General features: G+C 23.0%; 94 protein-coding genes, 3 tRNA genes, 1 rRNA gene, 1 other RNA gene and 2 pseudogenes (2 of these 101 running past the window's edge). 43 read left to right on the top strand and 58 right to left on the bottom strand.

Annotated elements, in window-relative coordinates; translation table 11 throughout:
* Positions 1 to 540, top strand: the 3' portion of a protein-coding gene (locus AB4W66_RS01230; protein ID WP_367674643.1) for a beta-propeller fold lactonase family protein. The gene continues 462 nt to the left of window position 1, outside the view; the window shows 540 of its 1,002 coding nt (coding positions 463–1,002); the start codon falls outside the window, past its left edge; it ends in the stop codon at positions 538 to 540.
* 305 nt (positions 541 to 845) lie between these two features.
* Entirely contained in the window at positions 846 to 1,874 is a 1,029-nt protein-coding gene (gene bioB, locus AB4W66_RS01225) for a biotin synthase BioB (RefSeq protein WP_367674642.1), read from the top strand.
* 225 nt (positions 1,875 to 2,099) lie between these two features.
* Here the strand turns inward: bioB and glyA are convergent, their stop codons facing one another.
* The 4 genes from glyA to AB4W66_RS01205 form a co-directional block, all read right to left on the bottom strand.
* Positions 2,100 to 3,359, bottom strand: a complete 1,260-nt coding sequence (gene glyA / locus AB4W66_RS01220) for a serine hydroxymethyltransferase (protein ID WP_367674641.1) — start codon at positions 3,357 to 3,359, stop codon at positions 2,100 to 2,102.
* A 47-nt stretch (positions 3,360 to 3,406) separates the two neighbouring features.
* Entirely contained in the window at positions 3,407 to 4,681 is a 1,275-nt protein-coding gene (gene hisS / locus AB4W66_RS01215; RefSeq protein WP_367674640.1) for a histidine--tRNA ligase, read from the bottom strand.
* Between the two features lie 112 nt (positions 4,682 to 4,793).
* Positions 4,794 to 5,588, bottom strand: a complete 795-nt coding sequence (gene rlmN / locus AB4W66_RS01210) for a 23S rRNA (adenine(2503)-C(2))-methyltransferase RlmN (protein WP_367675079.1) — start codon at positions 5,586 to 5,588, stop codon at positions 4,794 to 4,796.
* A gap of 14 nt (positions 5,589 to 5,602) precedes the next feature.
* A complete protein-coding gene (locus tag AB4W66_RS01205) occupies positions 5,603 to 5,872 on the bottom strand; it encodes a hypothetical protein (RefSeq protein WP_367674639.1) in 270 nt (89 codons plus the stop codon).
* A 201-nt stretch (positions 5,873 to 6,073) separates the two neighbouring features.
* On the opposite strand from AB4W66_RS01205, the gene AB4W66_RS01200 reads away from it, so the two are divergent.
* The gene (locus tag AB4W66_RS01200) at positions 6,074 to 6,880 is read left to right on the top strand and encodes an inositol monophosphatase family protein (protein ID WP_367674638.1); all 807 of its coding nucleotides are present in this window, start codon (positions 6,074 to 6,076) and stop codon (positions 6,878 to 6,880) included.
* Positions 6,881 to 6,948: 68 nt separating this feature from the next.
* Here AB4W66_RS01200 and cysB read toward each other — a convergent pair whose 3' ends face one another.
* The 4 genes from cysB to AB4W66_RS01180 form a co-directional block, all read right to left on the bottom strand.
* A complete protein-coding gene (gene cysB / locus AB4W66_RS01195) occupies positions 6,949 to 7,923 on the bottom strand; it encodes an HTH-type transcriptional regulator CysB (protein WP_367675071.1) in 975 nt (324 codons plus the stop codon).
* Positions 7,924 to 8,028: 105 nt separating this feature from the next.
* Positions 8,029 to 10,605, bottom strand: a complete 2,577-nt coding sequence (topA, locus tag AB4W66_RS01190; protein WP_367675070.1) for a type I DNA topoisomerase — start codon at positions 10,603 to 10,605, stop codon at positions 8,029 to 8,031.
* A gap of 107 nt (positions 10,606 to 10,712) precedes the next feature.
* Positions 10,713 to 11,450, bottom strand: coding sequence for a pseudouridine synthase (locus AB4W66_RS01185; RefSeq protein ID WP_367675069.1), 738 nt, complete (start codon positions 11,448 to 11,450; stop codon positions 10,713 to 10,715).
* Positions 11,451 to 11,493: 43 nt separating this feature from the next.
* On the bottom strand, positions 11,494 to 12,375 hold the full coding sequence (locus AB4W66_RS01180) for a DMT family transporter (protein WP_367675068.1): 882 nt from the start codon (positions 12,373 to 12,375) through the stop codon (positions 11,494 to 11,496).
* Between the two features lie 243 nt (positions 12,376 to 12,618).
* Here AB4W66_RS01180 and trpD point away from each other — a divergent pair, with 243 nt between their 5' ends.
* The 7 genes from trpD (at position 12,619) to cls (ending at position 20,043) form a co-directional block, all read left to right on the top strand.
* The gene (gene trpD, locus AB4W66_RS01175; RefSeq protein ID WP_367675067.1) at positions 12,619 to 13,629 is read left to right on the top strand and encodes an anthranilate phosphoribosyltransferase; all 1,011 of its coding nucleotides are present in this window, start codon (positions 12,619 to 12,621) and stop codon (positions 13,627 to 13,629) included.
* Position 13,630: 1 nt separating this feature from the next.
* A complete protein-coding gene (trpCF, locus tag AB4W66_RS01170) occupies positions 13,631 to 15,004 on the top strand; it encodes a bifunctional indole-3-glycerol-phosphate synthase TrpC/phosphoribosylanthranilate isomerase TrpF (RefSeq protein WP_367675066.1) in 1,374 nt (457 codons plus the stop codon).
* A 46-nt stretch (positions 15,005 to 15,050) separates the two neighbouring features.
* Positions 15,051 to 16,229 (top strand): tryptophan synthase subunit beta, encoded by a 1,179-nt coding sequence (gene trpB / locus AB4W66_RS01165; protein WP_367675065.1) that lies wholly within the window; start codon positions 15,051 to 15,053, stop codon positions 16,227 to 16,229.
* A gap of 27 nt (positions 16,230 to 16,256) precedes the next feature.
* On the top strand, positions 16,257 to 17,072 hold the full coding sequence (trpA, locus tag AB4W66_RS01160; protein ID WP_367675064.1) for a tryptophan synthase subunit alpha: 816 nt from the start codon (positions 16,257 to 16,259) through the stop codon (positions 17,070 to 17,072).
* A gap of 386 nt (positions 17,073 to 17,458) precedes the next feature.
* Entirely contained in the window at positions 17,459 to 18,076 is a 618-nt protein-coding gene (locus AB4W66_RS01155) for an inner membrane-spanning protein YciB (protein ID WP_367675063.1), read from the top strand.
* A 13-nt stretch (positions 18,077 to 18,089) separates the two neighbouring features.
* Positions 18,090 to 18,503, top strand: a complete 414-nt coding sequence (yciA, locus tag AB4W66_RS01150) for an acyl-CoA thioester hydrolase YciA (RefSeq protein ID WP_367675062.1) — start codon at positions 18,090 to 18,092, stop codon at positions 18,501 to 18,503.
* A gap of 76 nt (positions 18,504 to 18,579) precedes the next feature.
* Complete coding sequence (cls, locus tag AB4W66_RS01145; protein ID WP_367675061.1) at positions 18,580 to 20,043, top strand: cardiolipin synthase; 1,464 nt, start codon at positions 18,580 to 18,582, stop codon at positions 20,041 to 20,043.
* 171 nt (positions 20,044 to 20,214) lie between these two features.
* On the opposite strand, the gene ribA is transcribed toward cls, so the two are convergent.
* The 9 genes from ribA to mnmA all read right to left on the bottom strand — a co-directional run bounded on the left by ribA (position 20,215) and on the right by mnmA (position 29,919).
* Positions 20,215 to 20,820, bottom strand: coding sequence for a GTP cyclohydrolase II (gene ribA, locus AB4W66_RS01140; RefSeq protein WP_367675060.1), 606 nt, complete (start codon positions 20,818 to 20,820; stop codon positions 20,215 to 20,217).
* Between the two features lie 73 nt (positions 20,821 to 20,893).
* Complete coding sequence (gene pyrF, locus AB4W66_RS01135) at positions 20,894 to 21,586, bottom strand: orotidine-5'-phosphate decarboxylase (RefSeq protein WP_367675059.1); 693 nt, start codon at positions 21,584 to 21,586, stop codon at positions 20,894 to 20,896.
* Positions 21,587 to 21,675: 89 nt separating this feature from the next.
* Positions 21,676 to 22,581 carry a lipoyl synthase gene (lipA, locus tag AB4W66_RS01130; protein ID WP_367675058.1) on the bottom strand — a complete coding sequence of 302 codons (906 nt, stop codon included), beginning with the start codon at positions 22,579 to 22,581 and terminating at the stop codon, positions 21,676 to 21,678.
* A gap of 90 nt (positions 22,582 to 22,671) precedes the next feature.
* Entirely contained in the window at positions 22,672 to 23,289 is a 618-nt protein-coding gene (lipB, locus tag AB4W66_RS01125) for a lipoyl(octanoyl) transferase LipB (RefSeq protein ID WP_367675057.1), read from the bottom strand.
* Between the two features lie 131 nt (positions 23,290 to 23,420).
* A complete protein-coding gene (locus AB4W66_RS01120) occupies positions 23,421 to 24,065 on the bottom strand; it encodes a YchE family NAAT transporter (protein ID WP_367675056.1) in 645 nt (214 codons plus the stop codon).
* Between the two features lie 219 nt (positions 24,066 to 24,284).
* Positions 24,285 to 26,243 carry an exoribonuclease II gene (locus tag AB4W66_RS01115; RefSeq protein ID WP_367675055.1) on the bottom strand — a complete coding sequence of 653 codons (1,959 nt, stop codon included), beginning with the start codon at positions 26,241 to 26,243 and terminating at the stop codon, positions 24,285 to 24,287.
* Positions 26,244 to 26,383: 140 nt separating this feature from the next.
* Positions 26,384 to 27,154, bottom strand: a complete 771-nt coding sequence (locus tag AB4W66_RS01110) for an enoyl-ACP reductase (RefSeq protein WP_367675054.1) — start codon at positions 27,152 to 27,154, stop codon at positions 26,384 to 26,386.
* Positions 27,155 to 27,366: 212 nt separating this feature from the next.
* A complete protein-coding gene (gene purB, locus AB4W66_RS01105; protein WP_367675053.1) occupies positions 27,367 to 28,746 on the bottom strand; it encodes an adenylosuccinate lyase in 1,380 nt (459 codons plus the stop codon).
* A gap of 48 nt (positions 28,747 to 28,794) precedes the next feature.
* On the bottom strand, positions 28,795 to 29,919 hold the full coding sequence (gene mnmA / locus AB4W66_RS01100) for a tRNA 2-thiouridine(34) synthase MnmA (protein WP_367675052.1): 1,125 nt from the start codon (positions 29,917 to 29,919) through the stop codon (positions 28,795 to 28,797).
* Between the two features lie 190 nt (positions 29,920 to 30,109).
* Here mnmA and lepA point away from each other — a divergent pair, with 190 nt between their 5' ends.
* The 6 genes and pseudogenes from lepA to acpS form a co-directional block, all read left to right on the top strand.
* Positions 30,110 to 31,894, top strand: coding sequence for a translation elongation factor 4 (gene lepA, locus AB4W66_RS01095; RefSeq protein WP_367675051.1), 1,785 nt, complete (start codon positions 30,110 to 30,112; stop codon positions 31,892 to 31,894).
* A gap of 12 nt (positions 31,895 to 31,906) precedes the next feature.
* Positions 31,907 to 32,800 carry a signal peptidase I gene (lepB, locus tag AB4W66_RS01090; protein WP_367675050.1) on the top strand — a complete coding sequence of 298 codons (894 nt, stop codon included), beginning with the start codon at positions 31,907 to 31,909 and terminating at the stop codon, positions 32,798 to 32,800.
* A 110-nt stretch (positions 32,801 to 32,910) separates the two neighbouring features.
* Positions 32,911 to 33,591: a ribonuclease III gene (rnc, locus tag AB4W66_RS01085; RefSeq protein ID WP_367675049.1), complete on the top strand. Its 681-nt coding sequence runs from the start codon at positions 32,911 to 32,913 to the stop codon at positions 33,589 to 33,591.
* Positions 33,588 to 33,818, top strand: a complete 231-nt coding sequence (locus tag AB4W66_RS01080) for a GTPase (protein WP_367675048.1) — start codon at positions 33,588 to 33,590, stop codon at positions 33,816 to 33,818. Before rnc ends, AB4W66_RS01080 begins: the two co-directional genes overlap by 4 nt.
* A gap of 161 nt (positions 33,819 to 33,979) precedes the next feature.
* Complete coding sequence (locus AB4W66_RS01075) at positions 33,980 to 34,447, top strand: KH domain-containing protein (protein ID WP_367675047.1); 468 nt, start codon at positions 33,980 to 33,982, stop codon at positions 34,445 to 34,447.
* Between the two features lie 160 nt (positions 34,448 to 34,607).
* Positions 34,608 to 34,853, top strand: a pseudogene (acpS, locus tag AB4W66_RS01070) (holo-ACP synthase); the annotation flags it as partial.
* A gap of 26 nt (positions 34,854 to 34,879) precedes the next feature.
* Here the strand turns inward: acpS and tadA are convergent.
* From tadA to dnaQ, 6 genes are all read right to left on the bottom strand, one after another.
* Positions 34,880 to 35,347, bottom strand: coding sequence for a tRNA adenosine(34) deaminase TadA (tadA, locus tag AB4W66_RS01065; protein ID WP_367675046.1), 468 nt, complete (start codon positions 35,345 to 35,347; stop codon positions 34,880 to 34,882).
* A gap of 31 nt (positions 35,348 to 35,378) precedes the next feature.
* Complete coding sequence (smpB, locus tag AB4W66_RS01060; protein WP_367675045.1) at positions 35,379 to 35,864, bottom strand: SsrA-binding protein SmpB; 486 nt, start codon at positions 35,862 to 35,864, stop codon at positions 35,379 to 35,381.
* 47 nt (positions 35,865 to 35,911) lie between these two features.
* Positions 35,912 to 36,424 carry a nucleotide exchange factor GrpE gene (locus AB4W66_RS01055; protein ID WP_367675044.1) on the bottom strand — a complete coding sequence of 171 codons (513 nt, stop codon included), beginning with the start codon at positions 36,422 to 36,424 and terminating at the stop codon, positions 35,912 to 35,914.
* A gap of 41 nt (positions 36,425 to 36,465) precedes the next feature.
* Entirely contained in the window at positions 36,466 to 36,927 is a 462-nt protein-coding gene (gpt, locus tag AB4W66_RS01050) for a xanthine phosphoribosyltransferase (RefSeq protein ID WP_367675043.1), read from the bottom strand.
* A 101-nt stretch (positions 36,928 to 37,028) separates the two neighbouring features.
* Positions 37,029 to 37,102 (bottom strand) — tRNA-Asp (locus AB4W66_RS01045).
* Between the two features lie 62 nt (positions 37,103 to 37,164).
* On the bottom strand, positions 37,165 to 37,905 hold the full coding sequence (dnaQ, locus tag AB4W66_RS01040) for a DNA polymerase III subunit epsilon (RefSeq protein ID WP_367675042.1): 741 nt from the start codon (positions 37,903 to 37,905) through the stop codon (positions 37,165 to 37,167).
* Between the two features lie 64 nt (positions 37,906 to 37,969).
* Between dnaQ and rnhA the strand changes: the two are divergent.
* A pseudogene (gene rnhA / locus AB4W66_RS01035) lies at positions 37,970 to 38,433 on the top strand (ribonuclease HI).
* Between the two features lie 10 nt (positions 38,434 to 38,443).
* The gene (gene gloB, locus AB4W66_RS01030; protein ID WP_367675041.1) at positions 38,444 to 39,184 is read left to right on the top strand and encodes a hydroxyacylglutathione hydrolase; all 741 of its coding nucleotides are present in this window, start codon (positions 38,444 to 38,446) and stop codon (positions 39,182 to 39,184) included.
* Between the two features lie 5 nt (positions 39,185 to 39,189).
* On the opposite strand, the gene AB4W66_RS01025 is transcribed toward gloB, so the two are convergent.
* The 3 genes from AB4W66_RS01025 to AB4W66_RS01015 form a co-directional block, all read right to left on the bottom strand.
* Positions 39,190 to 39,263 (bottom strand) — tRNA-Ala (locus tag AB4W66_RS01025).
* Between the two features lie 14 nt (positions 39,264 to 39,277).
* Positions 39,278 to 39,354, bottom strand: a tRNA-Ile gene (locus AB4W66_RS01020).
* Between the two features lie 81 nt (positions 39,355 to 39,435).
* A 16S ribosomal RNA gene (locus AB4W66_RS01015) occupies positions 39,436 to 41,017 on the bottom strand.
* Positions 41,018 to 41,322: 305 nt separating this feature from the next.
* Here AB4W66_RS01015 and argS point away from each other — a divergent pair.
* Positions 41,323 to 43,059, top strand: coding sequence for an arginine--tRNA ligase (gene argS / locus AB4W66_RS01010; protein WP_367675040.1), 1,737 nt, complete (start codon positions 41,323 to 41,325; stop codon positions 43,057 to 43,059).
* Positions 43,060 to 43,150: 91 nt separating this feature from the next.
* Here the strand turns inward: argS and flhA are convergent, their stop codons facing one another.
* Together flhA and AB4W66_RS01000 are read right to left on the bottom strand one after the other, a co-directional pair.
* A complete protein-coding gene (flhA, locus tag AB4W66_RS01005) occupies positions 43,151 to 45,268 on the bottom strand; it encodes a flagellar biosynthesis protein FlhA (protein WP_367675039.1) in 2,118 nt (705 codons plus the stop codon).
* A complete protein-coding gene (locus AB4W66_RS01000) occupies positions 45,261 to 46,424 on the bottom strand; it encodes an EscU/YscU/HrcU family type III secretion system export apparatus switch protein (protein ID WP_367675038.1) in 1,164 nt (387 codons plus the stop codon). The genes flhA and AB4W66_RS01000 overlap by 8 nt, the downstream gene beginning before the upstream one ends.
* Before the next feature lie 169 nt (positions 46,425 to 46,593).
* On the opposite strand from AB4W66_RS01000, the gene proS reads away from it, so the two are divergent.
* Positions 46,594 to 47,787 (top strand): proline--tRNA ligase, encoded by a 1,194-nt coding sequence (proS, locus tag AB4W66_RS00995; RefSeq protein WP_367675037.1) that lies wholly within the window; start codon positions 46,594 to 46,596, stop codon positions 47,785 to 47,787.
* 32 nt (positions 47,788 to 47,819) lie between these two features.
* On the opposite strand, the gene dnaE is transcribed toward proS, so the two are convergent.
* The 7 genes from dnaE to rpsB form a co-directional block, all read right to left on the bottom strand.
* Positions 47,820 to 51,347, bottom strand: a complete 3,528-nt coding sequence (gene dnaE / locus AB4W66_RS00990) for a DNA polymerase III subunit alpha (protein ID WP_367675036.1) — start codon at positions 51,345 to 51,347, stop codon at positions 47,820 to 47,822.
* Positions 51,348 to 51,412: 65 nt separating this feature from the next.
* Positions 51,413 to 51,868, bottom strand: a complete 456-nt coding sequence (gene fabZ / locus AB4W66_RS00985; protein WP_367675035.1) for a 3-hydroxyacyl-ACP dehydratase FabZ — start codon at positions 51,866 to 51,868, stop codon at positions 51,413 to 51,415.
* Positions 51,869 to 51,926: 58 nt separating this feature from the next.
* Complete coding sequence (gene bamA / locus AB4W66_RS00980) at positions 51,927 to 54,365, bottom strand: outer membrane protein assembly factor BamA (protein ID WP_367675034.1); 2,439 nt, start codon at positions 54,363 to 54,365, stop codon at positions 51,927 to 51,929.
* Between the two features lie 779 nt (positions 54,366 to 55,144).
* Complete coding sequence (gene frr / locus AB4W66_RS00975) at positions 55,145 to 55,702, bottom strand: ribosome recycling factor (RefSeq protein ID WP_367675033.1); 558 nt, start codon at positions 55,700 to 55,702, stop codon at positions 55,145 to 55,147.
* A 50-nt stretch (positions 55,703 to 55,752) separates the two neighbouring features.
* Positions 55,753 to 56,484, bottom strand: coding sequence for a UMP kinase (gene pyrH, locus AB4W66_RS00970; protein ID WP_367675032.1), 732 nt, complete (start codon positions 56,482 to 56,484; stop codon positions 55,753 to 55,755).
* Positions 56,485 to 56,579: 95 nt separating this feature from the next.
* Positions 56,580 to 57,383, bottom strand: a complete 804-nt coding sequence (gene tsf, locus AB4W66_RS00965; RefSeq protein ID WP_367675031.1) for a translation elongation factor Ts — start codon at positions 57,381 to 57,383, stop codon at positions 56,580 to 56,582.
* 56 nt (positions 57,384 to 57,439) lie between these two features.
* On the bottom strand, positions 57,440 to 58,144 hold the full coding sequence (gene rpsB / locus AB4W66_RS00960) for a 30S ribosomal protein S2 (protein WP_367675078.1): 705 nt from the start codon (positions 58,142 to 58,144) through the stop codon (positions 57,440 to 57,442).
* 192 nt (positions 58,145 to 58,336) lie between these two features.
* Between rpsB and map the strand changes: the two genes are divergently transcribed.
* Positions 58,337 to 59,128, top strand: coding sequence for a type I methionyl aminopeptidase (gene map / locus AB4W66_RS00955; RefSeq protein ID WP_367675030.1), 792 nt, complete (start codon positions 58,337 to 58,339; stop codon positions 59,126 to 59,128).
* A gap of 29 nt (positions 59,129 to 59,157) precedes the next feature.
* On the top strand, positions 59,158 to 59,991 hold the full coding sequence (gene dapD / locus AB4W66_RS00950; RefSeq protein WP_367675077.1) for a 2,3,4,5-tetrahydropyridine-2,6-dicarboxylate N-succinyltransferase: 834 nt from the start codon (positions 59,158 to 59,160) through the stop codon (positions 59,989 to 59,991).
* A 108-nt stretch (positions 59,992 to 60,099) separates the two neighbouring features.
* Here the strand turns inward: dapD and AB4W66_RS00945 are convergent, their stop codons facing one another.
* Positions 60,100 to 61,548, bottom strand: coding sequence for a Do family serine endopeptidase (locus AB4W66_RS00945; protein ID WP_367675029.1), 1,449 nt, complete (start codon positions 61,546 to 61,548; stop codon positions 60,100 to 60,102).
* 683 nt (positions 61,549 to 62,231) lie between these two features.
* Between AB4W66_RS00945 and ilvB the strand changes: the two genes are divergently transcribed.
* The 7 genes from ilvB to AB4W66_RS00910 all read left to right on the top strand — a co-directional run bounded on the left by ilvB (position 62,232) and on the right by AB4W66_RS00910 (position 69,321).
* Positions 62,232 to 63,953, top strand: a complete 1,722-nt coding sequence (gene ilvB, locus AB4W66_RS00940; RefSeq protein ID WP_367675028.1) for a biosynthetic-type acetolactate synthase large subunit — start codon at positions 62,232 to 62,234, stop codon at positions 63,951 to 63,953.
* Positions 63,954 to 63,962: 9 nt separating this feature from the next.
* Complete coding sequence (ilvN, locus tag AB4W66_RS00935; RefSeq protein ID WP_367675027.1) at positions 63,963 to 64,436, top strand: acetolactate synthase small subunit; 474 nt, start codon at positions 63,963 to 63,965, stop codon at positions 64,434 to 64,436.
* A 31-nt stretch (positions 64,437 to 64,467) separates the two neighbouring features.
* Positions 64,468 to 65,421: a 16S rRNA (cytosine(1402)-N(4))-methyltransferase RsmH gene (gene rsmH, locus AB4W66_RS00930; RefSeq protein WP_367675026.1), complete on the top strand. Its 954-nt coding sequence runs from the start codon at positions 64,468 to 64,470 to the stop codon at positions 65,419 to 65,421.
* A 298-nt stretch (positions 65,422 to 65,719) separates the two neighbouring features.
* Positions 65,720 to 66,985, top strand: a complete 1,266-nt coding sequence (ftsA, locus tag AB4W66_RS00925) for a cell division protein FtsA (protein ID WP_367675025.1) — start codon at positions 65,720 to 65,722, stop codon at positions 66,983 to 66,985.
* 53 nt (positions 66,986 to 67,038) lie between these two features.
* Complete coding sequence (gene ftsZ, locus AB4W66_RS00920) at positions 67,039 to 68,169, top strand: cell division protein FtsZ (protein WP_367675024.1); 1,131 nt, start codon at positions 67,039 to 67,041, stop codon at positions 68,167 to 68,169.
* A gap of 76 nt (positions 68,170 to 68,245) precedes the next feature.
* Complete coding sequence (gene erpA / locus AB4W66_RS00915; RefSeq protein WP_367675023.1) at positions 68,246 to 68,587, top strand: iron-sulfur cluster insertion protein ErpA; 342 nt, start codon at positions 68,246 to 68,248, stop codon at positions 68,585 to 68,587.
* 122 nt (positions 68,588 to 68,709) lie between these two features.
* On the top strand, positions 68,710 to 69,321 hold the full coding sequence (locus tag AB4W66_RS00910) for a 5'-methylthioadenosine/adenosylhomocysteine nucleosidase (protein ID WP_367675076.1): 612 nt from the start codon (positions 68,710 to 68,712) through the stop codon (positions 69,319 to 69,321).
* Positions 69,322 to 69,748: 427 nt separating this feature from the next.
* Here AB4W66_RS00910 and lpdA read toward each other — a convergent pair whose 3' ends face one another.
* The 9 genes from lpdA to truA all read right to left on the bottom strand — a co-directional run bounded on the left by lpdA (position 69,749) and on the right by truA (position 84,898).
* A complete protein-coding gene (gene lpdA / locus AB4W66_RS00905) occupies positions 69,749 to 71,173 on the bottom strand; it encodes a dihydrolipoyl dehydrogenase (RefSeq protein ID WP_367675022.1) in 1,425 nt (474 codons plus the stop codon).
* Positions 71,174 to 71,313: 140 nt separating this feature from the next.
* Positions 71,314 to 72,558, bottom strand: a complete 1,245-nt coding sequence (locus tag AB4W66_RS00900) for a 2-oxo acid dehydrogenase subunit E2 (protein ID WP_367675021.1) — start codon at positions 72,556 to 72,558, stop codon at positions 71,314 to 71,316.
* Between the two features lie 13 nt (positions 72,559 to 72,571).
* The gene (aceE, locus tag AB4W66_RS00895; protein ID WP_367675020.1) at positions 72,572 to 75,235 is read right to left on the bottom strand and encodes a pyruvate dehydrogenase (acetyl-transferring), homodimeric type; all 2,664 of its coding nucleotides are present in this window, start codon (positions 75,233 to 75,235) and stop codon (positions 72,572 to 72,574) included.
* A 717-nt stretch (positions 75,236 to 75,952) separates the two neighbouring features.
* A complete protein-coding gene (gene secA / locus AB4W66_RS00890; RefSeq protein WP_367675019.1) occupies positions 75,953 to 78,553 on the bottom strand; it encodes a preprotein translocase subunit SecA in 2,601 nt (866 codons plus the stop codon).
* Between the two features lie 448 nt (positions 78,554 to 79,001).
* Complete coding sequence (gene leuA / locus AB4W66_RS00885; RefSeq protein ID WP_367675018.1) at positions 79,002 to 80,555, bottom strand: 2-isopropylmalate synthase; 1,554 nt, start codon at positions 80,553 to 80,555, stop codon at positions 79,002 to 79,004.
* Positions 80,556 to 80,945: 390 nt separating this feature from the next.
* On the bottom strand, positions 80,946 to 81,551 hold the full coding sequence (leuD, locus tag AB4W66_RS00880; RefSeq protein ID WP_367675017.1) for a 3-isopropylmalate dehydratase small subunit: 606 nt from the start codon (positions 81,549 to 81,551) through the stop codon (positions 80,946 to 80,948).
* Between the two features lie 11 nt (positions 81,552 to 81,562).
* Positions 81,563 to 82,978: a 3-isopropylmalate dehydratase large subunit gene (gene leuC / locus AB4W66_RS00875; protein ID WP_367675016.1), complete on the bottom strand. Its 1,416-nt coding sequence runs from the start codon at positions 82,976 to 82,978 to the stop codon at positions 81,563 to 81,565.
* Between the two features lie 4 nt (positions 82,979 to 82,982).
* A complete protein-coding gene (gene leuB, locus AB4W66_RS00870; protein WP_367675015.1) occupies positions 82,983 to 84,086 on the bottom strand; it encodes a 3-isopropylmalate dehydrogenase in 1,104 nt (367 codons plus the stop codon).
* 11 nt (positions 84,087 to 84,097) lie between these two features.
* On the bottom strand, positions 84,098 to 84,898 hold the full coding sequence (gene truA, locus AB4W66_RS00865) for a tRNA pseudouridine(38-40) synthase TruA (RefSeq protein ID WP_367675014.1): 801 nt from the start codon (positions 84,896 to 84,898) through the stop codon (positions 84,098 to 84,100).
* 321 nt (positions 84,899 to 85,219) lie between these two features.
* Here truA and dksA point away from each other — a divergent pair, with 321 nt between their 5' ends.
* Complete coding sequence (dksA, locus tag AB4W66_RS00860; RefSeq protein ID WP_367675013.1) at positions 85,220 to 85,675, top strand: RNA polymerase-binding protein DksA; 456 nt, start codon at positions 85,220 to 85,222, stop codon at positions 85,673 to 85,675.
* 155 nt (positions 85,676 to 85,830) lie between these two features.
* Complete coding sequence (gene pcnB, locus AB4W66_RS00855) at positions 85,831 to 87,051, top strand: polynucleotide adenylyltransferase PcnB (RefSeq protein WP_367675012.1); 1,221 nt, start codon at positions 85,831 to 85,833, stop codon at positions 87,049 to 87,051.
* A gap of 19 nt (positions 87,052 to 87,070) precedes the next feature.
* On the opposite strand, the gene hpt is transcribed toward pcnB, so the two are convergent.
* A complete protein-coding gene (gene hpt / locus AB4W66_RS00850) occupies positions 87,071 to 87,604 on the bottom strand; it encodes a hypoxanthine phosphoribosyltransferase (RefSeq protein WP_367675011.1) in 534 nt (177 codons plus the stop codon).
* Between the two features lie 340 nt (positions 87,605 to 87,944).
* Here hpt and thrA point away from each other — a divergent pair, with 340 nt between their 5' ends.
* The 3 genes from thrA to thrC are packed head-to-tail and all read left to right on the top strand — an operon-like array spanning position 87,945 to position 92,656.
* The gene (gene thrA, locus AB4W66_RS00845) at positions 87,945 to 90,407 is read left to right on the top strand and encodes a bifunctional aspartate kinase/homoserine dehydrogenase I (protein WP_367675010.1); all 2,463 of its coding nucleotides are present in this window, start codon (positions 87,945 to 87,947) and stop codon (positions 90,405 to 90,407) included.
* 23 nt (positions 90,408 to 90,430) lie between these two features.
* Positions 90,431 to 91,363, top strand: a complete 933-nt coding sequence (thrB, locus tag AB4W66_RS00840; RefSeq protein ID WP_367675009.1) for a homoserine kinase — start codon at positions 90,431 to 90,433, stop codon at positions 91,361 to 91,363.
* A 3-nt stretch (positions 91,364 to 91,366) separates the two neighbouring features.
* A complete protein-coding gene (gene thrC, locus AB4W66_RS00835; protein WP_367675008.1) occupies positions 91,367 to 92,656 on the top strand; it encodes a threonine synthase in 1,290 nt (429 codons plus the stop codon).
* A 52-nt stretch (positions 92,657 to 92,708) separates the two neighbouring features.
* On the opposite strand, the gene ychF is transcribed toward thrC, so the two are convergent.
* The 3 genes from ychF to AB4W66_RS00820 form a co-directional block, all read right to left on the bottom strand.
* On the bottom strand, positions 92,709 to 93,782 hold the full coding sequence (ychF, locus tag AB4W66_RS00830; protein ID WP_367675007.1) for a redox-regulated ATPase YchF: 1,074 nt from the start codon (positions 93,780 to 93,782) through the stop codon (positions 92,709 to 92,711).
* A gap of 59 nt (positions 93,783 to 93,841) precedes the next feature.
* Entirely contained in the window at positions 93,842 to 94,387 is a 546-nt protein-coding gene (pth, locus tag AB4W66_RS00825; protein WP_367675006.1) for an aminoacyl-tRNA hydrolase, read from the bottom strand.
* A gap of 128 nt (positions 94,388 to 94,515) precedes the next feature.
* Positions 94,516 to 95,148 carry a Fe-Mn family superoxide dismutase gene (locus AB4W66_RS00820; RefSeq protein ID WP_367675005.1) on the bottom strand — a complete coding sequence of 211 codons (633 nt, stop codon included), beginning with the start codon at positions 95,146 to 95,148 and terminating at the stop codon, positions 94,516 to 94,518.
* 242 nt (positions 95,149 to 95,390) lie between these two features.
* Here AB4W66_RS00820 and rnt point away from each other — a divergent pair, with 242 nt between their 5' ends.
* Positions 95,391 to 96,056: a ribonuclease T gene (gene rnt, locus AB4W66_RS00815; RefSeq protein ID WP_367675004.1), complete on the top strand. Its 666-nt coding sequence runs from the start codon at positions 95,391 to 95,393 to the stop codon at positions 96,054 to 96,056.
* Positions 96,057 to 96,092: 36 nt separating this feature from the next.
* Here the strand turns inward: rnt and grxD are convergent, their stop codons facing one another.
* On the bottom strand, positions 96,093 to 96,416 hold the full coding sequence (gene grxD, locus AB4W66_RS00810; RefSeq protein WP_367675003.1) for a Grx4 family monothiol glutaredoxin: 324 nt from the start codon (positions 96,414 to 96,416) through the stop codon (positions 96,093 to 96,095).
* A gap of 189 nt (positions 96,417 to 96,605) precedes the next feature.
* On the opposite strand from grxD, the gene ssrA reads away from it, so the two are divergent.
* Positions 96,606 to 96,982, top strand: a transfer-messenger RNA (tmRNA) gene (gene ssrA, locus AB4W66_RS00805).
* A 123-nt stretch (positions 96,983 to 97,105) separates the two neighbouring features.
* Here ssrA and nadK read toward each other — a convergent pair.
* Positions 97,106 to 97,987 (bottom strand): NAD(+) kinase, encoded by an 882-nt coding sequence (nadK, locus tag AB4W66_RS00800; protein ID WP_367675002.1) that lies wholly within the window; start codon positions 97,985 to 97,987, stop codon positions 97,106 to 97,108.
* Between the two features lie 98 nt (positions 97,988 to 98,085).
* On the opposite strand from nadK, the gene grpE reads away from it, so the two are divergent.
* Positions 98,086 to 98,784 (top strand): nucleotide exchange factor GrpE, encoded by a 699-nt coding sequence (gene grpE, locus AB4W66_RS00795; protein ID WP_367675001.1) that lies wholly within the window; start codon positions 98,086 to 98,088, stop codon positions 98,782 to 98,784.
* A gap of 22 nt (positions 98,785 to 98,806) precedes the next feature.
* On the opposite strand, the gene ung is transcribed toward grpE, so the two are convergent.
* Positions 98,807 to 99,460, bottom strand: a complete 654-nt coding sequence (gene ung / locus AB4W66_RS00790; protein WP_367675075.1) for a uracil-DNA glycosylase — start codon at positions 99,458 to 99,460, stop codon at positions 98,807 to 98,809.
* 254 nt (positions 99,461 to 99,714) lie between these two features.
* Here ung and AB4W66_RS00785 point away from each other — a divergent pair, with 254 nt between their 5' ends.
* Positions 99,715 to 100,320 (top strand): peroxiredoxin, encoded by a 606-nt coding sequence (locus AB4W66_RS00785; RefSeq protein WP_367675000.1) that lies wholly within the window; start codon positions 99,715 to 99,717, stop codon positions 100,318 to 100,320.
* Between the two features lie 134 nt (positions 100,321 to 100,454).
* Here AB4W66_RS00785 and AB4W66_RS00780 read toward each other — a convergent pair whose 3' ends face one another.
* Positions 100,455 to 101,222 (bottom strand): DUF2076 family protein, encoded by a 768-nt coding sequence (locus tag AB4W66_RS00780; protein WP_367674999.1) that lies wholly within the window; start codon positions 101,220 to 101,222, stop codon positions 100,455 to 100,457.
* A gap of 276 nt (positions 101,223 to 101,498) precedes the next feature.
* Between AB4W66_RS00780 and gyrA the strand changes: the two genes are divergently transcribed.
* The 4 genes from gyrA (at position 101,499) to yfaE (ending at position 107,865) form a co-directional block, all read left to right on the top strand.
* Positions 101,499 to 104,012 carry a DNA topoisomerase (ATP-hydrolyzing) subunit A gene (gene gyrA, locus AB4W66_RS00775; RefSeq protein ID WP_367674998.1) on the top strand — a complete coding sequence of 838 codons (2,514 nt, stop codon included), beginning with the start codon at positions 101,499 to 101,501 and terminating at the stop codon, positions 104,010 to 104,012.
* Between the two features lie 90 nt (positions 104,013 to 104,102).
* Entirely contained in the window at positions 104,103 to 106,400 is a 2,298-nt protein-coding gene (nrdA, locus tag AB4W66_RS00770) for a class 1a ribonucleoside-diphosphate reductase subunit alpha (RefSeq protein WP_367674997.1), read from the top strand.
* A gap of 58 nt (positions 106,401 to 106,458) precedes the next feature.
* A complete protein-coding gene (gene nrdB / locus AB4W66_RS00765) occupies positions 106,459 to 107,592 on the top strand; it encodes a class Ia ribonucleoside-diphosphate reductase subunit beta (RefSeq protein WP_367674996.1) in 1,134 nt (377 codons plus the stop codon).
* A 3-nt stretch (positions 107,593 to 107,595) separates the two neighbouring features.
* Positions 107,596 to 107,865: a class I ribonucleotide reductase maintenance protein YfaE gene (yfaE, locus tag AB4W66_RS00760; protein ID WP_367674995.1), complete on the top strand. Its 270-nt coding sequence runs from the start codon at positions 107,596 to 107,598 to the stop codon at positions 107,863 to 107,865.
* A 41-nt stretch (positions 107,866 to 107,906) separates the two neighbouring features.
* On the opposite strand, the gene pta is transcribed toward yfaE, so the two are convergent.
* From pta to prfA, 4 genes are all read right to left on the bottom strand, one after another.
* A complete protein-coding gene (gene pta / locus AB4W66_RS00755; RefSeq protein ID WP_367674994.1) occupies positions 107,907 to 110,108 on the bottom strand; it encodes a phosphate acetyltransferase in 2,202 nt (733 codons plus the stop codon).
* Between the two features lie 92 nt (positions 110,109 to 110,200).
* Entirely contained in the window at positions 110,201 to 111,424 is a 1,224-nt protein-coding gene (locus tag AB4W66_RS00750) for an acetate kinase (RefSeq protein ID WP_367674993.1), read from the bottom strand.
* Between the two features lie 211 nt (positions 111,425 to 111,635).
* Entirely contained in the window at positions 111,636 to 112,448 is an 813-nt protein-coding gene (locus AB4W66_RS00745; RefSeq protein WP_367674992.1) for a tetratricopeptide repeat protein, read from the bottom strand.
* A gap of 156 nt (positions 112,449 to 112,604) precedes the next feature.
* A complete protein-coding gene (gene prfA / locus AB4W66_RS00740; RefSeq protein ID WP_367674991.1) occupies positions 112,605 to 113,690 on the bottom strand; it encodes a peptide chain release factor 1 in 1,086 nt (361 codons plus the stop codon).
* A 292-nt stretch (positions 113,691 to 113,982) separates the two neighbouring features.
* On the opposite strand from prfA, the gene AB4W66_RS00735 reads away from it, so the two are divergent.
* The gene (locus AB4W66_RS00735; RefSeq protein ID WP_367674990.1) at positions 113,983 to 114,930 is read left to right on the top strand and encodes a ribose-phosphate pyrophosphokinase; all 948 of its coding nucleotides are present in this window, start codon (positions 113,983 to 113,985) and stop codon (positions 114,928 to 114,930) included.
* Positions 114,931 to 114,979: 49 nt separating this feature from the next.
* On the opposite strand, the gene folC is transcribed toward AB4W66_RS00735, so the two are convergent.
* A protein-coding gene (folC, locus tag AB4W66_RS00730; protein WP_367674989.1) for a bifunctional tetrahydrofolate synthase/dihydrofolate synthase crosses the window boundary here: on the bottom strand, positions 114,980 to 115,343 show its final stretch. Its footprint extends 914 nt past the window's final position; 364 of the gene's 1,278 nt are visible here — the last part of the coding sequence; the start codon falls outside the window, past its right edge; the stop codon is at positions 114,980 to 114,982.

The following is a 115,343-nucleotide window of genomic DNA, read 5'->3' as shown; positions in this document are numbered from 1 at the left end:
ATTTTAAAAAATAAAAAAATTTTTTTAAATCCAATACAACCAATCTTACAATCAAAAATAAAATCTGGACCTAGACATATAATATGTAGTAAAAAAAATCAAATTATTTATTCTATAAATGAACTAAACAGTACAATTGATGTATGGTCTATTTCAATAAAAAATAATACAGTTAATTTGATTCAAACAATAAATATGATTGACTTCTCAAATGATTCAACAAAAGCTTGGGGTTCTGAAATCAAAATATCTCCTTGTGAAAATTATCTATATGCAGCAGATAGATTTAAAAGTATTATTTCTGTTTTTTCCATAAATAAAAAAACGAAAATACTAAAAAAAATTAAAAATTTTTCTACAGAAAAACAACCGAGATCGTTTGATATAGATGAAAATGGAAAATTTTTAATATCTGCCGGACAAGTTTCTAATCATATTAGCATTTATAAAATATCAAAAAATACAGGTTTAATTAGATTGATCAATAGATATAAAACTAAAAAAGGTCCTTTGTGGACTTTAATTTACAAAATTAATTAATGATTTAAAAAAAAGATATATAATTATAAAAAATAAAACACTTTTTTTTAGATATTCAATTAATAATTAAATTAATATAATAGATATTACTTATATTTTTATTAAAATTTAAAAAAATAATTGAATTTTAAAAAACCATAAAACAAAAAATTAAAAATATTTTTCATATTAAAAAAAAAGTAAATAAATATACAATTACTATTTAAATAAATAAAAAAAATGATTCTATATTTTTCAATCTATAAAAAAAATCTCTTTCCATAAAAGAGGTGTATTTATAAAATATAAACAATTTGGAATGTGTTATGAAAAAATATTGGAATTATGAACAAGCAATTGAATTAACAAAAAAACCATTTTTTAATTTGATATTTGAAGCTCAAAAAACACATAGAAAATATTTTAATCCTCAAGAAATACAAATTAGTACTTTGCTTTCTATAAAAACTGGAGCTTGTCCAGAAGACTGTAAGTATTGCCCTCAAAGTTCTAGATATAAAACAGAAATAAAAAAAGAACCATTACTTAAAATTGAAGAAATTGTAAATGCTGCAAAAAAAGCAAAATCAATTGGATCAACTAGATTTTGTATGGGAGCAGCATGGAAAAATCCAAAAAATAGAGATATTCCATATTTACAGAAAATTGTTAAAGAAATAAAAAAATTAGGATTAGAAACATGCATGACTTTAGGATCATTGACAGAAAAACAAGCAAATAAATTAGCAGATGCTGGTTTAGATTTTTACAATCATAATTTAGATACTTCAAGAGAATACTATAAAAAAATTATAACTACTAGAAATTATGATGAAAGAATAGAAACAATTAAGTTTGTACGAAAACATGGAATAAAAGTTTGTTCTGGAGGAATTTTAGGAATGGGAGAAAAAGTAGAAGATAGAATTAAATTACTAGTAGAATTATCTAATTTTAAGAAAAACCCAGAAAGCATTCCAATCAATATGCTCGTTCCTTTTACGGGAACTCCATTAGAAAAAAATAGTGGAATCGATCCTTTTGATTTTATTAAAATAGTAGCAATTACTAGAATTATGATGCCAACTTCGTATATTCGTCTTTCAGCTGGAAGAAAACAAATGAATAACCAAACTCAAGCTATGTGTTTTATGGCAGGTGTTAATTCTATATTTTATGGATGTAAATTATTAACTTCAGACAATCCAAATGAAAAAGATGATCTTTATCTATTTAAAAAACTTAATTTAAAAATCGAAAAAAAAATAATAACAAAAAAAAACGAAAAAGAAAAAATAAATTTTTTAGATTCTTCTTTCATTAAAAAACAAAATTTTTATAATGCTGATTTATAATCTTATTAAAAATTATACTAAATATATTTTTTTATCAACTGTATCTATTTTAAAATTTGTTGATGAATTTAAATTTTAAAAATTTATTTTTATTTAAATATCTCTCTTTTAAAAGGAGAGATATTATATATTTGTAAATATATTAAAAATCTAAAATACATCGTTTTTATTTAATAAATTTTAAATCAGTTAAAAAAATTCTAAGTTACTTAAACAATAAAAAAATCATTTTCTTAGATATAGAGGAAATTTTGAACATAGAGATAAAACTTCACTTTTTACTGAATGTATAATATTTATATTTTTATAATTTTCTAAAATTTTCATCATTAAAAATGATATTTTTTTTATCTCTGGTTTTTTGAAACCTCTTCTAGTAATGGAAGGAGTTCCTATTCTAATACCCGAAGTAATAAAAGCATTTTTAGAATCATTTGGAATTGAGTTTTTATTTACTATAATATTAGCTTTATTTAAAAACATACTTGCATCTTTACCAGTAATATTTTTATTTTTTAAATTTATTAAAAATAAATGATTGTTTGTCCCACCAGAAACTATATTATATCCCTCTTTAAGAAACAAATAAGACATATATTTTGCATTTTCTAAAACTTGTTTTTGATATTTTTTAAAAAAAGGGTTTAATGCTTCTTTAAAAGCCACTGCTTTGGCTGCAATTACATGCATTAATGGACCACCTTGTATTCCTGGAAAAACTGAAGAATTTACTTTTTTATATAATTCTAAATTCTTGCAATTAGATAATATTAAACCTCCTCTAGGACCTCCTAAAGTTTTATGAGTGGTAGAAGTAACAAAATGAGCATAATTCACAGGACTAGGATATAAATTAGCTGCTACTAAACCAGCAACATGAGCTATATCAACTAAAAGATATGCGTTTATCTCGTCTGCTATTTTTCTCATTTTCTCCCAATCACATATTCTTGAATATGCAGAAAACCCTCCAACAATCATTTTAGGTTTATATTTTTTTGATAAAAAATGTATTTCTTCATAATTAATATATTCTTTTTTGTTTAAACCATACGATATAGATTTATAAATTTTACCTGAAAAATTAACTATAGAACCATGCGTTAAATGTCCACCATCAGATAAACTCATTCCTAAAATAGTGTCTCCAGGAGACAATAGAGCTTGATAAATTGCAAAATTAGCTTGAGATCCTGAATGTGGTTGAACATTAACATAATCAACGTTAAATAATTTTTTTGCTCGATTTATAGCTAAATCTTCTATTTTGTCAATATATTTACATCCTTCATAATAACGTTTTCCTGGATAACCTTCAGCATATTTGTTAGTTAATTGCGACCCCTGTACTTCCATTACACACGAACTTGCATAATTTTCTGAAGCTATTAATTGAATATAATTCTCTTGTCTTTTTTTCTCTTTTTCTATAAGATTCCATAATTTTAAATCATATTTAAAAAGTTTTTCATTACAAAAAAACATATATTTCCTCATTTTTAAAAAGTAATTTTAATCCATAAAAAAACCATCTAAAATATACTTTTTAATATTGTAGTAACATCTTTGTAAAAAACCATTTTAATTTCACCAGTTTTAAAATTTTTTAAAATAATTTTTTTTGATTTTTCATCTTTTTTTAAAATTAATAAAACAATACTAATTTTAGTATTATTCAAAAATTCAATTTTTTTTTTTTTGCTTAAATTTATAAAATTTACTTTAATTCTTAAATTAGAAAAGCAATTTCTAATTTTTTCAATTAATTTTAAGTATTCAATATCTAGTTCTGATATTAAAATATTAATATCTAAATTCAAATGAGAATTTGATTTATTTATAATAGATAAATTTTTATACATTAAAATCAATCTTTCCATTCCTATAGCAAAACCCATAGCAGGTGTAAATTTACCACCAATATTTTCAACTAATTTATCGTATCTACCTCCTGCGCATATAGTCTTTTTAGAACTTGAATCATCATTTATTTTCCATTCAAAAACAGTATCATTATAATAATCTAATCCTCGTACTAAATGACTATTTAGTTCATATTTTATTTTCATTTCATCTAAAAAAATACATAAATTTTTAAAACGAACAGAAGAAAGATTATCCAAATAATCTTTTAAAATAGGAGCATCTTTTAAAATTTTTTGAGTATTTTTATTTTTACTATCTAAAACCCTAATAGGATTTTTATACATTCTATGTATACTTTTTTTATCTAAATATAATTTATTTTTATATAAAAATTTTTTTAAATCAGATTCATATAAAGATCTTGATTTTTTAGAACCAATTGAATTTATCTCTAATTTTAATTTACTTAAAATATTTAATTTTTTCCATAAACGAATTGTAATTAAAATCAATTCTAAATCTATTTCAATACCAATGTAACCAAATGTTTCTACTCCAAATTGATAAAACTGACGATACCTTCCTTTTTGAGGTCTTTCATATCGAAACATTGGTCCTAAATACCATAATTTTTGTACTTGATTATGCAATAATCCATTTTCAATACAAGCTCTAACACAACCTGCAGTTCCTTCTGGTCTTAGTGAAATTTTATTTCCGCCTAAATCTATAAAAGAATACATTTCTTTTTCAAAAATATCAGTAATACTTCCTATTGTCTTTTTAAATAAAAAAGTTTTTTCCATAATTGGGATACGTATTTCTGAATAGCAATAATTTTTTAAAATTTTTTTTAAGATTTTTTCTATATAATTCCAAAGATATATTTCTTTGGGTAAATAATCATGTATGCCTCTCATTGACTGAAACTTATGATCCACTCATTTTTCCTCAAAACAATTTAAAATACTTACGTTTAAAAACAAAATATTAAAAATTAAAAAATTAAAAATATTAATTTTTAACAAAAATTAAATAAAAAAAGTAAAAAAATCAAATTTTAGTAAATAATTGTCCACAAGCTGCATAAATATCAGAACCTCGATTCTTTCTAATAGTAGTTATAATTCCTTTTTTTTTTAAAAAATCGGAAAAGATTTTTATCTTATCTGTACTACTAGAACGAAAATTTGATGTTTTAAACTTATTCCAAGGAATTAAATTAATTTTTACTGGTATTTCTCGTAATAAAAAAAATAATTCCCGTGCATTTTGTAAGCTATCGTTGATTGAATCTAACATAACATATTCTATTGTTACTTTATTACGATTAGCAGTTGAATTAATAAGATAATTTTTTACAGACGTTAATATTGAAGATATATTATACTTTTTATTAGTAGGTACTAAATAATCTCTAATAATATCATTAGGGGCATGCAAAGAAATAGCTAAAGAAACATCAATAAGAGTACTCAATTTATTTATTGCTGGGACAATTCCAACAGTAGAAACTGTTACACGATTTTTAGATAATCCAAAAGAAAATTTATTAAACATAATTTCTAAAGCAGTAACAAGATTTTTTAGATTTAATAATGGTTCTCCCATACCCATAAAAACAACATTAGTAATAGGAGAAGGTATGTCTTTATTCCCATCAAAAAACATTTTTGACACTGTCCACAATTGTCCTATTATTTGAGATACATCTAAATTACAACTAAATCCTTGTTGACCAGTTAAACAAAATTTACATTTTAAAGCACAACCAACTTGAGAAGAAATACATAAAGTAGATCGTTTTTTTTCTGGGATATATACAGTTTCTACTGCATTTGAATTAATGGAAACATTCCATTTTATTGTTCCATCAAATGATTTTTTTTTTTTATAAATTTAGGAGATGAAATTATAGCAATTTCATTTAATTTATTTCTTAATTTTTTATTTAAATTATACATTTTCATGAAATCATTACAGTAATAATGATAAATCCATTTCATAATTTGTTCTGCTCTAAAAGATGGTTCTCCTAATTCTAAAAAAAAATTACATAAACTTTTGTAATCTAAATTTAATAAATTTAATTTTTCTGGTAAAAAATAAGATTTAAATATTTTTTTTGACATATAATATCCAAAATAAATTTATGATTTTTATGAATAAAAAAATGTATATATTAATTTTAATTGCTGTTAATGTATTAAGATTTAATTTAATTTTTAGTAATATTATTTTAAACGAAAAAACTTAAATATAAATAAAATTTATTTATTTTTTATTTATTTTAAAAATATATTAATTTTTAAAAAATTTTAGAACACTATTCTATGGAGAAAAATTATATGCATCCAATGTTAAATATTGCAATACGTGCTGTTCGTAAAGGTGGAAACTTATTAATACAAAAGTATGATTTACAAAAGAATATAAGTATATTAGACAAAAAAAAAAATGATTATTTTATTAATAATACAATTAATATTGTACAAAATAAAATGATAGAAATTATTTTAAAATCCTATCCTGATCATTTTATTGTATCTCAATATAAAATTAATAAAACTTTTATAAAAAAGAAAAATATTTGGATAATTAATCCAATTGATGGAATAGATAATTTTAAAAAAAATCTACCATATTTTTCTACTTCAATAGCTATAAAAATTAAAAATAATACAGTTATATCTGTTATATATGATCCTTTTAAAAATGAACTTTTTACTGCAATAAAAGGAAAGGGAGCGCAATTAAATGGATATAGAATTAGATGTAGTGAAATTCATAATTTTTCTATTTCTTCTGTAGCAATTAATGATAAAATACATATGAATAAAAAACTTTCGTTGTTATATTTAAAAATTATCAATTTACTTATTTTACAAAAAGTTAAATTTCGATGTACTGGTTCCCCTACATTAGATTTAGCTTACATAGCAAATGGTAGATTTGATTGTTTATTACATTGTAATTTTACTCCATGTTTTTTTTTAGCAGGAAAATTACAATTAAAAGAATCTGGCGCTTTAATATGCGATATCAATGGTGGTTCTAATTATCTTGAATCTGGAGTAGCATTGATTGGAAATTATAAATTTTTACGTATAATACAAAAAAAAATACAAGATTTTTTATAAAAAATATAAAAAATCGTTTTTTTTAATTTTTTTTATAATTTAAAAAAAATTAATTTATAAAATTTTTATTAAAAAGAAGGTAATAAAAATTTTTTAAAAATATTTTCGATATCTTTCTTAGAAGATAGTGATAATGCTCGATCAATTATATTTTTAGTTAAATGAGAAGAAAAAAAACTTATAAAATCATACATATATGTTCTTAAAAAAGTAGTTTTCAAAAATCCTAATTTTGTTGTATTAACTTTAAATATGTCGTTTGTAGAAATTTTTACTAAATCAGAATCTAATTTTTTTTCTATTGCCATATTAGCAATAATTCCTACTCCTAAACCTAATCGAACATAAGTTTTTATAATATCTGAATTAGTTGCTGTAAAAACTATTTTTGGATGTAAGCCCAAACGGTTAAATGCTTTATCTAACTCAGATCTACCGGCAAATCCAAATGTATATGTGACTAATGGATAATCTGATAATTCTTCTAAAGTAATATTTTTTTTATTTGCTAAATTGTGATTTTTAGGAACTATAATAGATTGACTCCAATGATGACAAGGAAACATTAATAAATCATCGTATAAATGAAAGGACTCTGTAGCAATTGCAAAATCTGCATAACCCTTTAAGACAGATGTTGCAATTTGTTTTGGAGACCCCTGATGAATATGTAATGAAATATTTGGATATTTTTTTATAAAATTTTTTATTACATTTGGTAATATATAACGAGATTGCGTATATGTTGTAACAACGTATAAAGTGCCTTTATCAACCCATTTATGTTTATCTGAAATTAATTTTATAGATTCGATTTGATAGAGAATATCTCTAGCAATTTGGACAATTCTTTTTCCCGTAGGTGTAATACTAGTTAAATGTTTACCATTTCTGGAGAATATTTTTATACCTAATTCATCTTCTAACATTTTAACCTGTTTACTGATAACTGGTTGAGAAGTATATAAATTCATTGCAGTTAAAGAAACATTGAGTTGATGATTAACTACTTCAACAATGTAACGTAGTTGTTGTAATTTCATTACTTTATTCCTCAAAATTTTTATTATTTTTTAAAATAATATTTATTTAAAAATCTATTAAATTTAATGAAATAATGTTATCAGAGATAAATGAATAAAAAAAAATTAGTTTTGTGCTTTCCATTTCCCGTTTATAAAATATTTTTTCCATGAAGTAAATTTTCCATTTTTCTTAGAACCTATAAATTGAATTTTTTTCTTTTTATCAAATCTTAACATTGTTTTATTACCTTCACTATCTACTATTGGAGCATCAGTCAAATATAGTATTTCTTTCGGTAACAAATTTTTAAAACGAATAAGTTCTTCTATAAACGGAGTTTTGGTTTCTTTAGATTTTGGAAAACTACTCGCTGCAAAAAAAATTCCAGAAACTCCAGACTTTAATACAAAGCATGCATTAGATTTTTCACAAAGTAAATTAGGAAACACAATGGGTTTAATCCACAAAAAATTTTTTTTTATTCCATTCATTCTCTTTGTATTTTTACAATCTTGATTTGAACATTTTAAAAACTGCCCAAATTTTCCGAATTTTAAAAACATATCTGAATTACAGAAATTACATTTTTTAACTTTTTTATTTTCAAAAAAATTTTTTTTAAAATTATTATTTTTTTCTACTAAAAATTCCGAACAATATAAACTATTACTACAAATAAACAACATTAATTTAAAATTAATATAATATAAATCCATATTTGATTTACATAAATGACATATTTTATATGTCAAACAATCTTTATTTTTATTTTGCAAGAAATCTTTCTCTGGTATTAAAGATATCGTGTTTTTGCACTTTTTTTTAGATTTTGTATAATCAGAACAAGATAAAAAAATTCCAGTAATAGCTGTTCGTATGACCATTTTTTTAAAACATTTAGAACAATTTATTTTTGTTGTAATAATTTTATTGGGTATCATACCACCTAACTTTGGTGATTGAATTGCTTTTTTAAATTGTTTATAAAAATTAGAAAAAAAACTGTTTAAAACTGTTTTCCAATTTATTAAATTGTTATCAATTTGATCTAATTTATCTTCCATCTCTGCTGTAAATTTATAACTCATTAAACTTTTAAACGAATATTTTAAACGATCTGTAACAATTTCTCCCATTTTTTTAGAATAAAATTTATTATTTTTAATATTTACGTATCCACGATTTTGTATCGTAGATATTATAGAAGCATAAGTAGAAGGCCTACCAATTTTTTTATTTTCTAATTCTTTTACCAAAGTTGCTTCACTAAATCTAGAAGGTGAACTAGATAAAATTTCTTTTATAACAATTGAATTTAAATTTACTTGTTTACCCACATTTATTGAAAAAAATGAATTTTTATATTCTTTTACAGAATAATTCATAACTTTTTTCCAACCATCAAATACTAAAAACTTATATTTATTGGATAATTCAAAATCCAATGATTCTAAAATTATTTTTTGTAGTTTAAATTTAGCAGGTTTTATTTGAGAAGCAACAAATCTACAATGAATCATTGCATACAATTCTTTTATACCATTTTCAACTAATTTTAAATTATTTTTATTTATTAAAACATTTGTAGGACGAATTCCTTCGTGTGCTCCTTGTTCATGTTTTTTTTTGTTTTTTTTTTTAGTTTTATAATTAGTTTTAGGTAAATATAATTCTCCAAATTTATTTAAAATATAATCTCTTGTTTTTTCTATAGCTTGTTCACTAATATTTGTTGAATCTGTACGCATATAAGTAATATATCCTGCTTCATACAATTTTTGTGCAAGCAACATGGTTTTGTTTACTCCAAAACCTAAATAAATATTAGAAAATTGTTGTAAAGTTGAAGTAGTAAAAGGTGGATTAGGTAATTGATAATTTGTAGAATTTTCAATCGAAGAAATATAAAATTTAGAAAATTTAATTTTTTTTAAAAAATTTTCAGCTTCTTGAAAACTTTTTATTTTTATTTTTTTTTTTTTATAATGAGTAACTTTCATTTTTAATAATTGATTTTTTTCATTATTTATAAAAGCTTGTATTTTCCAACTTTTTTTAGGAATAAATTTTTTTATTAAATTTTCTCTATCTACTATCATTTTTACAACTACAGATTGCACCCGACCAGCTGATAAACCTCTAGAAATTTTTTCCCATAACAATGGAGAAATCATATAACCTACTATTCTATCCATGAACCTTCTTGCTTGTTGTGAATATACTCTATTCATATTTAACAAACATGGATTTTCAAATGATTTTAAAATAGATTCCTTAGTTATTTCATTAAATATAATTCGACTAAATTTATGATTATTTTCACCTATTGTTTCTTTTAAATGCCATGCAATTGCTTCACCTTCTCTATCTAAATCTGTAGCTAAATATATATGTTCTACTTCTTTAGAAATTTTTTTTAGTTCTGTAATTATTTTCTTTTTTCCTGGAAGAATTGAATATATTACTTTCCAATCTTTATAAGGATCAATTCCTATTTTATTAATTAAGTTTTCTTTTTCGAATCCCAGCAAAGATGTTTTATCTTTCCTTCTTATTATTTTTTTACCGTTTTTTAAAGAGTTAACAGGTAAATCTCTTATGTGACCAAAACAAGATTTAACTAAATATTTATTTCCTAGATAACGATTAATAGTTTTTGATTTTGTAGGAGATTCTACTATTACTAAAGATTTTTTCATGACTTATACTCAATTCTGTTTAACATTTAAATCTTAACATTAGATAATTATTTTTTTAAATTTCGTATATTTTAAAAAAATTTTTTAATAAAAAATTTTAGTAGTATTTATAAAGAACTTAAAAAATCTTTCACTTCTATTCGATTAAGTTCTTTATAACAACCTGGAAATAAATTTTTTGGAAGTTTTATCTTTCCAAAACTAATTCTAATTAATTTATTTACTTGACAATTTATGTGTTTCCAAATTCTTCTAATTTCTCTATTTCTTCCTTCGTTTAAAGAAACTATATACCATTTATTTTTTCCTTTTCCACCAAAAAATTTAATAAATGTGAGTTTAGCAAAACCATCATCTAATTTTACACCATTTTTTAAAATATGAATTTTTTTTTCACTATCAAATCGACTAAATACTCTAATTTTATATTTTCTTTCTATCCTATTTTTAGGATGCATTAAAGAATTAGCTAGTTTTCCACTAGAAGTAAACAATAAAAGACCTGATGAATTTAGGTCTAATCTTCCTATTGAAATCCATTTTCCATATTTTAATTTTGGTATTTTTTGAAACACTGTATTTTCTTTTTCTTTAGTGGAATTACTACAAATTTCTCCGTTTTTCTTGTGATATAAAAGTATTTTAGGAAGCAAAAAATTTTTTTTTATTAAATGTTTCTTTTTTCCATCTAAAATAAAATTTCTTATATCATTTTCGTTTATTCTCATTCCAATTTTTACTAATTTATTGTTAACATATAATTTTTTTAAATAAATTTTTTTTTCTAGTTCTCTTCTAGAACCAAATCCAGAATTAGCTAATATCTTTTGTATTTTTTCTTTCATAAACATTTAAATATAGTTAAAAAAACTTTTTCATAAAATTTCTTTAAATTAAAAAGAAAGACGAAAACAGGATTATCATTATACCAAAAAAAGAAAAAAAAACCGAGAATAACTCTATTTTTAATAGAAACTTATTATGAAAAAAATATTCAGTTCCTATCGGAATTAATGGAAAAAACAAAAATACCATTGAAGCAATTAAAGGATTGGTTTTTTTTTGTAGATAAAAATAAGATAAAATACCAAAAACTCCTACAATACTTCCTAAATAAATCGTTGCTAAAATTGACGATTTAGAAAAAAACATAATATTAGGATTCTCAAAAAAAAATGATCCTATTATTAAGATAATTCCAGATAAAAAAGAGGGTAGTGCATTTAGTGTAATTACTGAAAAATTTGATAATTCTTTTTTAGATTTTATATATATAATTGAATGACTGAACATAGCTATTAATAATGCTATTATTCCAAATATTTCTTGAATAGATCCAAAAAATATTTTTTCAACAAATATACTTATTAAAGACAATATAGAAAAAAAAATTCCAATTTTTTTTAGAAAACATATATTTTTTTTTTCTAGAATAGAAGAAAAAAACAAAATAATTACAGGCATATTGGAATATATAATTGCTGATAACGAAATTTCTAAAAATTTTCCACAATACAACATTAAAGTAAATGGTATTAAAAAATAAAATATACTCAATAAGATTTGAAATTGTAATTTCCTAACAGGAAAAAATAATTTAGCCTTAAAAAAAAAAGATATTATAGTCAATAGTGTAAAAGAAATTAAAAAACGAACTCCTGTAATAAATAAAGGAGGAATAGTTTGTAAAGCTATTTTCATAGCTAACCAAGTAGTTCCTAAAATAATAGTAACTGAAATAAATAAAAGAAAAATAAATATTTTTTTCATAAAGGATACATTCCAATTAAAAAAATTAATTTTGTTAAAATGTAGATATAACATTTTTTGTATAAAAAACTTTAGAAGTAAATACATCAAATAAAAAATTATTCTCTATTTATAATAAATATAAAAAATTATTTACTACTTTAAAATTTATTTATATTGTTTAAAAAATTTATAATCTTTAATATTTTATTATTTAGCTGTAAAATAAAATAATTAAAAATTTTTTTTAATTCTTAAAAAAAAATGAAAAATATTTTAAATAAAATAAATAATTTACTATCTCTTACTAAAGAAGAAAGTTACTTTTTTTTTAAACAATTAATAGATGGAAAAGTTTCAAATTGTATTTTGAAAAAAGCATTATACAAAATGCATATAAAAGGAGAAAAAAAAACAGAAATGTCAGGAGCTATAAAAGCTTTTCTAAAACAAAAAAAATACTTTCCAAAACCTAAGTACTTATATGCTGACATAGTAGGGACAGGAGGAGATAGAAAAAATACAATTAACATTTCAACTATTAGCGCTATAGTTTCTTCTTCATGTGGATTAAAAATTGTAAAACATTGTAATAATAGTATTACAGGAACTATAGGATCCGCCGATTTATTAAATTATTTAAAGATACCAATTAATATTTCTTCCAATACATCTAAATATTTACTAGATAAATATAATTTATGTTTTTTATTAGCAAATAAATTTTATCCTAGTTTTAAATATTTTAAAAAAGTAAGACAGGAATTAAAAATTCCCACTTTATTTAACTTAATTGCTCCACTTTTAAACCCATCTTTTCCACCATTAGCACTAATTGGAATTTATAATAAAAAGTTTTTATTGCCAATAATCGAAGTATGTAAAGAATTACATTATACTAGAGTAATTTTAGTAAATAACAACAATACAGACGAAGTTACTTTAGACGGAACAACAACAGTAGTAGAATTAAATAATGGTATAATTAATTCTTACGAATTAACTAAAAAAGATTTTGGAATTAAAGATATTTTAATTAAAACAAATTTTTCTTTAAAAAAAAATAAAAAAAACAATCTAAAAATTGCAAAAAAGATCCTTATGGGAATTAGTAATGAAAAATATGAATACACAATTGCTATGAATGTAGCTTTAACATTAAAACTATTTGGTAACGAAGATTTAATAAAAAATACAAAATATGCTATGAAAATTATTAAAAGCGGACTTCCTTATCTAAAAATAAAAACTATTTCTTCAATTCGAGAAAAATAATATGCAAGAAACTGTATTAAAAAAAATAATTGAAAATAAAAAAACATGGATAAAAGAAAAAAAATTTTGTTTACCTTTATTAAAAATTAAAAAAAAAATAAAAAATTCAAATAGAGATTTTTATTCTGCAATTAAAAGTGTTCGTCCTGCTTACATTTTTGAATTTAAAAAAAGTTCACCATCATCAGGAATTTTAAATCATAACTTTAACTTATTTAAAATATCTTCAATTTATAAAAAATATGCTTCTGCAATATCAGTAGTAACCGATGAAAAATTTTTTCAAGGAAGTTTTGAATATATACCTATTATTAAATCTTATCTGCATCAACCAATTCTATGTAAAGATTTTTTTATCGATCCATATCAAATATATTTAGCTAGATATTATGGATCTGACGCTATACTTTTAATGTTATCTGTATTGGAGGATAATCAATATTTAATATTATCTGAAATTGCAAAATCAATGAATATGTCAGTTTTAACTGAAATACACAATGAAAACGAACTAAAAAGAGCGATTAAATTAAATGCTTCAATTATTGGTATTAATAATCGTAATTTACATGATTTTTCAATAGATATAAACATAACAAAAAAACTTTCTATAAAAACTCCTGATTCTAAAGTTTTAATATCCGAATCAGGAATTAAAAACTACAATCAAATTAGAAAGTTAAGTAAATTGGTAGATGGTTTTTTGATCGGAACACACATAATGACTTCATTAAAACCAGAGAATACTATACGTAGTTTGATTTTTGGAAATAATAAAGTTTGTGGTTTGACTAGAAGTAAAGATGCTAAACGTGCTTATCAATCTGGTAGTATTTATGGAGGATTAATATTTTGTGAAAATTCAATAAGAAAAATAAATGAAACACATGCAAAAAAAATTATCCTTAATGAAAAAAAATTAAAGTTTATTGGTGTTTTTTGTAATAATTCGATTGAATATGTATCAAAAATAACTAATAATTTATCTTTATTTGGAATACAATTACATGGTAATGAAAATCAAGAATATATAAAAATTTTACTAACAAAAATTTCAAAAAATACTAAAATTTGGAAAACGTTTCAAATAAATAAAAAAATCCCAAATTTAAATTGGATATCAATTAATTCTTATGTTCTAGATCACAAAAACGGGGGGGGGACAGGAAAAACATTTAATTGGTCATTGTTAAACAATAATCAATATTTAAAAAATGTAATTTTAGCTGGTGGAATCAATCCTAAAAATTGTTTTTTAGCTTCAAAAATAGGATGTTTTGGTTTAGATTTTAATTCTGGAATAGAAAAAAAACCAGGAATAAAAGATAAAAATAAAATGAAATTAGTATTTAAAATTATTAGAGAATACCAATAAAATTATGAATTTTTTAATATAAATTCGTTTTTCTTTTTTTTAAATTATGAATCTATTACAATCATATTTCGGAAAATTTGGTGGTATGTATGTACCACAAATATTAGTTCCAGCTTTATATCAATTAGAAAAAGAATTCATAAAAGCAATAAATAGTAAAAATTTTAATAATCAACTATCAAGTTTTCTAAAGAATTATGCTGGAAGACCTACTCCATTAACATTATGTAGTAATATAACTAAAAAGACTAAAACAAAAATCTATTTAAAAAGAGAGGACCTTTTACATGGAGGTGCACATAAAACTAATCAGGCTTTAGGACAAGCATTATTAGCAATTAGAATGAAAAAAAAAGAAATTGTTGCAGAAACAGGAGCAGGACAACACGGTGTAGCAACTGCAATGATATGTGCATTATGTAATTTAAAATGCAGAATTTATATGGGAGAAAAAGATTTTAAAAAACAAGAAACAAATGTTTTTAGAATGAAATTGCTTGGTGCAACAGTAATTTGTGTAAAATCGGGGTCTCGCTCTCTAAAGGATGCTTGTAATGAAGCAATGAGAGATTGGTCTTCAACATATGAATCAACTCATTATATGATTGGAACTACTGCAGGACCTCATCCTTATCCTACTATAGTAAAGAAATTTCAAGAAATAATAGGACAAGAAACAAAACAACAAATTTTAAAAAAAGAAGGTAAATTACCCGATAAAATAATTGCTTGTATTGGAGGCGGTTCTAATGCAATAGGTATTTTCTCTACCTTTATTAACGAAGAAAAAGTATCTTTAATAGGTATCGAAGCAGCAGGATTAGGAATAAATACAAAAAAACATGGATCTTCATTAAAAGTTGGAAAAACAGGAATTTATTTTGGAATGAAATCTAAAATTTTACAAAATAAAGAAGGACAAATACAAGAATCTTGGTCTATTTCTTCCGGATTAGATTTTCCATCAGTAGGTCCTGAACATGCTTGGTTACATAGTATTAATAGAGTTAAATACCATTCAATAACAGACAAAGAAGCAGTTACAGCATTCAATCTTTTATCTAAAAATGAAGGAATAATACCTGCTTTAGAATCTTCTCATGCTTTAGCATATGCAATTAAATTAATGAATTTGTATCCAAAGAAAAAACAAATTTTAGTAGTCAATTTATCTGGAAGAGGAGATAAAGATATTTTAACTGTACAAAAATATATGAATAAATAAAATTTATAATATGGAGAATTTTAAAATATGCAAAGATACAAAAAATTATTTAATCACTTAAATATTATTTCAGAAGGTTGTTTTATTCCATTTATAGTATTAGGAGATCCTAATATCGAAGTATCATTAAGGATAGTCGATACTTTAGTTTCTAGTGGAATTGATGCATTAGAAGTAGGAATACCTTTTTCTGATCCAATGGCTGATGGAATAGTAATCCAAGAGGCTAATTTAAGATCTTTTTCTAGTGGTATAACAGTATTAAAATGTTTTGATATGTTGAGTAAAATAAGGAAAAAATACAATTCTTTACCAATTGGTATTTTAACATATGCAAATTTAATCTTTCAACAAGGAATAGAAAACTTTTATAACAATTGTAAAAAAATAGAAATCGATTCAGTTTTAATAGCGGACGTTCCAATTCAAGAATACGAACCATTTTTTCAAGCATGTAAACTAAATAAAATTGACCCAATATTTATGTGTCCACCAGACACTAATAATAATTTAATTAAACTAATATCTTCGTATGAATCTCCTTATATTTATTTATTATCTAGAGCTGGAGTAACTGGAATACAAAAAAATATCAATCTAAAAAACAAAAATTTAATAAAAAATATTAAAAAAAATACTACTATACCTATAGTACAAGGTTTTGGTATTTATACTTCAAAACAAATAAAAAAAATTATTTCAAATGGAGCAACAGGTGTAATTTGTGGATCTGTGATAATTAAAATTATTGAAAATAATAAAAATAATGAAATAATTATGATGAAAAAAATACGAAAAATAGTTACAAACTTTAAAAGAGCTACATTTATAAAATCTAAATAAACATTTTTTTAAAATTATATTAAAAGTTAATTTATAGATAATAATCTATAAATTTTTTTTTTAAAAATAAAATAAAAAAATTAAAAATTTAATTTTTTTTCAAAAATATTTTAAAAATTGAATAATATAAAAATATTATTTTTAATTTTTATTAGTTTATTTTTAATTTCAATTACAATCATTTTTTTTATAATTTTATTCAAAAACTATTTAAAAAACAATATATATCAAAAAAAAAATTTATTAATTGCATGTAAAAAAATAAAATTTTTCTCATAACAATTATTATATTGAATATATATTATTTTAATAATACACCATTTTTTTATTTTTTTTAACTGTAATAAATATTTTTTAAAATGAGATTTCTTTTTTATTAAGTACTAATGTTAATATTTTTTTCTAATATTAAGATATTACATTTACATACAATTATATTTATTGTTAAAAGATATAAAAAATATTTTTTGGATAAAATTATGCAAAGTTTATTAAATCTAATTCCCATGCTAACGTTTTTTATTGCTTATAAAATACAGGATATTTTTATAGCAACTAATTTATTAATTATTACATCTGGTATGATCTGTTTAATTAATTGGGTTTTTTACAAAAAAGTAGAAATAATAGAAATAATTAGTTTCTTTTTCATATTATTATTTGGATCTTTAACAACATTTTTTCATAATAGTAATTTTATAAAGTTAAAAGTTTCTTTTTTATATTTTTTATTTTCAATTTCTTTATTGATAAGTTTCTTTTTAAACAAACCGTTAATCAATTTTTTTATTAATAAAAAAGATATTCAACTAACTAAAAGTCAATGGAAAACATTAAATTTTACTTGGTCCTTTTTCTTTTTTTTATGTGGTCTCTTAAATTTATATATTATATTTTATTGTTCAGAAATGTATTGGATATATTTTAAAATCATTGGTTTAACTGGAATGACAATAATTTTTATGATTATAAATTTTTTATATATGTACCATGTTAAAAAATAATTATTACTAAATTATGAAAAAAAAAAAAAATAAAAAATCAATTTTACCAGAAGGGACAATGGTTTTACGAACGCTGGCTATGCCAGCTAATACAAATGCTAATGGAGATATTTTTGGAGGTTGGATAATGTCTCAGATGGATATGGGAGGAGCTATCTTAGCCAAAGAAATTACTTGTGGTAGAGTAGTCACTGTTAGTGTAAACGGAATGACATTTTTAAAACCAGTACATATCGGAGATATAGTCAGTTGTTTTGCAAAATGTTTAAAAATAGGAAATAGTTCAATAACTATTCTAGTTGAGGTATGGATAAAAAAAATTTCTTACCCTCCAATTGGAAGTTTTTATAAAACAACTGAAGCTACCTTTATATATGTAGCTATTGATAATAAAGGAAAACCTAAATTAATTAAAAAAATGTTTTAAAAACATTTTTTTAATTTTTTTTTCTGGTGCTAAAAAAATGTTGTACCTTTTTTAAAACGACATTTAGAGAATTTAAATGAATAATTGTCATCACTTCTATTCTTGGATAGTTTTTATAGGATATTTATTATTAATTGTAAATGTTAATTTTAAAATTTTTATAAAAAAAAAAACAAATCCAGTTTCTAACATATGGATATTTATCTTATATTTTATTCCATTATTTGGTATAATGATTTGGTTTTTTTTTAGTGAACCATATTTAGGAAAAAGAAAAACCAATTTATTAAAAAAAATTTGGAAAAAAAATTTAGTTCAAATAAAAAAAATTAAATATTACAAGAATTTTTTTTCAAAAAAAAATAGTAGAGTTGCTTTACCATTATTCAAATTATGTAAAAACCGTCAAGGAATTTCTGGAGTAACTAATAATAAATTAGAATTATTAAAAAATTACAAAAAAGTTATTAAAAGTTTAATAAAAGATATATCCTTAGCTAAAAAAAATATAGAAATGGTTTTTTATATTTGGCAACCAGGAGGAATTGCAGACGAAGTAGCAAAAGCTTTAATTTCTTCTTCTAAAAAAGGAATAAATTGTAGATTAATATTAGATTCTGCTGGAAGTATAAAATTTTTTAAGAGTAAATGGGTTTATGTAATGAAAAAAGCTAATATTAAAATTGTTGAAGCATTAAAAATTAATGTTTTAAAAACTTTTTTTAGAAGAATTGATTCAAGACAACATAGAAAAGTTGTACTGATTGATAATAATATTTCTTATATTGGTAGTATGAATTTAGTTGATCCTAATTTATTTAAGCAATATTGTAAAATTGGACAATGGATAGATTTAATGATAAGAGTAGAAGGCCCTATTGTAACTACTATAGGAATAGTATATTCTTGTGATTGGGAATTAGAAACTGGTAAAAAAATTCTTCCAAAGCTTTTTATAAGCAAAAATAAAGAAATTTCAAAAAAAAATTATTCTACTTCTATGCAAGTAATAGCTTCTGGTCCAGGATATACTAAACAAATTATTCATCAATCGCTTCTTACTGCAATTTATTCTGCTAAAAATCAATTGACTATAACTACTCCTTATTTAGTACCTAGTAGTGATTTAGTACATGCTATATGTACAGCTTCCTATAGAGGAGTAAATGTTTCCATAATTATTCCTAAAAATAATGATTCTTTTATGGTAAAATGGGCTAGTAGATCCTTTTTTAGTGAATTATTAAAATCAGGGGTTAAAATTTATTTATTTGAAAAAGGATTATTACATAGTAAAAGTATTCTTGTAGATAAACAATTAAGTTTAGTTGGAACTGCAAATTTAGATATGAGAAGTTTATGGTTAAATTTTGAAATAACTATAGCTATTGATGACAAAAAATTTGGAAAAAAACTATCTTACTTACACGATGAATATATTTCAAAATCTAAATTATTGGATCCAAAATATTGGTTTTTACGTTCTTATTGGAAAAAAATAATAGAAAATTTTTTTTATTTGTTTAGTCCTTTATTATAGATAAAAAAATTTAAAATTAAAAAAATAATACTTTTTAAAAAAAATCAAATAATTTATTTATTTAAATAAATAAAAACTTTATCATTTTTAAAGTTAGTTAAAATGATAAAGTTCTATTAATATTTTTTCATCTTTTTTTAAATTATTTACTATTATTTAAAAATAAAAAAATTATAAAACATGCCCCATTTTTCTTTTTTTTGTTTTTAAATAATTTATATTTTTACAATTTTTCCCAGTTATTAATGAAATTCTTTCAATAACATCAATCCCTGAATTTTTTAGGGAAAAAACCTTAAATGGGTTGTTGGTCAATAATTTTATTTTCTTTATTTTTAATATTTTTAAAATGTTCGAACAATTTGAATAATCTCTTTCATCTGCTAAAAAACCCAATTTTTTATTTGCTTCAACGGTATCAAGTCCTTTATCTTGTAATGAATAAGCTTTAATTTTATTTAATAATCCAATATTTCTACCTTCCTGACGATGATAAATAATAACACCAAACCCTTTTTTAGAAATTATTTTCATAGATTGTTTTAATTGAAACCCGCAATCGCATCTTAAACTGAATAAAGCATCTCCAGTTAAACATTCTGAATGTATTCTAACCAAAACAGCTTTATTTTTTAATATAAGTAAGTTTATATTTCCATATATTAAAGCAACGTGATTTTTTTTTTCTAACTTACTTATTTCTTCAAATCCAATTAATGTAAATTCACCCCATGGAGTAGGTAATATAGATTGTTCTTTTATTTTTTTTAGATTCACATTTTCTCCATTCTTATAAAAAAGTTACATTTTTTTATAAATAAATAAAAAAAGATATAAAAAAATAAGCGTTTTATTTTGATATAATTTTAATAAAATTTTTTAAAGAAGTTACCGGGTCTTTTGACAAAGTTATTGATCTACCTAATACTAAAAAATCTATTTTATCTTCTTTAATAGTTTCTAATGTCGTAATTTGCAATTGATCATGTAATTGATCTCCATGTAATCTAAATCCTGGAGAAACTACTTTAAAATTTTCTCCAAATTTATTTTTTATTTGTCTACATTCTTTTCCAGAACAAACTACACCATCTAAAAAACATAATTTTCCTATATTACTTAATAAATAAACTTGTTCTGCAATAGAACTAGAAATACCAATTGATCGTAAATCATTATTACTATAACTAGTTAAAACTGTGACTCCTATTAATAAAGGGGGATTGTCTTTATAGCTTTTGATAGCAGATTTCGCAGCTTTTAACATATCAGATCCTCCTAAAATATGAACACTTAACATCCATATTCCTAAATCAGCAACTGATTGTACAGCCGAAAAAATAGTATTTGGTATATCAAACAATTTCAAATCTAAAAATACATTAAAATTTAAACAATGTAATTCCTTTATAAATTTTAAACCATAACGTATAAACATAACCGGACCTACTTTTAAAGAAAATATAGCTGGATCTATGTTATCTACTAATTTCATGGCTGTCTTTTTATCAGAAAAATCTAAAGCTAATATAATTTTTGTCATAGAATCATTATTTATTTAAAATAATTTTTAATTTTTAATTTTTTAAACATAAATTATTTTTTTTAAAACAATTTATAAATTTAAAATATTCATAGAATAAATTCATTTTTGATATTTTGTTCTTCTGCATGATATGAAGATCTAACAAATGGACCACAGAAAACATTAGAAAATCCAATTGATTTTGCTTCTTTTTCGATATTTTTAAATTCTGATAATGTCAAATATTTCTTTACAGGTAAATGAAATTTACTAGGCTGTAAATATTGACCTAATGTAATCATTGTAACTCCAGAATCATACAAATCCTTCATTACTTCAATAATTTCACATTCTTTTTCTCCTAAACCTAACATTAAACCAGATTTAGTAGGTATAGTAGGATATAAATTTTTGAATTCTGACAATAATTTTAAAGAAGATATATAATTAGCACCTGGACGTATTTTTTTATATAATCTAGGAACATTTTCTATATTATGATTAAAGACATCTGGTAATGAATTTCCTAAAATAGATAAAGCATTATTTCTACATTTTCTAAAATCAGGAACTAAAATTTCAATTTTTATATCTTTATTCTTTCGAATAAAAAATATACATTTTGAAAAATGTTCAGCACCCCCATCACGTAAATCATCTCTTGCTACTGAAGTTAAAACTACATATTTTAATCCAATTTTTAAAATAGCAGAAGATAAATTCTTAGGTTCATTTAAATCAACAGAATTAGGTCTTCCACTTCTTACTGCACAAAAAGGACATTTTCTTGTACAAATTGATCCTAAAATCATAAAAGTTACTGTTTTTCTACTAAAACATTCGGATAAATTAGGACATTGTGCTTCTTCACAAACAGAATGTAAAGAATTTTTCTTTATCATCGATGTTACATATTTAACATTATTATTATTATTTAATAATTTAACTTTTATCCAATTAGGTTTTTTTAAAACATTTTCTTTAGTAAAAAAATTTAAATTTTTAATATTCATAATTAATAGATTAAAAAAAAATAAAAAAAATAAAAAACTAAAAATTTTTAAATTTAGATTTTAAAAAATAGTTTTTACAAAAACAAATCATCAAAATAATAAAAAATTTTCAAGTAATACAGATTGAACTTTATTAAAAAAAATATTTGAATTCAAATTTTTCATTTGAGTCATTTTAATGCCTTTTATTCCACATGGATTAATATAATCAAATGGAGACAGATCCATATCAACATTTAAAGAAAACCCATGTAAAGAAAATCCATTTTTTATTCTTAAACCAATTGAACATATTTTTTTATCATCTACGTATATTCCTGGATTTTTTTCATTAAAAATTCCATTTATAGAAAATTTCTTTAATGTATTTAATACTATTTCTGCAATGATAAAAATCATCTTTCTAGGATATATTTTACGACGTTTTAAATTTATTAACAAATATATTATTTGTTGACCAGGACCATGATAGGTAATTCCACCGCCTCTATCACTATTTATTACAGATATTCCATTAATACAACGAATTTCATTATCATTTATTTTATTTCCATGTCTTCCTTGAGTAAAAATTGAATAATGTTCTAAAAACCAAATTTCATCTAAAGTAGACAAATTAGATTTTGAAATAAAATTATGCATATCACAAAAAGTATTGATCCAATGTTTTATTCCAAGTTTTCTAATGATTACCTTTTTTTTATTCATATGTTTTAATTTAATTCAATTAATAATTTTATTTTTCTATATTAATTTTAAAATTAAAAATAAAAAAATAAATTCATTTAATAGTAAAAATTTTTATAAATCTATTATCTTAAAAAAAAATTCAAAATTAATTAAATTAAAGAAAAAATGGACTTAATTCCAATTGTTACAAATTCAATTCCTAAAGACATTAATAATAATCCCATAATTCTAGTAAGAATATTTATTCCAGAAGAACCAAGGTAATACACAACTATTGGACCAGTTTTAAATAAAAACCAACAAAAACAAAAAAATGAAAAAATAACTACGCAACATAAAAAAGAATTTATTAATCCTGGATAATGATTACTCCAAACAATAGTTGAACTAATAGCACCTGGTCCAGCAATTAAAGGCATTGATAATGGAACTATAGAAATAGAATCAGATTTCTTAGTAGAATTTTTAGTCGATTTTTCTCGTTTAATGTTTTTAATAATACTACCATTAACCATTGATAAAGAAATCATAATTATTAAAATCCCCCCCGAAATTCTAAAAGAATTTACAGAAATTCCAAATATGGTTAAAATAAAATCTCCACATAATAAAGTTATACATAATATTATAGAGGCTGAAACATTTGAATAAAAATTTGTTTTATTTCTTTCACTTTCTGATAAATGATTTGTCATACTCATAAATATCGGTATTAATCCAATTGGATTAACTAATGCAAATAAATTAATAAAAAATTTTACATAAGCTGAATATTCAAAACCTGAATAATTCATATTATTCCCCTAATTTTTAATTAAAAATCATAAATATCTTATTTGCATAAATAAATAATAAAAATTTTTTTTTACGAATATAATTGAAATCATTTATAATTCTAATAGAAAAATTATCTAAGTAAATGTTCATTAAAAATTTTAAAGAAAATTAAATATAACAACATTTGTAAAAATAATTTTTAAAGATTGTATTTATATCAATATTTTTTATATAAATTAATCAATAAAAACTGGCTTTGCAATAATATTTCTATTCTCCATCCTAATTTCCATTAGTTGTACTTTTATTTGATCAGTAATTTTATACAAAGCTAAATTTTTTATATAAATAATTCCATTTTCATAATCTATAAATAATTCATTTCTAACAGGATGTAAAAAAGAAGAGGGAATAAAAACATTAGCACCATTTACAATTAATCTTGCTCTTATTCCTCCTCTAGATATATCAGTTATTTCTGAAACAAAAATTTCTGTTTTATTATTTTTTTTGTAAAAATAAATTGAATATAACCAATCTTTAACATCTCTTTCAGACATTCTATGTTTTTTCTTACGATCATTAATTTTAGAAATGATATCATTACTAAATTTAGTTATTTTTTTACCTATAAGAACTGATTTAATTAATCGATGATTAATCATATCACTATATTTTCTAATAGGAGAAGTCCAAGTTGCATATTCACGAAATCCTAAAGAAAAATGAGAACTGGGATGTATGCTAAATTCTCCAAAAGATTGATAACGGCGAATTCTATTCTCTAAATATTTATTGGATAACTTATATATTGATTGATACAATTTACGAAATCCATCTAAAGTTATAATATTTTCAACAGAAAAATTTATTTTAAACTTGGATAAAATAGAAATAACATGTTTAGCAATTGTAACATCTGAAAAACCTTTATGTATATTAAAAATGCCAAATCCTAATTTTTTAGATAAAAATTTAGCAGCACATATATTAGCTAAGATCATAACTTCTTCTATAACACGATGTGCAATTCTCCTTTTTTCAACATAAACATCCAAAATTTTATATTCTTTAGAAAATTTAAATCTATATTCTAGTTTTTCTCGAAAAATTAATGCATTTTTTTTTCTCCAAGAAATTCTTTTAATACATAGTTGAAACAATAAAATAATTTGATATTCTATAATTGTATTATCTGGTTTCCAAGAACCTTTTTTTTCTAACCAATCGGATACTTTTTTATAAGATAATTTTTTTTTAGACATTATCCAAGCTAAGAAAAAACAAATACTGCTTTCTAATAAAGTACCATCTTCTAAAATTATAAATTTACAAGCAAGTACAGGTCTTTTTTTTTCTGGTAACAGGGAACAAACATCTTCTGATATTTTTTTAGGAAGCATGGAAACAGTAAAACCAGGCAAATAATTTGTAAAAATTCTATTACTAGCTATTTTGTCTAATCTACTATCTTGTTTTATGTATGCAGTGGGGTCCGCTATTGCTACAATAACAGAAAAATAATTTTTTTTAGTTTTTTTTATAAAAATAGCATCATCAATATCTTTAGTTTCTGAATCGTCTATAGTAATAAAATTTAATTTGGTTAAATCTGTTCTTTCAATAAAAGAATCAAATTTAACTTCACTTTTATCAAGTATTTTCGGATCTTTGTGTTCTAGATTATAAGAATTTAGGGTGACCAGCCATGGTGTCAAATAATTTTTATCGTTACTTATAAAACTAATTAATTTTGCAAAAAAAATATTTTTATTATTTAATAATCTGTGACTTTCAAGTTCAGCTACTGCCCAATCGCCGTCTTGAAATGTATGTATTAAATCATTTTTTATTGTACATTGAATACAATCCTTCGAAAGAGAAGGATAATCAGGAACTATGAAAAATTTATTATCTTTCTGTTTAATTTTTCCAACAAAACGTGTTAAAAATGGTTCTATTAATTTTTCAGGTTCTATAATTTCTTTTTCTCGTTGAATTAATACTTTTCCTATTATTTTATCTCCATGCATAACTTTTTTCATTTGTTTAGGAGGAATAAAATAACTTGTTTGAGAATCTACTTCTAAAAAACCAAAACCCTTATCTGACTTCTTTACAATTCCTTCTACTCTAGGAGCTTTTGAACGAATTTTTTTTTTTAATTGAACAAGTATCGGATTATTACGAAACATAAGAATAAGGCCTATTTATAAAATAAAAAACTTAATTTCTGTAAATTTAACTATCAATTATTTATTGTTGATTTAGTATATCCTAATTTAGGATAATTATTTGCAATAAAAATTTTATTTTTATTGCAAATAATTATCTTTCAAAATGAAATAATATTGAATCCATTATCTACATAAATCACTTGTCCTGTAATTCCATTAGAAAAATCAGAACACAAAAAAGAAGCTACATTTCCTATTTCTTTCGTAGTAACTAACCTAGGAATAGGAGATTTTTTTCTATATGTTTCTAAAATTTTATTAAAATTTCTAATAGAATAAGAAGATGTAGTTTTAATTGGACCTGAAGAAATTGCATTAACTCTGATTTTTTTTTTTCCTAAAGAAGAAGCTATATATCTAACATTAGCTTCTAGTGAAGCTTTAACTACCCCCATTGTATTATAAAATGGAACAACTCTTACTGATCCTAAATAGGAAATAGTCAATAAAACAGATCCTCTTGCAAGCATATTTTTACCAAACTGAGCCATTTCTACAAAACTATACGAAGTTATATTATTTGCTTCTTGAAAATTCAATTTAGTAACAACATCTAAATAATCCCCAGAAAATTGAGATTTGTCAACATAAGCAATACAATGTATTATACCATTAAATGAATCCCAAAAATTTGACATTTTAGAAAAAAGACTTCTAATACTATTAGAATTTGATACATCACAACATAAAAAAAATTTAGGATTTAAGTGTTTAGTCAAAAATTTTATTTTTTTTTTTAATCTTATATTTTGATAAGAAAAACCTAACTCGGCACCATGTAAATACATAATATTTGCAATTCCTAGTGCAATTGAAAACTTATTATTCACTCCAGTAATTAAAAATTTTTTTCCAGACAAAATTTTCATATTTAAAAATCCTAAATTAACATTTTTATTAATTCAAATAAAACTAGTCTAAAAAGAAAAGTAATTTAAAAATAAAGAAACTAAAATATATTTAAAACTTTTAAATTTTAAAAAACTTATAAAATTAATCGAATTTAGTTTTTAAACTAATATATGAATATTAAATTTAATACTAAAAAAAAATAAGGAATTAATTTTTTTAAATTTTGCTTTTAGTTTAATTTTAAACAATTATTAACTATTTCTTTAGATAAACCCAAATAAGTTTTAGGAGTTAATTTTTTTAGTTTTTCTTTTTCAAAAATTGGAATTTTTAATTTATTTATAAAAATATGTAAAATTTCTCTATTTATTTTTTTACCTTTTGTGAAAAATTTCATTTTTTCGTATGAATTACATATTTTATATTTTCTCATTATTGTTTGTATTGGTTCGGATAATATTTCCCAATGCTTGTCAAGATCTTTAAAAATTTCATTTTTATTTAATTTTAACTTTTTAATTCCAATTAAACTAGAATCATAAGCTATATAAGAATACGACAAAGCAGTACCAATATTTCTTAAGACTGTAGAATCACTTAAATCTCTTTGTAATCTAGAAACCATCAATTTTTTAATCATATGAATCATTATAGAATTAGATAATCCTAGATTTCCTTCAGAATTTTCAAAATTTATTGGATTGATTTTATGAGGCATGACTGATGAACCTACTACATCAACAGACTCTTTTTGTTTCAAATAATTCATAGAAATATAACTCCAAATATCCTTATTGAAATCAAGAAGAATTAAATTAAACCGAACAATACAAGAAAATATCTCTGAAATATAATCATGTGGTTCAATTTGAGTAGTACATGGATTCCATTCTAATCCTAAAGAAGAAACAAAGTCTTTGCTGATCTTTATCCAATCTACGTTAGGGTAAGCAATAAAATGTGAATTGTAATTTCCAGTTGAACCATTAAATTTACCTAAAATTTTTATATTTTTTAATTGTTTTTTTTGACGGTTCATTCTATACAAAAAAATTGACATTTCTTTACCAAAAGTACTCGTAGTAGCGGCTTGTCCATGAGTTCTAGATAACATTGGAATATCTTTATATAAAACTACTAAATTTTTAATTTCTAAAATAATTGTTTCCCAAATTGGTAATAATAATTCTTTTTTTGATTTTTTCAACATTAAACCATATGATAAATTATTAATGTCTTCAGAAGTGCATGCAAAATGGACAAATTCAGATATTGATTTTAAACATTTGAATGAATTTATCTTTTTTTTTAAAAAATATTCTAATGATTTAACATCATGATTAATTTTATTTTCTAAAGATTTTATCCAAAAAGCATCTTTTTCATCAAATTCTTTTAAAATTTTATTTAGAAAATTATTTTCATTATCATCAAATTTTGGTAATTCTAATATTTCATTAATTTCAGATAACTTTTGTAACCATTTTATTTCAATTTTCAATCTAAATTTCAAAAAAGAATACTCACTAAAAATAGCTCTTAAACAATTAGTTTTATTAAAATATCTACCATCAATTGGAGATATAGTAGTTAAATAATCGTATTTCAAATTTTTCTCCTTTGATAATTTAAACAAATTTTTAATTAACGTAATATTTTAATATATTTTTTTTAAAGGGATTATTTTTTTAATAATTCCACCTCCAATACATTCTTCCTTTGAAGAATAAAAAACAGCTGATTGCCCACTTGTAACTGAATAAGCTAATTTATTAAACAGAACTTTAATTAAAGTGTTGTTTAATTTTTTTAAATAACAAGGAATAACTTTCTGACGATGTCTAGTTTGAACACTACAAGATAATTCATCTTTTTTAAAAAAAAAAGTTTTGTTAATCCAATTTAAATCACTAACTATCATTCCAATTGAAATTAAATAATCATTTTTATTTCCTTCAGCAACTACTAATGTATTGGTATTAATTTCTTTTTTTACAACATACCATGGTTTACCTTGTTGTTTTCCTTTAATTCCCCCTATTCTTAAACCCCTTCGCTGTCCTATTGTATAATATAACACACCATCATGTACTCCTATAACTTCTTTTTTAGTATTGATTATTTTACCTTTTTTTTTTGGAATATAATTAGATAAAAATTTTCTAAATTTTTTAGGTCCTATAAAACAAATACCTGTAGAATCTTTTTTATTTGCAATATGTAATTTTTTTTCTGTTGCTATTTTACGAACTTGACATTTTTTTAAATGGCCAATGGGAAACATTATTTTCTTCATTTGGTTTTCATTTAATGTATATAGAAAATAAGTTTGATCTTTATTTAAATCTTTTGATCTTATTAAAAATATTCTATTATTAATTTTCTGCTTTTGTGCATAATGTCCTGTAGCTATAAAATCTGCTCCTAATATAGAAATTGAAAAATCAAAAAATAACTTAAATTTAATTTCTTTATTACATAAAACATCTGGATTCGGAGTGTTTCCTACTTTCAATTTTTTTAGAAAAATTTTAAAAACATTATTCCAGTACTCGTTAGAAAAATTAACTTTATGCAAACGTATATTTAATTTATTACATACTATCTTTACATCATCTAAATCCTGTTTTGCTGAACAATAGTTATCTTTATCATCTTCTTCCCAATTTTTCATAAATAAACCTTCTACAAGATAATTTTGTTTCTTCAACAACCATGCTGAAACAGAAGAATCTACTCCTCCTGACATACCAACAATAATTTTTTTTTTTTTATTTTTCATATTTTTAATTTAAATTAAATAAAGTTTTCTATTCTTGATAATAAGAATTTATTGTGATTAAATTTATTAACATAGTAATTTAATTAACTATAAATATTAATCAATATAAAAATGTTCAATAAATAAAACATTAAAATATTTTAATATTATAAAACATTTATAAAAAATGTATTTCGGTAAAATTTAAAAAATGAAGAATATAAGAAATTTTTCTATTATTGCACATATTGATCATGGAAAGTCTACTCTAGCAGATTGTTTTATAAAAAAATGTGGTGCTTTGTCACAACGAGAAATGTTTAGTAGAGTACTAGATTCTATGGATTTAGAAAAAGAGAGAGGTATTACGATAAAAGCAAGAAGCGTAACGTTGAAATATGTTTCAAAAAAGGGAGAATTATTTTTTTTAAATCTAATTGATACTCCAGGTCATGTAAATTTTTCATATGAAGTTTCTAAATCTCTATCAGCTTGTGAAGGAGCATTATTAGTAATAGATTCTACTCAAGGAGTAGAAGCACAAACAGTTTCTAACTATAATACTGCAATAAATATGAATTTGAAAATAATTCCAGTAATAAATAAAATTGATCTTCCTACTTCTAATGTAGAACAAACAAAAAAAGAAATTGAAAATATTTTAGAAATCAAAAATATTAAACCAATTTATTGTTCTGCTAAAACAGGAGTAGGAATATCAGAAATTTTAGAAAGAGTTATTATTGATATACCATCACCCTTAGGAAATAAAAATTTTCCTCTTCAATCTTTGATTATTGATTCTTGGTTTGATAATTATCTAGGAGTGATTTCATTAATACGAATAAAAAATGGAATAATTAGAATTGGAAGTAAAATAAAAATAATGAGTACTGGAAAGAATTATAAAGTAGAAAAAATAGGAATGTTTACTCCTAAGACAATTCTATGTAAAAAAATAGAAACAGGAGAAGTTGGTTGGATATCATGTGGAATTAAAAATATAACGGCATTTCCTGTAGGAGATACAATTACCACAGAAAAAAAACCAGCTAACTCACCTCTTTTAAGCTTTAAAAAAGTAAGTCCAAAAATATATGCAGGGCTATTTCCTCTAGATTCTAAAAAATACAAATTATTTAAAAATGCGTTAGGAAAATTAAGTTTGAATGATTCTTCATTATTCTACGAGAATGAAAACTCTCCTTCTTTGGGATTTGGTTTTAGATGTGGTTTTTTAGGACTACTACATATGGAAATTATACAAGCTAGGTTGGAAAGAGAATACAAAATTGAATTAATTTCAACAATACCTAGTGTAATTTACGAAATAGTATTATCAAATGGAAAAGTTACACATATATCTATCCCTAATAATTTTCCACCAATAAATAAAATAAAAAAAATAAGAGAACCAATAGCTAAATGTAATATTTTAACCCCTCCTAAATATTTAGGAGAAATAATTCAATTTTGCGAAAAAAAAAGAGGTGTTCGAATAAGTATTATTTATCACTATCGACAAGTTTCTATTTCATATTTAGTACCTATGTCAGAAGTTATTACAAATTTTTTCGATTCTATAAAATCTATTTCTAGTGGGTATGCATCATTAGAATACGAATTTAAATTTTTTAAAACTGCCGATTTAGTTAAATTAGATATTTTAATAAATAAAATTAAAATTGATTCATTATCAATGATAATTCATCGAAATGATACAAACCAAAAAGCAAAAATGACTATAGAAAAAATTAAAAATTTTATTCAAAGACAACAATTCGATATTGTTGTACAAGCAAAAATTGGTAATTGTATTATTTCAAGATCAACAATAAAACAACTAAGAAAAAATGTTCTTTCAAAATGTTATGGAGGAGATATTTCCAGAAAAAAAAAACTATTACAAAAACAAAAAGAAGGGAAAAAGAAAATGAAAAAAATTGGAAATATATCTCTCTCTAAAGAATTATTCATGTCTATTTTAAAAAAATAAGGAATTGTTTAAATGGATTATAATATATCAGTTATTCTGTTAACAATAATTTTTATTTCCGGAAGTACTTGGATAATCGACTCAATTAAAAAAAAAAATAACAAAAAAATTATTAAAAATAATACATATTTAGAAAAAATAAAAAAAAATGTTATTTCAATGTTTCCTGTATTTATATTAATATTTATATTTCGTTCATTTGTCTTTGAACCATTTCGAATTCCATCAGAATCGATGATGCCAACATTATTTGTAGGAGATTTTATTTTAGTAAAAAAATTTTCTTATGGTATTAAGGAACCAATTTTTCAAAAAACTATTTTCAAAACAAATCTTCCAAAACGAGGAGATGTTGTAGTATTTAAATACCCAAAAAATAACAAAATTAATTATATAAAACGAGTAATAGGTATTCCAGGAGATAAAATTTTTTACAATTCTCAAAATAGCAAAATTTTTATTTTTCCTAAATGTAAAAATAAAATAAATTGTAAAACCATATACTTCAATAGATCAAAACTCAAAAATAGTAAATTTGTTGAGATAAGAAATAATTTTAAGAATTACAAAAATAAAAAAAATCAAATAAACAAAAAAGAAAAAAAAAATAAAAGTTGTTTAATACTAAAAATAGCTAGAGAAACAGTAAACAATAAGTCATACTCTATACTTTTTAAAAAAAAAGATAAAAAGAAAATAAATAAAATAAAAATTTGGACCGTTCCAGAAAAAAAATATTTTATGATTGGTGATAATAGGGATAATAGTTATGATAGTAGGTATTGGGGATATGTACCTGAAAAGAATTTAATAGGAAAAGCTGTTTATATTTGGATGAGTTTTAAAAAAGAAGTAAACAAATGGCCTACAGGTTTCCGATTATCTAGAATTGGAAAAATTGAATAATTTTAAAAAAATAAATTTTATTTATTTAAAAAAATATTTTTTCTTTTTTAAAATATTTATTTTTAATAGTTCTAAAAATAAAATTTTATTTTTTTTTAAATTGGTATAATATGGAATCTTCTATAATAGAAAAATTAGAAAAAATTTTAGGATATCAATTCATACAAAAAAAACTACTAAAACAAGCTCTTACTCATAGAAGTGCTAATAAAAAACACAATGAACGTTTAGAATTCTTAGGAGATTCTATTCTTAGTTTCGTTATTTCTAATGTATTGTATCATAATTTTCCATACGTTACTGAAGGAGATATGAGTAGAATGAGGGCAACTTTAGTAAGAGGAGATACTCTTGCTAAAATAGCATATGAATTTCATTTAGGAAAATATTTACAATTAGGTCAAGGAGAAATAAAAAGTGGTGGAGGATGTAGAGAATCAATATTAGCAAATACTATAGAAGCTATAATAGGCAGCATTTTTTTAGATAGTAACATTAAAACTATAGAATCACTAATTCTAAAATGGTATTCAAAACGTTTAAAAAAAATCAGCCCAGGTGATAAGCAAAAAGACCCGAAAACAAGATTACAAGAATATTTACAATCAAAACATTTACCTCTTCCATCTTATCTTATAGTTAAAGTATATGGAGAAGCTCATAATCAACAATTTACAATACATTGTACAATTACTGGAATGAATGAACATCTAGTAGGAATTGGTTCTAGTAAAAGAAAAGCTGAACAAAACGCAGCATACAATGCTTTAAAAAAATTAGGAATACAGTGAACATTAAAAAAAACAAATTTGGAACAGCCATTTTATTAGGAAGAACGAACGTTGGTAAATCTACTTTATTAAATAAAATAATAAATAAAAAAATATCAATTACTTCTCGTAAAAAAAATACAACAAAAAAAAATATTATTGGTATTCATACTGAAAAAAAAGATCAGACAATTTATATAGATACACCTGGCTTTCAAAAAAATATTTTTTTTTTGACTTTAATTTAATTAAAAAAACTATTAATCTAGCACAAATTATAATTTTTGTTTTAGACCGATGTAAATGGACAAATTATGAAAATTATATTTCAAGTATAATAAAAAAAAATAAAATACCAGTTATTGTTCTAATAAATAAAATTGATTTAATAAAAGATAAAAAAATAATATTGCCTTACATAAATTTTTTAAAAAAAAATATAAAAAACATAAAAGAAATCATACCAATTTCTGCAAAAAAAAAAATAAATTTTGAAAAAATAAAAAAAATAGTGGGAAATTTACTTCCTGTAGAGAAACATCAATTTAAAAAAGAACAAAAATACGTTTTTTCATTAAAATTCGAATTATCTGAAATAATTAGAGAAAAAGTTATTAGATACGTAGGAGATGAAATTCCTCTAATAGTTGATGTTAAAATTGAATTTTTAAATCAAAAAAATGAAAATAAAATATATTTAATTGCAATAATTCTTGTTAATAACAATAGACAAAAAAAGATAATAATTGGAAAAAATGGAGAAAAAATAAAATTAATATTAAACATTTCTGAAACAGAAATAAAAAAAAGATTAAAAAAAAATATAAATTTGAAATTACATATAAAAATAAAAAAAAATATATGTTATAATAAATAAAAAACTATAATTAAATTAATATGAGCATATTTGGAATTGGTATAGATTTATTAAAAAAAAAAAGAATTTATAAATTTTCTTTATTAAAACAAAAAAAGTTAGCAAAAAAAATTCTTTCTGTAAATGAATTAAAAAGATTTAAAAAAAAAAAAAAGAACTAAAAAAATTATTTTTATCTAAAGCTTTTACAATAAAGGAAGCAGTATCTAAAGCTTTTGGAATTGGAATACAAAAAGGATTTTTATTCAAAAATTTTGAAATTGATCATAATTATTTAGGAAAACCTAAAATCAAGTTAACAGGAAAACCATTGAAATTTTTTAATAAACTAAAACTTAAATCGATTTATATTAGTTTAACTGATGAAAAAAAATATGTTTTAGCACTAGTAATAATCGAAAAATAAAATTTTCATTAAAACTTTTAAAAATTTTATTTTTTTTTCCTTTTTACAAGGAAAAAACTTTTTATTAAATTTGAACATTCAAATTCTAAAATTCCAGAAATTAAACCTAAATTATAAAATTTAGATAAAAAATATAAAAACTTATTTTCTTTTTCGTTTCTTCTGTTATTCTTAGCACCATATACCAAAGTTTTTACTCTACTATGTAATATAGCTCCAAAACACATTAAACAAGGCTCTAATGTAACATATAAAATTGAATTTAAAATTCTATAATTTTTTATTTTTCTTGCTGCTTTTCTTAAAGTTATTATTTCAGCATGAGCAGTAGGGTCGTTACATAAAATAGAAGAATTAAAACCTTCTCCAATTATTTTATTATTTAAAATTAATACTGAACCTATAGGAACTTCCCCAATTCTCTGAGAATGTTTAGCTAGATTAATTGCATATTTCATCCAATGCTTGTGAACTTTTATATTGTTTTTTATCATATATATTTATAAAAAAAAAACCTACTTTTTTTTAATTCATATTTCTTTTAGTTATTCTATTTTTTTCAATCTTCCAATCTCTTTTTTTTTCAATGTTTCTTTTATCAGTTTTTTTCTTACCTATAGCTATTCCTATTTTTAATTTAATCCACTGATTTTTTAAATAAAATTCAATTGGTACTACTGTGTATCCATTTTTTTTTAATATATTGCTTAAATTTAAAATTTCATTTTTTTTTAATAATAACTTTTTATTTAAAAAAAAACTGTCTTTATTATTATTAAATCTATTAATATCACTACTTTTGTTATTTACAGAGAAATTACATAAAAAAGCTTCTTTATAACTAATTCTAATATATGATCCAATTAAATCTGCTTTCTTAGATCTTATATTTTTTACTTCCCATCCTTTTAAAACTATTCCTGCTTGAATGGTTTTTTTTATGAAAAAATTGTGATATAATTTTTTATTTTTTACAAGTATATGATTTTTAAATCTTAATTTATTTTTCATTTTTTAAGAACAAATAAAGTTTTTACTAAAAAATATTTTTTTATTTTTTAATCATTAGTATTATTTGAAACTATTACCATAGCAGGTCTTAACAAACGATTGTTTATCGTATATCCTTTTTGAATTACTTCAACAATATAGTTATTTTTAATCTCTATAGAATTAACAATAGCAATCGCTTGATGTTTATTAGGATTAAATTTATTATTTTTAGAATCAATAATTCTAATATTAAATTTTAATAAAAATTTTGAAAATGTTTTTAAAATATTTTTCAAACCTGTGCAAATTATTGTTTCTTCATTTTTTTTAGACAAACTCAATGCTCTTTCTAAATTATCTATTACAACTAAAATAGATTTTATAATTTTGTCAAAAGAATAATTATATGAATTTTCAATATCTTTTGTAGTTATTTTTTTTATTTGTTCTATTTCTTTTTCTGAGTTCTTTTTATCTTTTAAAAAACTTTTTTTTAAAAAATAATATTCTTCTATTATTTTTTTTTCTTCCTTATTTTTAAGGAAAATAGAATTATCTTTTAAATTTTTTTTTTCCATTATGTCTTATACACCTATTTTTTATAAAATAAATATATTTCTTAATTTTTATTTATTGGACTCTTGTAAGAAATCGACATATCCCATGGTAATTCAATCCATATGTTTTGAGGAACATCAATAATATAGTCATCTACTAAACTTTTAGAAGATGGTTTTGCAAAAACAGTAACAAAAAAAGAATCTGGGTATAAAATTTTTATTTTTTTTGCTGTTCTACCAGTGTCTACTAAATCATCTACTACAATCATTTTGTTTCCAGTACCTAGAGCCTTTTTTATTACTTTTATATTTCTTAAACTATTTTCTTCATCATAACTGGAAATACAAACCGTATCTACACATCTTATTCCTAATTCTCTTGACAAAATTGCAGCAGGAACTAAACCACCTCTACTAACAGCTATTATTCCTTTCCATCGACACATTGGAAGTAGTTTTTTTGCTAAATTTTTAGTATATATTTGAAGCATATCCCACGTTACAATATGTCTTTCTATCATTTCTTTATATAAAATGTATTAAAATTTTAAATAAGTATTTATACACAAATTTTAAAAAAATAACTCATTATTAAAAAAAATTAAAAGTTACTTTTTACATTCGGTGCGGACGGGGTTCGAACCCGCGACCTCCGGCGTGACAGGCCGATATTCTACCAATCTGAACTACCGCACCTTAATAATTTTTATGCATATAAAACTGTTAAAAACAAATCTTACATTCTTTTTTTAATTAAGTCAAATTCTATTCTTTTTTTTAAAATCCTTTTTATCCCACATGCATTTTCCAAATTTTTTTTTCATGTTTTTTAAATAAAAAAAATGTTTTTCTAATTCTAGATTGTCTGCAAATAAAACAACTAAAGATCTTTTTTCAAGTATAGTATTATTTTTTTTGAATTTCTTTAATTTTTTTTTAACTTCAGAAAAATCTATTAAATATTGTTTCACAGTCATAAATAAATAAATTTTTGATAAAATTTTAGCATCTAAAATAGCACTATGTTTTTCACGATTTATAGATATTTTATATCTTGTACACAAAGAATCTAAATTATTTTTTTTTCCAGGAAATAATTTTCTTGCTAAATCAAGAGTATCAATAATTTTACAATAATTCTCTACTTTTGGAAAATTAAAATTTAATAATTGAAATTCATAATCAATAAATCCTACGTCAAAACTTGAATTATGTATGATAAGAACAGAATTTTTTATAAAATTAAATAATTTTTTAGAAATTTCTCTAAAAGTTGGTTTATTTAATAAATAATCGTCAGAAATTCCATGTATACGAAAAGCAGACTCTTCAATTTTTCTATTTGGTTGTAAATAAAAATGAAAATTGTTTCCAGTTAATTTACGATCAATCATCTCTACTATTCCTATCTCAATAATTTTATGATTAAGATAAGGTTTTCCATTAACATTCATTCCAGTAGTTTCAATATCTAATATTAATTTTCTTTTTTTACTCATTTTCATATATAATAAATGTTATTACCTAAAGATAAAAAAATAAATGTCTTTTATTAAAAATTTTATTAAAAAAAAAATTTTTATATTTACTGATGGATCATGTTTGGGAAATCCGGGTCCAGGTGGATATAGTGCTATATTACAATACAAGAATAAAGAAAAAATCATTCAATCGGGTTTTTATTTGACAACAAATAATAGAATGGAATTAATGGCTATTATATTTTCCATAAGTGTTCTTAAAGAATCCTGTTTAATTGAACTAACAACAGATAGTAAATATGTACAACAAGGAATGTTAATTTGGATACATGATTGGAAAAAAAAAACTGGAAAAATAAAAAAAATAAAAAAATAAAAAATATAGATTTATGGATTCGTTTAAATTATATAGTAAAAAAACATATTATAAGATGGAATTGGATAAAAGGACATTCTGGAAATAAAAATAACGAAAGATGTCATCTAATAGCAAAAAGAGCTGCTAAAAATCCTGTTTGCATAGATCATGGATATATAAAAAAATAATATTAAAAAAATGAAAAATATAAATTTAATATCAGTTCCTATTTTAATTGATAATTATGTATGGATAATAGTAAATTCTTATAATAATAAATGCATTATTATTGATCCAGGATATCATCTACCTATTATTAAAATAATAAAGAAACTAAATTTAATTCCTAAATATATTCTAATTACTCACAAACACTTAGATCATGTAATAGGTATAAAAAAAATAAAAGAAAAGTTCCCAGAAATAATAACTTTCGGTCCAAAAGAAGCCATAAAATATGGAGTTGATCATATCGTTTATGGAGGAGAAAATATTCTTCTATTAAAAAAATATTTTAATGTTTTGTCAACACCAGGCCACACAAGAGGTCATGTTTCTTATTATTGTGAGAATTATTTGTTTTGTGGGGATACAATATTTTCAGGAGGTTGTGGAAAGATCTATAAAAAAAACTATATTTCTATGTTTAATTCTATGAGAAAAATATATTTATTACCAGAAGAGACAATATTATGTTATTCACATGAATATACATTTTGCAATTTACAATTTCTTAGTATCAATTTTCCAAAAATTAAAGAAATTATAAAATATTATAATTTAATAAAATATTTAAAAAGAAAAAATTTTTCCTTAATAAGTAATTTAAAGCAAGAAAAAAAAATAAATTTATTTCTTAAATTTTCTTCTAAATACGAATTTTTAAATAATTTTATTCAACTAAGAAAAAAAAAAGACAAATTTATTTGCAAAAAATAATTTTTTGGAGCTAAGCGGGGTCGAACCGCTGACCTCCTGCGTGCAAGGCAGGCGCTCTACCAAACTGAGCTATAGCCCCAGTTTTTTTTTTCATGGTAGGCCTGAGCGGATTTGAACCACCGACCTCACCCTTATCAGGGGTGCGCTCTAACCAACTGAGCTACAAGCCTTCTTTTTTTTTATAAATAGAAGTTTGTTTTTTTATCAGATAATTTATGTGAGCACTTTTGAAATATTAAGTGTTTTTCTTGTAAGGAGGTGATCCAACCGCAGGTTCCCCTACGGTTACCTTGTTACGACTTCACCCCAGTCATGAATCACAAAGTGGTAGGGTCCACCTTTTATATATAAAAAATATACAAGTTAAGATTCCTGCTTCTTTTGCAACCCACTCCCATGGTGTGACGGGCGGTGTGTACAAGGCCCGGGAACGTATTCACCGTGACATTCTGATACACGATTACTAGCGATTCCGACTTCGTGGAGTCGAGTTGCAGACTCCAGTCCGGACTACGATGTACTTTTTGAGGTTAGCATGACTTTACAGTTTAGCATCTCTTTGTATACACCATTGTAGCACGTGTGTAGCCCTGGTCGTAAGGGCCATGATGACTTGACGTCATCCCCACCTTCCTCCGGTTTATAACCGGCAGTCTCCCCTGAGTTCCCAGCATTACCTGATGGCAACAGAGGATAGGGGTTGCGCTCGTTGCGGGACTTAACCCAACATTTCACAACACGAGCTGACGACAGCCATGCAGCACCTGTCTCATAGCTCCCTTTTCAGGGCACTTTTAAATTTCTAAAAAATTCTATGGATGTCAAGACCAGGTAAGGTTCTTCGCGTTGCATCGAATTAAACCACATGCTCCACCGCTTGTGCGGGCCCCCGTCAATTCATTTGAGTTTTAGCCTTGCGACCGTACTCCCCAGGCGGTCGACTTAACGCGTTAGCTTCGGAAGTCACTCCTCAAGGAAACAACCTCCAAGTCGACATCGTTTACAGCATGGACTACCAGGGTATCTAATCCTGTTTGCTCCCCACGCTTTCGCACCTCAGCGTCAGTCTTCGTTTAGGAGGTCGCTTTCGCCACAGGTATTCCTCCAGATATCTACGCATTTCACCGCTACACCTAGAATTCTACCTCCCTCTACGAAACTCTAGCATTCCAGTTTCAAATGCAATTCCTAAGTTAAGCTCAGGGCTTTCACATCTGACTTAAAACACCGCCTACGAGCTCTTTACGCCCAGTAATTCTGATTAACGCTAGCACCCCCCGTATTACCGCGGCTGCTGGCACGGAGTTAGCCGGTGCTTCTTCTTCAGGTAACGTCATCAAACAAACTTTTTATTTTTGCCTCTTTCTTTCCTGACGAAAGTACTTTACAACCCTAAGGCCTTCTTCATACACGCGGCATAGCTGCATCAGGCTTTCGCCCATTGTGCAATATTCCCCACTGCTGCCTCCCGTAGGAGTCTGGACCGTGTCTCAGTTCCAGTGTGGCTGGATATCCTCTCAGACCAGCTAGAGATCGTAGCATTGGTAAGCCATTACCTCACCATCAAGCTAATCTCGTCTGGGTTCATCCAAAAGCGCAAGGTTCATTCAATAAATTGAATGAATCCCCTACTTTGGTTTCTCAACTTCATGCGGTATTAGCCACCGTTTCCAGTGGTTGTCCCCCTCTTTTGGGCAGATCCCCAGATATTACTCACCCGTTCGCCGCTCGCCGACAAAAAAAAGTAAACTTTTTCTTTCGATGCCGCACGACTTGCATGTGTTAGGCTTGCCGCCAGCGTTCAATCTGAGCCATGATCAAACTCTTCAATTAAAAACTTTTTTTCTTAAACAAATAAGATTATTAATGAATAAATGAAAAACACTAAATCTCAAGTGCTCACATAGATTTTCTGATATTTTTAAAGAACATAAACAATAAAACATCTCTAATGTTACAGAATTATCAAGAAAAGTCAATCAATTTATTAATTTTATTTTATATTTTATTCTTTTTATTTATTTTATTTCATAGTTTTAATCTTTAATCTTCCACTTATTTAAAAAAATATTTATAATCATATAAACAATAAAAATTTTCTATTACCTAATACATTTAACTTTCAGAAATAAAAAACAATGAATATAATTTCTATTTTATCAAAAAAAATTAAAAGATCATTAATAAAATGTGGAGCTTCTAAAAATTGCGACCCACTTCTAATTAGATCTAAACAAATATCAAGAATAGACTATCAAATTAATGGAATTATGAAAATAGCTAAAAATTTAAACATAAATCCTATGAATTTAGCAAAAAAAGTTGTTTTACATATCAATTTAGAAAAAGAATGCCAAATAATAGAAATTTCAAAACCTGGTTTTATAAATTTAACTTTAAAAAAAAATTGGATTGAAGAAAAAATGGAAGAAATACAATTTTGCACAAGATTTAAAATTAAACGATCCAATAATCCTAAAAAAATAATAATTGATTATTCTTCTCCTAATATTGCTAAAGAAATGCATGTTGGGCATCTCCGATCTACAGTGATTGGTGATTCTATAGTACGAATGTACGAATTTCTTGGTCATAAAGTAATAAGAGCAAATCATATTGGAGATTGGGGAACACAATTTGGAATGTTAATAACCTACTTACAAATGAAAGAAAAAAAAATAAAAAGAATAAAATTAAAAGAAATGGAAAAATTTTATAAAATAGCAAAAAAAAAATATTTATCTGATAAAAATTTTTCTATATTATCTAGAAAAAATATTCTAAAGCTACAAAAAAAAGATAAAGAAATATATTCAATTTGGAAAAAAATAGTAAATATAACAAATGTCACAAATGAAAAAATATATAAAAAAATGAGAATAACATTAAGAAAACAAAACATAATGGCAGAAAGCTCATATAAAAAAATGTTACCAAAAATTGTAAAAGATCTAATAAAAAAAAAAATAGCAAAAAAGAAAAATAATACTGTAATTATATTTTTAAAAGAGTTTAAAAACAAACTAGCAGAACCTATGGGAGTTATTATACAAAAATCAGACGGAGCATTTCTTTATAGTACAATAGATATCGCATGTATAAAGTACAGAACTAAAATACTAAAAGCAAAAAAAATAATTTATTTTACCGACAGTAGACAAAAACAACATTTAGAACAAGTACAATTAATTGCTGAAAAAGCAAACTATATATCTAAAGAAATCATAATAAAACATTATATGTTTGGAATGGTACTTACAAAAAATAATACTCCTTATAAAACTAGAAGTGGAAATACTATTAAACTTATAGATTTAGTAAATGAAGCAATAAAAAGAGCAAAATTTTTAATTTCTAAAAAAAACCCTAAATTATCAGATTATGAACTAAATTTAATTTCAGAAAAAATTGGTATTGGAGCAATAAAATACTTTGATTTGTCTAAAAATAGATCAACAAATTACGTTTTTGATTGGAATACTATGCTTTCCTTAAAAGGAAATACATCTTTGTATATACAATATACCTACGTAAGAATCTTATCTCTTATTAAGAAATCTAAAATAGAACTACAAAATTTAAAAATGAATAAATATTTTTTTCTAAGAAAGAAAATAGAAATTCAATTAAGTTTAAAAATTTTACAATTCGAAGAAACATTAAAAAAATCAACCATAAACGGATATCCTCATATAATATGTTTATACTTATATGAACTTTCAGTAATTTATTCAAACTTTTATGAAAATTACAATATCTTACTTGAAAAAAATAACAAAATTAAAATCAGTAGATTAAAAATATCATTTTTAACATCTAAAATTTTAAAAAAAGGACTATACTTATTAGGAATAAGTACAGTTAATTATATTTAATAGTTATAAAATAAAATTTATTAAAAAAAAATTAAAAAACATTTTTTTACAATGTATTTTTTTTTTAAATAAAAAAATATTTTAATTAAAATCAATGTTTTCCAATTATATTGACTGATTTAATAATTTTGTCATCAACGTATAATTCTGAATTAGATATAACAGTTAATTCTGTAAATCTTTGTCTTAAAAAATAAGAAATATATTCTCTTAATTCATTTCTTACTAATAAAACAATTGGTAAATTCAAAGATTTTTGTTTGTTTATAGCAATTTCAGTTTGATAAAAAACTTTCTCTGACAAACCAGGTTCTATTTTACCTTCGCTAGATTGAATAATTTGTAAGAATAATTTTTCTAATTGATGATCTAAAGTTATAACTTCAATAATTTTTACAGTTTTTGGAAAAAATTTTTGAGTAATAATTTTACCTAATGCAATTCTTACAAAAACTGTCAATTGTTGAGGTTGATTTTGAATATTTGAATCTTGTTCTATTAATGTTTCTATTATAGTACGAATATCTCTGATAGGAACATTTTCAAATAGTAAATTATATACTACTCTATGAAAAACAGTTAAACTAATTAAATTAGGAATTAAATCTTCTACTAACTTAGGAACATCTTTTGATACACATTCAAGAAGACTTTTAGCTTCTTCTCTACCGAATAGTTTATGAGAATAATCTAACATCAATTTATTCAAATGAGTAACTATTACAACACTAGTACTAACAACTGTATAACCTATCTTTTTTGCTTCTTCTACTTGATCAATATCAATCCAATATGCATCCAAACCAAAAGCAGGTTCATGTATTAAATTATTTGAATTTGATATATTATCATCACTAAACTTAACGTTTCCAGAATTGATAGATAAAAAACGATCAACAAAAACAATACCATAACCTACTTCTACACCTCTAATTAATATTCTATAATTATTTTTTTCTAAATCAGGATTATTGTAAATATGAATTCTAGAAGGCAAAAATCCAATATCTTTAGTAAATTTTTTTCTAATTAAAGAAATTCGGTTTTTTAAATCTTGATCAGAGTTAGAATCAATTAAAGATAGCAAAGAAGAACCTAACTCAATCCCTAAAACATTTTCTAATCGAACGTCTTTCCAAGAAGCATCTTTAATTAATGTTTTTTCTTTATCAATTTTTTTTTCATTTTTAAAAAAATCTTCAAAAGTTTTTTTAGAATGACTCTTATATAATTTCCAAGAAAAAAACATCAACAACGAAGAAAAAAATAAAAAAATAAAATTTGGCATACCAGGAACTAATCCTAAAATTCCTAATACAATCGAACTTAAAAAAATGACTCTAAAATCACAAAGTAATTGACTTACTATTTGTTCACCAACATTTTGTTCAGTAGTTACTCTAGTTACTATTACTCCAGCAGCTGTAGAAATTACTAAAGCAGGAATTTGAGCTACTAATCCATCTCCTATCGTTAATAAAGTATAAACTTTTGCTGCTTGTCCTAATTGCATTTGATGTTGAAAAACAGCAATAACCAAACCACCAACAACATTGATTATCATTATTAATATTCCAGCTATTGCATCACCTCTAACAAATTTACTTGCTCCATCCATAGATCCATAAAAATCAGCTTCTTGAGAAATTTCCATTCTACGATTTTTAGCTTCGTTTTCTCCTATTATTCCTGCATTTAAATCAGCATCAATTGCCATTTGTTTGCCTGGCATTCCATCTAATATAAAACGAGCTCCTACTTCTGCAATCCTTCCAGCTCCTTTAGTAATAACCATAAAATTAATTATTACTAATATAATAAAAACAATGCTTCCAATTACAAAATTCCCACCAACTAAAAAATGTCCAAAAGATTCTACTACATACCCCGCTGCTGCTGATCCAGTATGACCATTCAATAAAATAATTCTAGTAGAAGCAACATTTAAAGCTAATCTCAACAAAGTTGAAAATAATAAAATACTTGGAAAAGCTGCAAACTCTAGTATGTTTTTAGTAAACATTGCTGATAGCAATATCATTATTGATAAAGCTATATTAAATGTAAAAAACAAATCTAAAATAAAAGAAGGTAATGGAACTACTACCATAGATAATATAATTAATATTAATATTGGACCAGATAATATATGCCATTGAAAAGAATTAAAACTATTTGCAATTTTAGACGTTTTAATAAAATTAAACATTTTTTTCTCTCTTGTATTTTTTTTCATCTAAAATAGAAAAACTAGTTGGTTTTTGTGGAAATTTTCCTCCATTTCTTTTCCATCTTTGTACTCTCCATGCCCACGCTAATACTTCAGCTACTACTGTATAAAATTTACTAGGAACGTAGTGACCAACTTCAACATAACGATATAAAACACGTGCTAAAATTGGATTAGACATTATAGGAATATGATTTTTTTTTCCTAAACTACAAATTTTTAATGCTATTACTCCTGTACCTTTCACTAAAACTTTTGGTGCATGCATAGTTTTTTCGTCATATATTAACGCAATTGCATAATTAACTGGATTAGTAATAATTACATTTGCTTTAGGAACGTTAATAGTCATATTTCTTTTAGAAGAAATTCGCATTGCATTTCGAATTCTAAATTTAATAATTGGATTTCCCTCTATGTATTTAAATTCATCTCTTATTTCTTGACGACTCATTCTTAAATTTTTATAATAACGATAGTTATCTAGTAATATATCAAAACAAACAACTGGAAAAATAAATAAAATAGAATAAAAACAACAAAAATAAATTACATTTTTTCCTAATAAAAAAAATGTTTTCATTCTATCTATTGAATATAAAAAACCCAAACTATTTAAACTATAGTTTCTTATAAATAAAATGAAAAACAATATTAAAAAAAAAACTTTTGTTGTTAATTTTAAAAAATCTAAGACTGCATTATAAGAAAATATACTCTTTATTCCTTTCAATATATTAATTCTTGAAAATCTTATTCTTAAAAAATTAAATCTAATAAAACGACCATTTAACATTAAATAATTAAAAATCAAAATAGCTAATAAACTAAAAAAAAATAATAAAAAATAAAAAAACAAAATTTTAAAAAAATCATTTAATATTAATGATATCTTATTATCAAAATGTTCTGATCTAAAATTTCCACAAAATAAAAAACATACTTTCATAACATTTTGAAATTTAGAAAAAATTGTAAAATATAAAAATTTAAAACCTAATAAAAATACAATCAATATTACAATTGAATTTACGTCTCTAGAATTTTTGTTAAATTCTCCTTTTTTGTAAACTTTTTTCAATCTATAATGAGTAGGTTTTTCTGTTTTTTCATCGTTTGATTGATAAGTAGACACAATAATTTCCTGATTTATTAAAATTAAAAAACAAATAAAAAATAATATAATTTATTTTTAAAACAGGAGCAAGTAGATATCTTAAATTTAAAAGATGAATAAATCTGATTAAAAAAATAACTATCAAATAAATTATTTTAAAAAATCCATAGAAAACAGGAAAATTTTAATGAAAACAAAGAACTATTATCTTTTTACTATGAAACAAATAAATAAAAATTCTAAAATTAGTATAAGTCATAAATTAATGCTAAAAGCAGGATTAATCAGACAACTATCTTCTGGAACATATACCTGGTTACCAATGGGTGTAAAAGTAATTAAAAAAATCAAAAATATTATTAGAACAGAACTAAATAATATTGGAGGAATAGAAATTTATATGCCAACAATACAATCTTCAGAAATTTGGAAACAAAGCGGAAGACGAGAAACATATGGAAAAGAATTATTTAAACTTATAGATAGAAAAAAAAAAGAATTTGTTTTAGCTCCTACCCACGAAGAAGTTGTAACAAGTCTAATAGCACAAGAAATACATTCTTATAAACAACTACCATTAATTTTATATCAAATACAAAATAAATACAGAGATGAAATTCGAGCAAAAGCAGGAGTTGTTCGATCAAGAGAATTCATTATGAAAGATGCTTATTCTTTTCATGAAAACTCAACATCTTTAAAAAATACGTACGAAAAAATGATATATACGTATACAAATATATTTAAAAAAATGAAATTAAAATTTAATTTAATTAAAGCAAATTCTAATCATATTGGAGGTGATATTTCTCATGAATTTCAAACTAATACAAAAAAAAAAATAACAAAAAAAAATATAAAATATGAAATTATCGATGATAATCCTATAGAAATAGCACATATTTTTCAAATTAAAAAAAAATATACATCAATTTTTAATACTAAAATACAAAACAAAAGTGGAATAAAAAAAATTATAACAATGGGTTGCTATGGTATAGGAATAACTAGATTAGTAAGTGCTATTATTCAACAACATCACGATGAAAAAGGTATCATTTGGCCAAATACTTTATCCCCTTTTCAAATTGCAATTATACCTGTAAATTTATATAAATCAAAAATAGTAAACAATATTTCTATTGAAATATATAAAATTTTAAAAAAAAATAAATTTGACGTTCTATTTGACAATAGAAAGGAAAGAACTGGAGTTATTTTCAATGAAATGGATTTAATTGGTATACCACACCAAATCATAGTCAGTGAAAAACTATCAAAAAAAAAAGAAATAGAATATCGAGATAGAAAAAAACATGTTTCTGAAATTTTAAAAAAAAATAATATAATAAATTTTATTACTAAAAAAATAAAAGAATAAAAAATAAATAAAAAAACAACTAAAAATTAAAACTATTTGACTTTTTTATATGTAATGTAAAAATTTTTCTCTCCACATAACATTTTTATTTCATATAAAAATATATCTGTAACATTAATTAGCCAACTTTTTCCTAACTGAAATTTAGAAGATAAAAAATTATTCTTGTGAACGTATTTTATACATATTGGTATAGTTCCAAATAAAGAATGCTTTTCTAAAATTTTGGATAAAGATTTTAATAAGAATTCATTAGTATCTACTTCATTCAAACATACGTAACATTTTTTTATATATTTTTTTCTAAATGTTTTTATATCTATAATACTTTGGACAATGAATCTATAATTTGAAAAAGTATTATTGTACCTAAAAGAAACGTATCCATTAACTATAATAATATTATCTTTAAACAAAAGATCCTTGTATTTTTCATATGTGTTAGAAAAAAAAACAAGCTCTATTGTTGAAGAATTATCGTCTAAAATTAATGTTAAGATAGTTTTACTTTTAGTGGTTATCTTTTTTTTAATTTGATTAATAATACCCATTATATTACAAACATGTTTGTGTTTTTTTTTAAAAATATCAGATATCCAACAAACATCAAATACAAACTTTACTTCTTTTATATATATATAAATCGGATGACTACTTAAATAAAAACCAAAAACATCTTTTTCAAAAATTAATTTATCTAAATTAGTCCAAATTACATTTTTATAAAGAATAGATTCATTTTTTATTTGTTCCATTAGTTTTGTTCTAGAACTATTAAAAATAAGATTCTGATGAGTTTGTTTCTCAATCAAATATTGACGAGATAACTTTATAATTTTAGGCAACATATTCACTAAAACATCACGATCTAATTTAAAAATGTCTAAAGAACCAGCTTTAATCAATTTTAATAATACTGTACGAGTTAATTTTTTATGACCAATTCGAACACATAAATCAAAAAAATCTAAAAAAATTCCTTTTTTCTTTCTGTTTTCTAAAATAGATGAAATAATACTTTTTCCTATTCCCTTGATCATACCAAGACCTAATATTATTTTTCTATTTTTACTAACAAAACAACCATATTTACTTAAATTAATATTAGGAGATAAAAAATTTATTTTCATTCGAATTATTTCTTTAATAATAAAAGAAATTTTTCTAGTATTATCTATTTCTTCTGTTAATATTGAAGAAAAAAATTCTAACGGATAATTAACCTTTAACCATAAAGTTTGATAAGATAAAAGTGCATATGCTGCTGAATGTGATTTGTTAAATCCATAACCTGAAAATTTTTCTAATAAATCAAAAATTTTAATTGATAAACTTGGATTTATATTATTTTTTCTGGCTCCTTTCTTAAAAATTGATCTTTGTTTGACCATTTCTTCCGGTTTTTTTTTTCCCATAGCTCGTCGTAAAATATCAGCTTGAGACAGTGTATATCCAGCTAAAACTTGCGCAATTTGCATCACTTGTTCTTGATATAAAATAATTCCATAAGTAGAATCTAATATTAATTTTAAAGAAATATGTTGCCATTTTTTATCTGGGTAAAAAATTTTCTCTAATCCATGTTTTCTAGCAATAAAATTATCAACCATTCCAGATTGTAATGGTCCTGGACGAAATAAAGCAATTAAAGAAATAATATCTTCAAATGAATCTGGTTTTAATCGTTTTATCAAATCTTTCATACCTTTCGATTCTAATTGAAATATTCCTGTAGTTTCAGCTGTTTGTAAAAAATTGTAACATTCAACTTCATTTAAATTAATATCATTAATATTTAACAAAGGTTTATTTTCTATTTTTTTTATTTTATTAATCATTCTTACTGCATAATCAATAACAGTCAAAGTTTTTAAACCTAAAAAATCAAATTTAACTAAACCAACACTCTCGATATCGTCTTTATCAAATTGAGTAATTTGATTATTACCTGATTCGTCATAATATAAAGGAGAAAAATTAATTATTCTTTTTGGAGATATAACCACGCCACCAGCATGTTTTCCAACGTTTCTAGTTACTCCTTCTAATTTTTTAGACAAATCTATTACTTTTTTAACATTCTCATTACTGTTATACATTGATAGTAATTCATTATTAATAGACAATGCTTTTTTTAATGTAATTCCTGGATCTAAAGGGATTTTTTTAGAAATACTATTAACAAATCCATAATTATACCCTAAAGCTCGTCCAACATCTCTAATAACTGCTTTAGCAGTCATAGTACCAAAAGTAATGATTTGAGAAACTGATTCTTGACCATATAAATTTGATACATGTTCAATTACCCGATCTCGCTTTTTCATACAAAAATCTATATCAAAATCTGGTAATGAAACCCTATCCATATTCAAAAAACGTTCAAACAATAAATTAAATAATAAAGGATCTAATTCTGTAATAGACAAACAATATGCAACAAGCGATCCTGCTCCTGATCCTCGTCCTGGACCAACTGGAATTTTATTTTTCTTTGCCCATTCTATAAATTCCATAACAATCAAAAAATAACCTGAAAACCCCATCGAATTAATAATTTTTAATTCTAACGATAAACGTTTATCGTATTTAAAACGAATTCTAGATCTAGTTTTTTCATTAGGAAAATTTTTTTTCAATCGTTTTTCTAACCCTTTTTTCGATTTAGAAACTAAAAAATTACTTGTACTTAATGAACCTGTGAAAAAATTAGGAAGAAATCTATTTCCTAACTTTAAAAATACATTACATCTTTTAGCAATTTCTAACGTATTATGAATTGATTCTGGAATATCAGAAAACAATTCATTCATTTCTTTATTAGTTTTCAAATACTGATTGTTTGTATATTTATTCAAAAAATTAGAATCATTTATAGATAACCCTTGATTGATTGAAACACGTACTGTATGTTCATAAAAATCTTTTTTATAAAGGAAACAACAAAAATTTGTTGCAACTACTGGTAATTTTTCTGAAATTGCTGTATTAACAGCAATTTCTAAATATTTTTTTTCATCATAAAACCCTAACCTATTTAGTTCAATATAAAAAGAATTAGGAAAATATCTTTTATAAAATTCAATACATTCTTTAAAACAACTAAAATTTTCTTTAATTATATTTATACCAAAATCTCCAAAACAACCTCCTGATAGGATAATTAACCCTCGTTTATATTTTAATAACCATTTTTGTTTTATAAAAACACCAATCTTTAACTTTGTATCTCTATTTTTATACGACTTAGAAATTAAAATAATTAAATTTTTATATCCTTCATTATTTTTTGCTAATAATGTTAATTTTGAAAAATTATCATTACCATTTATAAAACAAGATTGTATTGTACAATCAACTCCTATAATCGGTTTTATTCCTAATTTATTAGATTCTTTATAAAATTTTACTATTCCAAACAAATTATTTAAATCTGTAATTGTAATTGCTGGAAAACCTAATTTAAATGCATGTCGAACTAATTCTTTAGGTTTACAAATTCCATCAAACAATGAATAGTCACTATGAATACGTAAATGAATAAACTGACTATCAATCATCTATTACCTACTTTATATAAACGTTAAAAAAAATATATCTTTAATTGCTTAAAAAACAAAAATGTTCAAGAAAATCTATCTTTTCCACATATAATAGTAGAAGTACAAACCGTAATATTTTTAACTTTTACAACACCATCAAACCAAAAAAAATTTTTAATTTCTTTTTTAAAAAAAACAGTAATGATAATCTCGTCTCCAGGTAATACAAATTTTTTAAATCTAGCGTTTTTTACCGATAATAAATAATATATACTTTTAACAAAAGGGTTTTCTTTGTTTTTACATATAAATATATTCGCTACTTGAGCAATTGATTCTAATATCAAAACACCAGGAAAAATCTTTCTTTGAGGGAAATGACCTTTAAAGAAAGGTTCGTTGGAAAAAATGGTTTTTTTTGCAATTAAAAGTTGATTTTTTTTAAATTTTAAAATTTTATCAACAAATAAAAATGGATGTCTGTGAACTAATAAATCTAAAATATTTTCATTTCTAGAATAAATCTTCTTATTTTTCATAAAACCATGTATCTCAAAAAAAAATGAAAATTTATTTACATAAAAAATATAATTTATATTATTCAATATTACCAATATTGATTTGCAATCTCTCTATTTTGTATGAATCATATTTTCCAATAGGAAATGCATATGAAATAGATATTTTTCCTAAAGATGAAAACCAGCTATATGATATTCCACTAGAAGCATAAATTATATTAGGATTGCTAAAATCAAAAAATTCTGAAGAATCTAATTCTAGATTATGTTGCCAATTAGAATCCCAAACCACCCCAGAATCTAAAAAAATAGAAGATCTAAATTTATCTTTTATTGTTTTGAAAAACAATTTATTTGGTAAAAACAAATCCATATTTGTAATTATCATTCCATTTCCTCCTATATATTTATCATATTTACAAATATCATTTCTATGTGTACCCATACAAGAAATATTTTCTTTATTATAATAAATAGATTTTGGACCAACACTGTTTAATATAAAACCACGAACTGAATGAGAACCACCTGCATAAAAATTTTCGTAAAATGGCATTTCTCTTTTTCCAAAAAAAGTGTTTCCAAACCCGATATGTGAACGTAACGACAATTTAAAATTTTCTCTTCTATTGACTGAAACAGATTCATAATCGTCTAATAATATTTTATAAAAACTATTATCTGAACCTGGTAGGGTAAATTTTCCAGATAAAATCATTTTATGTTTAGATGTTAAAAAATTAGATTTTAAAGCAAGTCGAGTTGGAACAGAATTAAAATTTTCCCACTTATATTCAATAATAAAATCGTCTATTTTCTGATAAATATGTTTATAACCATTCGTGGTAAAACTTTTTAAAGATGATAAATATTTCATTACAGAAATATGATTTTTTATATCTGTCAATACATTGTGTATATAACTAAAACAAAAATTGAATTTATTATTATTTACGTTAAAATTCAAATCAGAATGCATTCCATAATTTTCGTCGGTATAACGAAATAGTTCAGAATAATCTCCTTTTATTCGATCATGAAAAATTAGATTAGAAAAAATAGTATTATAAGAATTAAAATAAGGGTATACAAAAGATAAATCTTCATATATTTTGTTATCATTACTAAAGGTATTAATTTTATATTCTTTCCCAGTCCCTAACCAATTTTTATCAGACATTGAAAAATTTAAACTAATACCAGTTTCCATACCATAACCAGAATTAAAATTTAACGTTCCAGTATTCTTTTCTTTAACAAAATAAATTAAGTCTACTTGATTAGATTTATTTCCTGATAATAGTTTATATTTTACATTAACATCATCAAAAAACTGAGTATCTTTTATTTTTTTAATTGAATTATAAAAAAATTTTTTTCTAAATATATCACCTTCTAAAATATCAATTTGATTTCTTAAGATTGAATCTTTTGTATATTTATTTCCTTTAAAATATATTCTATGTACAAAATAACGTTTTTTTGGATTTATTTTTATACGTACTCGAACTTTTTTATTTTTCTTATCAAAAATTGGATAAATACAAACATTAGAATGTTCATAACCAAGATTATGATATTTTTTGAGAATAATTTTTCTAAGCTTTTCTAAACGACTAAAATTAAAAAAAGAATTTAAAGAAATATATTTTTTTTTATCTTCTTCAAAGATATTATTTAAAATATTTCCTTCGATCAATACTTTTTCTAAAAAATATTGTTTTCCTTCATTAAAACTAACTAAGACATGTATAGTCTTGAATTTTTTACAAATATGTACTTTAATAAATCTTACAGAAAAATCAGAAAAACCTAAAGATAAATAATAATCCTTTATTTTTTTTAAATCTTGTTGTAATTTTTTAGGGTGAAAATAATGATCTCTAAAAAGATTTAAAAATGATGGTTTTCTATCCTTTAAAAAAAATGATTTTATTTTATTTATTGATACTTTTTTACAACCTATAACTTTAACAGTCTTTAGTTGATAAAAATTTCCTTGATTTACATAAATCTTTAAGTGAATTTTATTTGATCTAGTTAAAAACGAAGAAACATGGATAAGATTATCAAATCTACCAATTTTAAAAAATCCATTTTTTATTTTTTTTTTTAAAATATCAATATTAATTTTATTAAAAAGTTTTCCTCTTTCTATTTTTAAATTTTTTAATATTTTTTTAAGATTCTTATTATTATTCAATTTATTACTTATTATTTCTATTTTTGATACTATAGGTCGTTCTATAAAATTTAAAAATACAGAATTTTTATGTTTTTCTAAAATAATTTTAACAAAATTATTAGTAGATGATAATTTTTTTACAAAATTTTCAACTTTATTGTTAGAAACTAAAGAACCAGAATTTAATTTACTAAATTTTGAAATTATACTAATTGGTATACGATTCAATCCTTTATATTGAACTTTTTTATCCAATAATTCTTTATCTGCTTGTACTGCTCTGCTAAATAAAATCATAAAGATAAAAAAAAAAATTTTTCTTATAATCATTTTTATATTCTTCTATTAATACAATTAATAAAATACAATTAATAAAAAATATTGTCTTTTTATAAAATTTCAAAATATCAAAAAAATTGATTAATTTAGACATCCAAAAATTTTACTTTTAAATAAAATTTCTAAAAATATTTTATACATTTAAAATATTAATATCTATATAAAAAATTATAAAAAAATATTATTTTTTATAAATTATTTTTTTTAATATATATTTTTTTTAAAATTCAAAGTTAATATTATTAAATTCTAAAATTAATAATATAAAAATATTTACTTAAATTTTATTTACTCAATCTATCTGTTTTAAACATTTAAAAATTTTTCTTGATAAATTATTAGAATATTCTAATCCTTTCTAAAAGAACAAGATCTAAACTATCTTTGTTAAAATATTTATTATAGATATAATTTTATAAATTATATTAAATATTTTTTTTATAATTAAATATTTTCACTTAAATATTTTTTTAATTTAAAAAAAACTTTTTTTAGAATAAAAAACTTATAAACTAAAAATATTAAAAAAAATATTTTTAAAAAAAATAAAATTTAAAAAATATTAATTTTAAAAATACTAAAATATTTTCTTTCATGGTAGATGGTTCCATCCACACTTGTATTTTTATAAAAATACGAGTGTGGATGGAACCATCTAGTATACAAACAAAAAATAAATAAAAACCATTAAAAAATAACTATTCTTTGTACTTATTTCAAAAAAATAAAATTTTTTAAAAAACAATCTAAAAAATTAAATTAATAAAAAATTAAAATTTTGATAACTCTATTTCTTTTAAAGATGCAATTGAATCGATTTTTTTTATATATATATCAGTAATCTTTTGGATTTCATTATTGTAAATACGTTCTGTATCCTTATTGATCATATTTTTTTTTAAAAAAATTTTTAATTTGTCTTTGCAATCACGACGAATAGAACGAATAGAAACTTTACTCGATTCAATCTCAGAACGAACTAATTTAACTAAATTTTTTCTACGTTCTTCAGTTAAAGAAGGAAATTTCACACGAATAAAATTAGCAAATTTAATTGGATTCAATCCTAAATTAGAATTAATGATAGATTTTTGAACTTCATTTAATATATTACTATCAAAAACGTTTATTTTTAATGTTGAAAAATCTTCTAAAACAATATTTGCTATTTTTTTTAAAGGGGTTTTAATACCAAAATATTTAATAAAAATATTTTCTAATATTTTTGGAGATGCTCTTCCTGTTCTTATTTTAGAAATACTAATTTCCAAAAATTTAACTGTTTGATCCATTCTAACTTTAGCATTTTGTTGAAAATTAACTAACATAATTTCACCAATCTATTATTCATGTATAGAAATTATTCAAAAAAAGAACATTACATAACGGTAGTTCCTTCCTTTTCTCCAAAAACTACTCTCATTAAAGAATCCATTTTATTTATATTAAAAACTCTAATAGGAATCTTATAATCCCTTGCTAAACAAATAGCAGATATATCCATAATTTTTAACTCTTTTTTCAATAAAAAATCATAACTTAACAATTTATACATTTTAGAAGGCAAATGCTTTTCAGGATCACAATTATAAATTCCATTTACTTTAGTACCTTTTAATACTACATCAGCTTGAATTTCAATGCCACGCAAACAAGCTGCTAAATCCGTAGAAAAAAATGGGTTTCCAATTCCAGCTGAAAAAATTACTACATATTTATTAGATAACAAATCCATCGCTTTTTCATAATTATAAATTTCCGTAATATTTCCAATTGGAAAAGAACTCATTAAACAAGTCTTAACAGATAGTTTTTGAATAATATCTTTAAAAGCTAAACTATTTATTACTGTAGATAATACTCCTATTTGATCGGATATTACATTACTTAATCCTCGTTGTTTTAAATCGTAACCTCTAAATAAATTTCCACCTCCAAGCAAAACTCCTATTTCTATTCCACATTCTAACAAAACTTTAATTTCGCTAGCTATTCTTTTGATAGAAAGAATATCAATTCCAAACATACTTGTATTTTTTTTTTGAAATGATTGACCACTAATTTTAAGCAAAATTCGATTATATAAAGGTTTTTTCCTTTTAATACACATATCTTTTATAATTCCAAGTATTTTAAAAAATGTTCCTTAATAAATTAAAAATTTGAAAATTAAAAATAAAAAAAGCATGTAAAAAAAATTTTATTTTAATAAGTATCTCCAACTTCAAATCTAACAAAAGAATTTATTAAACTATTATTTTTATTTAAATAATCACTTACAGTAACCTGATCGTCAAAAATAAAATTTTGCTCTAATAAAACAATTTCTTTAAAAAATTTATTCATTCTTCCAGAAACAATCTTATTAGTAATTTCTATACTTTTCCCTAAAGAACTTGCTAAATCAAATTGAATTTTTCGTTCTCTATCAAAAATACTGAATGGTACACTATCCTTAGATAAAAATTTTGGCTTGCTAGCAGTAATATGCATTGCAATTTCTTTACCTAAACGTTTTTTATTACATTTGTTAAAATCAACTAATACTCCTATACGATTCAAATGTAAATAATCTCTAACATCAAAACCTTCTAACAAAAAAAATTTACGAAATAAAATGTTTTCAGAAAATTTAGAAATTAATTCTAATCTAAATTTTTCAAATTTTTTAATTATTTGATTAATATCTTTTATGTGTTCTAATACTGCTGTTTTTACAATTAAATTTCCAAAGTCAACAAAAAGTCTATTTTTAGATACAAAATCCGTTTCACAATTTAATTCCAAAATACCAGCAATATTTTTTTTTCTATATAAAAAAATAGATCCTTCTAAAGCCAAATTAGAACTTTTGTTTAAAGAACGATCTATTCCTAATTTTCTTAAATGATCTATAGCTAATTCTATGTCTCCATTGAACAATAATAATGATTTTTTACATTCAACCAAACTTGCTCCTGTTCTATTCCTTAAATCTTTAATTAATTTCAATAAATTTTTAACAACCATAATTAAAATCCTTTACTTGTTTTAAAAGTATTTTTTTTAAAAAAATTATCTTTTTATTAAATTTTATTACTGGATTTATTTAAATTTACATTTTTCTCAATAAAATTAAATATTGTTGATAAATATAAATCAATAGAACGAATAGAATCATCGTTTCCAGGGATTACAAAATCTATTCCATCTGGATTAGAATTAGTATCAACTATAGAAAAAACAGGAATTCCTAAATTATTTGCCTCTTTAACAGCAATACTTTCATGTTCTGCATCTATTATGAATAAAGCGTCTGGTAATCCACCAATATTCTTAATTCCTCCTAAACTATTTTCTAACTTTTGAAGTTCTCTTCTTCTTAATAGCACTTCTTTTTTAGTTAATTTTTCAAAAGTTCCATCTGTTGACTGAAGTTCTAAACTCTTTAAACGACTAATTGACTGACGTACTGTTTTCCAGTTTGTTAACATACCACCTAACCAACGTTGGTTAACATAATATTGATTCATTTTCATTGCCGAATTTTTAATAATTTTACTAGCAGCTTTTTTAGTTCCAACAAATAGAACTTTTCCGCTTTTTAAAAATATTTTCTTCAACTCAAACATTGCTGTATGAAACATTGGTAATGTTTTTTCAAGATTAATAATATGTACTTTATTTCTTGTTCCATAAATAAAAGGTTTCATTTTAGGATTCCAATATCTAGTTTGGTGCCCAAAATGAACTCCTGCTTTAATCATATCTTTCATAGATAATATCAAAATATTTACTCCAAAAAATAATAATTGAATTTTATAGAATTGTATTATTCTATAAATAACATTTATTGATATTGATTAATACATAATTATATGTAAGTATTTTTAATACTTATAATCAATTTAATTTCTAAAATTATTTTGTAAATTTAAAATAAATCAAATTAATGATTTTATATTCAAATAAAACCAAAAACAATGAAAATACACATCAAAAACCAAGAAGAAATTAAAAAAATAAAAATTTCTAGTAAATTAGCTAGTGAAGTGTTAGAAATGATTTCAGAATACATGACCGTAAATACTAATTTAGAAAAAATAAATAAAATTTGTCATAAACACATTATTGAAAAACAAAATGCAATACCTGCTTGTCTAGGTTACCGAGGTTACCCAAAATCAATATGCATATCTATTAATGATGTAGTTTGCCATGGAATACCTAACAAAAAACAATACTTAAAAGAAGGGGATATTGCGAATGTTGATATTACTATATTAAAAAATGGATATTATGGAGATACATCAAAAATGTTTTTTATCGGAAAAATTAAAGAAACTGCAAAAAAATTATGCGAAATTACAAAAAAAAGTTTATATCTAACTTTTAAAAAAATAAAACCAGGGATACCAATTAATATAATAGGAAAAACTATAGAACAAGAAACTAAAAAAAGTGGATTTTCAATTGTAAAAGAATATTGCGGTCATGGAATAGGAAAAAATTTTCACGAAGAACCACAAATATTACATTATTACAATAGATATCAAAATACACTATTGCAAGAAAATATGGTCTTTACAATTGAACCAATGATAAACGAAGGAAAATCTTATGTAAAATTAATGAAAGATAATTGGACGGTAAAAACACAAGACAAAAGTTTATCCGCACAATATGAACATACAATTCTAGTAACGAAAACTGGTTGTAAAATTCTTACAAAAAGAAAAAAAGAAAAAATACCTTATGAATTTAATAATATTTAAAATCATTCAATTAATATAATTTTGGAAAAATTATGAATTATAAAAAAATAATCGAAAAAGCATTTGACGAAAAAGAAATATTAAAAAAAAAAAATAATAACGAAAAGTTATTAAAAATAATAAACGAAATATTATCTTTTTTAAACGAAGGAAAATTAAGAATATGTGAAAAAATAAATCAAAAGTGGATCACTCACCAATGGATAAAAAAAACTATATTACTTTCATTATATTTTAATGAAAATAAAATAATTGAAAATTCTAAAAATCCTTATTTTGATAAAATACCTTTAAAATATTCTCAATATACTTATGAAAGATTTAAAAAAGAAAAAATTAGATTAGCTCCAACTGCAACAGTTCGTTTTGGAGCATGTATACAAAAGAATACTATTCTTATGCCTTCATTTATTAATATTGGAGCTTATATAGATAAAAATACTATGATAGATACCTGGTCAACAATTGGTTCTTGTGCGCAAATAGGAAAAAATGTACATATATCTGGAGGAGTAGGCATTGGAGGAGTTTTAGAACCTATTCAAGACAATCCAACAATAATTGAAGATAACTGTTTTATCGGAGCTAGATCTGAAATTGTAGAAGGAGTTATTGTAGAAGAAGGATCTGTAGTTTCTATGGGAGTATTTATTGGAAAAAGCACTAAAATTTACAACCGAGAAACTGGAGAAATATCTTATGGAAAAATCCCAAAAAAATCAGTAGTTGTTTCAGGTAGTTTACCTTCAAAAGATAAAACCCACAATTTATACTGTGCTGTAATAGTAAAGAATGTAAATGATAAAACTCTAAGTAAAGTACAAATAAATAAATTGTTAAGAGAAAATGAAATAAAAAAATAAAAAAAAAGAAATAAATTTTATTCTAAAAAATATAATCTAGTCCGCTTAAAACTAATGATCAAAAAACGGACTAGAAATTATTTATAGAAAAATCAAAAAACCATATTTTTATTTTAATGTTAAATAAACTATTCTACCAGAACGAAAAACACGAAAAACTAATGTTGAAGAGTTTTTATTCAATGCTTTCTTCAAATCTAATAAGCTATGAATACAATCGTTATTAATTTTTAAAATCACATCATTTACTTTAAAACCACTAAAACATGCTGGAGTCTTTTTGCGAATAGATTTTATTTTAACAAATTTTATTTTTTTAAAGTGATAGTAACTAAAACTAACACCTTTTAAAATTTTATAACGAACAGGAAAAATATGTTTTTTAGATTTAATATATTGTAATTTAAGTATAATATTTTTGATTTTTTTTCCGTCAAAAACTCCTAAACTTATAGGATTTTCTATTGGATTAGAACCAATAACAGCACGAAAAGAAGAAAAATTTGAAATTATTTTTCCATTAATTGTAACTAATATCTCTCCAGGTTTAATTCCAGATTTATCAGCCACAGAATGAGGCAATACTTGATTAACAAATACTCCTTTACTTAAATTAATTTTCATTATCTTTGCTAATTCAGAATTCAAATCTGTACCTATAATTCCTAATTTACCTCTTTTAACATATCCATATTTTACTATCTGTTTAGATGCGTTAGTAATCATATTACTAGGAATAGAAAAACCTATTCCAATATTACCTCCACCAGGAGCTAATATTGCCGTATTAATACCGATTAATTCACCTCTTAAATTGACTAAAGCCCCTCCTGAATTTCCACGATTAATTGCAGCATCCGTTTGAATAAAATTTTCATAATATTCAAGGTGTAACCCACTTCTACCTAAAGCTGAAACAATTCCTAAAGTAACAGTATTTCCTAATCCATAAGGATTTCCAATAGCTAATGTATAATCACCTACTTTTAATAAATCCGAATTAGATAGTTTTATAGATTTCAAATTTTTAACGTTTTGCAACTTTAATACAGCTATGTCCGAACTAACATCTTTTCCAACTAATTTAGCTGCATAAGAACGATGATCGTTTAATTCTACTTCTATTTTTCTTGCATGATTAATAACATGACTATTCGTTACTACATAAGCATTTTTTGCATCAATAATTACTCCAGATCCAGAAGCATAAAATACTCCAGAACTATTACTTTTAAAATTTTTATTCTCTTTAGAATTAAAATCTTTTTTTTGAAAACTAAATAATGATTCTTTTTTAAAATTCAAATTACTGTTTTTAAAAAAATCTGAATAATTATTACTACTATGATTATTATTGATGTTCTCTTGATCGCGATGATAAAACCCTTCAACAGATATACTAACTACCGAAGGCATTACTTTATCAAGAACATGCGATAAAGTTGGTATTATTAACTCTGATTTTTTATTATTTTTAAAAACAATCGAAGAATTAACATCTTGTATAAAAAAAAAACAAAAAAAGAAACAACATAAAAAAAAAAGATTTTTATTCATAAAATTAATACCTAACTTATGATTAATGAAAATTTTTAAATTTAATTTGAATTATTAAAAAAAATATAAAATTAAAAAAAATCCATTTAAATAGACAATACATGTGTAAATGATTTTTTCTTAAACCTAAAAATATTTCTTTTTCATAATTTATTATTCATTGATTCAATATTTATTTATTTTTTAAAATTATGAAATTAATAATATACCAAAACAATTATTTATTAATAATTTTGAAAATTTTCTAAAATCAATTATTTTTATAAAATTGATTAATTAATTTTATAAATTCTCAAATATATTCTATTAAAATATTTTAATAATATTTTAAATTATAAAAAAATCATATACAAAATTAATAAACTATAAAATATAAACTTAAAAATACAAATTTAATTATTTAATAATTATTCATAAATTTTTAATCATTCTATAAACTTTTAAAATGAACATTTTCTTAAAAAAAAGATATAAAAAGTTTAAAAAAAAATATTTTTTTTACATATTGTACTTAAAGAATTATTTTTTTATAATTTAATATCAATATTTATCTTAAATATTACATACAATATAACGGATCACGGTTTAAAGTTAATCAAAAAAAATCAATTTATAAAACTGTGGATTATTTAATAATTATAAAATAATCAAGAAATGATTAACTTATCCAAAAGGAGAAAAAAGTGAAACTATTATCTGGTTCAGAAATGGTAATACATTCTTTAATTGATCAAGGAATAGAATATATTTTTGGATATCCTGGAGGTGCTGTATTAGATATTTACGATGCATTGAAAACAGTTGATAACAAAATTAATCATATTTTGGTAAGACACGAACAAGGAGCAACACATATGGCAGACGGATATGCAAGAGCAACAGGTAAAACTGGTGTTGTATTAGTAACATCAGGACCAGGTGCAACAAACGCTATTACAGGAATTGCCACAGCTTATATGGACTCAATTCCAATGGTTATAATTTCTGGACAAGTTGCTTCTCATCTAATTGGATTTGATGCATTTCAGGAATGCGACATGATTGGGATATCTAGACCTATAGTTAAACATAGTTTTTTAGTAAAAAAAACAGAAGAAATTCCACTCATTTTTAAAAAATCTTTTTTCTTAGCATCAACTGGAAGAAAAGGTCCTGTAGTAATAGATTTACCAAAAAATATTTTGGATAAAAAGAACAAGAAACAATATTATTGGCCTAAAAAAATTAATATTAGATCTTATGATCCTAATCATATTGAAGGAGAAGAAAACATCCCAAAAATAGTAGAACAACTACTTCTTTCAAAAAAACCTGTTATATATTCAGGAGGAGGAGTAATTAGTTCAAATGCTAACCAAGAATTAAAAATTCTTGCAGAATTATTATTCTTACCAGTAACTACTTCATTAATGGGGTTAGGTTCATTTCCAGCAAGTCATAAACAAAGTATTGCAATGCTAGGTATGCATGGAACGTACGAAGCAAACATGGCTATGCATTATTCTGATTTAATTTTTGCTATTGGAGTTAGATTTGATGATAGAACAACTAATAATTTAGACAAATATTGTCCATATGCAAAAATTATACACATAGACATCGATCCAACTTCAATATCAAAAACAGTAAAATCAGATATTTCCATTATAGGAGATGCAAAATATATTTTAAATAAACTGATTAATTTTTTAAAAGAAAAAAAAATAGAAAAAAGAAAAAATTTTTTAAAAAAATGGTGGAAATCCATAAAAAAATGGAAATCTATAAATAGTTTAGAATATAAAAAAAACAAAAAAAAAATACAACCACAAGAAATCATTCAAACACTTTGGAAAATTACAGAAGGAAAAGCTTATGTAACATCCGATGTTGGACAACATCAAATGTTTACAGCACAGTACTATCAATTTAATAATCCTAGAACATGGATTAATTCTGGAGGATTAGGAACAATGGGTTTTGGATTACCTGCAGCAATTGGAGTAAAAATCGCTTTTCCAAAAGAAATGGTAATTTGCATTACAGGAGACGGTAGTATTCAAATGAATATTCAAGAATTATCTACTGCTAAACAATATAAAACTGCAATTTTAATTATTAATCTAAATAATAAATCTTTAGGAATGGTTAAACAATGGCAAGATGTTATGTATTCTTCAAGATATTCTCATTCGTATATGAAATCTTTACCTAACTTTATAAAATTAGCGGAATCGTACGGACATATAGGTATATCTATTACTGAACCAGGAGAAATAAAAAAGAAACTAAAATCTGCAATTGAATACTTATCCAAAAATAATCTTGTATTTATAGATGTAAAAATCGATAATTCAGAACACGTTTATCCAATGCAAATTAAAAATGGATCTATGAAAGACATGTTATTAAGAAAAAACAGGTAATTTTAAAATATGAAAAGATTTTTATCGATTTTACTAGAAAACGAATCTGGATCATTATCAAGAGTAATTGGTCTATTTTCTCAAAGAGGTTATAATATAGAAAGTCTTAACGTAGCTCCTACTGAAGATCCTTCAATATCAAAAATGACAGTCCAAACCATCGGGAATAAAAAAATAATTGCACAAATTGAAAAACAACTTAAAAAAAATATAAATGTTTTAAACGTATATGAAATTAAAAAAAAACACATACAAAAAGAAATCATTTTAATTAAAATAAATATTGAAAAAGAAGAAAAAAAAATACTAGAAATAATCGAAAAATTTCAAGGAAAAATAATTTTAAAAAAAAATCTTTATAACATAATACAACTATCTGAAACTAACGAAAACATAGATAAATTTTTAAATCTAATTAAAAAAAAAACAAATATATTAGAATTAACTCGTTCTGGTATAATAAGTATTACAAAATTAGAATAAACATTTAAAAAATAAAAATATCGATAAAAAAATGGAACAGAAAATAAATAAAAAATATTCTCACATTGCAGTAATGAAAAAAGAAATTATTAAATATTTAAAAATAAAAAAAAACGGAATATATGTTGATGCAACTTTTGGATATGGAGGACATACTAAAGAAATTTTAAAAAAATTAGGAAAAAACGGAAAAATATATGCAATAGACAAAGACCCTGAAATTAAAAAAGAAGCAGAAAAAATAACTGATCCTAGATTTTATTTTATTTATGGAAGCTTTTCAAAAATTTATAATTATGCTACTAAACTAGGAATTAAAAAAAAAATTGATGGAATATTATTTGATTTAGGAGTTTCATCTCCTCAATTAGATAATCCAAAACGTGGTTTCTCTTTTATTAATGATGGTCCATTAGACATGAGAATGAATCAAAAAAACTATATTTCTGCATCTAAATGGCTAAGAAAAGAAAAAGAAAAAAAAATCTTTATTATTCTAAAAAAATATGGAGAAGAAAGATATGCAAAAAAAATAGCCAGAGCAATTAAAAAACAAAATAAAAAGAAAATAATTACTAGAACTAATGAATTAGCAAACTTGATTTGCAGTACTATTCCAAAATCAAAAAAAAAAAGAAAAAAACATCCTGCAACCAGAAGTTTTCAAGCAATAAGAATACATGTAAATCAAGAATTAAAAGAATTAGATATAGCATTAAAAAACATATTAGATGTAATGAACAAAAAAAGCAGAATCTTAATAATAAGTTTTCACTCATTAGAAGATAAAAAAGTAAAAAACTTTATTTTAAATAATTCTACATACAACAATATTCCAAAAAAATTATCTATTTTAGAAAATAACTTACAAAAACAAAAAAAAATTAGATTAAAAAACATTAAGAAAATTTCACCAAATAAAAATGAAATTAAAAAAAACCCTCGATCAAGAAGTGCTATACTAAGAGTTTCCGAAACCTTATAAAAAAAATATTTTTATCTAAAAATTTAATTAAATCAATTCAAAAAAATGGAAAATAAACTATATATTTAAAATATAAAAAATAATCTTCTATTTTAAAAATAATAAAAAAAATAAGTTTAATTATTAATCAATATTATTAATATAAATTAAAAATCTTATTTTTTTTTATTTTTTTTATTTTTTTTTGTAATATTAATATTTAATCCACTACTTATTTTCTATAAAAAAAATTTTTAGAAAAAAATAAAAACATTAATAAAAAATTACTATAAAAAAATAAAAATAGGCTAAGGAAATAATGATTTCGACAACAAAAAAAAAATTAGTGTTCGGAATTGATATAGGAACAACGAAGGTAACTACTTTAGTAGGAGAAATATTAACTGATGGATTAATCAACATAATTGGAATAGGGAATTGTTCATCCAAAGGTATTAAAAACGGTTCAGTAAACGATTTAGAATCAATAATAAAATGCATAAAAAAGTCTATTCAACAAGCTGAAATTATGTCTAAATGTCGTATTTCTTCAGTACATCTATCTTTATCGAGTAAAGATATCAACTGTCAAAATGAAATTGGAATAGTTCCTATTAATCAAGGAAAAGTAAACGAAGAAGATATAAAAAATGTAATATTTATTGCAAAATCAGTTCAAATTTACAATGAACATTATATTTTACATGTATTACCACAAGAATATCAAATTGATCAACAAACTGGAATAAAAAATCCTACTGGTTTATCTGGAATAAGAATGAAAGCTGAAGTACATTTAATTACTTGTCATAAAAAAATAGAACAAAATTTAATAAAATATATAGAAAAATTTGGGTTAAAGGTTAATCAATTAATTTTTTCTGGTTTAGCTTCTAGCGAAGCTGTTCTTACTGAAGAAGAAAAAAATTTAGGAGTATGTTTAATTGATATTGGAGGAGGAACTATGGATATAATAATTTATATAGCTGGAATTCTTAAACATAGTCAAGTTATCCCTTATGCTGGAAATACAATTACTAATGATATTGCATACGCCTTTTCTACTTCTCAAATAAATGCAGAAAATATAAAAACACTATATGGAAAAGCAATAAATTCAAATAAAAAAAATAAAGAAAAAATTTTAACTACTGACATTGCAGGAACACAAAACAAAAAAATAAAAAAAGATAAATTAATCGAAATTATCGAACCAAGATGCTCAGAATTATTTGAATTAGTAAACCAAGAAATTATTTCTCTACAAAGAAAATTAAAAAAAAATGGATCCAAATACCAACTGTTGTCTGGAATAGTTCTAACAGGAGGTGGTTCTAAGATGAAGAATGTATCTAAGTGTGCTGAAAAAATTTTCAATAAAAAAGTAAGAATTGGATTTCCAAAAAAAATTACTGGAATAACAAAAAACATAAATGACCCAAACTATTCAACAGCTATTGGATTGCTGCACTTCGGAAAAAAGATATATATGGAAAAACTTAAAAAAAATAAACATCTAAAAAAAAAAAATATATTTTCTGTTTATTTTAAAAAAATTAACAATTGGATAAAAAACAAATTTTAAAATATTACTTTTTTTTAAAAAATTATAAATTTATTTTAAAATAAGGAAAAAAAATGTTTGAATCAGTAGAACAAAGTAGTAATGCTGTAATAAAAGTCATTGGTGTAGGAGGAGGTGGAGGTAATGCTGTAGAGTACATGATACGAGAAAAAATTGAAGGAGTACAATTTTTTTCTGTTAATACAGATGTTCAAGCATTAAGAAAAATTGAAGTAGCACAAACTATTCAAATAGGAAACAACATAACAAAGGGGTTAGGAGCTGGCGCTAATCCAGAAATAGGTCGTACTTCTGCAGAAGAAGATAAAGAAACAATCCAATCTTGTTTAGAAGGTTCAGATATGGTATTTATAGCTGCAGGAATGGGAGGAGGAACCGGAACTGGAGCTGCTCCAGTAATAGCAGAAATAGCAAAAGAATTGGGCATTTTAACTGTAGCTGTCGTAACAAAACCTTTCCATTTTGAAGGAAAAAAAAGAATGGATTGTGCCGAATTAGGACTTAACGAATTATCTAAAAATGTTGATTCTCTAATAACAATTCCAAATGATAAGTTATTAAAAGTATTATCAAGAGGAATTTCTTTACTTGATGCCTTTAGTGCAGCAAATAACGTTCTAAAGGGGGCTGTTCAAGGAATTGCTGAATTAATTACTAGACCTGGACTTATGAATGTAGATTTTGCAGACGTAAGAACAGTCATGTCAGAAATGGGATACGCTATGATGGGTTCTGGAATTTCTTCAGGAGAAAATAGAGCTGAAGAAGCAGCAGCAATTGCAGTTTCTAGTCCTTTACTAGAAGATATTGATTTATCTGGTGCTAAAGGAGTATTAGTAAACATTACAGCAGGATTTGACTTAAGATTAGATGAATTTGAAGCTGTTGGAAATACTATTCGATCTTTTTCTTCAGATAATGCAACTGTAGTAATTGGAACTTCTTTAGATCCAGAAATAAATGATTCACTTAGAGTTACTGTTGTAGCTACTGGAATTTCTATATACAAATTAGAAAACGAAGACATACAAAGAGAAAAAAATAAAAAAGAGATATTTATTAATAGTTATAGATATAAAAACTTAAAAAACCCAGAAAAAACAAAAAACGAGCCTAATTTTAATTTCAACAGATCATTAAACTACCTAGATATTCCTACTTTTTTAAGAAAAAAAGGAAAATAATGTTTATATAAGAATTCCTATTTCTAATTACTATTTTTAAAATAGAAAAATTAACTAATTAAAAAAAATAAAAAAAATGAAACAAAAAGACATTTTAATTAATATTACTAAACAAGCAGCTTTAAAAATACAAGAAATAATTAAAAAAAATAATAAAAAAAAAAATAAATTAAGAATTTACATTTTAGGAGGAGGTTGTTCAGGTTTTCAATATAAATTTATCTTTGAATCAAAAACTAATGAAGACGATATCGTAATTAAAAAATTAGGAATTTCATTAATTATAGATCCAATTACTATACAGTATATTACTGGTGGAAAAATAGATTTTACTGAAAATTTAGAGGGTTCTAAATTTGTTATTTTAAATCCTAATGCTAAAAACACTTGTAGTTGTGGATCATCCTTTAATATTTAAATAATTTAAATAAAATTACATTTCATTAAATAACCAGGAAAAAAAATGAAAATTGGAATTATTGGAGCAATGGAAGAAGAAATAAAAACTCTAAAAACAAAAATTAAAATAAAAAAAAAAAAATTTATAACTATAAGTTTTATATAGGAAAAATTAACACCACTAAGATTATAATCTTAAAATCAAATATTGGAAAAGTTTTTTCGGCAATTGCTACAACATTACTTATTCATATATACAAACCAAATCTAATCTTAAATATTGGAACAGCTGGTTCTTTAACTAAAAAATTAAATCCTGGAGATTTCGCAATTGCAAAAAAAATAAGTTATTTTGATGTTGATTTAAGAACTTTTAATTATAACATTGGACAAATACCTAATTGTCCAATTTTTTTTAAAACAGATGAATCGTACACAAAAAAAATTAAATCAATGATGTATAAAAAAAAATATAATTTTTTAGAAGGATTAATCATTAGTGGAGATACATTTGTTGGAACAAATAAAAAAAACAAGAAAATAAAAAGTTTTTTTCCAAAATCTATTGCAATTGATATGGAATGTGCTGCTGTAGCTCATGTATGCTATGTATTACACATTCCATTAATATCAATTAGAATCATATCTGACAAAGCTAATGAAAATAGCAATTATGACTTTAAAAATTTTATTAATAAATCAAGTAAAATTATTTTTTTAATAGTAACATCAATACTAAAAATAATTTTTTAAATAAATGTAAGTATTTAATCTAAAAAAAATAAATATTTTTTAAAAAATCTTTTTAATTGAAAATAAAAAAAATTTAATCAAAATAAATAAATTTAAAAAAACTAAAACTATATATTTAAAATATCTTATTTTTATTAAAAAAATAAAAAAATAAAAAAAACAAAAAAGAAATATTTTTTTTATTTTATATTCTAAAAATAAAAAATTAATTTTATTGTTTATTTAAAAAAAATATCCTTATATATATACTAACAAGTATCAAGTATTTCATTTAATAAAACTAAATAAAATTATAAAAATAATTTAAAATTAATAAAAAAAGTAAAAAAATAAAAAAAATTTAAAATCATAAAAAAAAATAAATAATTTTAATTAAATAAAAAAACAATAATCGATTTTAAATGAAAACTAAAAAAATTTAATTTTTCTATTTTTTGTTTGAAACAAATAAATCAGTTATCGTTCCATTAAACATCTGTGCAGATAATCCAATTGATTCATATATAGTTGGATGAGAATGAATAGTTAAAGAAATATCTTCAGAATCACAACCCATTTCAATAGATAATCCTATTTCCCCTAATAATTCTCCTGCGTTAACTCCAACGACAATACCACCTATTATTTTATTAGTTTTTTTATCAAAAATTAATTTAGTTTTCCCAAATTCAGAATCTTGTAATATCGCTTTTCCTAAAATATTCCATGGTAAAACAACTGATCTACAATCAATTCCAAAAGACAAAGCTTCTTTCTCACTTAAACCTACCCAACCTATTTCTGGATCTGTATAAATTATAGAAGGAATAATTTTGGTATCGAAAAAATGGGATTTACCTGATATTACTTCTGCAGCAATATGTGCTTGATGCATTCCTTTATGAGCTAACATCGGATAACCCGTCACATCTCCTACAGAAAATATATTAGAAATTGTTGTTTGCATTTGATTATTTACTTTTATAAAACCAATTTTATCAACTTCTATACCAATTTCTCTTAAATTTAATTTTTCGCTATTGGGTTTTCTACCAATTGCAACTAATATAGCATCATATGCTTTATAATTTTTAGATGAACTATTTTTATTTAAAAATAAAATTTTTATTCCATGTGATTCAAAATTTACTTCTAAAATAGAAGTTTCTAAAAATATATTAAATTTATTTTGAATTCTATTTTCGAAAACAGAAACAATATCACTATCTAAAAATGAAAAAAGTTCATTACTTGTATCAACTACGTCTACGCTAGAACCAAAAGAACTATATAATGTAGCCATCTCTAAACCAATTGCTCCAGCACCAACAATTAATAAACGACTAGGAATCTTTGTAATATTTAATGCATTAGTAGAATTCCAAATTCTAGAATCATTAGAAAAAGACAAGATAGATAAATCTATAGGTCTAGATCCAGTAGCAATAATTGAATAACTAAATTTAACAATTATATTATCATTACAACCCTTAATTTCAATGGAATTTTTAGATGTAAAAAAAGCTTTTCCTTGTATAACTTGAATCTTCCTTTTTTTAGCTAAATTAGATAAACCATTAGATAAACGATTAACTATACTATTTTTCCACTCATTAACATTTGATAAATCTATTTTAGGTTTTTCAAAAAAAATTCCTTTCTCTTTTGCAGTTTTAGTTTTTGAAATAATTTTTGAAACTTCTAATAATGATTTTGATGGAATACAACCTACATTTAGACATACTCCTCCTAAACTACTATAACGTTCTACTAATATAGTTTTTAATCCTAAATCTGCACAACGAAACGCAGCTGAATACCCAGCAGGTCCTGAACCTATTACAACAACTTCTGTATCAATTTTTTTATACATTAAATCACCTATATAAAAATAAATTAAAATAAATACTAAAAAATATATATTTTTTAATAATAAAATTATTATTAATAATTCAACAAAAACTTAACATTTAAAATAAAAAAATTAAATATATCTTTCTGTTCTTTATTTTGTTACATTAATAAAAATCTAATATCATTTATATTTTTTTTAAAAAAATTAGTAAAACGACAAGCATATGCACCATTAATAATTTGATGATCATATGATAAAGAAAATGGTAATATAACTCTAGGAATAAACTTATCATGATTCCAAATTGGTTTTATAATACATCTAGATAAACCTAAAATCCCAACTTCTGGTGGATTTATAATCGGAGTAAAAGCTGTCCCACCTATACTTCCTAAACTAGTTACTGTAAAAGTTCCATCTTGAAGATCAGAAAACAATAACTTTCCTAATTTAGAATTTTTTGAAAAATTAACTATTTCTTCAGATATTTCTACAATATTTTTATTTTTTAAATTTTTTAATACAGGAACTACTAATCCATTGTCAGTATCTACAGCAATTCCAATGTTTATTTTCTTCTTTAAAAAAATATAATCACCATCCTCTGATAAAGAGCTATTTAATAATGGAAATTCTTTCAATGAAATAAATAAAGTTTTGACAATAAAAGATAAAATCGTTATTTTTTTTTCTTTATTTATCGATTTTAAATTATATTTTTTCCTAAAATCTTCTAATTCCGTAACATCAACTTCATCAAATTGGGTAACATGAGGAATATTTTTCCAAGAATTTAATAAATTAATATTGATATTTTTTTGAATTTTACTTATTTTAATTTTATTAAAATCTAAATTAGAAAAATTAAAATTATTTATTTTTTTCGTCTGATCTACTTGTGAAGCAATTAAACCTTTTTCTCTTTCTAAAATAATTTTTAATAAATCCGATTTTAAAATTCTATTTTTAGGTCCAGTTCCTTTTATCTTTGATAAATCAATATCATTAATTCTTGCTAAACGACGAACTATTGGACTAGTATATATATTTTTTTTCTCAAAAATATTTAGTGTATCTTTTTTTTTTTTTAAAAAAGTATCTTTATTTTTAGACATTTCAAAAAAATCAATATATTTCTCCTTCAACTGTTTTTTATTATTATTAACACATTCTACTTCTATAAACATAACTAAAGTAGAAGTTTTTACCATATCACCGATATTTACATTAATTTTATTTATTATTCCAGAAACAGGAGAAGGAATTTCCATAGAAGTTTTTTGTCCTTCTACAACTAACAAACTATCTTCTTTCTTTATTCGATCTCCAACATTTACCAAGATTTCTGTTACTTCTACAGATTCTGATCCTATATCTGGTATTTTAATTTCAGTAATATCCATTATATTTTTCCTGTTAAGACAATCTTGGATTATCTTTATTAATATTTATTTTAAATTTATTGATAACTTGTGAAACTAAATTTACACTAACCTTCCCTAATTTAGAAAGTTCAAACAATGCTGCTACGACTATATGTAATGCATCAACTTCAAAATAATTTCTAAGGTTTTCTCTACTATCAGAACGACCAAATCCATCAGTTCCTAAAACTTTGTAATTTTTAGTAGGTATATATCCACGAATTTGTTCAGCAAACAATTTTACGTAATCCGTTGAAGCAATAGCAGGTGAATCATTCATAATTTTTTTTAAAAAAGGGATTTTCTTTTTTTGTTCTGGATGAATCATATTCCAACGTTCACAATCTTGTCCATTTCTTGCAAGTTCGGTAAAAGAAGTTACACTATACACATCAGAAGAAATATTAAAATCTGTACTTAAAATTTTAGCTGCTAACCTAATACTTTCTAAAATCGCTCCTGAACCTAATAATTGTATTCTACCTAAATTCCCTGACCAGGTTTCTAATTTATAAATGCCTTTACAAATTCCTTCATAACAATCTTTAGGCATGGAAGGCATAGAATACTTTTCATTCAAAGTAGTTATATAAAAAAATATATTTTCTTGTTTTGAACCATACATTCTTCTTAAACCATCTTGTAGAATAATAGCTAATTCATATGCATACGAAGGGTCGTATGAAATACAATTAGGAATTGTAGAAGAATAAATATGACTATGTCCATCTTGATGTTGTAATCCTTCACCATTCAAAGTAGTCCTACCAGAAGTTGCTCCAATTAAAAAACCACGCGCTTGTTGATCTCCAGCCGCCCAAAATAAATCTCCTGTTCTTTGAAATCCGAACATCGAATAGTATATATAAAATGGAATCATTGGTAAATTATTAGAACTATATGAAGTAGCTGCTGCCAACCACGATGCTGATGCACCTAATTCATTTATACCTTCTTGTAAAATTTGTCCTTTTTTTTCTTCTTTATAATAAAAAAGTTGTTCATTATCTTGAGGAATATATTTTTGACCACGGAAATTATAAATTCCTATTTTTCTAAATAAACCTTCCATACCAAAAGTCCTAGCTTCATCTGCTACTATTGGAACAATATTATTTTTTATTTTTTTGTTTCTTAATAAAATATTTAAAAATCTAACAAAAGCAATTGTAGTTGAAATATCTTTTTTCTGTTTTATTAATAAAGATTTAAAATCCTCTAATTCTGGAATAAAAATTGAAGAATCTGAATTAGAACATCTTAATGGTAAAAAACCACCTAATTTTTTTCTTTTTTCTTGAATATACTTGTATTCTCTAGAATTAGAAACAAATGAAACATAAGAAAGCTTCTCAACTTCAGTTTTTGTTAATGGAATTTTAAAACGATTTCTGATATACATCAAAGTATCCATATTAAAATGTTTTATTTGATGTGCTATATTTTTTCCTTCTGCTATATTTCCTATTCCATAACCTTTTATTGTATGAAATAAAATTACAACTGGTTTTTTACGTACGTTCATTGCTTTTTTGAAAGCAGTATATATCTTTTTTAGATCATGACCTCCTCTTTTTAAATTCCAGATATCTTCATCACTCATATTTTCTACTAAAGATAAAGTTTCCTTGTATTTTCCAAAAAAATTTTTACGAATGTAATTTCCATTCTTTGATCTAAAATTTTGATAATCACCATCTACTGTTTCATTCATTAATCTAACTAACATCCCTGTAGTATCTCTATTTAATAAATCATCCCATCCACTACCCCATATTACTTTTATAACTTCCCATCCCGAACCTATAAAAATATTTTCCAATTCATTTATAATTTTCCCATTCCCGAAAACAGGTCCATCTAACCTTTGTAAATTGCAATTAATAACAAAAATTAAATTGTCTAATTGCTCTCTAGATGCGATTGATAACGCTCCTCTTGATTCAGGTTCATCCATTTCTCCATCACCTATAAAAGCATATACTTTTTGTTTAGAAGTATCCTTAATATTTCTATATTTTAAATATTTTAAAAATTTTGCTTGATAAATTGAACAAATAGGTCCTAAACCCATTGAAACAGTTGGGAATTGCCAAAATTTTGGCATTAATTTTGGATGAGGATAAGAAGATAAACCAAAACCACTAATTTCTTGTCTAAAATTATTTAATTGTTTTTTAGTCAATCTCCCTTCTAAAAAAGCTCTAGAATAAATTCCAGGAGAAATATGACCTTGAAAATATATAAAATCTCCACCATCTAAATCATTTCTACCTCTAAAAAAATGATTAAAACAAACTTCATAAATAGTTGAAGAAGATTGAAAAGAAGAAATATGACCTCCTAAATCCATTTTTTTTCTATAAGCACGAAGAACCATAATTATAGAATTCCAACAAACAGCAGAATGAATTTTTTTTTCTAAATCAATATCTCCTGGGTATTTAAATTCTTCTGATAAAGGAATACTATTAATATAATCTTGATTTTTTTTAGTCTGAAAAAAATTTCTTCCTACTGTATTTGAAAATAATTGTATTTTATCTAATAAAAATTTTGCTCGATCCAATCCTGATTCTTTAATAACTGATTCAATAGAATCTAACCATTCATGAGTTTCAACTTGATCGATATCATTATTTTCTTGCTCTAACATATTTGAAATTCCTTACTAAAATTTAAAAATTTTTAATAAATTAAAAAACAATTATTAAAATTTTAAAAAAATATATTTTTTCTTTTTTTGAGAATGTTTTTTAAAAATCTCAAAACTATAAAAATTAAAGAATTTTAAACCTCTTAAACCACAGTATTCAATAAATTTTTAAAAAGAACAACTATTAAAAATCTTTAAATTTTATTAAAAATATGAATTTTTAAAAAAAAATTTAATAATTAAATTATTCTTTATTGTAAAAAATATAAATTTTATATATAATACTTAAAAATTTTTTTAGTTCTTTAAAAAAATTTTAAAAAACTAAAAAATTAAATCAAAATACATAAAAATGATTAATATTTATAATTTTAAAAAAAAATTTTTTAAAAAAAATATGTTTATTTTAAAAAACTATTAAAAATTCTATTCATTAAAGTTTTTCTATAAAAATTTTATATTTTTTTGAAATTTAAATAAAAAAATAAAATTACAAAAAATTTATAACATTTTTAATTTTTTAAGAATTAAAAATTTTTTCTTAAAAAAAAATAAATTTATAAAATAAAATTAAAACCAAAAAATTAATTATTTTAAAAATATTACTTTTTTCAAAAAAAAACTTAAATTTAAAAATAAAAAAAACTAAAAAAAATTAAAATAAATTAAAATAAATATTATAAAAAAATAATTTTTATTTTTAAATCCAAAAAATACTCAAAAAAATTTTTTTCTTAAAATAGAATAAAAATTAGAATAATTTCTATTATTTATCCTTTTAAAAAAATTACCACAACTTTTACCAATATTAAAGTTTAAACTAGAATCTTTATTTTGAAATAGAAAGGAAACAATCTCATACTTAAGTTCATGAATCATTGAACAAAATAAAAAAAAAGATTCTCTTTTATATTCTTGTTTTGGATCTTTTTGAGCATAAGATCTTAATTGTATACCCTGTCTTAAACTATCCATAGCAAACAAATGTTCCTTCCAAAAAGAATCTAAAATTGATAAAACAACAAATTTTTCATACTTTTTAAAAATTTTAAAGAAATTTAATTTTATTAAATTTAAATAATAATTAATACAAAGATCGATTAAAATAGAAGAAAAACTATTTTTTTCTAGTTTTTTATTGCAATTTATCCAATTAAAAATTGAAGATTCTAAAATGAAATCGTTTTTTAAATGAAGAATCAACTTATTAAATTTCAAAATTTCTTTTTTAGAAGAAGAATAATAATAAAAACTAATTACTTCTAATAAAACATCTTTAATTATCTTAATAATAATATTTCTAATTTTTGGAAGATCAATTATTTCTTTTCTATAATTATAAATAATTTTTCTTTGAGAATTCATTACATCATCATATTCTAATAATTGTTTTCTATAAAGAAAATTTATGTTTTCTACTTTTCTCTGCGCTTGTTTTACTGCTTTAGAAACCCAACGATGTTCAATTGGATCTCCTTTTTTCATTCCTAATTTTCTCATAAAAAAAATTAATTTTTCTGATGAAAAAATACGTATTAAAGAATCTTGCATCGATAAATAAAATCTAGAAGAACCAATATCCCCCTGACGACCAGATCTACCTCTTAATTGATTATCTATCCTCCTAGATTCGTGTCTCTCTGTACCAATAATATGTAAACCTCCAGATAATAGAACTCTTTTATGATTTTTATTCCATTTTTTTATAATATTTTTATTAAAATTAGAATTACTTTTCTTTTTAGAAGAAAAACAATTTAAATTTCCTCCTAAAACTATGTCTGTTCCCCTACCTGCCATATTTGTAGCTATTGTAACAGCTCCTAAAATACCAGCTTTAGCAATAATTTCAGCTTCTGTAGAATGAAATTTCGCATTTAAAACATTATGTTGTATTTTTAATTTTTTTAATTTTTTAGAAATAAATTCAGATTTTTCAATTGATACAGTTCCAACCAAAACAGGTTGTTTTTTTTTAACACATCTTTTTATATCTTCAATTATTGCATTTATTTTTTCTTCTTCAGTTGCATATATCAAATCTGGAAGGTCTTTTCTAATCATTGGACGATTGGTGGGAATTGTAATAGTTTTCAAATTATAAATAGAATTAAATTCAAAAGATTCTGTAGATGCTGTCCCAGTCATTCCAGACAATTTTTCATATAAACGGAAATAATTCTGAAAAGTTATTGATGCTAAAGTTTGATTTTCACATTTTATTTCAACGTTTTCTTTTGCTTCTATCGCTTGATGCAATCCCTCAGACCATCTTCTTCCATGCATCATTCTTCCAGTATGTTCATCAATAATGATAATTTTATTATTGTTTACAACATAATCTATATTTTTTATAAATAATTCATTTGCTTTTAATGCAGATAGTATGTATTGTATTAATATAATATTTTTTTCTGAATACAAAATTTCATTTTTATTTATTATTTTTTCTTCTAATAATAATTTTTCAATCCTTGTTAAACCTCTTTCAGTTAAATGTATTTGACGAAATTTTTCGTCTACAAAATAGTCACCTGATCCTAAAAATTTTTCAGAATCTTCCTTTTTTTGTTTTAATAAAACAGAAACAAGTTTATTTATTTTAGAATATATTTCTAAATCTTCTTCAATTGGACCTGATATAATTAAAGGAGTACGAGATTCATCTATTAAAATTGAATCCACTTCATCTATCAATGCATAAAACAATTTCCTTTGTACTCGTTCTTCCTTAGAATAAACCATGTTATCTCTCAAATAATCAAATCCATATTCATGATTAGTCCCATATGTTATATCACATTTATAAGCTTTTTTTTTTAACTCATTAGATAAATTTGGTAAATTAATTCCTACACTTAATCCTAAAAACTCAAATAACAGTTTATTTTTATTAGCATCTCGTTCAGCTAAATAATCATTCATAGTAACTACATGAACACCTTTTTCTTGTAATGCATTTAAATAAATAGGTAAAGTAGAAGTTAATGTCTTTCCTTCTCCTGTTTTCATTTCAGCTATACAATTTTTATTTAATACAATGCCTCCCATTAATTGAACATCAAAATGTCTCATCCCAAATATTCTACGACTTGCTTCCCGTACCGTTGCATATGATTCTGGAAGTAATTCACTAAGAGAAAAATTTTCATATTTTATACGGTGTTTAAATTCTTTTGTTTTTTCTTGTAGTTCTTTATCTGATAAAAGCTTAAAATTGTTTTCCATTGAATTGATTAAATCAACGATATTTTCAATTTCTGTAAAAATTTTGTTATTTCGATTAAAAAGAATCTTTTTAAAAAAATTAATTAACATATTGTATTCTCATTCGTATAAATACATTTTTATAAATTCAATAAAAATAATTATTTATTAATAAAAAATTAAATTAAATTTAAAACTATTTAATAAAAAAAATAAATATTTGACACTTTAATCACAAAAATACTAAATAATAAAATTATTCAATTTCAAAAAAATATAAAAAAATATTTATAAAATATTCAATTAACTAATCTAAAATCTACAAAAAAAAATATATTTAATACATTTCTAATAAAAAATAACATTTTTATTTCAATATAAAAAAATTAAAAAATCATTTTTATGTTTATCAATAAATAAAAACTTTAAAAATAAAATTTTTAATCGTTATATTCAAAAAAAAATTCTTTAAAAATTGTAAATAAAAAACTATCTATTAAACAATAACTTTAAAAAAATTACTCATATTTTTAAAAATAATATAAATTTTATTTCTATATTATTTTTCTTTTTTTATTTCTTCTTTTCTAAAAGACATTTCTTTAAATCTAAAAATATCATTTAATACATAAATCATAGCTTTTATTACAGAATTTAAAAAATCAAACGAAGAACCCGTACCAAAAAAATCTCGATTACAATATCGAACTATAATATCTAATTTAAATATAGAATCGTTATTAATTCCATTAGAAATTAAACTACATTTTTTTAAAAAAATTGGATAACCAACTATTCTATTTATTGTTTTATAAACAGCTGCAATTATTCCGTTTCTTGTTTTAGTAATTGAAGTTTTTTTCTCTTTACCACAAAACAAAGTTACTGATGCAACTGAAACCCCATCTGATCCTGATGTGACATCAAAAGAATCCAATTGAAAGTATGTATATTTTATTTTTTTAATATCCATAAATACCAATGCTTCCAAATCATGATCAAATATTCTTCCTTTTTTATCTGCTAAAATTAAAAAATTTGCATATAATTTATTTAAATCATATTCTTTTTCTAAATATCCTAATTTTTCCATTCTATGTTTAACTGCAGCCCTTCCAGAACGAGAAGTTAAATTTAATTGAACCGGTTTCATACCTACTGTTTCTGGAGAAATTATTTCATAATTATTTCTATTTTTTAATACTCCATCTTGATGAACTCCCGAAGAATGAGAATAAACATTACTTCCAACAATGGATTTATTAAAAGGAATTGGAACTTTACAAATATTACTAACTATCTTACTAGTTTTATAAATTTCTTCACAATTAATATTAGTAAATACATTTAATATATCGCTTCTTATTTTTATTGCCATAATGATTTCTTCTAAAGCAGTATTTCCAGCTCTTTCACCTAAACCATTGATAGTTCCTTCAATTTGTCTTGCACCTGACTGTATAGCAGAAATAGAATTTCCAACAGCCATTCCTAAATCATTATGACAATGCACTGAAATAATAGCTGATTCAATATTTGGAACACGGTTATATAAAGAAGTAATAATTTTTGAAAATTCATTAGGAATGGTATATCCTACTGTATCAGGAATATTTATTGTATTTGCTCCGGCTTTTATTGCTAATTCTACTATTTTACATAAATTATCGATTTCAGTTCTTCCTGCATCTTCACAAGAAAATTCAATATTATCAGTATATTTTTTAGCCTTCTTAATAGAAAAAACAGCTAAATCAATAATTTCTGAAAAACTTCTTTTTAACTTTGATTTGATGTGTAAAGATGAAGTTCCCAAAAACAAATGTATTCTAAAATTACTAGACTTAGACATAGCTAAAGCAGCTGCTTCAATGTCTTTTTCAACACAACGAGCCAAACTACATATTGTAGAATTTTTAATGTTAGCTGCAATAACCTCTGTAGATTTAAAATCTCCAGGAGAAGAAATAGGAAAACCAACTTCAATAACATCTATACCCATCTGTTCTAAAGAAAAAGCTATTTTTATTTTTTCTTGAACTGTTAAACTAGATTTTAATGACTGTTCTCCATCTCTTAATGTTGTATCAAAAATTATAATTTTTTCTTTCATATAAATATCTCTTAATATTTTATTAAATCCAAAAATATATTTTTCTAAATGAAAATATATTCTTATAATTTATAAATTTTTCTAAAAAAAAATGTACATAACCATGAGCAATGTATTTTCTTATTAAAAATATTAATAATTCATAATTATGTACGTTTTCTTTCAAAAGTTTTTAATAAAAAATAATATATTTTATTAAAAAAAATTTAAAAAAATAATCGATTTTTTCTCCAATGTAATTAACATTTTTAAAAAATTAAATAATAAATTAATTCTAAAAAAATTTTATTTAAAATATAAAAAATAAATAATAAAAAAAATATGTATGTATTATTAAAAAATAAAACTAACACTTTAATATTAAAAAAAAATTAATAAAAAATTTATTATTTATCTAAAAAAAGATGGAATGCTACTTTCGTAAAATGATATTTTAGACTCTTTTTTCATTGTTAAATCAATAGAATCCAAACCATTTAAAAGAATTTCTTTATTAAATTTACTGATATAAAATTCATATTTTTTTTTATGAATAATAATACTTTGATTGAATAAATCAACTATACACTTTATTCCAATATTATTTTTTACTAATTTAAATAAATTATCGATTATATCTTCCGGTAAGATTACTAATAATAAATTATTATTAACACTATTACTATAAAATATGTCTGCAAAACTAGAAGAAATAATTACTCGAAAACCATAATCTAAAATAGCCCAAACTGCATGTTCTCTAGATGACCCGCATCCAAAATTTCTTCTAGTTAAAAGAATGCTTGAATCAAGATATTCAATCTTATTCAAAATAAAATTCAAATTCTTTTTTTTTCTTTCTGTATCTAAAAATCTCCAATCATGAAATAAATACTTTCCAAAACCATCTTTAGTTGTCTTTTGTAAAAATTGTTTAGGAATAATAGCATCTGTATCAACATTATCAATATCCAGAGGTAATACTATTCCGGAATGACTTATAAATTTATTATTCATCATGTATATCCTTACAATGTTTTTTGTATTTTTAATGTTCTAACATCAACAAATCGTCCGTATAAAGCTGCAGCTGCTGCCATTGCTGGACTAACTAAATGAGTTTTTCCTCCTCTTCCTTGACGACCTTCAAAATTCCTATTACTAGTAGAAGCACATCTTTCTCCTGCAAGTAATCTATCTTCATTCATTCCTAAACACATAGAACAACCAGGTAATCTCCATTCAAAACCAGAATCAATAAAAATTTTATCCAATCCTTCTCTTTCAGCTTGTTTTTTTACTACTTTAGAACCAGGAACAATAATTCCTGTAACACCTTTACAAATTCGATTTCCAGCAACTAATGAAGCTACTAACCTTAAATCTTCTATTCTAGAATTAGTACAAGAACCAATAAAAACTTTATCAATCGATATATCTGTTATTTTTGTTCCAGGTAATAAATCCATATACTTCATTGATTGTTCTGCAGCAATTCTTTTATTCAAATTCTTAAACGAAGACATCTTTGGGATTGATTCATTGATCCCAACCACTTGTTCAGGATTAGTTCCCCAAGTAACTTGTGGAGTAAGATTAGAAATATCAAAAAATAAACTATTATCAAATTTAGCTCCTATATCTGAATTTAATGTATTCCAAAAAGTTATAGCAGAATCCCATTCTGAGCCTTTTGGGGCATATTTTTTATTATTCAAATAATTATATGTAATTTGATCTGGAGCTACTATCGCTGATTTAGCTCCCATTTCAATGGCCATATTACATAAAGTCATTCTACCTTCCATACTTAAACTAGAAACTGAAGGACCAAAAAATTCTACTACATATCCTGTTCCTGCAGAAATACCAATCTGACCTATGATATTTAATATTATATCTTTTGCTGTAATACCAAAATTTAGCTCTCCAGATATCGTAATTTTCATTGTTTTAGAACGAAATTGTTTTAAAGTTTGTGTGGCTAATACATGCTCAACTTCAGAAGTTCCTATTCCAAAGGATAAAGTCCCAAAAGCTCCGTGAGTAGAAGTATGAGAATCACCACATACAACTGTCATACCAGGTAACGTTAATCCTTGTTCAGGACCAACAACATGAACAATACCTTGATAAGAACTATTTAGATCGAATAACTGAATATTAAATTCTTTACAATTTTTTGATAACATATCCATTTGAATTTTTGCTAACTTTCCAGTATTAAAAATATTTTTGCTTGTGGTCGAAACATTATGATCCATAGTAGCAAAAGTTTTTTCTGGACGTCTAACTAATCTATTTTTATTCCGTAAAGAAGCAAAAGCTTGCGGAGAAGTAACTTCATGTAATAAATGTAAATCAATATATAAAATTGGAGGTTCATTATTAGATTCAGAAACAATGTGATTGTCATATATTTTTTGATATAAAGTTTTTTTCATTAAACTAATCCTTATTTTTTAAATAATCAGCAATTTTACTTCCCATACTACTAGTACTAAGAAGTATTTCATTGACATTTGTTGTCATAATATCAAAAGTTCTGTAACCATCTTTTAATACATCAATTACCGAAGATTCAATAGAATCTGCTATGTATAATAGTTTAAAACTATATCGAAATAACATCGAAATTGATAAAATTAATGCAATTGGGTTAGCAATATTTTTACCAGATATATCTGGTGCAGATCCACCTGCTGGTTCATATAGTCCAAAATTTGACTCATTTAAACTTGCAGAAGGTAACATTCCAATAGAACCAGTAATCATTCCACATTCATCCGATAAAATATCTCCAAAAAGATTAGGACATAACATTACATCAAAATCAATTGGATTTTTTATAATCTGCATACTAGCATTATCTACATATAAATGATTTAAAGATACTTCTGGATATTTTTTAGAAACTTTATTAATTACTTTTCTCCATAAAATTGAAGTTTCTAATACATTAGACTTATCAATAGAAGTAACCTTTTTTCTTCTATTTTTAGCCATCTTAAAAGCAACATTTGCTATTCTAGTTATTTCATTTTCATGATAAATTGCTGTATCAATAGCATATTTCTTTTTAAAACTATCTATTCTTTGTCCTTTTGGAGATCCATAATATATTCCTCCTATTAATTCTCGAATGCATAAAATATCAAATCCATTACTTACAATCTCTTCTTTAAGAGGAGATAAATGAGATAAACTCGAATATAATTTAGAAGGTCTGATATTAACATATAAATTCAATAATTTTCTTAACGGTAATAAAGATGCTCTCTCTGGTTGCTGTTCAACAGGAAAATGTTTCCATTTAGCACCTCCTACTGAACCGAATAAAACTGAATCCGACATCAAACAACCACTAATTGTATCTTTAGGTAAAGCTAATCCAAACTTATCAATAGCAATACCTCCAACAAAATATTCCTTTATATCTAACTTTAACTTAAACTTTTTTCTTATTACTTCCAAAACTTTAATTCCTTCTTCCATAATTTCAGGACCTATACCATCACCAGATAAAATAGCTAACTTATATTTTTTACTCATTTTCTATACCTCTATAAAAAAAATTTTTTATAAATTTTAGGAAAACCAAAATTAGATGGGTAATCTACATGAACAAGATATAAACCACGAGCTAATGCCGTAGGACCAGATAATTTTCTATTTTTACTTCTTAATATAGTATTAATCCAAGATACATTTTTTTTTTTTAATCCTATTTCAATCAATGAACCAACTATATTACGAACCATTTTATATAAAAAAGCATTTGCTTTTATTTCTATTATAACAAAAAATTTTCTCCTAAAAACATCTAATCTAGAAATGTTACGAAAAGCAGACTTTGATTGACAATTCTTAGCTCTAAACCCACTAAAATCATGTTCTCCTAAAAGATATTTAGCTCCATTAATCATTAATTTAACATCCAGTTCTTTAAAAATATGATTTAAAAAGTTTGAAAATAAACCGTTTCTATACGAACTGTTATAAATAACATATCGATATAATCTAGATAACGCACTATATCTAGCATGAAAATTAAAAGAAACAGTTTTAACCCATTGAACAGAAATATCAGAAGGCAAAAAAGAATTTATTCCTAAAATCCAAGAAAAATCTTCTCGAAAAGACGTTGTGTTAAAGTGTACTATCTGACCAATACTATGAACTCCAGAATCAGTTCTACCAGAACAAATAACGTTAATAGGATGATCTGCAATAATAGAAATTGCTGTTTCTAATTTTTCTTGAATAGTAGTAATTGTATTTTTTTGTTTTTGCCAACCATTATAATTAGTTCCATCGTATTCAACACATAAAGCAATTTTTTTTACTATTCTTTTTTTTTTCATGATAATTAATACTTTTATTTAAAACAATATGTAAAAATCTTATATTAAAAAATCTAATTCAATATAAAAAAATGTATTTTAGATAAATCTAATTAAATATTAAAATTAAATAGTAATATTTAATTCCTATTAAAACAATTCTCTTACTAATAAATTCTATAAAAAAATTATTTTAAATAAATAATCAAAAAATAATCTTATTTTTTAAAAAAAATGAAAAAAAAAATTAACTTAAAAAGTAAGTATTACTAAACAATATAAACTTTTTTATTTATACTAACAAATTGATTTTTATTTTAAAAAAATTATTTGAGAAAAAAAATGAAAAAACGAAAAACCAATAAAATTTCATCTTTAAGTATATTATCCATGGCTGGAGTAACCCCTTATAAAATTAAAAAAAACGAGGAGTATATGAATGAAAACCAAACAGAACATTTTAAAAAAATTTTGTTAGCATGGAAATATCAATTAACAAACGAAGTATATAAAACAATGTCTTATATGAAAGAAGAAGCAACAAACTTTCCTGATCCAATCGATAGAGCTACTCAAGAAGAAGAATTCAGTTTAGAACTAAGAAATAGAGATAGAGAAAGAAAACTTATAAAAAAAATAGAAATTACATTAAATAAATTAAAGGAAAATAATTTTGGATATTGTGAATCATGCAATATAGAAATAGGAATTAAAAGATTAGAAGCTAGACCTACTGCAAATTTATGTATAGATTGCAAGACATTAGCAGAAATTCGAGAAAAACAATTATTGGGTTAAAAAATAAAGATCAAAAGTACTATTTTGTACTTTTGATCAATTTTAAAACTACTAAAATAATTCCATGAAAGAACAGATAACTATATAGTCTTAAAAAGACTATATTTTATTTTTTTAATTTTGAATGAAAACAATAGCTGTGAATAATAAACCTAATGACATTAATTATTTATAAAAATTACAAATCTCTAACGAATAACAAAATAAGTAAAAATGCAATTAAAGTATTATTTCGATTAAAAAAAACGGGTTATCAATCTTATTTAGTTGGTGGCAGTGTAAGAGACTTAATCTTAGGAAAATTACCGAAAGATTTTGATATTGCTACTAATGCTACTCCAGAACAACTAAAGAAAATATTTAAAAACTGTCGAATAGTAGGAAAAAGATTTCGAATTGTACATATTATGTTTAAATCCGAATTTATCGAAGTATCAACCTTTAGAAAAAACTGTAATAAAAAATCAAAATATAAAAAAAACAAAAAAGTAAAAAAAACAATTAATGGAATGTTACTAAATGATAATATTTTTGGAAATATAGAAGATGATTATAAAAGAAGAGATATAACTATTAATGCACTTTATTATGATATTAATACTTCAAGCATACGAGATTACGTTGGGGGGATAAAAGATTTAAAAAAAAATAAAATAAGATTAATAGGTGACCCTGAAACTAGATATAGAGAAGATCCAATTAGAATATTAAGAGTCATTCGATTTTCAGTAAAATTAAAAATGGAAATTTCAAAAAGAACAGAAGAACCAATAACTAAATTAGCAATCTTATTAAGAAATATTCCACCTTCTCGATTATTTTATGAAATCAGTAAATTAATACAAACAGGAGAATTATATAAAATATATCAAAAATTTAAAAAATATAAATTATTTAATTCAGTTTTCTTTTTTTCAAATATTAAAATCAATTATGAAACTAAAAAATTAATTAAAAAAATTAGTATAAAAGCTATTAAATTAATTGATAAAAAAATAAAAAAACAAAAAAAAGAAAACGATGAAACAGACTTTTTATTTGCATCTATCCTATGGTATTTTTTAATAGAAACAAAAAAAAAAATACAAAAAGAAAAAAAAATAGAAAAAAAAGAAGCATTTTTAATTTCTATTGAAAAAATTTTAAAAAAAATTATTCCATATTTTAAGATACCAAAACAAATCTTATCAGACAGCAAAGAAATATGGAAGTTACAGTGGTTGTTAGAAAATAATTCTAAAAACAAAAAAATTATAAAAAAAATAACTAAAAAAAAAAAATTTAAACAATCTTATAATCTTCTGAAATTACGTTCAGAAATAGAAAAAAACATACAATTGAAAAAAATAAAAAAAATATGGAAAAAATATAAATAATAAAATTCTAATAAAAAAATTAATCACAAAAAACCACTTTTCCAATATAAGGCAAATGACGATATTTTTGAGCATAATCAATTCCATAACCAACTATAAAATCATTTTCAATAGAAAAACCAACATAATCTGCTGAAATCGTAACTTCTCTACATTGAGGTTTATCTAATAACGTACAAATAGAAATCGAACGAGGATTCCTTAACTTCAAAATGTTTAATACCTTTTGAAGAGTTAAACCGGAATCTATAATATCTTCTACTACTAAAACATTCTTATCAAATATATCTTCATCTAAATCTTTTAAAATTTTAATTTCTAAACTAGGAAAAACGTTGATTCCATAACTTGATATTGTCATGAAATCAACTTCATGAGTCACACTAATTGCACGACATAAATCAGCAATAAAAATAAAAGATCCTCTTAATAAACCAACAAGAATCATTTTAGTATTACTATTCTTATAATTTTTACTGATCTGTTTCCCCAACTCGTTAATTCTAGAATGAAGTTCAATTTCAGAAATACTTACTTTAATAATATGTTTCATACAAAAAAAATTGAATTTATATAATTAAAAACATAATTGTATTTTACTTTGTTTTTCTATTCAAATAATATTTATATATTTTTTTTATACTTAAATTGAGAAATTAAATATAAAAAATAAAAAATAAAAACCATTAAAAAATAAATTATCCTAAAATAAAATGAATAAACAACTAAAGAAAAAGAAACTGTAGTATGTTAATATTTAAAAACATTAATGTAAAAATTTTTCAAACCTGTGAAAAATAATAATTTTTTTATTATTCTAAAAAAATCTATTCAAATAAATTAAATCATATAAAAAAAATAAAAAAAATATTAATTTGGAGATAATATTTTGTATGAAAACACTTAAGTTTGGTGGAACATCTTTAAAAAATGCAAAAAAATTTTTAATTGTTTCAGAAATAATAATTAAAAATTCTGAAAAAGAACAAGTATCTATAGTCTTATCAGCACCAAATACTATTACTGACTACTTAACAAAAATAATAAAAACACCAAAAACAGAAAAAAAAATTTCAAAACAAATAAAACTTATTAAATTAATATTCAAAAAAATTATAGAAGAAATTAATAAAAATTTACCAAATTTTACAAATAAAGAATTTATTAAATTGATTGATTTAGAATTTCTAAATCTTGAAAATTTAATAAAAACAATATATTTGCTAAAAAAATGTCCAAAAAACATTCAAGCTTTTATTATTTCTAGAGGAGAAATATTATCAGTTGCCATTATGAATAGAATCTTACAATGTAAAGAAAAACATTCATTCGTTTTAAATCCTATAAAAAAAATATTAGCAACTGGAAATTATTTAAATGCAAAAGTAAACATTTTAAAATCTGAAAAAAAAATAAGAAATACAATAATTCCCAATAAAAATATTATTTTAATGCCTGGGTTCATCGCCGGAAACGAAAATCAAGAATTAGTTACTTTAGGAAGAAATGGTTCAGACTACTCTGCTGCAATTTTAGCCGTATGTTTAAAATCTAGTGTTTTAGAAATTTGGACAGACGTTAATGGTATCTATACTAGTGATCCTAGAGAAATACCAAAAACAAAGATAATAGAAAAAATATCTTATAAAGAAGCAACAGAACTATCTTATTATGGTTCTAAAATATTACATCCAAAAACTATTTTTCCTATTATGCAACGTAAAATCCCTTGCTATATTAAAAATACAAATCAACCTAGTTTAAAGGGAACGCTTATTTCTGATAAAAATTTAATTAAAATTAAAGAAAAAAAAAATAGTATTACTGGAATTACTCATATTGATAATATTTCAATGATTTCTATTAAAAAATCTATCAATAAAACTATAACAAACATAAAAAAAAGAATAGAATCGTTTTTCTATAAAAATGATATCTGGATTCCAATATCCACTAAATCATCCTCTGAAAAAAAAAATAATTATTACATTTTAGAAGAACAAATTCCAATTTTTCAATCTTTTTTAAAAAAAGAATTTAATTTAGAATTAAAAAATAATTTAAATATACCAATAAAGATTATAAAAAATTTATCAATCATTACAATTGTCGCAAAACAACTTAAAAAACAAACAAATATTTTTGAAAATATTTTTTTTGCTTTATCTTCCAAAAAAATTAATATTTATGACATATCATTAGGAAATTCAAAAAATTCAATTTCTATTGTTGTAGATCAAAAAAACGTCATTTCAGGAATAAATTCAATACATGAAAAAATATTTAATAAAAAAAATATAATAGAAATATTTTTAATAGGAATAGGAGGAGTAGGAAAAGCATTTTTAGAACAAATAAAAAAGCAAAAAGAAGAACTAAAAAAAGAAAAAATTTATATTTGTATACATGGAATAGCTAACTCAAAAAAATTTCTATTTAAAAAAGATGAAATTTGTTTAGATAAATGGGAAAAAAGATTAAATCTATCAAAAGAAAAATTTAATTTTGATAAATTTATTGAATGGAAAAACAACAATTTCTTTAGAAACCCAGTAATTATTGATTGTACTGCAAGCCAAAATATTACTAAACACTACATTAATTTCCTATCAAATGGATTCCATATAATAACTTCAAACAAACAATCTAATACAAATAATTATCAATTATATAAAAAAATTAGAGAAACTGCTTTTTTAAACAAAAAAAAATTTTTATACGAAACTAATGTAGGAGCTAGTTTACCAGTAATTAATAATCTTAAATATCTAATAAAAACAGGTGACAAATTAATAAAATTTAGAGGTATTTTATCTGGTTCTTTATCATTTATTTTTGGTAAATTAGATGATGAATCAACTACATTTTCAGAAGCAACAAAAAAAGCCAAAGATCTAGGTTTTACTGAACCTAATCCTAAAGAAGATTTATCTGGTTTAGACATAGCGAGAAAACTTGTAATTTTGTCTAGAGAATATGGATATTCTACTGAACTAAAAGATGTAAAAATTGATTCCATACTACCAAATAAAATCCATTGTATCGATGATATCGAATTATTCATGTTAAAACTAAAAAAAGTAAACAAAGATTTTAGTAAAAAAGTAAAAAATGCAAAAAAAATAGATAAAGTACTCAGATTAATTGGAACTATTGACAATAAAGGACAATGCCAAGTAAAAATTGAAAAAATTAAAAAAACTGATCCATTATATAATATAAAAAATGGAGAAAACGCATTAATATTTTATACAAAATACTATAATCCTATTCCTTTAGTACTAAGAGGATATGGAGCTGGAAACGAAATTACAGCTTCAGGAGTATTTTCAGATTTACTTAGAATACTATCATAGTATCTAAATAGGAATATAAAAAAATGATTAAAATTTATTCACCTGCTTCCATTGGAAATATTGGAGTAGGTTTCGATGTTTTAGGAGCTGCAATTGAACCAATAGATGGTACTAATCTAGGAGATAAAATTTCAATATCATCTAGTAATTGTTTTAAATTAGTTAATACTGGAACTTTTAAGCATCAACTTCCAAAAAAAGTTGAAGATAACGTCGTTTATAAATGTTGGGAACTTTTCTGCAAAAAAATAAAAAAAAATATTCCAATAAAAATTGTTTTAGAAAAAAATATGCCAATTGGCTCTGGATTAGGTTCTAGTGCATGTTCTATTGTAGGAACAATGACAGCACTTAACGAATTTTCAAAAACGAATAAACTTTCCAATAAAGAACTTATTATTTTAATGGGACAGTTAGAGGGAAATCTTTCAGGAAATATTCACTACGATAACGTTTATCCATGTTATTCAGGTGGTATACAAATAATTATACAAAAAGACGATATTATTGGACAAAATATTCCATATTTTAAAAATTGGTTGTGGATTGTTGCCTGGCCAGGAATAAATATATCAACTTTTCAATCTAGATCTATATTACCGAATACATATAGTAATTCTACATGTATTCAACATAGCAGAAATTTAGCAACTTTTATTCACGCATCTTATACTAATCAAGAAATACTAGCTGCAAAATCTATAAAAGATATTATTGCTGAACCCTATAGAATGAAATTACTTCCTAATTTTAAAAAAGTAAAATCTATGGTAAAAAAAGATGGAGCAATAAGTTGTGGAATATCTGGTTCAGGACCTAGCTTTTTTGCAATTAGCCAAGATATAAAAACAGCAAAAAAAATAGCTTCAACTTTAAAAAAAAACTATGTAAATAAAGATAAAGGATTTGTTTATATATGTAAAATAGACCAAAAAGGTACTAGGAAAATAGGATAATTAATGAAATTATATAATTTAAAAGATAAAAATGAAATAGTAAATTTTTCACAAGCTGTAAAATTAGGATTAGGAAAAAAACAAGGTTTGTTTTTTCCAACAGAACTTCCTATTTTAAACAAAGAAACACTTAAAAAATTATTAAAAATGGATTTTATAAATAGAAGCTCAAAAATTCTTTCAATTCTTATCGGGGATGAAATTAAAGAAGAATTTTTATTTAAATTTGTAAAAAAATCATTTTCTTTCCCTATTCCAAAACTAAAAAAAGTTAAAAAGAATATTTCTTGTCTAGAACTATTTCACGGTCCAACACTAGCATTCAAAGATTTTGGTGCAAGATTCATGGCACAAATATTGTCTCATTTAAATAAAAATGAAATTACAACAATACTAACTGCCACATCTGGAGATACTGGAGCTGCTGTAGCTCACGCTTTTTATAAAATTAAAAATATTCGAGTAATAATTTTATATCCAAAAGGTAAGATTAGTAAATACCAAGAAAAATTATTCTGCACTTTAGGAAAAAATATTACAACAATTGCAATAGATGGTACATTTGATGAATGTCAATCATTAGTAAAAGAAGCATTTAATGACTGTGAATTAAGAAAAATCACAGGACTTAATTCGGCAAATTCTATTAATGTTAGTAGATTATTAGCACAAATATGTTATTTCTTTGAAGCATATTCTTTAATTCCTGAAAAACAAAAAAAAAAAGAACTAATCATATCAATTCCATGCGGAAATTTTGGAAATTTAACTGCTGGGTTATTAGCAAAATCTTTAGGATTAAAAATAAAATCTTTTATAGCTGCCACTAATTCAAATGATACAGTTCCAAGATTTTTAAAAACAGGACTATGGAATCCAAAAAACACAATTTCTACTATTTCTAATGCTATGGATATCAGCCAACCAAATAATTGGATTAGAGTCGAAGAGTTATTTAAAAGAAAAAACTGGAATTTAAAAAAACTAGGTTTTGGAAGCGTTTCAGAAAAAGAAACAACATCTACTTTAAAAGAACTAAGAAACTTAGGATATGTATCCGAACCTCATGCAGCTATTGCTTTCAATCTTTTAAATAAAAAAATAAAAAAAAAACAATTTGGTTTATTTTTAGGAACAGCTCATCCTGCAAAATTTAAAGAAACAGTAGAAAACATTCTACAAGAAAAAATCAATATTCCAAAATCATTATTGATAAGAGATAAACTTCCACTTTTATCTAATAAATTAAAACTTAATTTTAAAAAACTAAAAGAATTTTTATTAAAAAAATAAAAAAAAAAAAAATTAATTTATGAGAGAGGAAAATTTTCCTCTCTTGTATTTTTTAAATATTGAATAAAAAATTTAAAATATCACCATCCTGTACAATATAATCTTTTCCTTCAATTCTAGTTTTCCCAGAATTTTTTGCTAATTTTTCTCCTTTGAAAGAAATAAAATCATTAAAACTAATAACTTTAGCTTTGATAAAACCACGAAAAAAATCACTATGAATCTTTCTTGCAGCTTCTATAACAGTACTATTTTTCTTTATAGTCCAAGACTTTATTTCTTTTTCTCCAACAGTAAAAAACGTATGAAGATTTAATAATTTTAATACAGAAAAAGAAATATCTTTAATTTGATCGGTAAAAAACTGTTTTTTTAATTTATTATTTACATTAAAACAAAAACATCCATTATTATCTTTTCCAAGCAAAATAGGAAAAACAGATTCTTTTGTGTTGAAATAATCATTAATTTGTTCAATAAAATAAACACTTCTTTTATTATTATTAACATTTGCAACATATAACATGGGTTTTATCGTTAAAAAATTAAATTCTTTAATGTATGATCTTTCTTCTTCACTTAAAAAAAGATTGTTTAACATACTTAAATTATCTAAATGTTTAAAACATTTTTCTAAAACTTCAATTTTTTTTTTATCTAAAATATTTTTATTTTTATTAATTTTAATTTTATTTAAAACTTTTACACAAACGTTGTAATCTGAAAGAACCAATTCAGAATTAATAATCTCAATATCTTCTATTGGTGATATTTTTCCACGAACATGAATAATAGAATCACTTTCAAAACAACGAACCATATGAACAATTGCGTCAGTATTACGAATATCAGATAAAAACTTGTTTCCTAAACCCTCTCCCTTAGAAGCTCCTTCTATTAATCCTGCTATATCAACAAATTCTACAAAAGTGTTTATTATTCTTTTTGTAGGCACTATTTTAGCTAATTTGTATAATCTAGAATCATAAATTGCAACACTTCCAAAATTTGGATGAATTGTACAAAAAGGATAATTTTCTGCATTAATATTCAAATTTGTCAAAGCGTTAAATAAAGTTGATTTACCAACATTTGGAAATCCTACTATTCCACATTTTAAACTCATTTAATTGATTACCATTTAAACTAACTAATTTTAAAAATAAAATTAATACATAAAAAAAATTAAAAGAACCTGTTTTCTATTTCTAGAATGTTTCTCTTTATAGAATTAACAATTAAAAAATGTTCATTTTTACTAGGTTTATCTAAAACATATTTAGAGATTTGATCTTTAAATAAAGGTCTTCCAATTCCAATTCTAACTCGATGAAAATAAATTTTTTTTTCGAAGTAAGATTTTATACTACGTAATCCATTGTGTCCTCCATGTCCGATTCCATATTTAATTTTTATATCACCAGGAAACAAATCTATATCATCATGAATTATTAACATTTCACTCAAACTAATATTATAATAAGAAGCAACAGAAAACACAGAACGACCATTTATATTCATATAAATATTTGGAATTAAAAACTTAATTTTTTTTTTTTTTAAAATTACATTAGAAACAAAACCAAAAAATTTTTTATTTTTTATAAACTTTTCTTTATATCTATTTACTAAACTATAAAGCATCCAAGATCCAACATTATGTCTAGTTTCTCCATAATATTTATTTGGATTAGATATTCCTACAACTAATTTAATTTTACAAATAAGCATCTTCCTTATTTTAAATTTTAAAAATTCAACTACTTTAAAAAAAATATTACTCTCAAGTAGAAATTAACTCCTATATAAAAAATAAACTAAATTTGAAAATTTTTAAAAAATAATAATAAACTATAAAATTAAGATTCAAAACGTTTAACTACTTTATTCCAATTTAAAACATTCCAAAATGCTTCTATGTAATTTGAACGATTATTTTGATATTTAAGATAATAAGAATGTTCCCAAAGATCTAAACCAATAATAGGTGTTCCAGAAGTTACCAATGAAATTTCTTTTCTCATTATTGGATTGTCTTGATTAGCCGTAGAAACAATAGATAATCTTTTATTATTATTATTTTCCATAACTAACCAAACCCAACCTGAACCAAATCTAGATAAAGCAACAGAATTAAATTTTTTCTTAAATTCTAAAAAACTACCAAAATTTTTTTCTATTACTTTTTTAAAACTAATAGAAATGTTAGTGCCTAAAGACAATCCTTTCCAAAAAAAACTATGATTAAAATGACCACCCAAATTATTTCTTAGTAATTGTCTTTTATCTAAATTATCTATCTTATTTAAATTATATAAAATATATTCAATAGATTTACCTGATAATTCAGAATTTATTGAATTTAATGCTAAATTAGAATTATTAATGTATGTTTGATGATGCCTTGTATGATGAATTATCATTGTCTGTTTATCAAAATAAGGTTCTAAAGCATCATAAGAAAAATCTAATTCTGGAAGTTTATAATTCATATTAACTCTCTATTTATAATAAGATATCAAAAATTATAAATTAGTATTTAATTCTAATCTAGATATTTTAGAAAACAAATACTAAAAAAATGTTTATACAATTTTGTTATACTTTTATATTGTTATTTTATTAACAGTATGTTAATTTTTTAAAAACATTTAAGATTTATAAATCTTACACTTAAAAAATAAAACAAAAACAAAATTGTATTAAATTAAATATTTTATAAAACGAGATCGAAATGTTTAAAGAAAATGAAATCAATACTTTAAGAAAAAGATTTCGAAACTTTTATCCTGTTGTAATCGATGTAGAGACTGCTGGATTTAATGCAAAAACTGATGCTTTATTAGAAATTGCTATTGTAACTTTAAAAATGGATGAACTTGGTTGGATAAAAAAAGAATCCTTACTACATTTTCATATAATTCCTTTTACTGGGTCTTCTATAAAAAAAGAAGCGTTAGAATTTAATAAAATCGATCCATTCAACCCACTACGATCCGCTGTTAGTGAAAAAGAAGCATTTAAAAATATAATTACGTTGATAAATAAAGGAATTAAAAAACAAAATTGCAAGAAAGCAATTATCGTAGCACATAATGCTACTTTTGATCATAATTTTACTATGGCTGCTATAAAAAGATCAGGGTTTAAAAATCATCCATTTCATCCTTTTGTAACCTTCGATACAGCATCACTAAGTGGATTAGTAGTAGGTCAAACTGTTTTAGCAAAAGCATGTAAAGCTTCAGGAATAATTTTTGATACCAATCAAGCTCATTCAGCTTTATACGATACTCTACAAACCGCAAATTTATTTTGTAATATTGTAAATAAATGGAAAAAATTAGGTGGTTGGCCTTTAAAAAATATAAATTATCGATCGAAGAAAAATAATAACTAATCATTGATTTTTTAATATTTATGTCCAATATTAATCTTATGATTTATTTTCTTTAACAGAATTTATAATTTTTTTTAATTTTCCATTTTTAAATAATTCTAATATTATATTACAACCTCCTACTAAATTTCCAGAAACCCATAATTGAGGAAAAGTAGGCCAATTTGCATAGATTGGCAATTCAGTTCGTATATCTGAATTTTTTAATACATCAATGTAAGCAAATCTTTTTCCAAAACTTGATAAAACTTTTACAGCTTGTGCAGAAAATCCACAACTAGGATGTTCTGGGGTTCCTTTCATATAAATAATAATTGGATTATTTTTTATTTGATTTTTAATTTTCTCAATTGTTTTCATTTTTTTTTTGTAAAAATTTCAATTAATAAATTGAACATTATCTAAATAATAAATACAAAAATTAAATTTGACAACAAAAAATTAAAGATAAATTTTTATAAATTACAAAAATTTAATAAAAAATTGTTCCATAATAATTATTATGGTATTATTAAATTAGAATTAAAAATTCTTTTTAAAATTATAAAAGGGGCTGTTTTTGGATTTGACAAATTTACTGAAAACTTAAGTGCATGTCGAGGATTTCGGTTGGCCTCGTAAAAAAACCGATAAAAAAATACTAGCAAAAACAAAAAATTACGCTTTAGCAGCTTAAAAAACTAGTTAAAGCCCTTCTTATTTATTCTAATCTTTCTCTTTTAGAAAAAATAAAAGTTTTTAGAAGGATAATTTTAAGAGAATGATTGTGAACAAATTCTGTAAATTCACAAATCATATAAAAAATTCAGAATTACTTATTATCTTTGATTCTGTACAAAATAATTGAGGAAAATATATACAGAATAAACATGTAGAACTAGAGTGGAAAGTGATTTGGACACGGGTTCGATTCCCGTCAGCTCCAAACTTATTAAGTTATATATTTTTTTAAAATATTTTTACTAAATTAATTTAATAAAATAAAAAAATAAAATTTAGTAAAAAAACTATTTAATTTAAATTAATAGAAGTAAAAAAAAATAAAAAAATTAAATTTTTTTAGACCAATGTAATTTTTTACTTAAAACATCGAAATAATTATAACTTTTAGGATGTATTAATTTAATAAAATTATTACCCTTACGAACCAAAACGACATCTGCAGGATCTAAAGATAAAACAATTTGACTATCACAACTAATTTTTAAAAAATCATTGTTATCATCATCTAAAAATTTTAATAAAACTAAACTTCTATTATTTATTACAATCGGTCTAGAAGAAAGTGTTTGAGGAAACATTGGAACTAATAAAATAGCTTCTAATGAAGTATCAAGAATAGGACCTCCAGCTGAAAGTGAATATCCAGTAGATCCAGTTAAAGTAGATATAATTAAACCATCGGACCTTTGAGAAAAAGCAAATTTTTTATCAATATATACTTCAAAATTTATCATATGCGCTACTTTTTTAGAATGCAAAACAACCTCATTAACAGCAGTACTTGTTTTTAAAAGAGAAGAACTTCTATATATTTTAACTTCTAATATAAAACGATTTTCTAAAAAATATTCTCCAGATAAAATTTTTAATAATTCTTCAAACATATTGTTTTGATTTAAATCAGCTAAAAACCCCAATTTCCCTAAATTTATTCCAATTAATTTTATTGAATAACGAGACAAAACTCGAGCTGCACTAAGCATATTTCCATCTCCTCCAATAATTATAGCTAAATCACAACAAGAACCAATTTTTTCAATCGTGCCTATATTTGGTTTTTTTAAACAAATATTAGAAACAATTGTATTTTCAATAAAAACTTTATATCCTATTTTAAATAACCAATGATATAAAATTTCATGTATAGAAAAAGCTGTTATATTTCTAGGAGATCCTAGAATCCCAATACAACTAATTTTTTTTTTCATATCTAATAATCCTAAAATTTTAAAATAGAAAAAATAATTTTTCTTGAAAGAACGATTTTTGTTCTACATAATAAAAAATATAAAAAAGGAAAAATTATATGAACGATAAAAATAAAAATTTTAAAAATGAAATTAAAAAAAAAAAAACGCAAAAAAATATTAAAAAAGATGAAAATTTTAAAAAAAAAGAAAAAAAAAATTCTATAACATCTGAAAAATCTGAACAAAAAAATAATAAAGTTACAAACAAAGAAAAAAATAATAAAATTGAAATAGAAAATCCATCAAGAAACCTTGAATTTTCAAAAGAAATAAAAATTAATTTACAAAAAAAAATTAATAATTTAAAAAAAAAAATTTTTGACGTTCAATTAAGAACTCAAGCTAACATAGAAAACTTGAAAAAAGATACACAAAAAAAAATAAAAGAAATAAAAAAACAAAAAAAAGAAGAAATTATTACTAATTTAATTCCTATTGTTGACAATTTTGAAAAAATTAATGAACAAATAAAAAAAAACCAAACTATAAAAAATGAAAAAATTATTGAAGGAATATCTTTAACATTATTTAATTTAAAAAATGATTTAAAAAAAATTGGTGTACAACCAATTATATTAAAAAACAAAATCTTTAATCCCAATTTTCATGAAACTCAAAATAAATTCAAATTTGATGAAAAAAAAATATATAAAATTAAATCAACTGTAAAAAAAGGATATATTTATAAAAATAAAATATTAAGGAAATCAATAGTTTTAATTGATGATTCCAAAAAAAATGAAAAAAAAATATAAACTATTTTCTAAAAATTAAAAATTAATTCGACCAATCAATTGTTTTTTTTCCTTGAATAGTTAAAATTCTATTAGTTTTTGAAAAGTGCCGACATCCAAAAAAACCTCGGTATGCTGATAAAGGAGATGGATGCGGCGCTTCCAATACAAAATGTTTACTTTTATCAATAATTTTTTTCTTTGATTGTGCATATTTTCCCCATAATAAAAAAATAATTCCTTCATGATGTCGATTAATTAATCTAATAATATCATTAGTAAAAATTTCCCAACCTATATTTGAATGAGAACCTGGTTTTCCTTCTTCAACAGTTAAAATACAATTTAATAAAAAAACACCCTGTTTAGACCATTTAGACAAACAACCATTTTCTTTTGAAATAACTGTATTAGGAATATCATTTTTTATTTCTTTATAAATGTTATTTAATGAAGGTGGTACAGATATCCCTCTTTCAACAGAAAAAGATAAACCATTTGCTTGATTTAAGTTATAATATGGATCTTGACCTAAAATAACCACTTTAATTTTTTTAAAAGGAACTTCAAAAAAAATACGAAAAACTTTACCTTTAGGGGGATATATTTTTTTTTTTAATCTTTCTTTATTAATAAAAAAAAGCAAATCATACAATTCTTTTTTTTTTAAAAAAACATCTTTCCAAGATAAATCAATAACATTCATTCTTTAAAATATCCTTAATACTGAAATATTAAAATTAATCTTTTATTTAATTAAAATATTTTAAAAAAATAAAAAAAATAATAAAATAAAAAAAGAAAAACAAAAAAATCTAAAATACATCAGTATTTTTGTTATAAAAAATAAAATTTTTTATTTTTATTAAAAAAAATAAAAAAACAAAAAAATAATTATTTTTATAAAAAATTTAAAAAAAAATTAGACATAAATTTTAAATAGGAAAAAAAATGGTATTAGTAAATCAAAAAGCACCAAACTTCATTGCTCCAGCAATTTCAAAAAATGGAAAAATAATAAATTCGTTCAATCTTAAAGACAACATCGATAAAAATGGGGCTATAATATTCTTCTGGCCTTTAGACTTTACTTTTGTATGTCCTACAGAAATATTAGAATTTAATTCGTTTTATACAGAATTTAAAAAAAGAAAAATTGAATTAATTGGAATATCTGTAGATTCAGTATTTACTCATAATGCTTGGAGAAATACTGAAATTTCTCAGGGAGGAATCGGAATGATTCAATTTTTTATGGTTTCAGATATAAAAAGAAAAATACAAAAATTATATGATGTTGAACATAAGGATACAGGCGTTTCCTTAAGAGCAACATTTATAATAGATGAAAATCAAATCGTTCGTCATCAGTCCATAAACGATTTACCGATAGGTAGAAATGTAAAAGAAATTTTAAGAATCACTGACGCAATCTATTTTAATAAAAAAAATGGAGAAGTATGTCCTGTTAACTGGAAAAAAGGAGATTTAGGAATTATACCAAATTCTAAAGGAATAAAAGATTACTTTAAAAAAACAATATTAAAAGATAAATAATTTTTAAAATCAAATTTAACTAAAAAAACATAAATGTTCCGTCAATTAAATTTATTTTTAATAATTAGGCTTAATTTAATTGACGGAAAAAAAACTAAAAAAACACTTTAAAAGTGCTAACTTAATAAAAATAATTATACAATATCATCATCATCATAACTAACATCATCATTTATTTCTAATTCAGAAGAAGAATCATCATCAAAAAAACTAGTATCATAAGATTCATTTTCTTCGTTTATAGAATGGTCTTCATCATTAAAAAAATGACTATTTTGATCATTGTCTTCATGAGATGAAAGATTTTCATCATCATTATCTACATTAGAAATATAAGTATTATCATTATTAACAGATGTAAATATTTCTTCTTCTACTGGATTTTTATTATTTTGAAACATATTAGTTAACATGTTTCCAACAACCATCCCTCCAGCTACTCCAACAGCAGTCTGTAAAGCATTACCCAAAAAGGTATTATTATTAGAACTAGAAAACCCAGAAGTAGCAGTAGAACCAACAGAATCATTGCTAGGTATGTTATTATTAACATATTCCTTAGGAATGGTATTCGATTTTTTTAAACTATTGAAATTACTATTTTTATTCTTATTATTTTTAAAAAAACCAGATAAAAAACTAGTTTTTTTATCTTTTTCTACAACTTTTTCTTTAAAATTAGTAATTTCTTTTTTCAATTCATTTATTTCTACATTTAATTTTTTTAAAACAGTTTCTTGTACTAAAACAGTTTGAATCAAGTAATATGGAGCGTTTTTTTGTTTTTCGATTAACGAATCAATCAATTCTTCTGCTGATTGGTCTCTTTTAGAAGATTTTTTTTCTACTTCCAATAATCGACTAAATAAACTTTCTATTAATATCTTTTCTTCTGTTTTCATAAATGACCTAAATATATTTATATTTCTGATATTAAAAAAAATTTTCCTAATAAAAAATTTCGCATAAAAAAATATAACTATTAATTAATAATAAATATATATATTTAATAATAAGAAAAAATATAAAATATATCTTAACTTATTTCAAATAATATAAACTATATATAATATTTTTCATCGTAAAAAAATCTTTTAATATACTATTTAGTTAGTTATATTATACATATATTTTCCTAATTTAAACTTCAACCATCAACTTATCAAGACAATAATTCTATGAAAAATAATCTTGCTAAAGAAATATTACAAATAAATATAGAAAAAGAACTAAAAAATTCTTATTTAGACTATGCTATGTCAGTTATAGTTGGAAGAGCACTTCCAGATGTTAGAGACGGTCTTAAACCTGTTCATAGAAGAATACTATTTGCAATGTATATTTTAAATAATTTATGGAATAAACCTTATAAAAAATCAGCAAGAATTGTTGGTGATGTAATTGGTAAATACCATCCACATGGTGATTCAGCTGTATATGATGCCATAATACGAATGGCTCAACAATTCTCTCTAAGATATACACTTATTGATGGTCAAGGAAACTTTGGTTCCATTGATGGAGATGCAGCAGCTGCAATGAGATATACTGAAGTAAGAATGTCAAAAATAGCTCATGAATTACTATCTGATCTAGAAAAAAAAACAGTTGATTTTATTCCAAATTACGATGGAACAGAATTTATTCCTAAAATATTACCAACAAAAATACCTAATTTATTAATTAATGGGTCTTCTGGAATTGCAGTAGGAATGGCTACAAATATTCCTCCACATAACATTACTGAAGTAATAAATGGATGTATAGCATATATTGATAACGAAAAAATAACTTTCCAAGATCTTATTAAACACATACCAGGTCCTGATTTTCCAACTTCAGGAATAATAATAGGACGTTCAGGAATTGAAACAGCCTATAAAACAGGAAAAGGAAAAATTAGTATTAGAGCTAAACATAAAATAGAAATAAATACAAAATCTAAAAAAAAATCAATTATTATAAACGAAATACCATATCAAGTTAATAAATCTAGATTAATAGAAAAAATTTCAGAATTAATTAAAGAAAAAAAAATTGATGGAATAAGCGCTTTAAGAGATGAATCAGATAAAGATGGAATGAGAATTGTAATAGAAATTAAAAAAGAAGCTATATCAGAAATTATTCTGAATCAATTATATTCTCTTAGTCAATTGCAAATTTCTTTTGGTATTAATATGGTTGCTTTATTTAATGGAAAACCAAAAAGATTATCTTTATTAGAAATTATTCGTTCTTTTATTTTACATAGAAAAGAAACAGTTACTAGACGTAGTATTTTTGAACTTCAAAAATACAAAAAAAAAATTCATATTTTAATTGGTCTCAGTATTGCTATAAAAAATATAACTTTAATTATTAAAATAATTCAATCTTCTAAAAATTCTTCGGAAGCAAAAATAAAACTATTATCAAAAAAATGGGAAAATAAAAATAAAAAAAAAACAATAACTTTAAATGATAATACTAAAAATTTAATTGATAAAAAAAAATTTAACTATTTTACTAAAAAACAAGCTCAATCAATTTTAGAATTGCGTTTAAGTAAACTAACAAATTTAGAATATGAAAAAATTATTGAAGAAAAAAATAACTTACTAGAAAAAACAAAAAAACTAAAAAAAATTTTATATAATCATAAATACATGATGGAAATCATAAGAAATGAACTATTAAATATTAAAAAAGATTTTGGAGATCAAAGAAAAACAGAAATTATAGCCTCAAAACAATCCGAAATTAATTTGGAGGATATGATTAATCCAAAAGATGTTGTTATTACTTTATCATATTCTGGATATGTAAAATATCAACCAATATCTGACTATGAAGCGCAAAAAAGAGGAGGAAGAGGAAAAACAGCTGCAAAAACTAAAAAAACAGATTTTATAAAAATATTATTAGTGACAAACACACTAGACACTATTTTATGTTTTTCAAACAAAGGTATTCTATATTGGATGAAAGTATATCAATTACCTGAATCTAGTAGAAATGCTCGAGGACGTCCTATAATTAATTTATTACCCCTACAAACTAAAGAGAGAATTACAGCAATTTTACCTATAAAAAAATACCAAGATAATATTAACATTTTTATGGCTACATCTCACGGTATCGTAAAAAAAACTGCCTTAAACGAATTTAATAGACCAAGAAATAAAGGAATTATAGCAATTAATTTAAAAAATAATGACGAATTAATTGGAATTGCCTTAACCAACGGAAAAAATAATATTATGTTATTTTCAGCTTCTGGAAAAACAGTACAATTTTCTGAAACTTCAGTACGAAAAATGGGAAGAACTGCATCTGGAGTTAGAGGAATGAAAATGAATAAAAATGACAAAGTTGTTTCTCTAATTGTACCAAAAAAACTACATAGTATTCTTATAGTTACAGATAAGGGATATGGAAAAAGAACAAAAATAACTGATTTTCCAATTAAATCCAGAGCTACAAAAGGAATGATTGCAATGAAAAAAACAAAAAAAAATGGAATCGTAATTGCTGCCATTCAAGTAGTAGATCACGATCAAATAATCATCATTACTGATGCAGGTAAATTGGTTAGAACTAGAGTTTCTGAATTAAGAATACTTGGAAGAAACACACAAGGAGTTATTCTTATAAGAACAACAAAAAAAGAAAAACTAGTTGCAATACAAAGAATAAAAAAAATTTTCTAAAAAATAAAACATCTTTTTAAAAAATAAAATTTTTAAAAATTAAATTCATAAAATATAGGAATATAAATAGTATTTATTTGGAATAAAATTATGTTTAAAAAAATATTTGTTATAAAAAGAAATAAAAAAAAAGAACTTATTAACCTCGATAAAATACATAAAGTTTTACAATGGGCATCAAGAGGTTTAGAAAACGTTTCTGTTTCTCAAGTAGAACTTAAATCAAGAATTCAATTTTATAACGGAATCAGTACAATAAATATACATGAAACTATTATAAAAGCAGCTGCTGATTTAATCTCTCAAGATTCTCCTGATTATCAATATATGGCTGCAAGATTGTCTATCTTTCATCTAAGAAAAAAAGCATACAATCAATTTGTACCTCCAAAACTATACGAACATGTAAAAAAAATGGTTCTTTTAAAAAAATACGATGAAAATTTATTAAAATATTACTCTGAAAAAGAGTTTATTGTAATGAATTCATTTATAGATCATTGGAGAGATATGAATTTTTCATATGCAGGAGTAAAACAATTAGAAGGAAAATATCTAGTACAAAATAAAACGACAGGTAAGATTTATGAAACTGCTCAATTTCTTTACATTTTAATATCTGCCTGTTTATTTTATAAATATCCTAAAAACAAAAGAATGAAATTTATTAAAAAATTTTATGATGCTGTTTCAACTTTCAAAATTTCACTACCCACCCCAATTATGTCAGGAGTTAGAACTCCAACTAAACAATTTAGTTCTTGTGTTTTAATAGAGTGTGCTGATAATTTAAATTCAATTAATGCTACAACTAATTCTATAGTTAAATATGTATCTCAAAGAGCAGGGATAGGAATAAACGCAGGACAAATAAGAGCATTAGGTTCTCCAATAAGAAATGGAGAAGCATTTCATACTGGATGTATCCCATTTTATAAACTATTTCAAAGTGCAGTAAAATCATGTTCTCAAGGTGGAGTAAGAGGGGGGGCAGCAACAATTTTTTATCCTATTTGGCATCTTGAAATAGAAAGTTTACTAGTATTAAAAAATAATAGAGGAGTCGAAAATAACAGAGTTAGACACGTTGATTATGCTGTTCAAATAAATAAATTTATGTATCAAAGATTAATAAAAGGAGAAATGATAACTTTATTTAGTCCTTCTGATACAAAAAAATTATACAATTATTTTTTTTCTGATCAAAAAAAATTTGAAAAACTATACTTAAAATATGAAAAAAAGAAAACAATTAGAAAAAAAACAATAAAATCTTTAGAACTATTTTCATTACTAATGCAAGAAAGAACTTCTACAGGAAGAATATATATTCAAAATGTTGACCATTGTAATACTCACAGTCCATTCAACCCAAAATATGCTCCAATAAGACAATCTAACTTATGTTTAGAAATTACACTTCCAACCACTTCATTGAATGACATTAATGATAAAAACGGAGAAATAGCATTATGTACTTTATCAGCTATAAATTTAGGAACTATTAGTCATATTAAGGAAATTAAAAATCTTTCCGAATTAATAGTTCGAGCATTAGATTCAATTCTAGATTATCAAGATTACCCAATATTAGCCGCAAAAAAATCTTCTACTAAAAGACGATCTTTAGGAATAGGAGTAACTAATTTTGCATATTATTTAGCAAAAAATAATGTAAAATATTCTGATGGTAGCGCGAAAAAAATAACGCATAACACCTTTGAATACATACAATATTATTTATTGAGAGCTTCTTGTAAATTAGCTAAAGAATTTGGTGCATGTGATTTATTTTATCAAACCAATTATCATAAAGGAATATTACCAATAGATTCTTATAAGAAAGAAATTGACGAAATATGCAATGAACCACTACAATTAGATTGGAATAAATTAAGAAAAAAAATAAAAAAATATGGGTTAAGAAATTCTACATTAACAGCAATTATGCCATCAGAAACATCATCACAAATTTCTAATTCAACAAATGGAATTGAACCACCCAGAGGATTTATTAGTATTAAATCTTCTAAAGACGGAATATTAAAACAAGTAGTTCCAGACTATACAAATTTAAAATCAAAATACGAATTACTTTGGAATATTCCAAACAATATTGGTTATTTACATCTAGTTGGAATAATGCAAAAATTCGTTGACCAATCCATATCTGTAAATACAAATTACGATCCAAAAAAATTTAAAAATAACAAAATTCCAATGAAAAAACTAATAAAAGATTTACTAACAGCCTATAAATTAGGAATAAAAACTCTTTATTATCAAAATACTAGAGATGGATCAAATGAATTTTCTGAATTTAATTATAATAATAATTTATCTTCTGAAGAAGAAAATAACTGTTCTAGTGGATCTTGTTATATATAAAAATGAAAATTTAAAAAAATATCTTTGAATTTAAAATTAATAATCAGGAACTAAATAAATGAATTATAGTACTTTTTCAAAAAAAAAAAATAATCAACTACAAGAACCAATGTTTTTTGGACAAAATGTAAACATATCTAGATATGATCAGCAAAAATATTCTATTTTTGAAAAACTAATTGAAAAACAATTATCTTTTTTTTGGCGACCAGAAGAAATTGATTTAACACAAGATAGAATTGATTTTAAAAAATTACCTGCTCATGAAAAACATATATTTTTAAGCAACTTAAAATATCAAACTTTACTGGATTCTATTCAAGGTAGAAGTCCTAATATTGCTTTTTTACCAATTATTTCTATACCTGAATTAGAAACTTGGATAGAAACTTGGTCTTTTTCAGAAACGATTCATTCTAGATCTTATACTCATATAATAAGAAATATTATAAATGAACCATCATTAATATTTGATGATATTGTCAGTAATAAATTTATTAAAACCAGAGCACAAGACATTGCAAATTACTATGATAAATTAATAAAATCAATACAATATTGGTATATTTTTGGACCAGGAATTCATACAATTAATAAAAAAAAAATAAACGTAAATTTAAACTATGTAAAAAAAAAATTATACTTATCTTTAATTAGCGTTAATGCTCTAGAAGCAATACGTTTTTATGTCAGTTTCGCTTGTTCATTTGCATTTGCTGAAAGAGAAATTATGGAAGGAAACGCAAAAATAATTAGATTAATTGCAAGAGATGAAGCATTACATTTAACCAGTACTCAATATATAATTAATATTCTTCAAAATCCTAATAATAACGAAAATATGTCAAATATAACAAAAGAACTAAAAAATGAAGCTAATTTATTGTTTCTAAAAGTAGCTGAACAAGAAAAAGAATGGGCTAAATATTTGTTTCAAGATGGATCCATGTTAGGATTAAATAAAGATATCTTATTTCAATACATCGAATATATTACAAATATACGTATGAATTCAATAAATTTATGTTCTCCATTTAAAAATACTTCTAACCCAATTCCTTGGATTAACTCTTGGTTATCTTCAGATAACTTACAAGAAGCACCACAAGAAACAGAAATTAGTTCCTATTTAGTAGGACAGATTGATTCTTCTATCAATCTAAAAAAAGATTTTAAAAAATTTAAATTATAAAAAATGAAAATTATAACTATAACAATAAAAACTAACAATATGAAAAAAATTATTTATAATTCAAAAAAAAAAATATTGTTAAAAATATTAGAAAAAAACAATATACCAATACAATATAATTGCAGAAATGGATTTTGCGGATCTTGTAAAATTCAACTAATTTCTGGAAAAATTTTATATTGTAAAAAAAAAAAACCCATTGCTTATTGTAATTTTAAAGAAATTTTACCTTGTTCTTGTTTTGTAATAGAAAATATTATAATAAAAATATAATTTTTTTAAAATATTACTCATATAAAAATCTTTTATAAAAACTATTTTTTAAATTTAGACTGTATTGCAGTTACAGTAATTGTATAGATAATATCTTCTACTGAAGCTCCTCTTGATAAGTCGTTAATAGGTTTTTTCATACCTTGCAATATAGGACCAATACTGGAAATATTTGCTGAACGTTGAACTGCTTTATAAGTGGTATTTCCAGTATTTAAATCTGGAAAAATTATAACAGTTGCTCGTCCTGCAACTAAAGAATTTGGTGATTTAATTTTACCTGTTTTAAAATCTATAGCAGCATCGTACTGTATAGGACCATCTATAACAATATCAGGTCTTTTTAACCTAACTAAATTTGTAGCTTTTCTAATAATTTCTACTTTTTTACCAGAAGCTGAATCACCTGTAGAATAAGAAATCATAGCTACTATAGGATTAATATTAAATTGAATAGCTGATTCTGCAGACTGAATTGCAATCTCAGATAATTGATTCTCGTCTGGGTCTATATTTATAGCACAATCAGAATATATTAATACTTTATCATGAAATAACATGAAAAAATAAGATGAAATAAAATTATATCCTTTAGACATTTTGATCAATTGTAATCCAGGTCTAATTGTATTAGCTGTAGTAGTAGTAGATCCAGCAACTAAACCATCTACTTTACCTTCTTCTAACATCAACGTAGCTAATGTAATGTTGTTATTGTCTGTTTCTAAGCAACGATGTGCTTCTATTTCATTCATTCCTTTATGTTTACGTATTTTTACTAAATTTGAAATATATCTATTTCTTATTGAAGTTGGATTTATAATCTTAATTTTATTATCAAGAACAATTTTATTTTTTATGCATAAATATTTTATTTTTTCTTCATCTCCTAATAAAATACATTTAGCTATTTTATTATTACTACAAAAATTTACAGCTTTAATAATCCTTAACTCGTTACCTTCAGGAAAAATAATACGACTGATATTAGGAAAAGAAGTAGCTATTTTTTTTAATTTTATTTTAAAAATTGTTCCAGATTCTACAAATTTTTTTTCTTTTTTAATTTTAATACATTTTCTAAATAAATTATTCCATTTTTTAATACAAATACAACTAGAAATAAATCTCTGAACTAATTTGATTTCAAAATAAGATTTATTTAAAATAGAAAAAAAATTTTTCTCTAATAAATTTAATACTTTAAAAATATTTTTAGAAGAATAAACAACAGGTAAATCTTTTTTAATTAATTTTTTACAAAACTCTCTAACAAATTCTATTTTTGAATCTTTTAAATCTACAAAAAACAAAACACTCATCTCTTTTTGTAATTTTTTATTTTTCAATAATATATCAACTAAATATTGATTAGTAAAAGAAACAATTATTATAGAACCAAGATAATTTTTTTTAAAAATATTTTCATGTATAAAATTCAATAAAAAAAAATCTCTTACTATGCAATCTTTTAAATTTCCTTCATTTAAAATTTTTATTTTTAAAAAATTAAATAAAATACTAGCGGAAAAATTAACTAACTTTTTACTCCGAGGTATAGAAGCAATTACTGGAATTAATTCTTTATTGTTATTAAAAGATTTATAATTGTAAGAAACAGTAGATTTTTTTTTAGAAAAAATAATTTTATTAGAATTGAGAAATTTTTTTTCTTTTGAAAAAAAATAAGAACTATTATCTATAATAGATAGCAATTTATTAACAATAATTCCTAAAGGAACTAAACTATATTTAGTTAAATATTTTTTCATGTAAAAATCTATTCTATTATTATAATAAACATCTGTTATATCTTTTTTTGATACAAAAATTATATTTGCGTTCAATATCATCGATATTTCAAAATTAACTTGATTGATTATATGTTCATAGTCCTTAACTAATTTTAGTCCTTCTACTAAAACTAGATCAGATTTTTTTTTTGAACTATAAAAATTTTTTAAAATTTTATTATAAATAATTGAAAATCTATTTTTATTAAAAATATCATCTATACTAATTTTCTTTAAAACTGGAATAAATGAAATTAATTTATTGAATTTAATAATTTCTAATGTTTTATCTAAATTTTTTTTATTAAAAATTTGGTTAGAAATAGGTTGAAAAAAATATTTTTTTTTAAAATTATTACTTTTTTCTAAAAAGTCAATAAATCCTAAAATAGTTGTGCTTAAATCAATAGATTTATCTAAAGGTAAAAAAATAATTGTAATTTGTGACAAAATAAATCTCTCATTTTAAATTAAAAAAAATTATAAATTTTTTATATTCAATCATTGATATTTTTAAAAATTAATTTTAAAAAATTTATTTATTAAAAAAACAAACTAAATGATTCTTTTGCAATAGCAAATTCTTCGTCAGTCGGTATAACTAATATTGGAACATTAGAATTTTTGCTTATATCAATTATTAAATTATCATTTTTTTTAAAAGAATTATTATTTTTTTTATAATCAACAAAAATGTTTCCAAACCAAGATAAATTTTTTAAACTCTTTTCTCTTACTAAAGAAGAATTTTCTCCAATCCCTCCAGTAAAAACAATTCCATCCAATTCACCATCCATTAAAGAAAAATAAGAAGAAATATACTTTCTTAATCTGAAACAAAAAATATCAATTGCTAACTTTGCTCTTTCATCAGAATAATAATTCAATTCAAGATCTCTAAAATCACTAGTACTCTGACTTAAACCTAATAATCCCGATTTATTTATTAATAATTCATTAATTTCTTTGATTGTATAATGTAATTTCTCATACATAAAAAAAATAATTGAAGGATCAATGTCTCCAGATCTAGTTCCCATGACCAATCCCTCTAAAGGAGTTAATCCCATAGAAGTATCAACACAAATACCATTCTTAATTGCTGAAATAGAAGAACCATTTCCTAAATGACAAGAAATTATATTTATATTGGAAAATGGTTTTTTCAAAAACGTAGAAGCTTTCATACAAACGTACTTATGACTAGTTCCATGTGCACCATATTTTCTAATGCCATAATCGTTGTATAAACTATATGGAATAGCATATAAATAAGATTTTTCTTTCATTGAATAAAAAAAAGAAGTATCAAAAACGGCTACATTTCTTTTATATAATTTTGGAAAATTTTCTAAAGAAAAATTAATTCCCAATAAATTTATAGGATTGTGCAAAGGAGAAAATATAGAAGCTTCGTGTATATGACTAATAACTTTTTTATCAATAATAGTAGTTTTTTTTATATAACGACCACCATGAACCACCCGATGACCAATAACTCCAATTCTATTAAATAATTCTTTATTTTTAAATAATATTTCTTTTTTTATAATCTTTAATATTTCATTATGATCTATTTCTTTATTAAAGAGAATAATGTTTTTTTTAGAACTATGAGATGTAGACCAAATCAATCTTGTATCTTTTAAATATAATCGTTCTGCTAATCCAGACAAATAAACTTTTTTTTCTACTGTGTCTATTATTGAAAATTTTAATGAAGAACTTCCACAATTTAAAACTAAAACTAATTTGTCGTATTTCATTTTTTATTTTAAAAATTATAAAAATATGATTTAAAAAAAATCATATCATATTTTTTCTAAAAATCTACTAATATATTAATCTTTCTAATCTAGAATTAATTATAACTAATTAACCTATTTTATTTAAATTAAAAAAAAGAAAAAAATTTTAATTCTTTTTATTAAAAAGAAATCTTTAAAAAAAATTTCAATACTATATAACAAAAAACAACTAATGAAAAATTACTTTTTTTTGCTCAATCGAATGAATTTGAATTTTAATAATTTCACTAATTGGATCTTCTGGACAATTTTCAATAAAATAAATTAAATCTGCTAACGCTATATGATTGCAATCTAATTGAGAATATATTAAACCACGATCTCTAATTTCATAAGGATCGTTTGGAGTAATTTTTAATAAAATTTTATTTGCAATCAAAGCTAAATCCATTTTTTTTTCTTCCATTAAAGCAGTTTTAAATGTATTTAATATTTTTTTTACAATAGTTAACAAATCTGCTGATTTTAAATTATGGTCATATAATTCTGCAGTTGGACTAATATTACCTTTTAACCACACTTCTAAAATGTGATTATTTAAAAATCCCCCATCAAAAGGATTAATAAAAGATTTATCCCCTTTTGACCAATCAGCTCTTAAAATCAATTGAGTGGGAAAAAGTACAATAGACAAAGGTAAATTTAATTCTTTAGAAATATGAAACAAAATTATTGCTAAGGAAATAGCCGTTCCTTTTTTACTTTTTAAAACTTTATCTATCCATAAAGAATCTGACAATTTATAAACTCCATCAGAAGAACCAAAACCCCAACTTGAATAAAACAAATTCAATAATTTTTTAAATCTTTTTTTATCGCTAGTTTCAGAACTAATATAGAAATTAGCTTCCTTTATTTTTGATTTTAAGTCCATAATTACAAAATCAGAACAAAAATCTTTTCCTCGTATAATACTAGTTATTGAAATAATTACATCAAATAACGAAAATTTAGAAAAATCAATACAAGAAAAATCTATCATAAATTTCCTTTTTATTTATTTTTTATTAAAATAATTAATTAAATTATTTTTTCTTATTAATATAATTAATATTTAATTATATTAAATTTTAATAATAATTTAAAAAGAAACTATTGGTTTACTAAAAATTGTATATTTTTTTTAAAAAATGAGAAATTATGAATCAGATTCAGAAATGCAAGATAATTGTTCAGCTCTATTTTCTTTAATTAAATTTTCAATTAAAATATCTAAATTACCTTCTAGTACTTTATCCAACTTATGCAAGGTTAAATTAATTCTATGGTCCGTTATTCTATTTTGCGGAAAATTATAAGTTCGAATGCGATCTGATCTATCACCACTACCTAATAGGTTTTTTCTAATAGAAGATTCTTTTTTATGAAGATCTAATAACTCAGCAGAATAAATTCTATCGGATAAAACTGATAAAGCTTTAGATTTATTTTTATGTTGAGATCTTTCATCTTGACATTCTACAACTTGTCCAGTAGGAATATGTGTTATTCTAATTGCAGAGTCTGTAGTATTTACATGTTGTCCACCCGCTCCAGAAGAACGAAAAGTATCAATTTTTAAATCATTAATATTAATTTTACTTTTTTTTACGACAGAAAGTTCAGGCATAATTGCCACTGTACAAGTAGAAGTGTGTATTCTTCCTTGAGATTCCGTTTTAGGAACTCTTTGAACTCTGTGTCCACCAGATTCAAATTTTAATCTTCCACAAACATTTTTACCTTGGATTTTTGCTACGATTTCCCTATATCCACCACATTCGCTTTGATGAAAATTAATTGTTTTAAATTCCCATTTTTTTTTTTCAGAATAACGAGTGTACATTCTAAATAATTCTTTTGCAAAAATAGATGCTTCTTCTCCACCAGTTGCTGCTCTAATTTCAATAAAACAACTTAATTTATCGTTTGGATCTTGAGGTAAAAGTAATAAATTTATTTTTTTTTCTAATTCTATTAACTTATTTTTAGAATAAAAAATCTCTTCTTTAGCTAATTCTTTGATTTCACTATCAGACAATAAAACTTTAGATTCCTTAATATTCTTTTTTTCTTTTTTCCAAGAAATAAAATAATTTGTTATATCTAACAGTAATAAATATTCTTTAGATAAAGAAAGATATTTTACTTGATTAGAAAAAATATTTTTATTAGAAAGTAAAAATTCTAATTTCAAACGTCTTTCATACAGTGATTGTAATTTTATAAATATAGAATCTTTCATTTTTTTAAATAAAAAACTATCTTGTTATAAAAAAACAGTTAAACATAGAATTTTAATTCTAACATAACTTCAATAAGTTTAAAATTTTATTAAATAAAAAATAATTATTTTTATTAAAACAATACTTTTAAAAAAAAATAAAAACTTTTTTTTAATTAAATTTAAAAACTGTAATTACTATTTTAACGAAAAATAAACTATACTTAAAAACATAAAAACAAAAAATCAAATAAAATTAACTGATACTTTTTAAAAATATTAAAAAAATAAAACTAAATAAAGGAATAAAAAAATGCTAAATATGAAATTATTTTCAGGAAATGCAATCCCTAATTTAGCTAAAAAAATAGCTAAAGAATTAGATACTTCTTTAGGAAATGCTGAAGTCGGAAGATTTAGTGACGGAGAAATAAATGTTCAAATTAATGAAAACGTTCGTGGAGGAGATATTTTTATCATCCAATCAACATGTTCTCCTACTAACGATAATTTAATGGAATTAATAGTAATGGTAGATGCGTTAAGAAGAGCCTCAGCTGGAAGAATTACTGCAGTAATTCCTTATTTTGGCTATTCTAGACAAGATAGAAGAGTTCGTTCTGCAAGAGTTCCAATAACTGCAAAAGTTGTAGCCGATTTTATTTCTAGTATTGGAGTTGATAGAGTATTAACCGTAGATCTACATGCAGAACAAATTCAAGGGTTTTTTGATGTACCTGTTGATAATGTTTTCGGAAGTTTAATATTATTAGAAGACATGTTAAAGATTGAATTAAAAAAACCAATTATAGTTTCTCCTGATATTGGAGGAGTTGTCCGAGCCAGAGCCATAGCTAAATTATTAGACGATACTGATATGGCAATAATAGATAAAAGAAGACCTCAATCAAATGTTTCACAAATAATGAATATAATTGGAGATGTAGAAAAAAGAGATTGTATTCTAATTGATGATATGATCGATACTGGAGAAACGATATTTAAAGCAGCAAAAGCTTTAAAAAAACAAGGTGCTAATAGAGTTTTAGCTTATGCAACACATCCTATTTTTTCTGGAAACGCAATAAAAAATTTAACACAATCACTAATTGATGAAGTAATAGTTTGCGATACAATTCCACTACCAAAAGAAATTAAAAAACTACCAAATGTTCGTACGTTAACTTTATCATCAATGCTAGCTGAAGCAATAAGAAGAATTAACAACGAAGAATCAATTTCTGCTATGTTCGAACATTAAAAAAAAATTTAGTCTCGAGAAAAATTTCTTGAGACTTTAAAAAAACTATTTAATAATTATTTTTTCCATGACTTATTAAAAATAAAATTTCTGAAATTAAAAAAAAAGAACCATACACTAAAATAATATCATTTTTATTAGAATTATTCAAAACATGAAAAAAAGCGTTACAACTATTTTTAAAAAAAACAAAAATATCCAAATAATCCTTCCAATCTTTTAAACCAATACTTCTATTTGTATTTAATTTAGAACAAGTCCACGAATCGACCAAATTTATAAATGGTAGAATAGTTTCTTTAATATCTTTATCTTTTAACATTCCTATTAAAACATGTATTTTTTTATTCTTTTTAATCAAAGAAAGTCTTTTTGATAAATAAGAAGCTCCATGAGGATTGTGACAAACATCT

It is taken from the genome of Buchnera aphidicola (Tetraneura ulmi) (genome assembly GCF_964058925.1).
In the GTDB taxonomy this organism is placed as follows: Bacteria; Pseudomonadota; Gammaproteobacteria; order Enterobacterales; family Enterobacteriaceae; genus Buchnera_D; species Buchnera_D aphidicola_B.
This window is presented reverse-complemented; position numbering and strand designations above follow the sequence as displayed.

What these genes read in the sequence shown, in the direction of transcription:
- bioB (WP_367674642.1), top strand. Translation starts at nt 846, where the DNA reads ATGAAAAAATATTGGAATTATGAACAAGCAATTGAATTAACAAAAAAA.
- glyA (WP_367674641.1), bottom strand. Translation starts at nt 3,359, where the DNA reads ATGTTTTTTTGTAATGAAAAACTTTTTAAATATGATTTAAAATTATGG.
- AB4W66_RS01205 (WP_367674639.1), bottom strand. Translation starts at nt 5,872, where the DNA reads ATGTCAAAAAAAATATTTAAATCTTATTTTTTACCAGAAAAATTAAAT.
- AB4W66_RS01200 (WP_367674638.1), top strand. Translation starts at nt 6,074, where the DNA reads ATGGAGAAAAATTATATGCATCCAATGTTAAATATTGCAATACGTGCT.
- cysB (WP_367675071.1), bottom strand. Translation starts at nt 7,923, where the DNA reads ATGAAATTACAACAACTACGTTACATTGTTGAAGTAGTTAATCATCAA.
- topA (WP_367675070.1), bottom strand. Translation starts at nt 10,605, where the DNA reads ATGAAAAAATCTTTAGTAATAGTAGAATCTCCTACAAAATCAAAAACT.
- AB4W66_RS01185 (WP_367675069.1), bottom strand. Translation starts at nt 11,450, where the DNA reads ATGAAAGAAAAAATACAAAAGATATTAGCTAATTCTGGATTTGGTTCT.
- AB4W66_RS01180 (WP_367675068.1), bottom strand. Translation starts at nt 12,375, where the DNA reads ATGAAAAAAATATTTATTTTTCTTTTATTTATTTCAGTTACTATTATT.
- trpD (WP_367675067.1), top strand. Translation starts at nt 12,619, where the DNA reads ATGAAAAATATTTTAAATAAAATAAATAATTTACTATCTCTTACTAAA.
- trpCF (WP_367675066.1), top strand. Translation starts at nt 13,631, where the DNA reads ATGCAAGAAACTGTATTAAAAAAAATAATTGAAAATAAAAAAACATGG.
- trpB (WP_367675065.1), top strand. Translation starts at nt 15,051, where the DNA reads ATGAATCTATTACAATCATATTTCGGAAAATTTGGTGGTATGTATGTA.
- trpA (WP_367675064.1), top strand. Translation starts at nt 16,257, where the DNA reads ATGCAAAGATACAAAAAATTATTTAATCACTTAAATATTATTTCAGAA.
- AB4W66_RS01155 (WP_367675063.1), top strand. Translation starts at nt 17,459, where the DNA reads ATGTTAATATTTTTTTCTAATATTAAGATATTACATTTACATACAATT.
- yciA (WP_367675062.1), top strand. Translation starts at nt 18,090, where the DNA reads ATGAAAAAAAAAAAAAATAAAAAATCAATTTTACCAGAAGGGACAATG.
- cls (WP_367675061.1), top strand. Translation starts at nt 18,580, where the DNA reads ATGAATAATTGTCATCACTTCTATTCTTGGATAGTTTTTATAGGATAT.
- pyrF (WP_367675059.1), bottom strand. Translation starts at nt 21,586, where the DNA reads ATGACAAAAATTATATTAGCTTTAGATTTTTCTGATAAAAAGACAGCC.
- lipA (WP_367675058.1), bottom strand. Translation starts at nt 22,581, where the DNA reads ATGAATATTAAAAATTTAAATTTTTTTACTAAAGAAAATGTTTTAAAA.
- lipB (WP_367675057.1), bottom strand. Translation starts at nt 23,289, where the DNA reads ATGAATAAAAAAAAGGTAATCATTAGAAAACTTGGAATAAAACATTGG.
- AB4W66_RS01120 (WP_367675056.1), bottom strand. Translation starts at nt 24,065, where the DNA reads ATGAATTATTCAGGTTTTGAATATTCAGCTTATGTAAAATTTTTTATT.
- AB4W66_RS01115 (WP_367675055.1), bottom strand. Translation starts at nt 26,243, where the DNA reads ATGTTTCGTAATAATCCGATACTTGTTCAATTAAAAAAAAAAATTCGT.
- AB4W66_RS01110 (WP_367675054.1), bottom strand. Translation starts at nt 27,154, where the DNA reads ATGAAAATTTTGTCTGGAAAAAAATTTTTAATTACTGGAGTGAATAAT.
- mnmA (WP_367675052.1), bottom strand. Translation starts at nt 29,919, where the DNA reads ATGAAAAATAAAAAAAAAAAAATTATTGTTGGTATGTCAGGAGGAGTA.
- lepA (WP_367675051.1), top strand. Translation starts at nt 30,110, where the DNA reads ATGAAGAATATAAGAAATTTTTCTATTATTGCACATATTGATCATGGA.
- lepB (WP_367675050.1), top strand. Translation starts at nt 31,907, where the DNA reads ATGGATTATAATATATCAGTTATTCTGTTAACAATAATTTTTATTTCC.
- rnc (WP_367675049.1), top strand. Translation starts at nt 32,911, where the DNA reads ATGGAATCTTCTATAATAGAAAAATTAGAAAAAATTTTAGGATATCAA.
- tadA (WP_367675046.1), bottom strand. Translation starts at nt 35,347, where the DNA reads ATGATAAAAAACAATATAAAAGTTCACAAGCATTGGATGAAATATGCA.
- smpB (WP_367675045.1), bottom strand. Translation starts at nt 35,864, where the DNA reads ATGAAAAATAAATTAAGATTTAAAAATCATATACTTGTAAAAAATAAA.
- AB4W66_RS01055 (WP_367675044.1), bottom strand. Translation starts at nt 36,424, where the DNA reads ATGGAAAAAAAAAATTTAAAAGATAATTCTATTTTCCTTAAAAATAAG.
- gpt (WP_367675043.1), bottom strand. Translation starts at nt 36,927, where the DNA reads ATGATAGAAAGACATATTGTAACGTGGGATATGCTTCAAATATATACT.
- dnaQ (WP_367675042.1), bottom strand. Translation starts at nt 37,905, where the DNA reads ATGAGTAAAAAAAGAAAATTAATATTAGATATTGAAACTACTGGAATG.
- gloB (WP_367675041.1), top strand. Translation starts at nt 38,444, where the DNA reads ATGAAAAATATAAATTTAATATCAGTTCCTATTTTAATTGATAATTAT.
- argS (WP_367675040.1), top strand. Translation starts at nt 41,323, where the DNA reads ATGAATATAATTTCTATTTTATCAAAAAAAATTAAAAGATCATTAATA.
- flhA (WP_367675039.1), bottom strand. Translation starts at nt 45,268, where the DNA reads ATGTTTAATTTTATTAAAACGTCTAAAATTGCAAATAGTTTTAATTCT.
- proS (WP_367675037.1), top strand. Translation starts at nt 46,594, where the DNA reads ATGAAAACAAAGAACTATTATCTTTTTACTATGAAACAAATAAATAAA.
- dnaE (WP_367675036.1), bottom strand. Translation starts at nt 51,347, where the DNA reads ATGATTGATAGTCAGTTTATTCATTTACGTATTCATAGTGACTATTCA.
- fabZ (WP_367675035.1), bottom strand. Translation starts at nt 51,868, where the DNA reads ATGAAAAATAAGAAGATTTATTCTAGAAATGAAAATATTTTAGATTTA.
- bamA (WP_367675034.1), bottom strand. Translation starts at nt 54,365, where the DNA reads ATGATTATAAGAAAAATTTTTTTTTTTATCTTTATGATTTTATTTAGC.
- frr (WP_367675033.1), bottom strand. Translation starts at nt 55,702, where the DNA reads ATGTTAGTTAATTTTCAACAAAATGCTAAAGTTAGAATGGATCAAACA.
- pyrH (WP_367675032.1), bottom strand. Translation starts at nt 56,484, where the DNA reads ATGTGTATTAAAAGGAAAAAACCTTTATATAATCGAATTTTGCTTAAA.
- tsf (WP_367675031.1), bottom strand. Translation starts at nt 57,383, where the DNA reads ATGGTTGTTAAAAATTTATTGAAATTAATTAAAGATTTAAGGAATAGA.
- map (WP_367675030.1), top strand. Translation starts at nt 58,337, where the DNA reads ATGAAAATACACATCAAAAACCAAGAAGAAATTAAAAAAATAAAAATT.
- AB4W66_RS00945 (WP_367675029.1), bottom strand. Translation starts at nt 61,548, where the DNA reads ATGAATAAAAATCTTTTTTTTTTATGTTGTTTCTTTTTTTGTTTTTTT.
- ilvN (WP_367675027.1), top strand. Translation starts at nt 63,963, where the DNA reads ATGAAAAGATTTTTATCGATTTTACTAGAAAACGAATCTGGATCATTA.
- rsmH (WP_367675026.1), top strand. Translation starts at nt 64,468, where the DNA reads ATGGAACAGAAAATAAATAAAAAATATTCTCACATTGCAGTAATGAAA.
- ftsA (WP_367675025.1), top strand. Translation starts at nt 65,720, where the DNA reads ATGATTTCGACAACAAAAAAAAAATTAGTGTTCGGAATTGATATAGGA.
- ftsZ (WP_367675024.1), top strand. Translation starts at nt 67,039, where the DNA reads ATGTTTGAATCAGTAGAACAAAGTAGTAATGCTGTAATAAAAGTCATT.
- erpA (WP_367675023.1), top strand. Translation starts at nt 68,246, where the DNA reads ATGAAACAAAAAGACATTTTAATTAATATTACTAAACAAGCAGCTTTA.
- lpdA (WP_367675022.1), bottom strand. Translation starts at nt 71,173, where the DNA reads ATGTATAAAAAAATTGATACAGAAGTTGTTGTAATAGGTTCAGGACCT.
- AB4W66_RS00900 (WP_367675021.1), bottom strand. Translation starts at nt 72,558, where the DNA reads ATGGATATTACTGAAATTAAAATACCAGATATAGGATCAGAATCTGTA.
- aceE (WP_367675020.1), bottom strand. Translation starts at nt 75,235, where the DNA reads ATGTTAGAGCAAGAAAATAATGATATCGATCAAGTTGAAACTCATGAA.
- secA (WP_367675019.1), bottom strand. Translation starts at nt 78,553, where the DNA reads ATGTTAATTAATTTTTTTAAAAAGATTCTTTTTAATCGAAATAACAAA.
- leuA (WP_367675018.1), bottom strand. Translation starts at nt 80,555, where the DNA reads ATGAAAGAAAAAATTATAATTTTTGATACAACATTAAGAGATGGAGAA.
- leuD (WP_367675017.1), bottom strand. Translation starts at nt 81,551, where the DNA reads ATGAATAATAAATTTATAAGTCATTCCGGAATAGTATTACCTCTGGAT.
- leuC (WP_367675016.1), bottom strand. Translation starts at nt 82,978, where the DNA reads ATGAAAAAAACTTTATATCAAAAAATATATGACAATCACATTGTTTCT.
- leuB (WP_367675015.1), bottom strand. Translation starts at nt 84,086, where the DNA reads ATGAGTAAAAAATATAAGTTAGCTATTTTATCTGGTGATGGTATAGGT.
- truA (WP_367675014.1), bottom strand. Translation starts at nt 84,898, where the DNA reads ATGAAAAAAAAAAGAATAGTAAAAAAAATTGCTTTATGTGTTGAATAC.
- dksA (WP_367675013.1), top strand. Translation starts at nt 85,220, where the DNA reads ATGAAAAAACGAAAAACCAATAAAATTTCATCTTTAAGTATATTATCC.
- pcnB (WP_367675012.1), top strand. Translation starts at nt 85,831, where the DNA reads ATGACATTAATTATTTATAAAAATTACAAATCTCTAACGAATAACAAA.
- hpt (WP_367675011.1), bottom strand. Translation starts at nt 87,604, where the DNA reads ATGAAACATATTATTAAAGTAAGTATTTCTGAAATTGAACTTCATTCT.
- thrA (WP_367675010.1), top strand. Translation starts at nt 87,945, where the DNA reads ATGAAAACACTTAAGTTTGGTGGAACATCTTTAAAAAATGCAAAAAAA.
- thrB (WP_367675009.1), top strand. Translation starts at nt 90,431, where the DNA reads ATGATTAAAATTTATTCACCTGCTTCCATTGGAAATATTGGAGTAGGT.
- thrC (WP_367675008.1), top strand. Translation starts at nt 91,367, where the DNA reads ATGAAATTATATAATTTAAAAGATAAAAATGAAATAGTAAATTTTTCA.
- ychF (WP_367675007.1), bottom strand. Translation starts at nt 93,782, where the DNA reads ATGAGTTTAAAATGTGGAATAGTAGGATTTCCAAATGTTGGTAAATCA.
- pth (WP_367675006.1), bottom strand. Translation starts at nt 94,387, where the DNA reads ATGCTTATTTGTAAAATTAAATTAGTTGTAGGAATATCTAATCCAAAT.
- AB4W66_RS00820 (WP_367675005.1), bottom strand. Translation starts at nt 95,148, where the DNA reads ATGAATTATAAACTTCCAGAATTAGATTTTTCTTATGATGCTTTAGAA.
- rnt (WP_367675004.1), top strand. Translation starts at nt 95,391, where the DNA reads ATGTTTAAAGAAAATGAAATCAATACTTTAAGAAAAAGATTTCGAAAC.
- grxD (WP_367675003.1), bottom strand. Translation starts at nt 96,416, where the DNA reads ATGAAAACAATTGAGAAAATTAAAAATCAAATAAAAAATAATCCAATT.
- nadK (WP_367675002.1), bottom strand. Translation starts at nt 97,987, where the DNA reads ATGAAAAAAAAAATTAGTTGTATTGGGATTCTAGGATCTCCTAGAAAT.
- grpE (WP_367675001.1), top strand. Translation starts at nt 98,086, where the DNA reads ATGAACGATAAAAATAAAAATTTTAAAAATGAAATTAAAAAAAAAAAA.
- AB4W66_RS00785 (WP_367675000.1), top strand. Translation starts at nt 99,715, where the DNA reads ATGGTATTAGTAAATCAAAAAGCACCAAACTTCATTGCTCCAGCAATT.
- AB4W66_RS00780 (WP_367674999.1), bottom strand. Translation starts at nt 101,222, where the DNA reads ATGAAAACAGAAGAAAAGATATTAATAGAAAGTTTATTTAGTCGATTA.
- gyrA (WP_367674998.1), top strand. Translation starts at nt 101,499, where the DNA reads ATGAAAAATAATCTTGCTAAAGAAATATTACAAATAAATATAGAAAAA.
- nrdA (WP_367674997.1), top strand. Translation starts at nt 104,103, where the DNA reads ATGTTTAAAAAAATATTTGTTATAAAAAGAAATAAAAAAAAAGAACTT.
- nrdB (WP_367674996.1), top strand. Translation starts at nt 106,459, where the DNA reads ATGAATTATAGTACTTTTTCAAAAAAAAAAAATAATCAACTACAAGAA.
- yfaE (WP_367674995.1), top strand. Translation starts at nt 107,596, where the DNA reads ATGAAAATTATAACTATAACAATAAAAACTAACAATATGAAAAAAATT.
- AB4W66_RS00750 (WP_367674993.1), bottom strand. Translation starts at nt 111,424, where the DNA reads ATGAAATACGACAAATTAGTTTTAGTTTTAAATTGTGGAAGTTCTTCA.
- AB4W66_RS00745 (WP_367674992.1), bottom strand. Translation starts at nt 112,448, where the DNA reads ATGATAGATTTTTCTTGTATTGATTTTTCTAAATTTTCGTTATTTGAT.
- prfA (WP_367674991.1), bottom strand. Translation starts at nt 113,690, where the DNA reads ATGAAAGATTCTATATTTATAAAATTACAATCACTGTATGAAAGACGT.
- AB4W66_RS00735 (WP_367674990.1), top strand. Translation starts at nt 113,983, where the DNA reads ATGCTAAATATGAAATTATTTTCAGGAAATGCAATCCCTAATTTAGCT.